This window comes from Halopseudomonas litoralis (genome assembly GCF_900105005.1).
Taxonomy (GTDB): domain Bacteria; phylum Pseudomonadota; class Gammaproteobacteria; order Pseudomonadales; family Pseudomonadaceae; genus Halopseudomonas; species Halopseudomonas litoralis.
Map to the genome: position 1 here is coordinate 1491653 of NZ_LT629748.1, position 110017 is coordinate 1601669.

Here is a 110017-nt window from a genome sequence, read left to right on the forward strand (position 1 = left end):
AGGTTGATAATGCTGGCCAACTCCTTGGCAATGTTTCGCATAACTCCCAGATAAACGATACCCAAGCCTATTGACTCGGCTGCAAGAGAAGCGTTTTGAGCTGCCAGTGTGGCGTCCACGGATGCCATCAGAAACGAGTCTAGGTAGTTCAGGACGAATGGGTCGCCACCTTGGTCGCGGGTGATGGCCGCCGAACGAGATGTATCCGCTACCCAGAGCAAGAGTGCTGGAGCTTCCAATATCCATGGAAGGCGATCAACTTTTACTTCACGGGCGACGGTGTCGTGGATCTCTTTCTTCAAGGCCACATCCGTGACAGCTACCAAGCTCCACTGGTTGAGGGCCGAGGAAGTTGATGCCGATTGGGCGGCCGCGACCATCGTTTCGATCGCACCTTCAGGCAGCGCATCCGGCAAGAATGTCCGGACAGACTTGTGGCGAAGCATCGCTTCGACCACTGGAGTCATGATGACTTTTTCAGGCTTCACCTGGTTGCCGTAGCGTTGTCGAAGAAGGTCGATTTGTGCATTCGTAAGTCCAGTCATCTGAGGTCTCCTAAGAAATTTGGACAAAGAATCACGTTCTAGGTGGCAAAGATAAGCCACTAAAATGCGGCTACTTAATCCACGCGTGTGGACAATGGGTGGGGTGCGGTTAGAATCATCAGATGGATCATCTGACAGCAATTCGCACCTTTCAACGGATCGTTGAGACCCGGTCGTTCACCAAAGCGGCTGCTCACTTAGGTATGCCGCGCTCATCCGTCAGCAAGGCAGTACAGGAGCTCGAACAGCATCTTGGTACGAAGCTTCTCCAGAGAACGACACGCACGATTGCGCTCACTACGGAGGGAGCCAAGTACTACCAGAACGTCACACAGTTAGTTGCGCGGCTGGATGAGGCCGAGGCTGAATTACGTGGCGTAGCTGCTGCCTCACGCGGCAGGCTTCGAGTTGACCTTCACTCCTCGCTGGCTCAGTTTCTTTTGATACCGGTACTCAAGGAGTTCAGAGAGGGACACCCCCACATCCAGGTAGCACTGGGAGTTAGCGATCGCCCTGTCAACCTGATTGAGGAGGGAGCCGACTGTGTAATACGTGCCGGGCAGTTGGCAGATTCTTCGTTGGTTGCAAAAACGCTTTTTACAGACAAGCTGGTGACATGTGCAAGCCCCGAATACTTGATGCAGTATGGTACGCCGTCATCTCCAGCTGATTTGGAGCATCACCAAATCGTAGGGTATTTCAGCGCCTCAAACGGAGAGGTCTGGCCATTGCGTTTCAGCAAGCGAGGTGGAGAGCACCTTATTTCCCGCTTCGATGTCGCCACGAATGATAGTGCCAGCCATATCAATATGATCGTGAATGGAGCGGGGATAGGACAGACATTTGCCTTTGTGGCGGCCCGGTTTTTTGAGTCCGGTGCAATCGTACCAATCCTTGAGAAGCACACCTGCTCAACGATACCCATTTCAGTGATCTATCCATCGAATAAGCAGTTGAATGCTCGGGTACGTGTGTTCGTAGACTGGGTTGTGGAGCGGCTAGCCGTATGATCGCGGCGGTTGAAACCGGGGCCACCGGCTAGCTTCTTCGGACTGCAAAAATGTCAGTGGACGCTGCCCCCAGGAAGACGCACGCATTGGATGATTGGACGTCCGCTTTTGGCCGTTCTCTGCCTGTCGCGTCTCTGTCGCGGAAGGGGACGGGGTGAAGTAGAGCGAAATCTGTGGTCAAAGCCAGTGCAAACGGTCTGTGAGCACGATTGGGTTACCCGATGCGCTATGGACATGACCGATCCATATCGCATAATAATGGCTTCTTCCTATGGACAAACAGACGTAGGTCTGGATAGCGGTGTGACTAGGCATGGAGCCATGTCCATAGCGTGTTATTTCCTTTATATTGACGAGGCCTTTGCCGATCTAACCGGCATTAACGAGCTTGAACATCAGCACGGCAGATTCGAGCCAAAGCGCTGCAATTGACTGGCATCCCAACCGGTGTGGGGATCGCATCGACCAAGACGTTGGCAAAACTGGCCAACGCTGCAGCCAAGCGCTGGCAGCATCAGACCGGGGGAGTGGCCGATCCGCGAGGCCGTGGCCACCTATGTGGCTCGAGCATGTGAGAAGCTGCGCGCCCAGGGATCACTGTGCAAAAAGGTCCGCATTAGCATCCGCACCGGCATGTTCAATCCAGACGAGGCGAAATTTGCCAAAGGTGTGGTTTGTGAGCTGCCTTATCCAACCGATGATACCCGACTGGTGATCAAAGCAGCTCAGGCTGGGCTGGATGCTGTTTTCTGCAGCGGTTATGCATATGCCAAGGCCGAGATCCTGCTGCTCGACTTGCGGCAGCGCGGTGAATTCACAGATGATCTATTTGCGACCATGCAGCCCGCCTCAACTGAGCGGGTGATGGAGGTTCTGGATCAGATCAATGCGCGATGGGGAAGGGGAACACTACGCCCGGCTAGCGTGCTTGGCGCTGGGCTCTGAGGAGGAGCTCTTTTCTAAACCTGTCCGGGTGGGGAGGGCTTCTACTCATTGGCTGTTAGAGACCCCTCGAGCTGGATCAGGAATAGCTGCAGGCGGTTTAGATGCTAACGCCGCAGCGGGGCACTGGTTTTAGCCTGGTACCCCGCGGTTCAGTCATCATGGACCATTTAATGATTGCTGAATCGCTGGGCGAGGATCAGTGCCCAGTATTGATCAGTTTTTCTATCTCATGGCGCCGTTTACGGAACGAGTTGGGCGTTTCGCCAAACTGCTTGCGGAACCAGAGAATGAAGTGGGAAGCGTCCGAGAAGCCGGTCGCGTAGGCGATCTGAGTAACGTGCTTGTTGGTGTTCATCAACAACTGTCGGGCATAGTCCAGACGGAGTCTGCGCCAGTACCGGGCGGGTGATTCGTTGGTACAGGAAATGAAGGCACGGTGCAGCTGGCGCTCGTTGGTGCCGATACTCTGCGCTACAGCGGCCAAGGAGTCGGGGGCATCCATATGACTGCGCATGTAGCTGATAGCGCGTTCGACCATGTCGTTTTTGTACACATGCAGCTCGGTGACTCGGGGCTTGTCCGCCGGTGTCTGCCGCTGGATTTCTTCATCTTCCACCAACAGGTATTCCAGGCCTTTTTGTGCTCGTACGGTACCGCAATGCCGGCTGATCAGGTTGGAAGCCAGGTCGATTGCAGTGCCGCCAGGGCAGGTAAAAATGCCGTCATCATCGACATAGCTTTTGTCGGTTAACACCTCGGCCAGGGGGAAGCGCTGGATGAACTCTTCTCGAATGGTGAAATGGACTGCACAGCGGCGTCCATCAAGCAGGCCCGCTTGACCAAGTACAAACGAGCCGGAGCACAGGGCGATGATCTGGGTGCCAGCCTGATGCAGCTCGCGTAGCAAATCCAGCAACCACACCGGTGGGTTGCGAGTTTCACTCAACAACCCGCCAGCCAGTACCACGTAATCATATTCACCAATGACGCTCAGCGGCTTGGTGGGTGAAACCGGCATGCCACAGCTAGCGGTAACGGGTTGATCGTGGCAGGTCATCCAGTCCCATTTGCAGAATATTTGCTGGCTGCGAAATGAGCGGTCAGCGGCGAAACGCAACGAGTCCACCAGTCCGGCCACGGGAACCAGAGTGAACTGGTTCATCAGTATAAAACCAACACGCAGGTCAGGTTTGACAGTGGCATCCACCTCCCTGTCCTCAATGCTGGGTATCTCATAAGTGCTGGAAAATTTCATTGTTTTTGTCCTCACGTACCAGTCATCCCTGAAAAAATATCAAGGCGGCAGCGGGGTATAAGGCGTGGCAAAGAAGCCATACCATGCTGAACTTACATGCTAGGTGTAACCCGGATGTCATGAATATAACAGGAGACACTTGATCTGTAATATTTCGGACGGCCCGGGATGATGTTTCGGACAGGTGGTTATGCCGCCACGCTTTTCAGTTGGCTCAGCACATGCTGAGCTACGATCAGATCAAGGTGGGCACCGCCAGCGTTCTTATAGAGGGTTATATCCTCGTCTGCACGCTGGATGGAGGGTTGCTGGCAAAGGCCATACAGATCGAGTTCGATCTGTTCTGCGCTAATGATGCCGGTTTTCAGTGGGCCATGCAGGTCTCCGGATTGAACTGCGCTGGCGTGATCGCCGACAAAAATGCGACTGTTCCTTGCCGCATCATCGTCCGCTTCACGCATGTCCGGACGGAATCCACCCACCAGGTCGATATGGGTGCCGGGTTGGATCAGTGCTCCCCGAATCAACGGGCTGGTGCTGCTGGTGGCGGAGGTGATGATGTCCGCCTCGGTAACAGCAGCGTCGAGATCGGTGACGATCCGCGCCTTGATGCCCCGGCGCTGGAGCAGCTCATGGGTTTCGGTCAGGCGTGATGTTGTACGGTTCCAGAGCAAAATGGTGTCAATCGAAGGGCGGATGTGCAGATAGGCCTCGACCAGCGCTTGGGCGATGGGGCCGGAGCCCAGTGCCAACAGCACACGGCTGTCATCACGACTCAGACGTTGCGCTGCCAGAGCGGAGTCGGCGGCAGTTTTCCAGCGAGTGATAGTCGGTCCATCGAGAATCGCGGCGATAGCTTTGGTTTGTTCATCAATAACCAGAAACACTGCCTGTTCGGTAGGTTGCGCAGGGACTGCCATGCTGTTGGCCGGGTAGATGGATGACACCTTGACCCCAGCCCCCAGACCGGGCAGCACCACACTGCGGGTGAACAGACCATAGTCGGTGTCGCCGACAAAGACGTTGTCACCGAGCGGACGGGCATCCTGATGGGCAGCATACAGCGCGTTCAACACACCATCCCAGCTTACTACTGCAGAGATTTCCTCCGCTGAAATGAATCGCACTGCATTACCCTCCGTTTCGACAACATGCTCGTGGCGGCAACATTATCACCCGTTCTCCGGTGCTGACATATAACAGGGCTGACCGTTTCTGGAAGGCTCTGGGCACTGTCGGGTAGGCCGCGTGCTCTGCTGTTTCGGGAATGGCAAAGCTTCTGCTAATTGTCATTTTCCTTATAGGTATTCCGTGGCGCCGGCAGCAGAATCGGGGCATGGTTTACGAGGCAGTCAATATGAAAATAAGAGAAACACCTGCTGATGATAAGGTCTGTGGCTGGTTTGACCTAAGCAAAAGGAGGGTCCCCTGCGAAGCTGCCAAGGGGAACACCCGCGCCCGTTGGGCAGTAGTGGGTGCTGGACTGACCGGCCTAGCCGTTGCCCGTCAGCTGGGTAGCAACTTTCCGGACGATCAGATTGTGCTGCTGGAAGCGCAGGAAATCGGTTTCGGTGCTTCGGGCAGAAACTCGGGCTTCGCTATTGACCTGCCCCATGATATTGGCGCGGCGGACTATATCGGTGATCCTGCCAAGGCAAAGATGAGTCTGGCGTTGAATCGGTACGCACAGCAGCAGATCAGCGCCCTGGTCTCACAGTACGGTATCGACTGCCAGCTGGCTGCCGCGGGGAAATATCAGGCCGCGGTAGAGAACAAGGGCCTGAAAGTACTCGACGCTTATATGGGCGGACTGGACAGGCTGGGACAGAGCTACCAGGTGATCGACGGCAAGGATCTGCCGGAGCATATTGGCACCTCGTTCTATCGCAAGGCGTTGTTCACTCCCGGCACCATGCTGTTGCAGCCGGCAAGCCTGGTCAAAGGCCTGGCCGACAGTTTGCCGCAGAACGTAACGCTGTTCGAGAACTGCGCAGTGACCGAGGTCGAGTATTCAAGCCCGATTGTGTTGAGCCATTCTACCGGCAGCGTGGTCGTGGATAAGCTGGTACTGGCCAACAATGCGTTTGCTTCGCAATTCGGGTTTCTGAAAGGGCGACTGCTGCCGGTGTTTACCTATGCCAGCATGACGCGTCCGCTTACCAGCGAAGAGCAGATTCGGCTGGGCGGCAAGCAGCAGTGGGGCATTATCCCCGGCGACCCTTTTGGTACTACCCTGCGCCGCACGCCGGATCAACGCCTGCTGGTGCGCAACATGATGCGTTATCACCCTGACGGCAAGACCAACCGTCAGGTGCTGACGGCCGCCACCGAGATGCAGCGCAGGTCTTTTGAGCGGCGCTTCTCGATGTTGCCGAATATCGAGTTCGAATACACCTGGGGTGGCGCCATGTGCATGACACGCAACCATGCCGGGCATTTCGGGCCATTGCGTAAGGATGTCTACGGCGCCCTGGGCTGTAACGGCCTGGGTATCACCAGGGGGACCGGAACCGGCATGCTGCTGGCGGACTGGCTGGCTGGTAAAGACAGCGAACTGATCGACTTCCTGCTGTCCTCCGCTGGCCCCAGTGCCAACCCACCGGAGCCGCTGCTATCCATCGGAGTGAACTCCAGTCTGTACTGGGGACAATATCGTGCCGGACAGGAAAGCTGAACAGGTCCCGACCATCCATCAATATCCTGCCCGGACTCTCCGGGCATTTTCAGAGGAGTAATGACATGTCCGTGAAACTGACGGTAATCAGGCAGGCTGAACAATCCCCCATGGGTGAATTGACGCCGGCCAAGCTGCCGGTGGGTGAGGTGATTGCCCAATCCCGGCTGGGACAGGACGTTACCCTGGATGAGTCCGGGGCGTCAGTGGGCGTCTGGGATTGCAGCCCGGGTGTGTTCCGCCGGCATATCATGAATCGCGAGTTCAGCCACATCATCTCCGGCTGGTGCGTGTTCACTCCGGACGGTGGCGAGCCGGTGGAGCTACGAGCCGGCGATGCGGTGTTCTTTCCGGCCAACTGTGAAGGTGTCTGGGATATTCGTGAGCAGTTCCGCAAGACCTATGTGATCTTCTGATGGGCATCCGGACAAGCACCATTACGCGAATTGACACCACAGCCCGGGCCAGCAAGCTGGTTATCGCAGGTGACCGTGTCGAAACCTCCGGCTTGGTGGCAAACGACTGTACAGCGGATGTAGCTGGGCAGACACGGGACGTACTGGCGCAACTTGATGAGCTTCTGGCCAGAGCTGATGTCGGGCGAGAAGGCCTGCTGCGGGTGCAGATCTGGCTCGCGGACATGCAGGACTTCGAGGCGATGAACAGCGTGTACGACGCCTGGGTTGGTGAACAGCACCAACCGGCCCGCGCCTGCGTAGGTGCCCAGCTGGCCAGCGCCGACTACCTGATCGAAATCCAGGCTTGGGCCCAAAGGTAGTAACCGGATCCGAATCACTCGCTGAAACAGAGCAGGCTGGTACGGCTGTTCTGTCACTCTGACCCAGCAGGACATGTCATATGATCGCCCGTCTTGTACCCGAGCACCGGCTTGCCCGGGACTATCACAGATTTCTCCAGCAACTGCGTCAAGCGGGGTTTCGTGGAGAGATAACCCCGGACTATGCAATGCGCACGGTGCTGGCAACTGATAATTCCATTTATCAACGGCTGCCTCAGGCTGCGGTGTTTCCAATGGATGTTGCCGACGTCGGGTGCTTGGCGCGATTGGCGGTGCGAACTGAGTTTCGCGGTATTGTCTTGGCAGCGCGTGGTGGGGGTACCGGCACCAACGGACAGTCCCTGACTGAGGGTGTGATAGTTGATCTGTCCAGGCACATGAACGGCATTCTGGAAATAAATGCCGAGCAGCGCTGGGTTCGGGTGCAAAGTGGGGTAGTCAAGGATCAGCTCAATGCGGCTCTGCGTGCGCATGGGTTGTTCTTTGCTCCCGAGCTGTCGACCTCGAACCGTGCAACCATCGGCGGCATGATCAATACCGATGCCAGCGGGCAGGGCAGTTGTACCTACGGGAAGACCCGAGACCATGTTCTGGAATTGCAGACGGTGTTGCTGGGAGGCGAGCTGCTGCACGGCAAGCCCATGACTGAAAGTGAGTTGCAGTCGAATGTTCAGCGTGATGGCATGTGTGCGGAGGTGCTGCAGAGTGCCCGGGACATTGCAGATAGCCATGCGGAGCTGATCAAAACGACATTTCCCCAACTCAATCGTTGCTTGACTGGTTACGACCTGGCGCACCTGCGTCAGCCGGACGGCCGCTTTAATATAAATAACCTGTTGTGCGGGTCCGAAGGAACCCTGGGCTTTGTCGTGGAAGCAAAGCTGAACGTGCTGCCGATTCCGAAGTACTCGATCTTGGTGAATATTCGCTATTCCAGTTTCATGAGTGCCCTGCGTGACGCCAAGGCGTTGATGGAGCAGAAGCCCTTATCTATTGAGACGGTGGATTCCAAGGTGCTCATGTTGGCCATGCAGGACATCGTCTGGCATGAGGTGGCTGAATATTTTCCGGATAATTCGGACATTCCGACGCAGGGCATCAATCTTGTCGAGTTCAGCGGTGATTATTGGCTGGAGCTTGAGCAACGTGTACAAAGCTTTATCACACATATCCAGGCTGACGGGAGTGCCGATCGGCTGGGACACACACTCGCGATCGGGGAAGAGGCAGTTCAGCAGGTCTACGCCATGCGCAAGCGCGCGGTTGGCCTGCTTGGCAATGTGCAAGAACAGGCAAGGCCTCAACCCTTTGTGGAGGACACAGCTGTTCCGCCGGAGCGCCTTGCCGAGTACATATTCGAATTTCGCGCCTTGCTGGATGGTTACGGGTTGCAGTACGGCATGTTTGGGCATGTCGATGCCGGTGTTCTTCATGTGCGTCCGGCGCTGGACATGAAAGATCCGAAACAGGCCGCGATGATTCGGCCGATCACTGATGCGGTGGCTGCGCTGACGCAGAAATATGGGGGGTTGTTGTGGGGCGAGCATGGCAAAGGGCTGCGCTCGGAGTACGCACCGAAGTACTTTGGTGGACTCTATCCCGCCCTTCAGCAACTCAAGGCAGCCTTTGATCCGTTCAACCAGCTGAATCCCGGCAAGATTGCCACGCCAGCCAGCATGCCGGAGGTGCATCTTACAGCGGTGGATGGGGTTACCTTACGGGGCGACCTGGATCGTACTATCGCCGAGCAGGTATGGCAGAGCTATGACACGGCAGTGCAGTGCAATGGCAATGGAGCTTGCTACAATTTCGACCCTGATGATGCCATGTGCCCCTCATGGAAAGCGACCCGGGATCGTCGTCAATCGCCCAAGGGGCGAGCGTCCCTGATGCGAGAATGGTTGCGACAGCAGGGCGATATGGGTATTGATGTGCTGTCGCAAAGTGCTCGTTTGCGACAGGAGATATCTCTATCTGCTCCGTTTCGCAAATTGCGTAACACGCTGGCTATGCGGCGGGGTGAACAGGACTTTTCCCATGAGGTCTACGAGGCCATGGCAGGCTGCCTGGCCTGCAAGTCATGCGCAGGGCAATGTCCGGTGAAGGTCAACGTGCCGGATTTCCGTTCGCGCTTTCTGGAGCTATACCACGGGCGCTATCTACGACCATTGAAGGATTACCTGATCGGCTCGTTGGAATTCAGTATCCCCCTGTTGGCACGTTTTCCAAGGCTTTACAACGGGCTGATGGGTTTCGCGCCAATACAGCTGTTCCTTGAACGAGTGGCTGGCATGGTCGATAGCCCGCGACTCAGCTATCTGGACTTCGCCGGCACCTGCAAGCACTGGAACGTGGAAATGGCCACGCCGGCGCGGCTGAATCGATTGTCTGCGGCAGAACGTAAGCGTAGCGTGATCCTGGTTCAGGATGCGTTTACCCGCTACTTCGAGGCCTCGGTAGCGATGGACTTGATCGAGTTGGTCAGCCGACTGGGATACCGCGTCTATCTCGCACCTTTCTTCGCCAATGGCAAACCGTTGCATGTTCAGGGATTTCTCGGGGCTTTCGAAAAAACGGCGCGTCGTACTGGCGCGGCGTTGTCCGAACTGGATGCAACCGGGGTGGCACTGGTTGGCCTGGATCCTGCGATGACTTTGGCCTATCGGCAGGAATATACCAAGGTGTCCGGGCTTAAATTGCCTAACGTACGGCTCATCCAGGAGTGGTTACTGGAGGTGCTGCCGCAGCCTGAAGAGGATGCTGGCGAGATTGAGTGCTCTTATCAATTGCTCGCCCATTGCACCGAGAAGACCACGGCACCAGCCAGTGTCGGGCAATGGCAGGCCGTATTCGAGCGTTTGGGATTGGGGCTGTCAGTGCTGGCCACAGGCTGTTGTGGCATGTCGGGTACCTATGGACATGAAACACGTAACCTGAAAACCTCGAAGACGATTTATGCACAGTCTTGGGGGCGCTTGATCGCACAGCATGAGAGCACCGACAACTTGTTGGCAGACGGTTATTCCTGCCGCAGCCAGGTCAAGCGGATGGAAGGCAAGACAATTGCTCACCCTTTGCAGGCATTGCTGGCGTATGTGCGTGAGAGCAACCTGCATTGCTAAGCTAATGGGGGTGGTGGATATCTGCGTCATGTTGACCACCGCACCCAGCCTTGAATCCCCATCCATAATAATGAAACGGCCATGCGATCACCTTGTATCAGGAGTGATCGCATGGCCGGCATACCTCAGGCTGGTCAGTGCGGGCCGGTTAAAGCCCTTCGGCAACAACAGTAGAGGGTTTGCTTTCCACTACCAGCAGTATGCACCCTTCATGCGTGGAAAGAAGATGAGTAGATCCCTCTGGGTAGACCACCACTTCGGACGTATTGAACGTAGCTCCATCACAATCCTCGAGGCTGCCACGCATTACAGCGATCATTTCTACCGCACTATGGCGATGCATGATCGAACGCACACCAGGGTTCAGTTTCATCCAGTAGCTCTGCCAGCCATCGGGTGTGGTGGTCAGGGGGTACATCTTAATCCCATCCAGTACGCGCCCATCGACTGACATGCTCTGCCAGTCGACATCATCTGGAGAAATCAATTCGCGCCCAGTCAAGTCAACAACATTGGTATTCATGATGAACAGGTGCCTATTGTTTTTGTGAATTGACGCCCGAGCCTGTAGCCCAGGCGTCGCTTCATGATCAGTTGTTCAGCCAGACATTGAATCGCTCGTTGAGCTCATCTGCGTGATCGGCCCACCAGTTGTGATCAAGGTTCAGCGCAGTGGCCATGTTTTGCGTATTGGTCGGAAGGGTGGAGGATATCTCCGGCTCAATCTGTTTCAGCGAAGACTTGCGGGTCGGACCATTGGCGAACCAGTTAGGCAGATTGGCCAGTGGTGTGGTGGAAGACGCAAACCTGATGAACTCCTCAGCTCGCTCCTTGTTTTTGACCCCTCTCGGAATCGCAAACATGTTTACTTCAACGAATTGTCGGTCCCAGATAATCTTGAATGGCTGTTCTTCGACATCGATCGCATCCTGGATACGCCCGTTGTAGGCACTGGTAAACACGATCTCGCCTGAGGCAAGCAGTTGCGGTGCTTGAGCGCCGGTGGTCATCCAGACAATATCGGATTTGATGGTGTCGAGCTTTTTGAATGCTCGAGCCATTCCCTCTTCGGTAGAAAGAACATCGTATACCTGATCCGCGGGAACGCCGTCAGCGATCAGTGCCCATTCAAGGTTGTTTTGCGGTTTGTTGAACAAGCCCCGTTTGCCAGGGAAGCGCTCGGTATCGAAGAAGTCGGCCAGGCTGGAGGGCTCGCCATTCGGGAAAGCCTGTTTGTTATAAGCCACTACCGTGGACCAGGTCACAGTACCAATACCGCAGTCCGACAGGGTATGGGGCAGGAAATCATCCAGCGCGGCGGTACCGTCGTCACCTGCTTGCAGTATGGACTTGTCAATCGTCTCTAACAGTCCCTCATCACATGCCCGCATGACTTCATCGCCCATCATGTCGACGATATCCCATCGCTGGCTTCCGGATTCGACCTGAGCGCGGATTTCTGCAAGGCCACCACTATAGTCATCTATCAGAAACTTGACGTCGTGCTCCTTGGTGTAGGGCTTGAGCATCGATTCCTTCTGGGCATTGGCGTACGCTCCGCCCCAGAGTGCCAAAGTCAGCGAATCGTCGGCAACGGCATTGACGCTGAGCGCTCCGAATAGCCCACCAACTACTACTAACATGATCTTGTTCATTTTTATTTTCCTGCGTTATGTTGTCAGTTAAATGGGGGTGAAGATTATTTTTTTATGCTATTACTCCTTTTGCTTTTTCGCTCCGACGCCGCATCAGCTCCAGTGTCGCCAGAAGCAGGACGGACATGACGATGAGAAGTGTGGCTACAGCGAGAATGGTTGGGCTTATCTGCTCCCGCAGTCCCGACCACATCTGACGGGGGATTGTCCGTTGTTCAACTCCTGCAACGAACATGACTACAACGACCTCATCGAATGAGGTTGCCAGGGCGAAAAGTCCCCCGGAAATAACGCCGGGACGGATGCTCGGCAGGACGACCGAGAAAAACGTCCGGATGGGGGAGGCTCCCAGGCTCAAGGAGGCCTTGATCAAGCTGTGGTCAAAGCCAACCAAGGTCGATGTCACCGTGATGACAACGAACGGCGTTCCCAGCACAGTGTGCGCAAGGATGACGCCGAGGTAGGTTTCATTCAGACTCAGCTTGGCGAAAAAGAAATACATACCGGCAGCCGAAATGATCACCGGGACGATCATCGGAGAGATCAACAGAGCCATCAGGGTTTCGCGCATGGGCATTTCCTTGCGGCTCAGCCCCAAGGCCGCCATGGTGCCCAGAATGGTTGCCAGGACCGTCGATATGCTTCCGATGATCAAGGTGTTTTTGATTGATGCCAGCCAGGCAGCATTATTGAAAATCTCCTTGTACCACCGAAGCGAGAAACCAGCGGGGTCCAGCCTCAGCATTTCGGGAGTGAATGTGAAGTAGGGCTGGGCATTGAACGAGAGCGGTATGATGATCAGTATGGGCAGCGCCAGAAAGATAAATACCGCTATGCACAATGCATAAAAGAAGGTCAGCCATATTTTTTCAGTCAGAGTTGCATAGGAAGGAAACATGATAGTTAACCCATCTTGAAATTGTTGACGCCAACAAGCTTGGTATAAAGCCAATACATGCCTATTACGACGATTAGCAATATTCCACCCAACGCCGATGCCAGCCCCCAATTGAGCGAGGTCTGCATGTGGTATGCGATAAAGTTGCCTATCATCTGACCGCTTCTGCCACCCACCAAAGCGGGAGTGATGTAATATCCAATGGCCAGGATGAATACCAATATGGTGCCAGCGCCGATACCGGGTAATGTCTGTGGAACATATATCCGGATAAATGCATTCAGCGGATTACCACCGAGAGACCTTGCCGCCTTCATGTAGGCAGGGTCGATACCCTTCATTACGCTATATAGCGGAAGAATCATGAATGGCAGCAATATATGGCTCATCGCGGTCACTGTGCCGATACGGTTGAATATCAGCTGTAGCGGCTCTTCAATCAAATTCAGGCTCAGCAGTGTCGAGTTGACTACACCGCCTGATTGAAGCATGACTATCCAGGACGTGGTGCGCACCAACAAAGAGGTCCAGAAGGGGAGCAGTACCAATATCATCAACAGGTTAGAACGGCTCTGGCTGGTATTTGCCAACAGAAAGGCAACTGGATAGCCAAGCAGCAGGCATACCAGGGTCACACTGACGGTAAGACCCAGAGTATTGAGAAAGTTACTGATATAGAGTTGTCGCGTTTCCGCAACCTTGCGGATTTCCCCTGCCGAGGTTTTTTCATAGTCCAATGCTGCCAGGTAATAATCTGCTGTGTACCGACTGGACAATCGCTTGAGTAGCAACCAGGTATCATCTGCACCCCAGCGTGGATCTGCCTGGGTCAGCTGGGTGTAAGCCGGTACCCCGCTTTCTGGATCAAGCTTGCGTCCGGTGCCGAGAATAAGGCTGCGTAAGCCAGATTCCTGCTGATTGAGCATGCCGGCCAGCCGACCGATATCCCGGTTCTCGCGCAGCTGGACCAATTCGCTGGCGAAAGTGGAATAGACTTCCGTACCCAGTGGCTCCTTGCCGTCCCAATGCTTCAGTTGGCCACTGGTCTGGGGAAGCAGCTCAATGATGTTAACGTTCTCGATGCTACGGACCAACATAGTGCCGATGGGCATCACAAAAAAAGTGATGACGAATGCCAGCAATGGCAGTACCAGCAAAAAGGCTCGTATACGGTGAATGCGTTCAGCGCGTCGAAGCTCATGCTGGAGAGAGCTCTTGGTCTTCGTTTCGGGAAGCGGAGCTATGTAAGCTGTTGTTGTGTTCATATTGTCATACCAATGCCCGGCAATCGCTGGCGCGCCAGCCGATAGTCACCTGCTCGCCCAGTGTCGGCACGCGCAGCCCTGGAGAATTGATCAGTTTCAACACTACATCGCTTTGATCGAAGACTCGGACGCAGGCGCGGATGTGATCTCCGTGGTAAATGAGTTCCTTGACCCGTGCGGTAAAACGGTTCTCAACGTCCTCACCGGGCGCCAACATGATGCGCTCAGGGCGCACGGACAACACAACCGGGCTGCCTTCCTGGCCAGCACTGTCATGCTCGGTCTGAATGAAGGAGTTGGGCATTTCGATCTGCCGCTTGCCATTGGCAAGCCGGCCCAAGCGGCCTGCGAAAGCATTGTTTTCGCCAATGAAGTTAGCGACAAAGGCGGTTGCGGGCTCTTCATAGAGTACGGAAGGTGAAGCAACCTGCTGCACTATCCCGTCATCAAATACGGCAATACGATCAGACATGGTCAGCGCTTCGGTCTGGTCATGCGTTACATAAACTGCGGTAATCCCGAGCCGCTCATGCAAGCGTTTGATTTCGTACTGCATCTGCTCGCGCAGGTTTTTGTCGAGTGCGCCGAGCGGCTCGTCCATCAATACCAATTTTGGTTCGAAGATCAGGGCGCGGGCCAGAGCGATACGCTGCTTCTGACCGCCAGACAGTTGGCCTGGCGTGCGGTTCTTCTTGTCCCGCATCTCCACCATATCGAGAGAGGTGTTGACCCGCTGCTCAATCTCGGCTTTCGGCATCTTTCTGACGGTCAGCGGATAGGCGAGGTTTTCCGCAATGGTCATATGCGGAAACAGCGCGTAGTTCTGAAATACCATGCCGATGCCGCGCTTGTGCGGTGCCATTTTGTTTATCATCTGGCCATCAAGGCGTATTTCCCCGCTGGTAGGCGTTTCGAAACCAGCCAGCATCATCAGGCAGGTAGTCTTGCCTGAGCCGGATGGTCCGAGCATGGTCAAAAACTCGCCTTTGCTTATGTCGAGGCTGAAGTTCTTAACTACCAGCGTGTCTCCGTCATAGCTTTTCTGTACATTGCGGAAGGATACGTAGTCTGAAGTCATTTTTTTGCACCCTCGCTGGATTGGGCAGACAATGCTTCCAGAACCACTTCGCAGGCAGCTTTCCATGCAGCGTTTGCCTGGTGATGGCCAAGAACTTCCAGACCTTGTGCTGTATAGGTTCCCGGCGTTGAAATAGAGTTGCCCAGCTCTGAAAATGTCTTATCGTGATGCAGTCTCGAGTAGGCGACGCAGTCGCCCAGGCTACCCAGGATCAACTGTCTGCTCTGATCCGAGTCAATACCTTTTTCGGTGATCCAGGCATGCAGATCATGCAGCAAGAAGTAAAACCATCCGTTAACACAAGCCGCCACCGTTGCCAGCTCGAATTGTTCTTCACGTTGGAGAGGGACCACGATGCCCAGAGGAGATAGCAGGGACTCTATATCGCTGTTGGGAGGGTTCAGTACGACGGTCCCGTGATTGGTTTCAACTGCGTAGGAAAGCATGGATCTGGTTGTATTGGCAGTGCCGAACAAGCGCCTTATTTCTTGATGGGAAGCACCTGCGATGAACGAAACCAGTTGGTGTTCGGGGCGGATATTCACACTTCTCGCAAGAGATTCCAGGCTTTCAGGCCGAACTCCAAGAAACAGAATATCTGCCGCGTCAGCCACAGCCTGGTTGCTGTCCAATACTTCGCATTGGAACTCCTTGGCGAGAGCTTCCGCCTTCAAGGCATTTCGGGGGCTAAGGTAGATGGGAGCAGAGAAACCTCCTCTACGCAGGCCTCTCAGAACTTTTTCAGTCAGGTCGCCGACACCTAGTACACCAATGCTTTTCATGAGTTCACCTTTTTTATCTAATTGTTATCAATTGGCCCTGTACAGTTTGATCAGTAACTGGCGGGCTCCGGTCGAGGGTGGTTATTCCAACTGGTACTTTCGACGAGCAATTTGTGTGGTGGGAACAGGAAACCAACTGTGAGTTGGGGCTGCTCGATAGGCAACCGCCCTGCAAGCACGTTTGCGAGTGATGCAGGTAGCACGGGATATGAGGTTTCTGATCGAATAAAGCCGGTCATATGTATCGTTATCGGGTGTTTTTCTTGTTTTCATTGCAATCTACTCCCCAACGTATGGTTCCATTCTGCGTGGGGACGTATCTCGCGCCTATAAAGAAAAGGACGATTGGCAGAAGAATTTGAACATGTAAAAAGCGTGGTTAATCCAAATTAATGCCGCAATCCCTCAGCACAGCAGTGCCAATGCCTTGGATAATGGCACCATGGCGCAACCTTTAGTGCCATGGTGCATTCGAGATGCTGTTCCCGGCGGGGTTTAGAAGATATCCAGCGGGTACTGGGTGATCAGGCGTAGCTCATTGACATCTGAGTCAAAGCCATTGGCGCGGTGGGTTGCATAGCGCGCCCGAATTGAAAGGTTTTTGGCAGGTCCAGACTGCACTGTATATTGTGCTTCCAGATCGCGCTCCCAGTGCTTTCCATCCTCACCGTACCAGCCGTAGACGCCGTTTGCTCCGCCATCGTACTTGCTATCATCGATGTCCCGTCCGGTTACGTAGCGGGCCATGAGATTCAAGCCGGGTACCCCGAAGGCTGCCATGTCCAAGTCATAACGCAGTTGATAGGACTTTTCATTCGGTCCGTTGAAGTCGGAATATTGCAGAGCGTTGGCGAGGAAGATCGAGCCGCCGGAGTTTCCTCCATCCATACCGATATAATCCATGGGCTCGTCACCATCGACCTGTTGATAGGCGGCAGTAAAGGTATGCCATCCTACGGTATAGGCTGCGGAGAGCGACCAGGTGGTGTTATCGATATTGCCGGCTAGTGCTTGACCGGTATCGCTCGTATCGTACAGGTTGAAGTCAAATGTCATCGATCGGATGGATGCGAGCGGCAGTACATAATTGATGTTGGTGTAATACTGGTTCCACACATTATCCAGTTGTGCGCCAAATAATGTTGCGCTCAGGTTGTCGCTGAAGGCATAGATGCCGCCCAGGTAATTGGCGCTACTCGCATCGACGGCGCCGCCATAGGTCAGAGTGATTGCGCCGTCACGGTTGGTGCTCATGCTACCGTCGCGTATCGAGGTAAAATGTCCGGCATCCAGACTCAAGTTGTCTATGTCCTTGCTGAGTAGCTGAATACCTTGGGCAGTGCCCGGAAAAAAGCGCGAACTACCCGTGGCGAATACTGGTGCTGTGGGTATCAGGTCCCCCACCTTCAATTCAGTATTGGACGCGCGCAGTTTTATGGCTGCACCTGCGTAGGAATAATCATCTTGTGCTTTGCCGTCGGAGCCTACCGGTAATATACCCGTGCCGGTATTGCCACCATTCAGGTCGCTATCGAGTTTGATTGTCAGTACCGAGTGCGCATCCAGCCCAATGCCTATTGCCCCTTTGGTGTACCCGGAGGTATAGGAGGCACGCAGACCATGCGCCCAGTCATACCTGTCACTGCGAGTACCCGCAGCGTTGCGGAAGTCCCGATTGAAGAGAAAGTTCTTGTTGAGCAGGCTCAGGCTGCTCCCTTCCATAAATCCGTTTGCCTGGGATTGCTCGTTGGCCAGGGAGAGGTGGGGAGCCGTGGCCGAAGCCATGATCATGGCAATTAAGCCGAGCTTGAATGTTTGCACGGTGATTTATCCTTCTTATTTATTTCATCTATGCAGGTATAGGGTTGCGATATCACCCCTTTTCAAGGGCCGGATAAATATCCCACTCCATCTTGTTGGATCCATATAACGTGTAAGACAGCTAGTGTTAAGTTCCGGTTTTGATGAATTTTGTATGTGAAAAGAACTATCCTGTAGCAGGCATGCGTGTGAAGTTGTCTTGTTAGTTATAGGCGAGCGACATCGTGCGTATCATAATTTAGTGATAATGACGGCGATGGTCATGAATGATTTCTCTGCGAGCAAGGGTGATCTGAATGAAAGCAATAGGTGTATTGGGAGTGGGTGCTCTGACAGAAAAAGTAGTGAGAGGGCTGCGTCGAGGGGGACGCAGGGCGCCCATATATCTGATCCCACATAACTCTCACCAGGCAGCAAGTCTGGCCAGAGATTTCGATTGTGAGATATTGGAGAGTAACCAGGCGGTTGTAGAAGCCGCGCAGGTATTGCTGCTCGGCGTACGGCCGGAGAACTTGAAGTCACTTGCGCTCAGTGTCGATCTCGGACCGCAACACTGGCTGGTTTCGTTCATGGCTGGAGTATCACATCGGGATCTCTTGCGCTTGTTTGGCACGGACAGAACTATTCGATCCATGCTCTCTTACGCTGCGGAAACCAATGACGCTACTGTTGTGCTGAACCCGTCTAACGCCAAGGTCGAGAAGTTGTTGAGTTCTCTGGGCACTTTGTTGGCGCTTGAGCACGAGAGCCACTTCGAATTGGCGACGGTCGCGTCTTGCGTGAATGGCTGGTTCTACTTCCTCTTGCATGACCTACAACGCTGGGTTGCGGACAAAGGGCTTGAGCCGGAGCAGAGCAGGGCGCTGATTCTCGGGAGTTTGAGTGACTGCGTCGAATATGCAAAGGCAAATCAGCACCGACCGTTTGCGGAAATCGGCAGATCCATCACCACCGCGGAAACATTCTCTTCGCTAGGGCTTGAAATGATCGGTCTGCATCAGAGCAATGCCATCTGGGGGGCCGCCTGCGATATCGTTCTGGATGCATTGATAGAGAGGCATCTCAGGGCGGATTAGATCACTCCCTGATGGTTAATTGGTCCATCAGGGAGTGCTGAGTTCAGGCAGATTGGTAGGCAGTCTTTACCCTGGTGAAGAACTGCCGCGCATAGGTGCCCTGTTCCCGAGGCCCCAGGCTGGAACCACGGTTGCCGCCGAAGGGCGCGTGGTAATCCACGCCGGCGGTCGGCAGATTGACCATCACCATGCCGGCGGAGGAGTGCTTCTTGAAGTGCTCGGCATATTTCAGCGAGGTCGTGACAATGCCGGCAGACAGACTGTACTGGGTATCCTCGGCGGCCTGCAGCGCTTCCTCGTAGTTGGCCACCTTCAGCACCGACAGTACCGGCCCGAAGATTTCCTCGCGGTAGATGCGCATGTGTGGTTGCACATCGACAAACAGGGCCGGCGAGAAGTGGTAGGCGCCCTTGTCATTTTCCAGATATTCACCGCCGCAGATCAGGGTGGCGCCTTCCTGCAGTCCCGATTCGATATACGCCAGATTCTGCTTGAGCTGGCTTGGATCGACCACCGGACCGATATCGGTATCGGCACACAGGGGGTCGCCCACGCGCAGCGCTCGTGTGCGTTCGGCCAGCCGGGCAACGAATTCGTCATGGATGCCGGTGGTGACGATCAGCCGCGAACTGGCAGTGCAACGCTGGCCGGTGGAGTAGAAGGAGCCGTTCAGGGCAACTTCGATGGCGACATCCAGATCCGCATCGTCCAGTACCACCAGCGGGTTCTTGCCGCCCATCTCCAGCTGTACCCTGATCAGTCGCTGGGCGGCGATTTCGGCCACCTGGCGCCCGGTGCCCTCCGACCCGGTAAAGGTAATCGCATCCACTTTCGGTGAGCGGATGATGGTATCGCCAACGGTACGTCCCGGGCCTATTACCAGATTGAATACTCCCGCGGGCATACCGGAGCGGGAGATGATCTCGGCCAATGCCCAGGCTGATGAAGGCACTAATTCAGCTGGTTTCATTACCACAGTGTTACCGAAAGCCAGCGCCGGTGCAGCCTTCCAGGCGGGAATCGCGATAGGGAAGTTCCATGGGCTGATGATGCCCACCACGCCGATCGGCTGGGTGAATACATCGACACTGACCCCTTCGCGTACCGACTCGTATTTCTCTCCGTTGGCACGGAGTACTTCCTGGGCGTAGAACTTGAATGAGCGACCGGCGCGCTCAACTTCACCCAGCGCCTCACGCACCACCTTGCCTTCCTCGCGGGACAGCAGCTCGGCCAGTTCCTGGCGGCGCTCGAGAATCTCGCTGCCGATGCGGTCGAGAATGTCCGCACGTACCTGTGGGTTGGTACGCCCCCAGGATCCGGCAGCGTCTCTGGCTGCAGCAATAGCCTTTTCCGTGAGCGCGGCATCGGCCCGGGCAAAGCGGTCGACGATTTCCTCCGCGTTGGAGGGGTTGCGGTTTTCCAGTACGTCGCACTGGCTGTCAGCCTCGACAAATACGCCATTGACGAAACTGGTTTTCAGAGAGCTGCTCATGCACATACCTTTTTTTGAATAACGAAGCGGGGAGCACGGCCATCAACAAACTGGGCTATGTTGTCGAGTGCCTTGTCGATCAGTCCCTGCATGGCATCCACGCTGCTCCAGGCAACGTGGGGATTGAGGATGAAGTTGTCGCGATCGATCAGCTGGAAGATGGGGTCCTGCGGGTCGATGGGTTCATTGACCAATACATCGAGTGCAGCCCCACCGATGGTCTCGTTCTGCAGTGCGTCGATCAGTGCTGCTTCGTTGACGATACCGCCGCGGGCGGTATTGATCACGATGGCGTCGGGCTTCATCTGTCCCAGCTCTGCTGCGCCGATTATGTCCCGGGTGTCGTCGGTCAAGGGCACGTGGAGCGACAGCACGTCACTGCGCTTCAGCAACTGCGCCAACGGCATGTATTCCTCGCCCTGGTACTTGCCATTGTTGTCATACAGGCAAACCTGCATGTCGAGGTTGCGGGCCAGTTCGGCCAGACGCCTGGCAATGGCACCGTTGCCGACGATTCCCAGAGTCTTGCCGGCAACGTCCCGGATGCGGAAGTCGAAATAGATGTTTTTCCTGGTTGCCTCGCCGCGCCGCAGCTTCTGCATCAGCCGGTGGTAGCTGGAGGTTTTGCGCAGCAGCTCGAACATCATCGCAATGGTATGTTCGGCCACGGTATTGGACGCATAGCCGGGCACGTTGGCGACGACAATACCGTGCTCATGGCAGTAGTCGAGGTCGACAATATCGGTACCGGTCAGTGCCAGCGAGATCATCTTCAGTTTCGGCAGCTGGCGCAGCTGTTCGGCCCGCAGCGGCACGCTGCAGGTCATGGCGATGGTGGCATCCTTCAACCTCTCCACCACCTCATCCGGCGAGGTATATTCGTAGCTATCCCAGGTATGCGGGAAGGGCAGCTGCGGAATGGAAACGGAAGGGGCAATGCCTTCGTTATCAAGAAACACGATGTGGTGAGACATGATTATCCCTTGGTAGCGATTTTCTTGGGTACGTAACCGGCCGGAGCCAGCGACGACAGGAGATTGGTCAATGGATCGGCATTGCGATCCTCGTCTTCCAGCGACTCCTTGCGCACCAGGGCATCGCGCACGATGCGTGCGCCGACGAAGCGGAACGGTTCAGGTGGCAGCAGTTTCATCTTCTGCTCCACCAGCCCGCAGTTGGCCCATTCGTCATTGGCTTCTTCGACCAGCGACTTGATGATGCGACTGGCAAATACCGTGGTTGCCACGCCGTTGCCGGAGAAGCCGATACCGTAGACGATATCCCGATGGCCGCCGAGGTAGCCGAACTTGGGTAGTCCCTTCATGGCACGGTCCAGCGGACCGGTCCAACTGCTGACCACAGGCACGTCGGCCAGCTCGGGGTAGAAAGAGCGCATCTCGGCGGTGACCGCCTCGGCGGCGGGGCAGGGCCGGTCATACAGATTGCCGATCTTCGAGGCGAAAGCGAACTGTCCCAGCGGTTTGCCGAACACGATGCGACCATCCGGCGTGTTGCGCCAGTAGTTGAGCACGGTACGCGAGTCCGTCACGCAGACACCATCGCGGAAGCCGGTGGCATCCAGGCGTTCTTTGGCCGGAGCGGTGGCCACCATGTCACTGGACATGACGACTATCATCCGCTTCAGCTCCGGGAACTGGGCGCCCCAGGCGTTCATGGCGATCACTACCTTCTGTGCACGAATACGGCCGCGGGGGGTATGCACCACCGGGGGCTTGCTGCGCTCAAGGTGGGTCAGCGGGGTTTTCTCATAAATACGTACGCCCAGCTCCAGTGCCACCCGGCGCATGCCGCGGGCCAGCATGGCTGGCTGCACGGTAGCGGCATTCGGGTCGAAGATGCCGGACAGAATGCGCGGTGAGCCGGACTTCTGTCGGGCGAACTCGGGGTCGACTGCCCGGAACGGGTTGGCATTGTGCTTGTCCAGGCTATCGGTCAGCACCAGCCAGGACTCATGCTGGCGTTGATTGCTGGCGGTCCACAACCAGCCGTCCTTGCGAAACTGCGCGTCGATATTGTGTTCCCGGCACAGATCACCGATTTCGTCGATTGCCGACTCGGCAGCTTCGCAGATGCGACGTGCCTCGGCCTCACCGCAGATGTCCAGCAGGGACAGGTACTTGGCCCACCAGTTGTTGGCCAGACCGCCGTTGCGACCGCTGGCACCGCCGCCGCAGCGATCCTTCTCGATGATGACGATATCCAGTGCCGGGTTGGCCTTCTTCATGCGGATGGCCGACCACAGGCCCAGATAGCCACCGCCGATGATACAGACATCAGCCTGGGTGGATTCCTCCAGCGGTGGTGCCAGCGCACTATCCAGATCCAGTGCCTGGGCGTACCAGAAGCCTCTGTACATAATTCAGTTCCTCGTAATGGCTCTGGTGCTCAGGCCCAGATGTCGCCGATGGTGAAGCCTTCGGTGAAGGGGTCGTCATGATCCAGCACAAAGGTGTTGAGGCCATAGATCCAGCTGGTGCCGGTCACTGTGGGTATCACGGCGGTGTGCTCGCCGATACGGGTTTCCTCGATCAGTCGGCCGGTGTAGATATTGTTGACCAGCCCCTGATGACGGAAATCCTGATGCAGCGGCAACTCGCCCTTGGCATGCAGCACGGCCATCTTGGCTGAGGTGCCGGTGCCGCAAGGGCAGCGATCCAGGGCGCCGGTCCAGGTTGCCGGGTCGTCCCATGAGAAATCGCCGGAAGCCATGGTGACTGCGTTCTTCCAGTCCGCATTCGGGTCTTCAGTCGGGCCGGAAAGTTGCGAGATGGTGATACCCACCCCCGGATAATCGGGGTGGGCCACCGGGAGCTGCTCGATGGCAGCCTGTCTGATCATGGACGACACGCGGGTGATTTCCCGGCCGTGCTCGGGCTTGAGTTCCAGCCCCTTGAACTGACGGACATCGGCAATGACATAGAACATGCCACCCCAGCCCACATCCACGGTGACCTTGCCCAGGTGCGGAACCTCGATCACTGCATCCAGGTGGGCAGCGAAGGCCGGTACGTTCTGGAAGGTGACGTTCTTCACCTTGCCGTTGCGGCATTCGGCCTTGACTCGGATCAGCCCGGCGGGGGCCTCCAGCACCAGCTCGGTAACCGGCTCCTGCATCGGCAGCATGCCCATTTCCAGCAGCACGGTTACCACCGAGATGGTATTGCCACCGGACATCACCGGATACTCAATCTGCTCCATTATGATGTAACCGGCGTCCGCCTCGGGGTGGCAGGGCGGAACTATGATATTGCAGCAGTGCGCCGGATAACCGCGGGGCTCGCGTAGCATCAGCTTGCGCAGCTGGTCATCGTTCTCCTCCAGCCACTTCATCTTTTCGAATACAGTGTTGCCAGGGATATGCGGTACTCCGCCGGTAATAACGCGCATCGGAGTGCCGGCATGGGTGTCGACTGCGTAAATAGTGCGTTTGAATGACATGTCAAAACCTCAGATCTGAAAGCGGAAGCTCAATGTTCCAGCGAGCCGGCAAGATGGAGATCCATGGAGCGTGTTTCCGGCGCCATGAACAGGCTGACGACGAAACCCACAACCGAGACCCCGAATGCCACCAGCATGGTGTTGCCGATACCAATGGTCGTCAGCGAAATCGGCACCAGATAGGTACCCACTGCCGCGCCAATTCTTGACAGGGATGTGGCAAGGCCAACGGCAGAGCCACGAATCTCCGTGGGGAACAGCTCGTTGGGGTATACGTATTGCAGAACCTGGGCGCCGCCGATGAATACAGCGTAGCCGCCGAACAGGACGAGGATCATGATGGCCGGACCGTCAGGGAACAGCCCCAGCAACAGCAGTGCCAGTCCGGACCAGAGAAAGCTGTGCAGCAGTAGCTTGCGGCGACCCAGCGGGTTGACCAGTTTCACGGCGACAAAGCAGCCCATGACGAACATCAGGGTGATGGCCACCGCGCCGTAGGATGCCCAGTCACCGGTCAGACCCATGGTCTGCAGAATACGTGGAGCAAAGGCATAAATGGCAAACTGCGGAATGATCGAACAGGTCCAGAAAAAGGTGACGAAGAAGATTCTTTTGCCATAGGCCGAATGGAAAAGCGCCCAGACAGAGACATCCTTTTCCGGGCTCTTCTCCGGCAGGTTATTCACGGAATAGGCGGCGCCATAGACTTTCTTGATGACTTGATCGGCTTCAGCCAGACGGCCCTTGCTCAGCAGCCAGCGAGCCGACTCCGGAGTGCCGATACGCATGATCAGAAACAGCCCCGCAGGCACCACGGCACTGGCCAGTGCCCAGCGCCAGGCATCATCACCACCAACCTGCAGAATGAATTCCCCAGCGATATAAGCGCAGGCGGCGCCCACAAACCACATCATCACCAAGCTGGCCAGCAGCGAACCACGCTGTTTCTTGGGCAGGAACTCCGCCAACAAGGAGGTGGCCAAGGGATGGTCGGCACCAATGGCGATACCGAGCAATAAGCGCAATAGAATCAGTACCCAGGCTGTGGTAACCCAGAATTGCGCCAGCGAGAATACCCCAAGGGCAACCAGTACCAGTAAATACAAGGTCTTGCGCCCCAGCCGGTCGGTAAACAGACCGCCGATAAAACCGCCCATGAACATGCCTATCAGAGATGAGGCGGCGATCAATCCTTCCTGCAGAGAGGTCAGTTGCAAGGCGTTGCTCATCTGCAACATGACAACGCCGATAATGCTCAGGACATAACCGTCCAAAAAGGGTGCAGCGGAAGAATACAGAGTCAGTTTTTTATGAAAACTGTTCAGCGGAGCATCTTCCAGCGAGATGTTGTTCTTGTCCAAGGGGGTGACCTCTCACGAGCAATGACCTAGACGAAAGCGCCTTTTTCGCATTGCCTTTATATTTTATAAGTGGGCTGTCGGCTCCAGCGTGTCGTACACGCATGGTCTGGATCATAAACAGTTTTCCAGGTCTGTCTGATACGGGCCGCGACATGGCATCAGTATCGAAGCCGAGGGCCGCACCTGCATATAAAAAAACAGGCGATTGGTATGACAAACAGGTCATCGGGAAGAGAAACCCGATAATGCAGAGGAGGGGCACCGTATCAGCAGACTGGGACGCGCAAGCAGCGGCCGGGAAAACAGGGCCGTTGACTTACGATAGCCCTTATCCCCGGTACGCTGCACTTACATGGTGATATGGAAGGCCGCGGCTGGTTGGTTAGCCGTTGCCTCACCATTTTCTAGATGAGGGAGCCGTTTACAGATTGAGATTCAGATACTTGATTTCCAGGTACTCCTCGATGCCATACCTGGACCCTTCACGTCCGAGGCCTGATGACTTCATCCCTCCGAAGGGAGCCATTTCATTGGATATCGCACCGGTATTGATGCCCACCATGCCGTATTCGAGTGCCTCGGCAACACGGAAGATGCGGTTCATATTCTGCGTATAAAAATAGGCAGCGAGGCCGTACTCAGTGTCATTGGCGTATCGAACGACCTCGTCATCATTGCTGAAGCGGAACAGCGGGGCCAGCGGTCCAAAGGTTTCTTCCCTGGCCACCAAGGCATCCTTCGGGACATCGGTAAGAATGGTCGGCTCGAAGAAAGTGCCACCCAGTGCATGCGGCTTTCCACCCAGCAACACTTTGGCGCCCTTGGTTACTGCATCCTCGATATGTGAGCGAATCTTGTCCATGGCGACCTGATCAATAAGGGGCCCTACGGTGATGTCAGTGTCCAGTCCGTTACCGACCTGGAAAGCGGATACTGCCTGCTTCAGTTTCTCGGCAAACTCGTCATAGACGCCGTCATGTACATAGATGCGATTGGTGCATACGCAGGTCTGGCCGTTGTTGCGGTATTTGGCCACCAAGGCACCGGCCACGGCTTTATCCAGGTCGGCATCTTCAAAGACGATGAAGGGCGCATTGCCGCCCAGCTCCAGTGATACCTTTTTGACGTCATGGGCGCACTGACTCATCAACAGGCGGCCGATGTTGGTTGAGCCGGTAAAGGTGAGTTTGCGCACCGTGGGGTTGCCAGTCAGCTCGCCGCCGATTTCTACCGCATCGCCAGTGATGACGTTGAACACGCCAGCAGGAATGCCGGCCTGGTCGGCCAGCTTGGCCAGTGCCAATGCGGAAAAAGGCGTCTGAGGTGCTGGTTTTAGCACCAGGGTGCAGCCAGCGGCAAGTGCTGGCGCTGCCTTTCGGGTGATCATTGCCGCCGGGAAGTTCCATGGGGTGATCGCTGCTACTACGCCCACCGGTTGTTTAAGAACCAGCAGGCGCTGGTTACTCTGAGGGGCTGGAATGATATCGCCGTAGATGCGTTTGCCTTCTTCGGCGAACCATTCCACAAAAGAGGCTGCGTATTGGATTTCTCCCCGGGCTTCGTGCAGAGGCTTGCCTTGCTCAAGGGTCATCAGTCGAGCAAGTTCTTCCTGATGGCTGAGTATCAATTCGAACCAGCTGCGCAGTTTGGCCGAGCGCTCCTTGGCCGTGAGGAAGCTCCAACCGGGCAGGGCGCGTTTGGCAGCATCAATGGCCTGACGGGCTTCCTGCTGCCTCATGACAGGCACGCAGCCCAGCAGTTCGCCGGTAGCCGGGTTATAGATGTTCTGAGTGTTGCCATCGATAGCATCTGCCCATACACCGTTGATGTAGGCTTGCTGTCTGAGCAGTTCTGAAGGGGGCATTGATGTGTCCTTGAATTGTAGTGGGCTATCCAGCTTGTTCATTCACTGGTGAACAGGCCAGCCAGTTCACCAGACTTGAAGGCCAGCCAGAGAATGGCGACATCTTCGGTCTTGTCCAGCGAACGGTTGGTGAGTGACTCGATCTTGCGGATGCGGTAAACCAGTGTGGTTTTGTGTATGTGCAATTGTCTGGCAGCAGCAACCCACGAGCGATTCTGCTCTAGAAAAACCTTCAATGAATGCAACAGACTGGAGCCCTGGGCTTTGTCGTGTTCCTCCAGAGGCCCGAGGATACGCCTGAAGGTATGAGTTGCCTCATCGAGGTTGTTCGGCAGCCATGGCGCTCTATCGATGATTTCCGAATAGAACCAACAACTCGGCGTGTCGGCATGCAGGAGTGCCAAGCGGGCTTCGCGCAATGCTTCGGGCAGACGCTGGTAATCGCCTATGCAGGTGCTGACACCCAGTGCTGAGCCCACCACACGCTGGATGATCGGGAGATTATCGGGGTGGGCCAGCAGAGTAATGTCATCGCCAGTCAGTCGGAAGATAACTGGTACCTGCATGCGTTGTAGCTGCACTCCCCATGTGATTAGTGAGCGGTCTTCCGGGCGGGTGATAGCAATACATGCGCTTTCCAGTTCAAGTTGGAAGTCACTGATCTGCTTACTTGACTGGTACGGAGTGAGCCTCTGACTGAGCAGGTCATCCAGTAGTTGCGAGCCCAGACGAAGTGAACGCTCCAGACCCATGTAAAGGTGCTCAATTGAAATGCTGACCACGGCAGCCAGATGATGTAACAGGCTGTAGTCGAAATATTTCTGTTGTTTGTTGTGGACGAGCAGCACCAGGTTTCTGGCTGAAGGTATGAGTGTCGCGAACATTTCGCCGGAGCTCAGCATGTAACGACGAATTGCCGGCTGGTTGTCAGCAAAGTCCAATGGCTGACGGCTCAGCGACTCTTTCAGCTCGGCAGGCATGGCCATGGCGTGTGGATGCCAAAGCGTGTTGCTCTGTTGCGGGTCGAGAATCATCAGACTGGCACTGATATCGGTTTCCAGTCGAGCAATGAGCTGTGCCAGGCTTTGCCCCTGAATGGCCATGCGCGCTGTTGTCGAAAGGCGGTTGAACGCATTGCGCCGCTCGAACTCTCGGTTACGTTCAGCATCAATGATGGCGCGAGTAACGCTGGAGAAGGGGATGCCGTATTGCGTCAGCAGTACTGGAAAGTCAAGCCGGTCGGCGGCTTCCTTCAGTGCCGTTAGGTCATCCGGAGCCTGCATGTTTTCCCCGATCATGATGCCTGCCAACCCAGCAGCAGCGAGCTTCTCGATATAGATTCGCTGTTTGTCAGCTCCGGCTGGAATGCCCAGCCCCGTGGTCATCAGCAGATCATCTCCGCCCAACCACTCTGTAGGTTCGGCAAGTTCGCATACATGTGCCCAGCCAACCAGACGCTGGCTGCCTTTTGCTCCCGCAAGAAAGCGGGTTTGCAATTCGGAGGTCTGTACTATGTCGATGATCTGTAGCTGCATGGGGCCTCCTGGGCTTTCAGTATTCAGTCCGGGCTGCCCCGAACTGAAGGGGGGTTGCTTGTCGAACTCTACCAACTGCTTGGCAGCAGGCCGAATACGGAGGCGAGGGCATAAACGGCGCTTGAAGCGAACAGGACCACGATGAAAACCTGAATGGCAGGATGTGCGTACCAGCCACACACGAACTCCGGTGTTCTGTCACCCGTGCGGCGTGCTGCACGCAGTAAAAGAATCGGAATGATGCCCATCAGTACACCGCCAAAGGTGCCCGCAAAGTACAACGCGTTGACAAAGCTGCCAAGGCCCGAATATACCAGCAGGAAAGGTGGAACTCCCACGGCAACGAGCACCAGCAGGCGTTTGCCCTTGTGATTTTCGCTGCCCAGACGGAAATGATCGAAGATATTGGTAAACAGACAGCCACCCAATCCCCAGTAGGAAGTAAGCATAGCCAACAGGGCAAAGCAGTTGGCGGTGTAGTAAGCCCAGCTGCCAAGTGATCTGCCCCAGCTCAGGGTGGCTACTTCGGATAGGTTATCCATGCCGACCAGCGCGATTACAGAGGCGGGGATGGCTGCCACCAGAATCAACGTGAGCACCATGCCGGTGATGATCAGACGCGGAATTTTGGTCGGGGTTTCCAGGTTGCCGCGTACCAATTCGGGAACCAGGAACTGTGCACCAAAAACGAACACCGCCAGATTGAATACCGGTATCGCATACTTCCACTGGGAGTGCCACAGGTGAGCCATGTCCGTGTTGTCATGCAAAACCGTGGCGCCGATGAGCAGAACGACAATGGTCACCATGGCTCCGCTGATGAACTTTTCCGCTACCCCCAACGCCTTCAACCCCAGATACAGCACCAGTGCGGAGGGTATAAAGAACAGCAGGCTGCCGAGCTGGCGCGTCATCCCGTAATCACCGAGCAGCTCGGTCATGATGTTGCCACTGCCAGACATGTAGGCCACCAGTGCGCCATAACTGTTGGCTGCGACTGCAAAGAAGATTAGCCACCCACCAATGGGACCCAGATAGCGGCGAGTAAGGCCGCTTAACTGATGATTGCCGCGTGTGCGCAGGCAGGTTTCGGAAACGTACAACATTGTTATCACGCAAAAGATGCAGGTGATAATGAGGAATGTCAGCAAAGGCAGATAACCTGCCTTACGCGCCGCAAAGGCCATGCTGAGTACGCCGGCACCGATGTTGGTACCGATGATGATGCCGATGGTTTCCAGGGGTCGGATCTGGCGGGCTACCAGACCTGACTCATGGCTTATGGGTTGTTGTTGGTTGGACATGATTTACCTGCTATCGGTTGTTCTTTTTATAGTTGCCACCCGGTCTGGGCGGCGTCTCAATGAATGATCAGATAAGCCTTACGTACGGTCTGCCTTATATTCCAGACTCCTTTTGTGTCGGCCTGGAAATAGATCATGTCACCTGCGCAGAACTGCACCGGTTCACTACCCTCCGGAGTGAAGCAGCCCTCACCGCTGAGGAAGTAGCTGTACTCGGCCTGCGGCACCATTCGCTCAAACTGGCCAGGAGAACATTCCCATACGCCCATGTGAGTGCCTGAAGCGGTCACCGGTTGGTCTCCGGCGGTGCGGGTAATAGCCAGCAGATTGCCTAAGGGGGCGCCGACCGGTACTTCGGCACCAAAACTGTCTTCATTTACGGCACGTACGACGATAGGTTCCATATATCACTCCTCAGGATTTGTCTTCCAAGCCGGCGGGCGCCAGGCTCGCCAGTAATAAATCGATTTTTGACGGTGCTGCACCCTGCATTTCTGCGCGCTCTTTACGGATGACGGCGTTACGCACCAGCGTTCCACCTAGATAGCGGAATGGTTCGGGTGGAAAGGTCCGATTGTGGCGTCCAACCAAAGCGCACTGGGACCATTCATCTCTGCGCTCCAGTGCCAAGCTCGCAAGAATGCGACCGCCGATGCGGCCTGGGCCTACGCCATTACCACTCCAGCCAATGCCGTAAACGATATCCGGATTGCCAGACAGGTGACCGAAAGCCGGCAAGCTGTCATAGGTGCGGTCAACCGGGCCGGACCAGCTGTGGCTGATGTCCGCTTCGGACAGTGAGGTATAAGTGCCGAGAAAGTCATGGCGGGTCATCTCGATACTTTGCGGATGCTCGCTGAAGACTTCATTGATTTTGCCGTTGTAGGACAGAGCGCCCGTGCCTTTGCCGAAGGCGATGCGACCATCGCGGGTGGTGCGGTAGTAGTTCACCATCAGCTGCGAATCGGTAATTGACTCGCCGTCGATCCAACCGATCTGGTCCAGGCGTTGCCCAAGCGGTTGGCTGGTAACGATGGAGCTGTTGACCGGTGTTATCAGTCGGGATAGTTGTGGGATGGAAGCAGCCCAGGCGTTGTTGCAAAGAATCACCTTGTTTGTACTTATCTTGCCGCCAGCGGTGCTGACTAGCACCGGTGCGCCGGGTTCGATATCTGTGACACCAGAGCGTTCGAAGATTCTGACGCCAGCTTCCAGTGCTACACGACGCATACCCTGTACCAGGGCAGCGGGCTGCACCGTGGCATTGGAAGCCTCAAATACGCCGGCCAGGTGCTTATCGGAACCGGTTCGGCGTTTTAGATCCTCAGCTTTGACCAACTCAAAGGGGCGCACTCCGAGTCGCTCACAGACCTTAAGAGTGCCTCGCCAGGAATCGATATGGGCCGGAGTAGTAGCAGTCCACAGCCAGCCTTTCTGTAGGAAATGAGCATCAATGTCGTGCTCCTGACAAAACTCACCCAGCTCGCTGATGGCCTGCTCCGCGCTATTCGCCAGGAACAGAGCCTGTTCGTCGCTGCAGAATGAGCGCAGCGTGCCTATTTTGGGCCACCAGGACATGACAAAACCGCCGTTGCGTCCTGATGCGCCGTCACCGCATAGGTGCTGCTCAAGCAGCGCTACATTACAGTCCGGCTCATGCTGCTTGATGGTCAGGGCAGTCCAGAGACCAACGTAGCCTCCGCCAATGATGGTGATGTCCGCATGTTCGGTACCCTGTAGGGCTGGGCGAGGAGTGATCGTGTCGATGGACTCACGCCAGTAGCTGGGCTTGAGTGCTGGAGTCGTCTGAAGTTTCATGATGAATCTCTTTTTATTCCCGGCTTGAGTTTGTTATCAGGTTCAAGCTACGTACTGGGATTGGATTCTCGGGTGGGCGACAACTAGACGCAATGCTATCAAGTGAGGAAAATCTTAATCATTTGCTACTTTAGTGCTAACCTATGATGACTCACAGCGTCCAGGAAAGATGGCTGGACAGGTAACGGCCGCGAAGCGCGCAGTCCCGAAGCGGGAAGCCAGGCCGTAGGCGTCAGGGATTTGGAAGGCTGACGATAGCCAGCCCCGTTAGGGATGAGCGGATAGCAAACCTGGAACAGCGCGGTCTGCGAAGCAGAGACGCAACGGTGTATTTTTATTATTAGCTATTTGAGTTAGTGGTGTCTTTCGGCCGGTATCGGGTGGATCACATGGCATATGAGCGCTTGATTCCTAATTGCAAACAATATGCCGCAAATTCATGTTACAGACACGATCGTACACGCATTTGCCCAGTTAGTAGACGACTCGGGTAATAACGGAAGCTATCGATATAGCCATCGCATTCGGACACGAACTTCAAATCAATGCGTCTGGGCTGACGACCTTCGATCCCAAGCAAAAGGGGAAGATAATCAGGAAGGCCATGCGGATCAGAGCTGTGCTGTACGAGGCAAGGACAAACCCACCGCCGCCTCGCAGTTCGCTATGGGTCTCCTGGGAAAGATTCGTGCGTGTGGCGGCTTCCGCACGGGTGCACCAAACTTCGTTGGCTCCGAAGTCATTGCGAACGCCAAGTCGGCCTGTAAGAGTGTCGGCCTTGGCCTCGCAGACGACGGGACACCTACCCCGAAAGTGCTTAAAGCGCTTCGTGGCCCAGAGTTGACCGATGCATTGTTGGGCTACGCGCGGCGGGCACAGCGAGGGGCCGAGGGATGCAGCTCTTGTGGCTGGAACCGGCAAGGATCTGCTTGAGGCCACTGCTGCCCATGTGCTTAATAGGCGTCCAGTTCCTGATAAATGGAATACTGGAAATCGAGACCCAGTACGGTGCCTGGGTCTCCTCAACTCCTGTCTAAGCAGTGATGGTGCGCCGTCCCTGCCGGCGGCGCAGCATCGAGTCAGCGATGAGCCTCTAGTGGTTCCTTATCCTCTGCCGGTGGCTGCGCTGTTCCCCTGGGCGCTCTCCGGGCAATCGAGGGGCAGAATGAAGGTGCTGTCCACATCAATCAGACCGATATGATTGATGGTCTGGCGGCCGAGTAGCACCGGATAATTCATATCGCTACGGTCGCGCAGGGAAAACTGTTCTTCGAAAACGCGGTTGCCGATGCACATGCGCATCTTCACCACCGGTCGGTGATCCTCACCCCCCGCACCCCTCACCGTCATTTTCCGATAGAGCGGTTGTTCGAAATTCATGGTCACTCGCTCGTCGGTATCTACATCTTTCACCGTGACGTCGTAGCGGACCCATTTTTTGTCCTTGCGGGTAAACTCTTCCAGATTGACCGCGTGCATGGACGAAATAAGCGCACCGGAATCTATCTTGATTTTCACCGCGGTCTGTTCAGGCAGGATCAGACCCTTTTCAACCCATCCAACCACGACCTTGTCGGCTACATCGCCTGCCTGAGTAACCTCATCGGGCGGATTGCCATTTACAACCGCCTCGGCAAATGCCGTACCGGATAGCATGGAAGCGCCCAACAGCGCAGCGATGGAAAGAACCTTACTAGATAACTGCATAAAATATCCCATGTGAAACAGCAAGGTAGACCGACACGGGACAGGAAAGTGCCTGACGATCGCGGATCAGCTTTGGCGCCGGTATCGTCAGCTGCTTCTGGGAGAGGAGATAAGGGGATAGCGATCTGGAGCGATGGGCTCTCCCATAGATATGAGCGTCAAAGCCCCGCTTTCTGGGCTTTGACGCTTCAGCCATATTGCTGCGTTGTTACGGGCAACCTCGGGTGGGGTTTGCTTTCCATTTTTGCGCCGTGTTTGCAATGGCATCCGCTAGCTTGCTGATCGAGCGCTGGTGGGCCAATACCAGATTGGCTAGTTCATGGTTTGCGGGCTCATGGATCACGCTGGCGCAGGTCAGGCCGCGTTTTTTATTGTCCAGCGTATTGCTGAGTTCAATATTCCACACCACATCCACCGCGACATGGCTGCCTGGCAGCGAGTCGAATCGGCGTACATCGGTACGAACGGTCAGTACCGGCTGCTCGGCTGTGCCTGGAAGTCCCGCCAGATCGCGGACGCCGAGGCGGTTTTCCAGCTCGAAGGCCAGGGCGTCATGGAACTCGTCAGCCGGGGGCGATGCCCAGAGTGCGTTCTCCAAGATGGTCAGCCGGCCGTCGCTTTCGCGGATCACCAGGCTGGGCTGGTCGACCTGTACCGGTATGCGCACGGGCATGAGCTGGAGCTGAAAGTCAGCCTTCTTTACAGGAGTGGTCGCTGCCGGTTGTGTCGGGATGAGCGTGTGATACTGCCTGGGCGTGGAGCTGCAGGCGCTCATTGCCAGCAGGCTGGCCATGCAGAGAAGAGAAATAGGTAGATAGCGGCGCAGAGTCATCATTGGGGCTCCATATTGAGTTCACGGGAGGTGGCACCGCCCTTGAAGCTGGCTGGCGACTCGGCATTGACGCGCCCGCGGATAAGGGACTCGGGATGGCGGCCCAGGTAGTCGGTGAGGACGCGGACTGAGCGCACTGCGCGCTGTACTTCCTCGAGCGTGTCGCCTACTTGCTGGCGCTGGGGTGAACCGTCAGCCAATGCCTGATTGGCATTCTGCAGCGTCTGTTCCGAGCGTTCCAGGGTGCTTTGCAGTTGAGGCAGCACGCCGCTGTTGACCTGCTCGAGCGTTTTGCGCAACTCGCTCAGGCTGCCATCCAGATTGCTCGCCATCGACTCGATCGGCAATTTGCTGAGCTTGTCCACCACGGCTTGCAGTTGTTCCTGCAACTTGTCGAAACTACCGGGTATGGTGGGGATTACCAAAGGTCGGGCGTGCGGGTCGAACACCACGTCGGCCGCGCGGCGATCAAAGTCCAGTGAAATGTAGAGCTGGCCGGTCAACAGGTTGCCGGTGCGTGCCTGGGCGCGCAGGCCTTGCTCGACAAACACCCGGATCAGGTGTGCACTCCGTTCTTCGTCATTACCTTCAATCAGAGCCAGCAGTTTGTCATGTGCCGCACCGAGGCGATTGGGATAGATAACGGCACCTACCAGCACCGGGAAGCTCTTGCTGCTGGCGTCATAGTCGAGCTTGACCGACACCACCCGGCCGATCGGCACACCCAGAAACTCCACCGGTGCATCGACATTCAGGCCACGCAGAGTCTGATCGAAACGCATTTGTACGAAGCGCGCTGGCCCGTCGTCGGGCGCCATCGCCTGGCCCATATCATTGAATAACACAAACTCACGATCCTCGGTCGCGGGTTCGGTATCAGGGCTGTAATTGGGGGCACGGAAGGCAATCCCGCCGGCAAGAATCGACGACAGCGACTGGGTATTGACCTTGAAGCCGTCGGCGGCAAGGGATACATCCACGCCGCTGGCATTCCAGAAACGGGTGTCTGCCGTAATGAAGTCGTCATAGGGCGCATTAACGAATATCTGTACAGCAACGCCCTTGCCGTCTTCGCTCAGGGCATAGGAAACAACTTGACCTACCGGAATACGGCGGTAGTAGATGGGTGAACCAATATCCAGCGAGCCGAGATCGCTGGTGCGCAGCGTGAAGCGCTTGCCTTCCACGCCAAAGGTCACTGGCGGGGGCGCCTCGAGGCCGGTGAACGCGTGGCGGCTTTCTGTGGCATCGCCGGGGTCAGCGCCAATGAAGGAGCCGGACAACAGGGTGTCGACACCGGATACGCCACCGGCACCAATGCGTGGGCGAACCACCCAGAACTGGGCATCTTCCCGGGTAAATGCGTCGGTATTCTGATCCAGCTCGATGGTGGCAACGACCCGGGTTCGGTCTTCAGTCAAGGTGATGCCGGTGACCCTGCCGATGACCACGTTCTTGTATTTGACCTGTGTCTTGTTGGCTTCCAGGCCTTCCGCCGTCAAAAAACTCACAGTGATCTGCGGGCCGGCAGACAGCCAGCTCTGTACCATCATGGACACCCCCACCAATGCCGCAACGATGGGGACCAGCCAGATAAGCGAAATACGCACGCGGCGCTGCTTGATTTCCGGGCTGCCGGCAGCGGCAGGGGAGGCGTTGGGGTTATACGGGTTATCTGACATCGTTTTTCTCTGCATCCCAAATCAATCGCGGATCGAAGCTCATTGAGGCCATCATCGTCAGTACGACGACCAGGCCGAAGAACAGAATGCCCAGACGCGGTTCTATGGTGCTTAGGGCACGGAATTGCACCAGCGCTGCCACCAGGGCAACCACCAGCACATCGAGCATCGACCAGTAGCCGATAACTTCAATAAAACGGTAGAGCCGTGCCCGCTCGGGCATGGCCCAACGGCTACGACGCTGGGCGGTAACCAATAGCAGTCCGAGCACAAAAAACTTGATACAGGGCACCACCACACTGGCGATGAAGATCAGTAGGGCGATATCCCAGGAACCGCCCCTCCAGAACTCGATGACGCCGCTGAGGATGGTGCTTTCGCTGCCGTTGCCAAGCATGTCGGTATACATCACCGGCAGCAGATTGGCCGGTATATAAAGGATCAGCGCGCCAATCAGAAACGCCCAGGTGCGGCCAATGCTGTTCGGCTTGCGGGCGTGTAATACAGACCAGCAGCGGGGGCATTCGCGATCAGTAAGTTGGCAAGCATTGCCGCAGTCATGACACAGCTGCAGTCCCAGCTCCGCGGCATAGGGAGGTTGGCTGATCATGGAGTGATTTCCAGTTCGTTCCACAGCTCACGGACATCACGGCCGCCAATCAATATGATCAGTACCGTCAGCATGGACATCGCCCACAGACCGATCCCGGGATGCACTTCCAGCATGCCAGCCAGTTTGATGATGGCTACCAGAATACCGAGCAAGCAGACCTCCAGCATGCTCCAGGGACGCAAATGCTCAAGCGTGCGCATGCAGATGCGAAACCCCGGTGCCATTCGCCCACTGCGGGCATAGACAAGCACCCAGGCGAGCAGAATGATCTGCAGGGCTGGCGCGAAGATAATGCTCAGGCCGGTGACCAGAGCAATCAAAGTAATTCGCCCCTGTGCCAGGGCTTCGACGGTTGCCCATAGCGTGGCCTCGTTGCTCAATCCCTGCATGCTGATGCCCATGATGGGAAAGGTATTGGCAAACACAAACAGAATGGCCGCCGCAACGGTCAAGGCCAGCAGTTGGTCGGTGCTCAGGCGGCGGCCCCGCTCCAGCAGTGCGCCGCAACGCCGACAGTGGGCAGTTTGTTTGCGGGCCAGGGCAGGGCGCTGGTATGCCGAATCGCAATGTTCGCAAATGACCAGCTGGACTTGGCGTGTTTCAGGCCCCGACATAATCTTCCATATTCTTTTCAATGGTCAGGCATGCTAACACTGATCGTTGCACAAGCAATTGTTGCCATATTGCTCTTGCTGACTCGGGGTTACCGCCGGCCTTGGCCAACACTCTGCTGCTGGCCTATCGCCTCGGGGATGGCGTACAACAGAGCGTGCTTGCCGAAGAGATAGGCGCCAACCCCGGTGCGCTGGTGCGCACCTTAGATGGTTGACTCTCGCTGCTTTCGTTTTGCACGTCGGGACAACATGTTAAGCACCTCGATGCCTGCTGAGAACGCCATGGCTGCATAGACGTATCCCTTAGGAACATGGGCACCGAAGCCTTCGGCAATCAGCGTCATACCGATCATCAGCAAGAAACCCAGGGCAAGCATCACGACTGTCGGGTTGTCGTTTATGAACTTGGCTAGCGGATTTGCGGCCACGAGCATAACGGTGACCGCAAATACTACGGCGATAACCATGATAGGGACGTGCTCAGTCATCCCTACAGCGGTGATGATGCTGTCGATGGAAAACACCAGGTCGAGCACCAGAATTTGCGTAATTGCAGCACCGAAGCCCATCGTCACCGCGTTCTCCAGCGGCTTGCCTTCGAACATGTCACCGCCAGACTCCGGATCCATACTGTGGTGGATTTCCTTGGTTGCTTTCCATAACAAAAACAGACCTCCAGCAATCAAGATCATGTCTTTCCAGGAAAAAGCATTGCCCATCAGCTCGAAAACAGGCTCGGTTAGCTGAACGATCCAGGCCACGGTTCCCAGCAAGCCCAACCGCATAACCAGCGCCAGGCCAATGCCGATGCGCCGTGCGCGTTCCCGCTGACCTTCGGGAAGCTTGTTGGTCAAGATCGAAATGAAGATGAGGTTGTCGATGCCGAGCACTACCTCCATGGCGATCAGCGTGGCCAGGGCCACCCATGTGGTGGGTTGGGAAAACAGCAGTAGAAGCGATTCCATTGAGAAACTCGAGTTGTGGTCAGTTGGGAGCCGTGATGGTGCTTAATGGGCCTGCAAATCACTTCCGTATCAAACACTGCTAGGGCGATGGTTGCGGGCTTGATTTGTTTTAACGTTTTACACAACGGCGCTACGCAGAGCAAGCAGACACTCGATTGTCACGTACGGTTCAAGCTGTATCAGCTGAGGTGGGTTACCAGTGGCAGGGAAGACTTCCTATGTCAGTGCTTGTTATCCGAACTGTCACGTCTACGTCACGCCACCGTCACTTATTTACCTTAGCGTTGGATTCTGATTCGCAATAAAGCGGTTCAAAAAATTGCTAAAGGTGATCATATGGCACCGAAACATGTGACGAACCCTATTCTCAGGGTGGACGACTTGGGCGTCACCTATCCTGGGGGCGTTGTGGCGCTGCGTTCGACTTCCGTGAGTTTTGCTCACGGCGAATTCACTGTGCTGCTGGGTTTGTCCGGTGCGGGCAAGTCGACCTTGTTACGCACACTCAACCATCTAGTACAGCCGTCCAGCGGGCGGGTGGTATCCCGCGAGTTTGGGCCGCTTGATGCGCGAACTGGCCTGCGTAGCCACAGGCGCAAGACTGCGATGGTCTTTCAGCATCATCAGTTGATCTTGCGTCACACGGCGCTGGCTAACGTGCTAACGGGCCGGCTGGCCTATCACAGTACATGGCGCAGCCTGTTTCCCTTGCCCCGGCATGACCTTGATCTGGCTTTGCATTGTCTCGACCGCGTGGGTCTGGCCGACAAGGCATTGATGCGTGTCGATCAGCTTTCCGGCGGGCAGCAACAACGGGTAGGCATTGCCCGCGCACTGGCCCAGGAACCCAGCATGATTCTGGCCGATGAGCCCGTTGCCAGCCTGGACCCGGCCACCTCGGAAATAGTGTTGTCGTTACTCAAGCGCATTTGCCAGGAAGATGGCATCACTGCCGTGGTGTCTCTGCATCAGCTTGAGTATGCCCAGCGTTTTGCCGATCGCATTATCGGACTGGCCAACTCCCATATGGTTTTTGATGGCGCAGCGGGTGAGCTGAATGAGGCTCAGCTGGCGCGTATCTACGCGGCGTCTGAGAAGGCTAATACCCTGACAGCTGACGCCTGTCCTGGAAATTCGAACCCTGCCTCCCACCTTCGCTCTGTTACAAAACTGGAGATTGCTCAATGAAACTGCTTAACAAAATAGTGCTGGCTGCAGGTCTTTTTATTGCAGGAGCGAGTTCAACGATGGCTGCCGACGCCAATCCTGACACCCTCAAGGTGGCACTGCTGCCAGATGAAAACGCCTCGGAGCTGATCAAGCGCAACCAGCCGCTGAAAGACTACCTTGAAAGCACGCTGGACAAGAAAGTTCAGTTGATCGTCACCACGGATTACTCCTCCATGATTGAGGCGATGCGTTTTGGCCGGATTGATCTGGCCTATTTCGGTCCCTTGTCCTATGTCCTGGCGAAGAGCAAAAGTGAAATCGAGCCTTTTGCCGCAATGCTTGTCGATGGCAAGCCTACCTACCGTTCTGTATTGATCGCCAACGTTGATTCTGGTGTGGATTCCTACGGGGATCTGAAAGACAAGAAGATGGTCTACGGCGACCGTGCTTCAACCTCCAGTCACCTGATCCCCAAAACGGTGCTGGTGGAAGCTGGGATGAAAGCCGACAAGGATTATCAGCAACATTTTGTGGGCAGCCATGATGCGGTGGCGGTGAACGTAGCCAATGGCAATGCCGACGCGGGAGGGCTGTCAGAGGTGATCTTTAAGCACGTATTAGAGACTGGTCTGATCGACCCGACCAAGGTCAAGGTGCTGGGTTACAGCGGAGAGTACCCGCAATACCCCTGGGCCATGCGCTCGAATCTCGACGCCGATCTCAAGGCCAGCGTCAAGAACGCTTTTGTCAATCTGGACGATCCGACCGTTTTAGAGAACTTCAAGGCCGAAGGATTTGCTCCGATCGCGGATGCCGATTACGACATCATCCGCGATATGGGTAGCCTGCTTGGGCTCGACTTCGCCACGATGTAAGGAGCGGCTATGAGCGTTCATTCGAGCGTTGCGTTGAAGGATACGGCTGATCGTCAACAGGTGCTGACTGATTATGGTCGGGGCTGGAAGCGCAAGCTGGCGCAAGTCGCTGCGGTTCTCGGTGTGGTGCTGGTTGCCAGCTGGTATGTGAATCTATTGGACTTTGACACCCTGGCCCAGGGTGTGCCGGCCATTATGACCCTGGCCGGAGAGTCCTTTCCGCCTGACTTCAGTAATGCGGCAAGCTGGTTTTCGCCATTGATCGATACCTTGGCGATGAGCATTGCAGGGACCGCAATTGCGGTCAGTCTGTCCTTGCCGCTGGCGTTTCTGGCGGCGCGCAACACATCGCCGCATCCGGTGGTGTTTCAGTTGACCCGGGTCGTGCTGAACGGGCTGCGGTCGGTGCCCGAGCTGATCATGGGCATCATCTTTGTAGCGGCGGTTGGTTTTGGGGCCTTGCCAGGCGTGCTGGCGCTCGGGCTGCATTCAATTGGCATGGTCGGCAAGTTTTTTGCCGAAGCCATAGAGCATGTGGATGAAGCGCCGGTGGAAGCTGCTCGGGCTGCTGGGGCCACGCGATTGCAAGTGCTCTTCCATGCCGTGTTGCCTCAGGTCCTACCGCAGTTTGCGGATGTTTCAATCTACCGCTGGGAATACAACTTCCGCGCTTCCACGGTGATGGGCATGGTCGGCGCTGGGGGAATCGGCTTTGAGCTGATGGGCTCTTTGCGAATCATGCAATACCAGGAAGTGCTCGCGATCTTGCTGGTCATACTGCTGATGGTAACGCTGGTGGATGCACTTAGCGGCTTTCTGCGCAAATCATTTAAGTAAGAGCTGAATATGAAACCACGTGTCGTAATAACCCATAAAGTGCATGACGAAACCCTTGAGTTACTCGCTCCGCATTGCGAGCTGATTACCAACCAGACTACCGAGACGCTTCCCCGGGATGAGGTGTTGCGCCGGGTTAGCAATGCGCAGGCAATGATGGCCTTCATGCCTGATCGTGTCGACGCTGACTTTCTCGATGCCTGCCCGCAACTCAAGGTTGTCGGGGCGGCGCTGAAAGGGTTCGACAATTTTGATGTGCAGGCCTGTACGCAAAGGGATGTTTGGCTGACCTTTGTACCGGATCTGCTCACCGTGCCAACGGCCGAACTGACTGTCGGGCTGACAATCGGATTGGTGAGGCAGGTAAAAGCCGCTGATGAACATGTCCGGTCGGGCAATTTTCAGGGTTGGACACCGCAGTTCTACGGGCTGGGCATTGAGGGATCGACTGTAGGTATCGTCGGTATGGGTGCGATCGGCAAAGCATTGGCACAGCGGCTCAAAGGGTGGGGCGCAAAGGTCCGGTACAGCGAACTGCAGGCGTTGAACGCCGTGGAAGAGGCGGCGTTGGATATTGAGTTCTGCTCGCTAGAGGCGCTGCTGGAAACGTCTGATATCGTGATGCTGGCGCTGGCGCTCAATTCCCACACCCTGCATACGATCGATGCGAGTCGTCTTGCTCTGATGAAAGCGGGTGCGTTTCTGGTCAATCCCTGCAGGGGCTCGGTGGTCGATGAGCAAGCGGTGCTTGACGCATTGCGTAGCGGTCACTTGGGAGGCTATGCGGCAGACGTATTTGAAATGGAGGACTGGGCCAGGGAGGACCGGCCGCGCGCTATTGATCCGGATTTGTTGGCGCAGCCCAATACAGTATTCAGTGCGCATATAGGGTCGGCGGTCAGCGGAGTTCGTTTGGCCATCGAGCGCCGGGCCGCAGAAAATATCTTGCAGGCGCTGAAAGGCGATATTCCTAAAGATGCCGCCAATCATGTTGCCAAGGCCGGAGCCGCTGCGTGCTGAATCTAGTCTGGATCAAGACATTGGTTGCCTTGCTTCAGCATAGAAGTTTCCAGGTTACCGCAGACCGGCTGGGGATCGCCCAGCCGACGGTAACGCAACATATCCAGAAGCTGGAGGAGCAACTCCAGGTCGGCTTGGTTGTACGGGGGCGCACCGGCTGTCAGCCAACCCCCGAAGCGCTGCTACTGTTGCCCTATGCCGAGAGCATGTTGAAGCTGAATGAGCGTGCTATGGCCGCAATCAGTGGGCGGGACCTGCGCGTGGGGGCGAGCTCGAACATCGGTATCTATATATTGCAGCCGTATGTACGCTCGTTCGTTACCGCAGAGCACAGCCCTGACTTAGAACTGGCGATAGGTAGCAACCCGATCATTGCGCAGAAGTTGCAAAATGCAGAAGTGGATGTAGCGGTCATGGAGTGGTGGCAACCTCAAACGGGCTTCCAGGCGCGAAGCTGGAGAAAGGAGCCGCTGGTACTGATAGTGCCACCGACACATCCCTATGCGGCGCTTTCCCAGGTCGGCCCGGAACATCTAGCCGGTATGGAGTTGATCGGCGGGGAGTCAGGGACGGGCACTGGGCGGTTGCTGGATCGCTATTTTGCTCATGGAAGTGCCATCCCTGGAGTGTCAATGCAGCTAGGTAGCACGGAAGCGGTCAAGCAGGCTGTCAAAGCAGGGCTGGGGATTTCGCTGGTGCTGGCCTCTACCGTCACAGAGGAAGTTCAAACAGGCAGCCTTTGTGCTGTCCCGTTCAGCGGGGCAGGCCTGGATAAGGAGCTGATGGTCGTCTGGCGTGAAAACCCGGCAAAGTCAGATCAACTGCCGGATTTTGTCAGTCATTTGCTTAATGGGGGCGGAGGTTCGCTCTTGAGCACTGGGCACATTTAGGCGCCGTTGTGTAGATGAACGAGCCGCTTGCAGACAAACCCTGCGTTTGCCTACAGTGACTGCGTTGTCACCCGATCCGAACGAGGTCCCATGAAAGCTTCCTTGCCATTGATGTCAATCACCGCCGGCCTCCTGCTGGCCACCGCACCGCTTCATGCCGCCGAACCGACGGCCAGTTACGGCCCGCAACTGCAGGGCTTCGACTACCCGCACCCGTTGCAGCGGTTCGAATTCGACTCCCAGGGTCAGACCTTGTCAATGGGTTATATGGATGTTGCCCCAACCGCGCAGGCCAACGGTCGCACGATCGTGCTGATGCATGGCAAGAACTTCTGCGGCGCGACCTGGGAAGCGACCATCGACGTGCTGGCTGACCACGGCTACCGCGTGATCGTGCCCGATCAGATCGGCTTCTGCAGCTCGACCAAGCCGGTGGGCTACCAATTCAGCTTCAACCAACTGGCCGCCACTACCCAGACACTGCTGGATTCTCTGGACGTTGACCAAGCCACCATCGCTGGCCATTCGATGGGTGGGATGCTGGCGGCACGCTATGCCTTGAGCTACCCGGATACCACCGAACAACTGGTACTGGTCAACCCGATCGGGCTGGAGGACTGGCAGGCTGAAGGTGTGCCTTATGCCTCCATCGACCAGCTTTATCAAGGCGAGTTGAAGACGGACTTCGACAGCATCAAGGCCTACCAGCAACGCGTCTATTACGACGGCGAATGGAAACCGGAGTATTCGCGCTGGGTGTCGATGCAGGCCGGCTTGTACGCCGGCCCCGGCCGCGAACAGGTGGCGATGAACCAGGCACAAACCTCTGACATGATCTTCACCCAGCCGGTAGTGCATGAGTTTGATCGCATCAAAGTGCCCACTTTGCTACTGATCGGGGGAATGGACCGTACCGCTCCCGGTGCCAACCGCGCAAAACCCGACGTCGCGGCGCGGCTGGGTAACTATCCGGTATTGGGGCGCGATACCGCAGAGGCGATTCCCAACGCCACCCTGGTCGAGTTTCCGGAGCTGGGGCACTCGCCGCAGGTAGAGGCGCCGGACCGGTTCCACGAGGCGCTGCTGCGTGGGCTGAACAACGAAATGGAACAAGACTGACACGGACTCCATCCACCGGCGCCATCCGAGTAGTGCCGGTGGATGGAGATCCTGTGCAAAGCAGACTTGTCCATTCCGGCCAAGGCAGCCATGAATCTGCAGAGAATCCAGCTCCGGTGCGATTATGAAGAAAAAATGGCCGTAAGGGTTGCCTGGAAGGAAAAGTAAGTCCATAATTGCGTCCGTTGTTTAGGCAACTGTTGCGGAAAGCTTTTTACAATCAAAGAGTTAGATGCTTGATTGAAATCTCGTTTCCCGCTCCAGTTTTCGTTGCACTGCATCTGCAGTACAACAGCCCCCTTCGAGGCCGGGTGGCAGAGTGGTCATGCAGCGGATTGCAAATCCGTGAACGCCGGTTCGATTCCGACCTCGGCCTCCAGTATTAAAGCCCCGCAGGCTCTACGTTTGCGGGGCTTTTTGTTTGTTCGGATTTTTTCGAATAATTTCCGCATTTCCCCAATCGTTTCCGCAACCCTATTAATCCTCGAATGGTAGAGCCGCCAGTCACTGAATTCGACTAGCTGGTGCGTGCATTAAACCGAGCTTATCTTGTTAACGCTGGAAATGGCCCTGCCATCCCAGATCATTTCATAGTGAGTCGATTGCACCATCGAGCGCACAGGCCGTGGCGTAAAGAGCCCCCAGCAAATATTGCCTGGACTGCGGACCGACTTGTATCTGAGTCCCGGGACGCGAGCCTGTTTCAGTTTGGCTCCAGCGACGCGGGCGGCGGCATAGCTGTCGGCATCATAGATTGGGTGCTCAGCAGCTATATCGGTCAAATCGCGCATGCCGGTTTGATCAAACTTGCAGCACAAACCTCGCAACAGCACGCGATCAAAGGCGAGTCCCTCCACTCCAGCCCAGTAGCTTTGCTGGTGACATTGCACCTCCGCCAGTGCGGTGGTGATAGTGTCAGCCAGATATAGAATGCCGAAACTGCCGTCACTGAAGCGTGAACCGGCTGGGTTGATATGAGTGAACGGTGCCACCGCATAGGAGCACCCCGGGCTGCCGAAGGGGATATCGCTTCTCGAAACGAACTCAAGCCGGCCAGCCTCATTCAGCAGGCGGGGGTTGGTGCGCGCCTGCAGTTCATACAGGACCTCGAACTCCTCCGGATCTGCCACATCGTCAAACAGGGCGATGGGCGGGTACTTCGAGTTGACCAGCCGGTAACTGGTCGCCTGAGCGGAGTCGACATCTGACAGCTCATCCCAGTTCACCACATCGCCCCTCGCAGCCCGTCAATTCGGCGGAAAGTCTCGTAAAGCGATGCAAAACTGCCCTCTGCCATGACATCCAATGGCTTGCGGCCATTGAAGAAGGCGTTGTGATTGGGCAACTTGACGAAGCCATACACGTTGTCAGGATTGTCGAACACAAGCCGGAGTGTGGCATGGATGTTGAGCACATAGCTGACTCTATCGAGCTGATCATTATCCAGCGTAATGGTCCCGTTACCCGCTTTGGCTCGAGCAAGGGTGCTGCTCGAAACACGGAGAGTCCTGGCCATCTGCTCGCGTAACGCACCCCAGCGCTCCATGATAGTTATCGCGGTGCGCAAGCCTGCAGTGCTTTGATGCTTTTCAGCTGTGATCCTTTGGATGTCTGCTAATGACATTGTGTCTTCCCGCCATGCCGCTCGTTGTCTGTAGACTGCAAGTGAAGAATAGCATATCTGCAGACTACACTTAGCTTCAGCGGACGATGCTGTCGTATTCATCTTCCAGCATCAAGAAGATCAACTCAGACGTGGTTACTCCTCTGGAGGCGGCAATGACATGCAGCATCTCACGCGCCTGCGCTGTTACTTCGGTGCGCACCATGCGCATGCAGGGTGCTGCTCTAGCACGCTCTGATATAACAGCTTCCCGCGCGCGTCTGGCAGAAAGTGCTTTCTGCAAGCGCGTGCGAGACTCCGAATCCAGTTGCTGGTCGACCAGTTTCTGCATCTGCTCGGCTGTATCCAGCAGTTCAATCAGCTGATAACGCAGCGATAACCGGCCAGCTTTTATCTGCCCAAGGAGCCACTGCCGGGCCCAGTACACTTCCTTGCGACTTCGCAATTGAAATAGCTTCTTCATCAGCTAACACCTCTGTTCTATGCAGTAGAATTCTATGGTGTAGAAGATAAAAAATAACTATTTTATCCGCTCTTGCGGAAATACCTGTTGGCCAAGCCTCAATTCAACGATGGAGCAGGTCATTCCTAGCCGACGTTCTTGCGGCCCAGCTCGATATATTCCTCGCGTAGTGCTTTGAGCTCCTTTGCGTTCCGATCTTCCAGCGACAACAGATGGTCGTGCGCACCCTGGGTGGCATGTAACAATGCATCCAGTTTGATATGGATTTCATCTGTATCGCGGTTCTGTGTGTTCTGGATCAGGAAAACCATCAGAAAAGTAATGATCGTTGTGCTGGTATTAACGATCAGTTGCCAGGTGTCGTTAAATCCCCAAAGGGGGCCGCTGCCCGCCCAGACGACGATGCCGGCGATAGCAAGGGCAAAGGTGGGGCCGCTGCCGGCTTTGTCGGCAAGCCATTCAGACGCGCATTCGAACATTCCTTTCTTGGTCATGTGTGCACCCTCAGTGTTAAGACAATAATTTATAGACCATCGCTCGGGAATATTTATCCGGACATGATCGCCTTGCCTCTCTTACCGGCCGAGTAGCGGGTACCGACGATCCAGTGACCAGCAATTTCCTCGCCAGTGTGGTGGGGACTACGGTGTTAAGCGTCTTGGTGCTGTTCAACTGGCGCACGCCTGCCGTAACGGACATAGGGATGATGATCGGCTTTGGATGCGTTACCACGCGTGGTCATCTGTTGCTGACCCACGCGAACCGCTTTGCTAGCGCGGCAACCTTGAGGCCCTTTACCTATGGCCAGATCGTCTTTGCAGAACGTGTTGGTTTCATCGCCTTCGATCAAGCTCCTGACTTTGGCGTGATGCTCGGCATCGGGATGATCATCGCCAGTGGTCTCGGTATCGGTTATATCCAAGGCAGGGCGAGCGCGTTTAAATAGTGGTTGTGAGGAAATGGATGACGCCGCCCAGATGGACGGCGTAGTGCTGCTGAGGGAGGCTGCATGACTAATGGTGGCCTTCCTGCTCAGCCATATATGCTGAGCAGGCGCGTCGGAGTTAGGATTGAATGGGCAGGGGTATTCAAAGCGGGTCACTTCTATCGGGAATATCCGGCTCATTCGACCCCGGCACTGTCCCAGGCGGCTGCGTCTGAGGCGTCGGTACGATATCCGGACCTGGATCTGGGGCTGGTGTCTTCGCGGGATCCTCTTGCGGAACATCATCCGGCCCCGGAGGCTTCGTGGGCGCAGGCTCCGGAGGTGTTCCCGGGTTCGGCCCTTGCTCGGGACGATGGTCACGCACCGGCTGTCGATGCCCTTGTGGACGATCAATCGGCTCAATACTCATCACTTACCTCCTGAAGAATCCGAGTGGCTCTTCCCATTGGAGGCAGCGCGAGGGTGATGGTTCAGACTTCGGCTCGGCCTGAGCACGGCAGAAAGTTCTTGTTACACCGATATGATCTGTGTAACATTCTGAATCTCTTGGAGTTATGGTCGGATTCATTGTCCGCCACCCGAGCTCGCTACCGAGCGCAGTAAGGTATTACTCAAACAAGTGCCAGCCAGCCCGGATGGCGAAATTGGTAGACGCAAGGGACTTAAAATCCCTCGGAGGCAACTCCGTGCCGGTTCGATTCCGGCTCCGGGCACCATTTAAATCAAGTGTTTATCCTGATCTTGCATAATCATCAGCGGTCCGCAAAATATCAGATGGTCCGCAATCCTATCTCGTCGGCTCCACCTTCTTGCCTTTCCGGTTGCGCACATAGTGCTCTGTCATGGTCACCGTAGTGTGCCCGAGCTGATCCCTGGCCTGCATGATATCTCCGCTGGATTCGGCTTTATCGGTCCCTGCTTTCGCCCGCAAATCTCGCAGCTGAAACGCTGACTTGGGAATACCTGCATCCTCTCTGGCCTTGTCGAACCGAGTGCGCAACATACTGGCGCTCATAGGCTCGCCGTCGGCCGCCACGACCAGTCTGGTAGAACGCACTTTGTGGCCTGCCTTACGCGCCTTAATTCTGACAATCAACAACGCCAGCTCGCCCATAAGCTCGATGCGTCGCTTTGCCGCTGTCTTTCCCTGTTTAATCCAAATCTGCCCATCCCTGATATCTCGCTCATCCATTAGCCTCACATCGGTCACCCGCTGGCCCGTCAGATATGCCAGATCCATGGCATCCTGCAGGCCGACTTCCGCCTTGTCATACACTGTTTTGTATAGCGAATCCTCAATGTACACATCCCGGCCAGTTTCTTTGTTGCCCTTCACGCCAGCGCATGGGTTGGCCAAGGCCGTATAGCCCATCTCCCGGGCGAAATTCCATATTGCTGACAGCAGTGCCTTCTCTCGGTTGGCTCGTACCGGTGCAGAGCTTCTCCAGCGCAGGTACTGGCGAACGTGCTGGGGCTGTATCGCATCGAGCGGTGCAGGCGGGTCATTGAAGAACGCCAGCAGGTTCTTCAGTTCACGCAGATTGTCTTTCTGGGTGGCGGGGGATTTGGTGGGCACCACCTCAACCAGATAGCGGTCAGCCACGTACTTGAAAGTGATGACCTCTTGAACCCGGGCGTCAGCAGTCCGATCGCGCTCGAATTCCGCATATTTCATGATAGCCAGGCCGTAATCACTGCCCAGCGGGATCTCTTTTCTCGGCTTCCCGCCTGTATCGTAGTAATAGTATTTTTTGCCGCTGGGCTTTAATCGTTCCCTGAACCGGGGAATAGCCCCCGGCCTTGACGGTTTTCTTCCCATCTTATGATGCCTTTCTTGGTTTCCATTCTGAGATGGCAGCCTTCTCGGGCCGCTGCTCTACTGCCGCCTTGGTCACACTTGGCCAGCCGCTTTTCTTGATCGTGTGCCGGATTCCATTCTGGCGCAAATTCGCCAGCTGACCGGCTTTTTGTTTGGCTCCAGTCAGGTCGCACAGCTCTTCATGGGTGAGAAACATGATTATGCCTCCCGGCGTATAGGGTGATGCCGATTAAAAGGGGTGGGGGTTGCCTGTACTTGCTGGGGCGTAGGCCTTTCATGGGATCGAGCCCGCCCCACACAGGGTTAACGATCAAGGATTGCCCATCGCGGCCAGCCCTCAAGAACTCCGCGCACTTGACGATCGCGACTGGCTTGCCGTTGTAGCTGTATCTGCCGATAACCGGGTACCGATCAAAGGGCAGGGCGCTGCAGTCTCGATCCCGGTTGGTGCAGGTGGCGCACATGCCACCTTTAGGTTGATGAGTCATGGCTTCTTATCCCTGTTTCGCTTTGCCAGCGCCCACTTCTTGTCTCCGGCTGGCGGTGCTGGTAGCACATCCTCCGGTAGTATCCCTTCCTTGCAGTGAGGGCAGAGCGGGACACTCTTTTGCTTTCGCCACGCCTCATCCATGGCCTTTGCGGCCCTTCCTCGGACTTGATACCTGGCCGCCTCTTGAGCTGCTTTATGCTCTGCCCGGATCTTCTTGCTGGCACCGTCGTGGAATTGAACCAGGCCGATAAAAGCATCGAACGGCTCAACATCGGTTTCGCAGTCGTTGCAGTAAACCCGACGCTCCCTTTCGTCATAGGTAAGGCGCAGGTGCCTGCAGGTCTTTATGGGGCGTCGGGTCAAGCCACGGGCTATGCGCAGGTCGCCGATATCAACGACCTTTACGCCATACAGGTATTCGTGAGGGTCAATTGGCGCAGTCATGGCTGGCCTCCAGATCCCGCAGATATACATCGGCCTGGATGCTGGCCGCGCCCATCTCATCAACGGCTGTGAACGCGGCGCTGATGGGCTGGTGGGACGCGCTTATCAATCGGACGCACTCTTTCAGGTGCTGGCGCAGCATTTTGTTTTCAGCTTTCAGGGCGGCAACTTCCGGGGTGTCGGTGAAAAGGTCAGTCTTCATCGTTGGCCTCCTGCTGCTTTTCACGGAATACCCACTTCACCCCCGGCCGCGTTGTCCGTGTTCGCTCAACAACCTGCAACCATGCGATTCCGGGCTGGTCTATCAACGGAACGGGCCGCCACGCGAACCACCGGTGCCAGCGCCATTCCTCCGACCGGTACTTGTATCCGATGATCATGCATCGCCTCCTTGCTGCTCCCGGTGGGCGGATAGGGCGGCTCGGGCTGCCATGAGTATCTTCCGCACATCGTCGCGAGATTGGCGTGTCATGTTATCGTGAATATCAGGGATCACATCCGCCAGATCTTCGAGCGCCTCTGCCAGACCGCCCACGTACGGCCCATCAGTCTCCCGGTGGGCGGATAGGGCCTCCTCAAATTCACGGCGTATCCGCTCCCGATCTCGATACAAGGTCCACTCGCAGCAATGCACGTCGGGATCGAGGGTTGAGGGTTTATCGGCGTCTATCCTCGGCACGATCTTATCCATAATGTAGTGGTCTACTAATCCCGGACACCAACGTAGGTGGTAAAATTGCCGCCATAAGCGAGGTGTCAGATGACCAGGAAACGACGCACTTTTTCACCCGAGTTTAAGCAGGAGGCAGCCAGCCTGGTGCTTGATCAAGGGTATAGCATTCCTCAGGCTTGTACTTCTCTCGGCGTGGGAGAAAGCGCTCTTCGCCGCTGGGTCGATCAATTGTCGCAGGAGCGCCAAGGTGTCACGCCCAAGGGCAAAGCATTGACGCCAGAGCAACGCAAGATCCAGGAGCTCGAGGCCCGCTGTAAGCGCCTTGAGATGGAGAAAACTATATTAAAAAAGGCTACCGCTCTCTTGATGTCGGACGAGATGAATCGTACGCGCTGATAGACCAGTTGAGTGAGCAAATGCCTGTCGAGATGGTCTGCGCAGCGTTCGATGTTAGTCGTTCAAGCTATTACGATTATCGCCAACGCCGGGGTCGGATAGATGTTGAGCGGCTTGCCTTGAGGGCAAAGGTAAACCGGCTGTTTTCGAAAAGCCGGAGCTCTGCAGGTAGCCGAACCATGGTGGGTCTGCTCAGCGAGGACGGCATAGCTGCTGGGCGCTTTAAGGTGCGGCGTCTGATGAGTGAGCTGGGACTGATTTGCAAACAGCCCGGGCTTCATGCCTACAAACAGGCGACGGTCGAGCGAATCGACATTCCAAACCACTTGGCACGGAAGTTTGTAGTCGATCAACCCGATCAGGTCTGGTGTGGCGACATCACCTATGTATGGACCGGTCAGGCCTGGAGTTACCTTGCTGTAGTGTTAGATCTGTATGCGCGCCGTGTCGTTGGCTGGGCCATGTCAGCCAGACCAGATGCAGACCTTGTTGTCGAAGCGCTGGATCACGCCTGGGAGCAGCGTGGCAGGCCGGACAAGGTCATGTTCCACTCGGACCAGGGAAGCCAGTACGCAAGCCGAAAGTTCCGCCAGCGGATCTGGAGATACCGCATGCAGCAGAGCATGAGCCGGCGTGGAAACTGTTGGGATAATGCCCCGATGGAAAGGCTGTTCAGGAGTCTGAAATCGGAGTGGATACCCGCCTTCGGCTATCGAAACATGTACGAAGCGCAGAGGGATGTTGGTGACTACCTGATGGGCTATTACAACCAGCAACGACCCCATACGTTCAACGGTGGTGTATCACCGGTAGCGGCGGAAGAAAAACTTAAAATACTGTCCGGTATCAGTTGACCACTACATAAGCGCATAAACCAACCCGCTCACGTCCGGCGCTGCGGGTGGGGCGGTGTAGTCATCCGCTTGGCATTCAGGGTATGGCCTGTCGCCTTGATCGAATGACTCTGGGGTCTGGCCTGTGGTCCAGCCGATTACTCCCTGACCATTGCAGCTCTGGCACTTGCCAGACTGCTCCACCTGCTGCTCTACAGGCCGCGGAGATGCCGCCACCAGGTCAGCAGGGTAGACGCGATCCACCATTCTCGTCGTAACTACCGGCGACGGCTTCCAGTCTTCGGGAATGCTCACTGGTCTTTGTGCCTGCTCGGCCTGTTGCTCGGGCGCAGGCGCGGCGGCGATAGCCTCGCGCAACCGGGATCGCCACCAGAAGCTTTTCTGACCCGGACCACGGTCGCCGAACTCCATGCCGTCGAATTCGCCCTCGCCAAGCAGGAACTTGATCAGCTCCACCGGCACCAATTTGTACTCGCTCATGATTTCCACTCCCCAGTATGCATGTTGAAGTCGCGCAACTCCTTTTTCAGGTCGCGCAGAATGTAATTCGGTATGTCTGCGCTGCGCAGTCGGCCTCGAAGCAGGCGGGCCATCTGTCCTGCCACCCTGTCGGCGCGGCGGATGGTGGTGTGCGCTTGCTCTACGGCGCCCACCATCTGGTCGAAGCTGATCTGGTCAGTCATTGATCGATCCTCTTGAATTCGATAACCCATACCCATGGATTGGCATCCCAGTCGCCGCCGGTTGAGTTCCACAGCTCTGCAAATGCGTCGAAAGCCGTGGTCACCGGAATGAATTCGTACATTGATCGGGCGAGCCCCTCTTTGCAGATTTGCCCGATGGTTATTTCTTGCAGCCGCTCGACGCGAACGCCTGTGATTTCCAACTGGATGCGGCTGGCCCACCGGGGCATGTGGATGCTTGGTTTCCATGGCCCGCCGTAGTCGGTACGGTTGTCGGCCTCGCGGTACACGACCCACTTCTCGCCAGAAGCTTGTGCTACACGGGTTTCTGCCCAGGTCTCCCGCACCCATAGGTGGTCACCGACCTGACCATAAGGGCAGCAGCTTCCTGCCAATCCTTCCCATCCGCCACGCTGGTTTTGCAGTTCTTGCTCAACGTGAACCATTGACTGAACCTTGTTTGCCGGCCACCGGTGTCCAGCAGGGCCCGGATAGTCGATTGGCGTCACTTCCGGCTGTGGCTTCATAACTCGGCGGGCAACCGTCTTCCGGCCATCCAGAATTGCGCTGACCATCTCGCCATTGAACAGAATGGGGCGCTCAGTCATCGATCTTCTCCTCTGCATGCCGGTACACGGCGTGATCCATGAGCATCGACGGCTCCATGTCACAGCTCTCATCGAAAGCTGGGTATTCCAGGTAACTCGGCGTGGCCGGGTGCCGCGGCGGGTACTGGACCTCTGCTTCCAGGCGCTGGTTATCGATCGCCTGTCGGTAGGCATCCCGGGCCAGTCTCACCAGCTCGGTATTGGTCATCCATTCACCGTCGATCCCGCTCAGCTGGGTGAGGGTGCCCTCGTTGGTCATCATGGTGCTGGCTAACAGGTTCATGCTGCCTCCTGCAGTGGCAGGCGCCACTGGTGGCTTGTTTCTGGCAATGAGGGTCCGTACTGCCCCTGGAATGCCAGGGCAGGGCATTTGATGGATGTCATGGGTTTACTCTCGGCGACTCGCCCCCTCTTGTGGTGGCGCTGTGATGTTGGATTGAGATATGGTCGAGTTTCATCCAAGGCCAAGGCCAAAGGTCAAGGGAGCAAATGGATATGTCGAAACGAATAATCACTGAGCAGCAGCTCAGTGGTGTAAATATCAAAAACTATGACGAGGTAGTACTGACAAGCAGTCCTAATGACTCCGTTGGGGTGGAGATTTTCGCTGTGCGAACACTTGCTCCATTTGTGGAGCCGCTCAAGGAGGCAATGCCTTCATCCAGGAGGCAACTATTGGTAGTAGTTGCCGACCCCGATGATGTGGACATCCAGATTCGTGTTCGCCGAGCAATTGATCTCAAGATAATGTAGGGCAACGCTATGGAGGATATTTTTGGGCAAGCCGTGCCGATCATCCAGCTTGTATTGCCGGGCTTTGTTACGACTGTAATATTCTATTGGCTTTCGAGTGCGCCAAAACCCGGGCAGTTTGAAAGACTGATACAGGCTTTGATCGGTACCGGCGTAATTTATGTGCTGGTGCAAGTAATCGAAAGCCTCGCTCTATATGTCGGACGTTATGGGGCAATAGGAGCATGGAGTGACTGGGTGATATTGTTCTGGAGCTACATTCTGGCTGTAGCGCTAGGGCTGGCTTTGGCATTCATTTCAGCCAACGACACTCTCTACAAGGTTGCGAGGCAGGCGAACCTGACAATGCGTTTCTCAGAGGGTTCGGAATGGTGTTTCGCCCACAGAACCCTCAGGGATAGAGGTGTTATTTTAAATTTCAATGACGGCAGGCGCTTGGCAGGATATCCGCGAGCGTGGCCTACATGCCCTGAAAAGGGGCACTATCTGATCCAGTTTCCCACGTGGATAGTGGCAAATGAGGGCGATCAGGGAGCGGATAATTTCGAGCCAGCGGACGGTATCGAGTATATGATCATCCCAAATAGTGAGGTTATGTGGACTGATTTTCTTTCCAAGCCAACCGAAGAGGTGTGATAGATGAACAAAAGTCGCCAAGAGGTAATTGAAGAGACACTCAAGAGAAGCATTAACGAGGGGATGAATGTGAACCCTGTAATGCCTCAAAATATTCTACCTAAGACGCCACCTAAAGCGCCGCCCTCGGCCCCTACAAGTGGGGCAAAAAAGAAATAGTTTTGTATAGCGGCCATCAGGCCGCTTCATCCCTCTGCGCGTTTGGCGACTGCCTCATTGATCTTCCGATTATGCTCCGCCAGCGCCTCCCAGCTCCATCCGTTCATGGGTGCTGTGCACTGGGCGTGGATCGGGCATCTTCCGCACCCGTTGCGGCGGCCAGCTTCGATGTAGTGCTGCTCGCAAATGGCAATAACGAGAGGGGACAGGGTAGTCATTATGCCGCCTTCCAGTCCTGCCACCCAATCACCGGCGCACCGGTCTTCTTGTTCTTGAGCGGCTGCCCGGTCGCATCCTTCTTCGGTGCTCGAGCGCGGATGCAGAGGTCTCGGCATTCTTCCTGCTCACGCATCAGCCTAATGAACTCATGGGCGAACTGGGGCGCGTCAAAGGGCTTGCATAGCTGGATGATGCGCGAGCCGTTCATGATGGCGTCAGCGCGGATATTCACTGCGGCCTCCCATTCCTCTGGTGTAAGGTCTTCTCCGCGAATCCTGGTAGGAACCTGCCGGCGGGCGCTGCTTATCGCGTAGCCGCGGGTCATTCCGAACACTGCAAATGTACTCATGATAATAACCTCTCGTGACACCCCGCCGTGACACTTACGGCTGGCGCATGAAGTCGCGCAGCTGGTCGCCTGGCAGGCGTGATGCGTTGTGGATCAATCGGGTTATGGCGTCCTGGCGTTCTTCGAGTTCGCAGGTGGCCATGATCTCGCTCAGTAGCTCTGCGGTGGCGTGGTAGATGTCCACCTGCAAGCGGTAGGCGAGGAGGCGGGCTTGGCGCTCTTCCTCCTTCAGCTTGTCCCTGGCGCGTTTCTCGCGCTGGCGCTCGGCAGGGGTCATTGCTTTCATGCCCACACCTCTCGCGCCACTGCGTTTTGCCTCGCTTGGGGCGTGCCCCTGGGCTTGAAGGGTAGGTGCTGGGGCAATGCCTGCTTCACTACCGGCTTGCGCCGTGTACGGGCTTTGCGGGGTGCTGGCGTCTTTGCCTCCGGCGCTGCTTTGTCTTTCAGGTGCATGACCTGGTTGTACTGGCGGAAGGCGTCCTTGCCCGGGGCGTGGCGGGCGATGATGGGCAGGGTCTCGACCTTGCCATTCCGGCGTTCGTAATCGCGCATCAGGACTTCATGCTCGGCGCGGAGCAGATCCCGTTCGGCGATGGCTGTCGCGTCAATCATGCTGGCTCCTCAAAAAGGAATGTCATCATCAAAGCTGTCGTAATCCGGCGCGGGCGCCTGATTCGGTTGGGCGGGCTGCTGTTGCGCTGGCGGTCGTGCCTGCTGGCGCTGGGGTTGGTTGCCGGGTGGTGCGCCGTCGAGCAGCTGCAGGGTGCCGTTCATATCGACCACCACTTCGGTGGTGTACCGCTTGATGCCGTCCTTCTCCCACTCACGGGTTTGCAGCCGGCCTTCGATGTAGATCTTCGATCCCTTGCGCACGTACTGCCCGGCAATCTCCGCAATGCGACCGAAGAAGGCCAGGCGGTGCCATTCGGTGCGCGTCTGCTGCTGACCGGTCTGCTTGTCCTTCCAGCTGTCGGAGGTGGCCAGGGTGAGGTTGGTGACCGCCGTGCCGTTGGGCAGGTAGCGGGTTTCTGGGTCCCCGCCGGCGTTGCCGATCAGGATGACCTTGTTGATGCCGCGGCTCATGCGGCCACCTGCAGCGGCTGTTGCCCGGCCTGGACCTGTTCGATATGCCGGGCCTTGGCCACTGCCGCCTGATACCCGATTGCCCAACCGACCACCCGGCCTGCTTGGGTGAGGCGCCAGAAGCTGGCGCGGGAGGCGTTCGGCAGCACGCGGTTGCCGGCGGTGTGGATCTGTACCATTGAGTTCATGGTGGTTACCTCATGCGTGGTCAAAGGGGCTGTAAATCACATCCGGCCGGCGGCTGGGCCGGGTCCGGGTGACTGAGTTGCGTATGTAGCGGTCCTGGTGGGTATCGGGCTGGCCGCCGACGCTGATGCAGCACACCGCCAGCAGCAGGGCGAGCGGGGCGATAATGGCCTTGCGTATGGCTTCGGCCACCAGGTGCGCCCGGCGGCTGGCGCCGAGCTTGAACATGGCGTTGGCGATGCGCTTACGCACGCTGTCCGGCGCCAGTCCGGCTTCGCGGGCGATCTCTTTGTCCGTCATGCCGGCCGCAACCAGCATGGTGAACTCGACTTCCCGAGGGCTGAGCAGGCCTATCTGGCCTTGCCATCCGTGTCTGATAATCATGGCGAGCCTCCAAGGCTATGCGGGCTGATGTGCCGGGTAACGCCCGGCGATTTCCTTGCGGACGATGCGCACCGCTTGCGGTGCCTCAGTGCCTATGCGCACTTGCCGACCATTGATTGCCAGCACGGTGAGCTCGATGGTGTGTTCGCCTGCGGTGATGATGAGGGTCTCGCCTGTACGGCGTGTCAGTGACAGCATTTCCTTTCTCCTTGGGTTCCGTTGCTTCGCGCATGCCACTGGTGGTCAATGGCATCTGGGAAGGTCTGGGGGAGGGGGGAAGGTGGCCAGCGGCCAACTCACCACTGCCCAGGTGACGGGCTTTGCGCTAAGCTGCACGCACCACACGACACAGCTTGCAAAGGAGGGCAGACCGAATGGCGGTCTCTGTATTGGCGCGATTTATCGCTGATGAGTGGTTCAAAATCATGATGATTCTGTGTTTTCTGCTGCTGGTTGCAGCCCTGACCTTCGAGCTGCAATTCGACAACCTGACGGTGATGCTCCTGTCACTTGCCGGCACCCTGTGGGGTATTGGCGAGATGGCTTGCCGCCCCTATCGTGAGATAGTCACGCAGGACGTCATCCTGCCCGGCTATGCGAAGATGTCAGGGCGGCCACGGCGGCTGAATATGGCGGGGTTCTGTCTGTTCACACTGGCTCTGCTGGTTGCCGGTGCTGGCGCTTACCGCTTGTGGCTGATACTTCCCTTATTGCTGGTGGGGTAACCGTCAGAGGGAGCGGCTGTTGCTATTCGGCGGATTCGTTGATGTTGATTACGAATCCGCCGAATGCCTGATAAAGCGGGACTCCATGAAGATACTGCTCTGCTGAAGTCTTGCTATCGAAAACCTCAATGCAGCTTTCGTTATCCTCTGACATGCATGGAATTACGATTCTGTCTTCGCGCTCGATCAGCGCAATCCATCTATCACTCATCACACTTCTCCTTTTTCGTTTCCCGGTACCGCCTCATCGAAGCGGTACGAGGAAATCTTTCTTCACCTGTTTTCTGTCGCCCCACAGGTGAACCGCCGGGGCTGATCTCACCGGTTACCCGGCTTATCCGTTCATGGCCTACGTTGTTAAAGAGCGGGGCCGGTGTTGCTGGCTTGGGAGTAAATTTACAACTGATAATTGTATATTGCAAGCGTAAGTTGTAATTCATTTCATTGAAAATTGTAGGTTCTTGAATCGCGAGCAATAAAAACCCGCCCGGAGGCGACAGGCGTTGCGCCGTAGTATTTGCGTGTGGTACTGAAAAACAGTACTATTCAGGTATGAAAAGAAAACACCAAAAAACCCTTGAGCTGATCTTTGCCCGCCCCGTCAGCGCCAATGTCCAGTGGCGAGACATCGAAGCGCTATTCATTGAGCTGGGCGCGGATGTATCAGAGCGGGAAGGCTCACGCATCGGGGTGCGACTGTTTGGTGAGATACGGGTGTTCCATCGGCCACACCCGTCGCCGACCACTGACAAGGGTGCAGTGGCTTCGGTGCGTGACTGGCTGAATGCGAATGGAGTAAAGCCATGAAGAACACAATGACGATTGACGGCTACCGGGCAGTTATCCAGTTTGATCCTGAGATTGAGATGTTTCGTGGAGAGTTCGTTGGCCTGAATGGCGGGGCGGATTTCTACGCGGCTGATATTGAGGGGTTGAAGCGGGAAGGGGCGGCGTCTCTGCGGGTATTTCTGGAGATGTGCGCCGAGGATGGCGTGGAGCCGACCAAAGCGTTTTCCGGCAAATTCAATGTGCGTGTCCCGCCGGAGTTACACGCTGATCTGGTGGTGGCCGCTACAGCAGAGGGCAAGAGCCTGAATCAGTGGGTGGTGGACGCGCTGGGACGAGAGGCTCATGCCTGATGAGTACGATGCTGAAACACCGGGGCTACTACGGCACCATTCAGCCCGACATTGAAAGCGGCACACTGTTCGGCAAGCTCGCTTTTATCCGTGACCTGGTCACTTACGAGGCCGATGATCTTAAAACCCTGGAAAAGGAATTTCAGATCTCGGTGGATGACTACCTTAAGGATTGCGCCGATCTGGGCAGAGCTCCTGACACTCCCTGCAAAGGGTCGTTTAACGTCAGGGTGGGGCATAACCTGCACCTGGCTGCCACGGTGGCAGCTACCCAGCAGAGCATCACCCTGAATGACCTGACCCGCCGGGCGCTGAGTGAGTATCTGGAGCATCGGGCGTAAGGCTGCGGAGCAGGGAAGGGTAGACACAAAAAAGCCCGCGCGGGGCGGGCGGACGTATTCAATCGCTGTCTGCGAATCCTTGAAGCAGGGTGTCTTGGATGTGCCCTGTGAGGATGGATGCTTCAACAGGGACGCCGCTGCGCATTTTTGCAACCACATGGAGATGAATGGCCCCCTTGCTCTCTAGGGAGCGGAAAAGATCCGTCAGTATCTTGCCGCTGCCTGACCCGTCCATGGGCATGCTTGCGGGTATCGCCATCCCGTCTTCACCCTCAAGGCTGACCCTGTATCCGGTGTCGGTTTCTGCTATACGGGTCACACGATATAGCCCGTCAATACGGCTATGTTGGCGTCGCGTGCGCTCTCGCTTGATGTAGTCAGGGATCTCGTCAGCACTCAAAGATAAACGACCAATCTCAATTGCGTCGGCATCGGCCACGCTTTTTGCCAAGTTAACGGCGGAGGCAGCAATATCGGCGTTAAGATTGGAGAGGCGGGAGTTGGCGTCAATTGCAGCCTGAACGACCTTTAGGTGTGCATCTGTTTGATGATGGACGGTCTCGGCATCAAGATAGTTGCTGTGGCCGGCGTAGGCGCCTATCAGCAAGGCGAGGCCAAGCACAGTGATCACCAACTGGTTGCCGTTCATTTTCTCAATAGCCCTCAACCCAAGACGCTCAACCACATCGACAAGCTTGGCTTCTGTAACCGAGCTTCCCTGGCTGAACTGAAAAACCAACTCTAAGTCTTTCTTGTCGTCATCCGTCAGGGATTGTGAGGTTTTACTATACACTAGGGCGGCGTAAAAACTATTGATGGCGGCTTGGTATTGTGCGAGCGCCTTCAGGGATGAGGCCGGCAACGTGCTCTGGTATTTTTCGCCCTCAGCCTTGAAGTAGAACTGCAGCCAGTCACCAAACGCGATATCGTATGACTTGCCATCATCAAGGCCGTTATCTAGCGCTTTCTGCAGAAGAGTAACAGCGTCATCAAAGGTGGCGGCGCTTAAAGTTTCAATATTCATTGCATTCCTTGCGTAAATTTATGCATGGGCGACGCAGCGCGACCACATCGGCTTCCACTTCTCAATCCCATCACCCACCACCATTCGAAATTTTATTTCCCGGGGAGGGCTAGCATTACCTCAAGATGCGGCACCGCTTTAACATCCCTCTCTGAAAAATACTGAAGAGCCTTACGGGGAAGCCAGACCTCATGAAAGTGGGCTCGAAATTCAGCCAGCACTTCATTCGGGTAGAGCTTTGGATAAACAACTCGGCCGTCTTCGAACTCATGCCGATACGTCGGAAGCTGGTCGGTGTCCATACCCTTCTCGTCCCTAAGCCATTTACAAAACATCCGGCCTTCTGAAATATCAGGCAGCAACCTATCTGGCAGCGTGTATCCGGAGTCTTCCATTGGTCCGATCAGCGCAAGGGTCATCTCGTTAAGCATGGAAAAATGAGTTCTAGGCACCTGCTGCCTGTTCGCCATATAGCGCCGCAAGTGATAAGGCAAAACAGATGCCTTGTTACCTCCACCGCTTAACCATTCACGAACCCACTGGGAGACTGCGACAGCAAATCTTGGTGAGCACCACTGGCCCAGATTGATAGCGACGTCCGGATGAACCCAGGTACCTCTGTTAGCGTTTGTGGCGCTCTTAATGGTGAACACCAGTTGGTCCATGGGAATTCCCATGGACCTGGAAAGCTCACCCATGAACTCACCTGTAATTCTAAGACGAGCATAATCCGCAAATGCCTTGCCCGAAGCGTTACACATCGCAGTGGCGTTCACATATCCATCGCTTGCCCGCTGGTGAATTAGCGCACCCTCAACCTGCCTTGGTATCAACTCTAGCTGCGTCATCCTGCCTCCTGACGGGCCTCAAAAAAATGTGGGCGGTTATTCTTGCAGATGCGCAATCAGCCCAATAAATGCGCTTGCCACCACCACGCCAGATCACAGATCCATCAGGCGCAAGGCCTTCAGATTTCGGCATAGGCCTTAGCCGTCTCTCGCAACATGTCAGCATGCGAGAAAATGTCGTCGAGGGTGTCTATGGGGTGTCGTGTTTCGTTCTTGTCGCCATCGAACGTGCCCAGATACTTCTGGCTTCGGTTGAAATGCAGCCGGGCAATTGGCTTACGGTTGTTGTCGTCGGCCAAAATCCCGAAATAGCTCAACGTGTCGCGAGCCGCAACCCTCTTAACATCAATCTCAGAGCGAACGATTGCCTTGATTATGTTGAAGCCTTCCAGCTCCTCGGTCGTGGTCTCAATCCTGTCTTTCTTGCTGATTTCATCATCAGCCGACTGGGTTTCACCGATCTCGGCATCTTGTTTGCTGATAGCCGCTGGCGCGGTAGATGAGGGCCGTGAAATCGCGGACTTCAGGCGCCCATTAACCTGGTCGCTCATGAACTGTTCGGCAGCCTTTGCTGTAAGCAGGGCGAATTGATCTCGCACTTTCTGGGTGAGAATGCCCTCGTAAACACGGGATGCGAAAAAGCGCACGAAGTCGTCTTCCGGCTGGCTGAACTGATTGGCCATGACCCGCTTGATCTGACCGACGTATTTGAGTTCACCCGCCGCATTCAGTACAGAATCCACATCAAAGGCCGACTTGGTCAGCTTCTGCAGCTCGGGAATGGCATGGTCATCCATGTCCAAGAAATCGAACTCCAAGAACGGCTTCTCGTCCATCTTGTTTGGCGCATCAAGATCGGTATAGAACCTGTAAACTTGGCCGTTCGTGAGAATGGATATCCGCGCTGTGGTGACATGGAAATAGCGGAACAACTGACTGGCGTGATTGATATTCAGCGGCTCGCCAATTTTTTTGGCCTCAATCAGAATCTGAATTTCACCATCCTTCATGATGGCGTAATCAATCTTCTCGCCTTTTTTCGTCCCGATGTCTGAAATGAATTCGGGGATCACCTCAAGCGGATTGAATACATCGTAACCGAGAACATTTTGAATGAATGGCATGACGAACGCGTTCTTCGTCGCCTCTTCAGTCTGAATTGCAGCCTTCTGCTGATGTATTTTTGCAGCCAGACTGGTCAAGCGTTCTTCAAATGACATAACTCTCCCTCCCAGGAGTATCCCATGTCTTGAGCGCGGCCAACTTGCCGACTCGGTTTTAGCTCATAGCTTCAGATCACAGCTTCCGCGCATTCCAGGCCAGTAAGGCTTGCGCATGGAAAACCACATCCTCAATCAGCACCTCGAAAGGGTCGTGATCGCGGTTATCGGAAATGATCTTGAAGTGGGTCTTGCTGACCTTCTGGACGCGCTTGATGTAGACCAGGTCATCCCATGTGAACACGTAGACGCCATCACCGATGAATTGCGTAATGCCGCGATCAACGAATACTGGCTCGCCATGGTTGATGGTGCCGGCCATGCTCTGACCCCAGCCGGTGATGATGGCCAGGTTGGCGGCGCTGGTGTAGGTGATGCCGAGTAGATCCAGATGCGCCTTATGCATCGTGACGTGGCGGATAATCTCGACGTAATCATTCGGCAGCTGACCACTGCCCATAGCCGCCCGCACGTTGAATTGCGGGATATCAACTTCACCCTCGCGCTTCTTGCTGGAGAAATCAGCAGCTATCACGTTGCTCTCCCTTTTATTGCTATCCAGATCGTCGTCCCCCATAAGGTAACCCGCCGACACGCCGAGAATCGCCGCTATCTCCTGTAAGCGCTGCGGGCGCGGCGTGTTTCTGCCTGCCTCCCAGGCCTGCACCGATTGCGGACTCACCCCCAAGGCGCGAGCCAGCTCGGACTGATTAAGTCCTTGAGCTTCTCTCGCAATAGCAATTTTTGATCCTGTAGTCGTCATGAGTGCGAAGATACAACGGGACGTTGTAGAATTCATTGCAATTCTCAGTTGTAATCGGTTAGCCTTGCCTGTAACTTTGGGTTGCAAAAGCAAGGGGTTAAACGCATGACACAAAACGAGAACGCAGTTTCACGGGCCGCAGCAAAAGCTGGCGGTCAGTCGGCGCTCGCCCGAATTCTCGACTGCTCTCCTCAAGCCGTGCAGCGCATGTGTGCCAGTGGTCGGGTGCCCGCTGAACGTGTCTTGGCAATCGAAGAAGCCACCGGCGTTTCCCGTCATGAGCTTCGTCCTGACCTTTACCCGAAAGAGAAGAAGTCTGTTGCCTGATTGGTAAAGAGTAAGGCGGAGAGGGATGTTTGCAGAGGCCGCTGATGTGGCTGGTGATTCGTACAGTGGTTTTCGAGGCAATAAAAAACCCCGGCTTTGATGGGTGGCGACCCAGCCGGGGCTTACATAGCGAGATCATTATGAACAGAGAATTGATGTTGGGCAATACCGAGCAGGTGAGCATGTCCAGCCGTGAGATTGCGGAGCTGGTCGAGTCACGGCATGACAGCGTGAAGCGCACGGTGGAGCGACTGGTGGAGCGGGGCGTAATTGCCCAGCCACCATTGGTGGATGGGATCAAGTCAGGCAATGGCGTTGTTGCTCAGGAGTATCTGATCAGCAAGCGCGACAGCTATGTGGTCGTTGCGCAGCTTTGCCCTGAATTCACTGCACGATTGGTCGACCGCTGGCAGGAGCTGGAGTCACGCCAGCATGTCACGGTCCCTCGCACGCTCCCTGATGCATTGCGTCTGGCTGCTGACCTGGCAGAGCAGAACACGTCCCTGCGCCTGGTGGTGAGTGAGCAGGCGCCCCAAGTGGAGGCGCTGCAGCGTATCGCCCAAGCACGCGGCACGCTGTGTCTGACGGATGCGGCCAAGCATTTGGGTGTACAGCGCAAGGTGATGCTGGCGTGGATGCAGGTGAACCGGTGGATCTATCGGCGCGAGGGTGCTGCTCACTGGCTGGGCTATCAGCCGCGGCTGCAGGCAGGGCTGCTTGAGCACAAGGTGACTGTGCTGGGCACCGAGGACGATGGGGCGCAGCGGTTGGCGTCACAGGTACGTGTCACGCCCAAGGGTTTGACGGTGCTGGCGCAGAAGATGGGAGGGATCAACTGATGGCCAACCCATGGTTCCGCATGTATTCCGAGTTTGCCACCGATCCCAAAGTGCAGATGCTCAGTGAGAAGGATCAGCGCCGCTACCTGATGCTGCTTTGCCTGCGTTGCAGTAACGACGATGTAACGTTACATGAAACAGAAATAGCGTTTCAGTTACGCATCAGTGACGACGAGCTGGCCGCCACAAAGGTGGCTTTAATGGCCAAAGGGCTGATCAATGAAGACTTCTCACCGGTCGCCTGGGAGAAGCGTCAGTATGTCTCTGACTCAAGCACCAAGCGGGTTGCAGCCAGTCGAGCCCGTAAGAAACAGGCCGTGAAACCACCATGTAACGTTACAGTAACGCCCCCAGATACAGAAACAGATACAGATATAACCCCCTCTCTCCCTGCGGACGCACCGGCGACGTCTGATTTCGATCCGTCCCGCCTGCTGGGCATGCACCTGGACTGGGAGCCCGACCCCAAGATTCTGGCGGCGTATGCCAAGCGTGCCGGCATAGCCCTGGAAAACTTCACCGCCGAGGCCATCGGCCAGTTTGCGGTCTACCACACAGCCCGGCAGGCGTTGAAAAGCCAAGCCGAGCATGTGGCTGCCCTGGTCAGCTGGGTCAAGCGTGATGCGGTGCATGCCGAGAAGGTGGTGCCGATGGCCGGCAGGCGAGCCGCCAGCGGGGACTTTGACGACAACGCCACCGGCTGGCTGGGGGAGTGACCATGAAAACCATCACCGATTTGATTCCGGCTGCGAGCCGTCAGCTGGCGACCGCCCAGCCGGTCAAGGCGCAGGAGCTGGCGCCGGAGGTCAAGCGCGAGACCGAACGGCTGATCAACGATCTGTTCGGCCAGCTGCGGTCGATCTACCCGGCGTGGAAGCAAGCGTGGACCAGCGAAGATCTTTATCGCAAGGCCAAGGCCACCTGGACTCAGGCGCTGCTCGATGCAGGCATTGCCGACTGGTCGCTGATCGAGCGAGGGCTGAGTCGTTGCCGGCAGGAGCCGGGCGATTTCATTCCATCGGTGGGCAAGTTCATCGACCGCTGCTGGCCGACACCCGTGGAGCTGGGAGCGCCGGACCACGAAACGGCGTACTGGGAGGCGCAGCGCAACAGTCATCCGGCCATTGCCGGGCGGGGGCGCTGGAGTCATCGGGCGGTGTTCCATGCGGCGTTGCTGTGTGGCCGTCACAGCCTGATGACGCTGCCGTCGGATGTGGGCCGGTTGAAGATGGCCAAGGCCTACGGCGAGGTGATTCAGCGGCTGGCGCGTGGCGAGGATCTGCCCGAACCAGCACCGGCGCTGTCGGCGGATGTGCACCGCAAGGGTGACCCGGCCAAAGCCAGCGCCGCGCTGGCGGCCATGCGGGCAGCGGTTGGCGGCGCCCGTGCATGACGCCGGAAGATCGCTCTGCGGTGCGTGCTGGCTGCAATTTGGCGACGCTGCCTGCCGATGCGCAGGCGGTGTTGCAGTAGGAGCTCAAGGACACCGGGCAACGGCATCAGGAGATTCAGCGCACGGCGGCGCAGTTGTATGGGCTGCGTCGCCACCGCCTGCGGGTGGAGCGGGAGTTGGCGCAGCTGGGGGATATGGGGCCGGCGGTAAAGGCGGCTCTGAACAGGCTGATTTCTGGGAGTGACCAATGAGCATGATGAAACCAGTTTCCGCGCTGGAGCAACAGCCGGGCGGGAGCCACTACAAGGGTCGAGCTATTCAGCCGATTCAATACATCCACGCCAACAATCTCGGTTTTTGCGAGGGCAACGTAGTCAAGTATGTCACCCGTTGGCGGGAGAAGGGCGGTCTCGAAGATCTACGCAAAGCCCAGCATTACATCGATCTGCTTATCGATCTTGAGCGCCTGGAACTGCAGGAATGAAGACCGTGGGGGAGGTGGTGCGCTGGTGGCTGAGCCGGATTGAGGGTGACAAGGCGCGCTCGGCCAGTTACCGGGGCAGCATGGTGTCACTGATGCGCCGACATGTGCTGCCTCGCATGGATAAGGTGCGGGTGAGCAAGCTGGATCGGGTGCTGCTCGACGACAAGCTGGTGTTTCCCATGCATCAGGAGCTGTCGCCGCGCACGGTGCAGAAGGCGCTGCAGGGGATAGGGCAGGCGTTCCGTATGGCCGAAGGGCAAGGACGCATTGCAACCAACCCGTTGGCAGGCACCACCTTCCGGGACTTTTACAAGGGCAAGCTGCGGCCCAAGCCGGCGTCCCTTTCCCGTGTCGACCTGCCTGAGCTGGTGCCGCACCTGGTCGATGTATTCAACCGTGACCCGCTGAGGGGGATGTTGCCATTGATGATGCTGGCCCACGGTACTCGCATTGCCGAGACGCTGAAGGCGCGCTGGACGCATATCTCACTGACCGAGCGGGTGTGGGTGCTACCCGAAGCCAATACCAAGACGCGCCGGGAGCATGCACTGCCGTTGACACCTCAAGTGCTGGGGCTGTTGGCCCGGTACCGACACGCATTGCCGGATCCCCGGCTGAAGGCGCAATGGCTGTTCCCTGTGCGCGGCGGCAGCCCCATGGCGACCACCAGCGGTCACGCCTTGATGCGGGAGGTGAGTGGCCGAGAGTGGACCAGTCATGACCTGCGCAAGCTGATGCGCTCCAGCCTGGCAGACATCGGCATCGATTACATGGTGGGCGAGCTGCTGATCAACCACTCGCTTGGCTCAGTCGTTGAGACCTACCTGACCCGCGACGACATGGAGCGCAGAAGGGAGGCCCTGGAGCGGTGGCACAGTCGGCTGGATGAGCTGGGATTCAGTGATGCACACGGCGTGGAAGTGGCTGTTCCTGCACTTCTTTCAAACAGCGCAAAGGTAGAGCCGCCGGGCGCTTCCGGCGATTCTTGCGCATCTCTTGGGAGAGAATGAAGAATGCAGAAAAACAACGAATTCTCGGTAGTCGAACTGCCGTGGCCATCGAAAGAGCTGAGCCCGAACGCCCGGGTTCACTGGGCCAAGAAGAGCAAGGCGGCCAAGATCTACCGCATCACCTGCCTTGCGCTGACGCTGGAATCGGGCCTGCGGGCACCCGAAGGCAAGGTGCTTCTGGATGTGGAGTTCTGCCCACCGGATCGCCGCCGCCGGGATGACGACAACTGCCTGGCCAGCTTCAAGTCGGGCCGCGATGGCATTGCCGATGCCCTGCGTATCGATGACAGCCGGTTCGTGACCACCATCCGCATGGGCGAGCCGATGAGAGGTGGCGCGGTGCTGGTTCGGATTGCCGGGGAAGTGAGCGCATGAGCGGAGCTGCAAACACGTCACGCCGGGGTGTCACGCCACCGTCTATCTGCACAGCTTGCAGCGGATCTGGCGTAACCCGGGGCGTATGTATGGAATTGATCTGCCTGGAGTGCGACGGCGTCGGCTGGCTACCCACGCCGGGGCAGGACCTGGTGCAGCAGCTCGGCTGGATGCTGACCAGAACCAACCAGCGCTTGCGCCTATATGCGGCACGTGAATCCACCTTCGGGCCGGAAGAAGATTATCGGGACAAAGACCGCAATGGCCACCGCGGCAACTGGACGGGGGATTGATGATGGCCTTTGATCGAGCTACTGAGGAATTGTTGGAGCAATGGGGCATCTGGGTGGTTCAGGGTTCGGGCGTCTCGGCATGCCAGGCGCCAGGCGAGCGCCCGCTGGCTGCTATATCTGACGATGAAGCCTTGGTTGTTGATGGGCTGGTGGGACGATTAAGGCGGCGTTATCCCGAAGCTGGAGAGGTAGTGATTCGCTACTATACTTCCGGCGCCTCGCTAATGGATGTAGCGCGGCGCATGCGGGTCGGTGAGACCAAGGCCCGGCAGCTGATCAACGCGGGTATTGCGTGGATAGATGGTGCTCTGGAACCGAAGCGGATAGCAGCATAGATGAGACGCTTGCAAAAGGCTTGACGTCCGCGCGGAGAAACTATAGATTTCTTACCACTATGCGGTTTTACCGCTTCAAAATCACATCCCGAAACCCGGCCCTCGCGCCGGGTTTTTTGTTGCCCGAATTTCCGGTCTCGCGCCTCGTCTTCGCCCCGAGCAGATGCTGCTGCGTCGTGGACCGGAATCAAACGAAGGAATGAGCTGATGTCTGACCCGAGCAGCGGAGTAGTAGCGACAGCCGGGCTACTCGGAGTCACGGCCGCCAGCCTCGTGCCAGGCGTTGATGCCAATGCCATCATTGGTGCCTTTGCCGGTGCGCTCTTCTTTATGGTGTTCGCCAAGGATCTGTCGGCCCTGGCTCGCGTGGGCTACTTCGTGGCGTCATGGATCGTGGGCTACTACGTGTCCGTCGAGGCGATCGGGCAGCAATGGTCGATAACAAGCGGGCTGCCAGCATTCTTCGGCGCCCTTTTCGCGGTTGTGGTCTGTGTCTCCCTGCTGGAGTGGGTGCAGGGCGGCAAGACGCCAGGATGGCTTTCAGCAGTCGCTGACTGGATCCGACCTGGTGGACGCAGATGATCGATATCTGGACCTTTCTCGCTTCTGGTGTGTGCGGGGCAATCTGCTGGCGAATCGCGTCATATCGCCGTCGCGGTGCCCGCTATCGCCCAGGAGTGGCGGTGTGCGCATACCTGCTGGCTGTAGGCTCGGGCTGCTATTCGCTGTCGGTGCTGCTGGCCATGCTGCTGGGCAAGCACGCGCAGGGCGTATCGCCATTCCTGCTGATCGTCCTGACCGTGCTCATGGTGCTGGTGTGCAGAGCCCGGGGCAACGTGGCGGCGGTGTTGAGAGTAGACCCGTGAAAGCTTCGCTGAAAATCACCGATCTTGATGATGCTCTGGCCCAGATCCAAAGCCTGGGCAGTATGGCCGGTAAAGCGCAGGCTCAGGCAATGAACGATGTGGTCAAGGTTGCCAACGAGCACCTGGTGGTGGAAGCGAACACGGTATTCGACCGGCCTACGCCGTTCACCCTCAATGCCTTCCGCATTCAGTATGCCAAGCCATCCAATCCTGAAGCCGCGATCTGGGTGAAGGACGAGAAGAGCGGTGCATCGAAAGGGCAGGCGCCTGAAGATTGGTTCGGCCCCCAGGTATATGGCGGCGAACGGGCGCTCAAGGCGTCGGAGAAGATGCTGCGCTCCAAAGGTGTCCTGCCTGCGGGGCTGTATGCGGTGCCTGGCAAGGGTGCGCGCCTTGATGCGTACGGCAACATGAGCCGGGGCCATCTGATGCAGATGCTCTCAGGCTTGAAGGTGTTCGACCGGTCCGGCTCGGATCACAACGCTACCGGCAGCCGCCGGTCCAAGGCCAAAGGGCATGAGGATGCATTCTTTATTCTGCGCCGAGAGGGCCAACCGATTGGCATCGCAGAGCGTCGTGGCAAGGCTGTTGAGGTGGTGCTCGCCTTCGTCAAGCAACCCCAGTACGCGCCCCGGTTCGACTTCCACGGCACGGTTCGCAAGGTCTCCGAGAACGATGCCCTGGTTGAAGCTGCCGTCGACAAGGCGGTGGCCAGTACCCTGGCGGGCTCGGGCAGATGAGAGAGGTTCGCATCCCCGGAAATCCTGACGGGTCCTCCCGGGCCCCACCCCCACTGAGGGTAATTCGAGGCCCGACCTCGGACTACATATGAGATTTTTCCAGGGCGAGGTTGTTGTTTATTCATGGCCAAGTCCACCACCACAAAACAGCGCGGCTGGCTGAACAAGTCGGAGATGGCCGCGAGCCTGGGCATTTCTGTCCAAGCCTTCGATAAATGGGGCATCAAGCCTGTCGAGCGCATTGGCCGGGAAGCCTTCTTCACGGTCGAAGCCGTGCTGGAAAACCGCCTTGGCCACCAGGCGGAGAAACACAAACCCGCCGGCTTTGAGGGGATCGACCCGCTTGCTGAAGCAAAGCTGACTCAGGAGCGACTGCGTTTGACCGCGGCGCAGGCTTACGGTCATGAGCTGAAGAACCAAATTACCGAGCGCACATCTGTCCCGACTGAGTTCGCCATGTATGTGCTATCGCGCGTGGCGGCGGAGATTGCATCGGGGCTGGATACACTGCCCTTGACATTGAAACGCCGGCATCCGGACCTTGAAGTCCGCCATATCGAGTCGGTACAGCGCGAGATAGCCAAAGTCCGCAACCGGGCGGCGCTGCTGGACGAGCGTCTACCGGAGATGTTGGATGAGTATCTCGACAGCACAGATTAAGGAGCTGCGTTCGGCAGTGCGGCAGGGGCTGCAGCCGCTATACCGCCCAGCACCGCAGACGCCGGTAGAGTGGGCAGACGAGAACTTCTACCTGTCCAGCGAATCGAGCTATCAGGAAGGGCGTTGGGAGACCCTGCCGTTTCAGGTTGCGATCCTGAACAGCATGGGCAATGACGAGATCCGCACGGTCAACGTCATTAAGTCCGCCCGGGTCGGTTACTCGAAAATGCAGCAGGCCGCGTCGTCCTATCAGGTCGAGCATAAACGCCGCAACATTCTGATACTGCTGCCCACCGATGGCGCCGCAGCGGGCTTCATGAAAGCCCACGTCGAAACCATGATCCGGGACGTGCCGGCTATCCGGGCCTTGGCGCCATGGTACGGCGTCAAGCATCGCGACAATACGCTGGATACCAAGCGGTTCAGCCACTCAAAGCAGCTCTGGTGCCTCGGTGGTGCGGCAGCGAAGAACTACCGTGAGAAGTCGGTCGACACCATCATCTATGACGAGCTGGCTGCGTTCGAGCCAGACGTGGAGAAGGAGGGCAGCCCGACCTTCCTCGGCGACAAGCGGATCGAAGGTTCCACTTTCCCGAAGTCGATCCGGGGCAGTACGCCCAAGACCAATGAAGGCGACCCGGAGAGCGATGACGCTATCCGCTGCCAAATCACTGCAGCGGCTGATGAGTCGCCGCACCTGTTCCGGTTTCACCTGTCGTGCCCGCACTGTGCAAAAGAGCAGTACCTCAAGTGGGGCGGCAAGGATTGCGACTTCGGTATCAAGTGGGATCCGGGCAAACCGGGTGCGCCTTGGTACCTCTGCGAGCACACCGGCTGTGTTATCCAGCAGCACGAGATGCAGGAGCAGCACCCCCAGGGGCGCTGGATTTGCGAGAAGGCCGGCATCTGGACGCGGGACGGGTATGACTTCTACGACCCGGCCGGCGAGCTGGTGCCCACCCCCGATAGCGTTACCTGGCACGTATGGACTGCTTACAGCCCCTTCACCACCTGGGGTCGGATCGTTCTGGACTTCTACAAGGTCAAGGGCGACATCAACCGCCTGAAGACCTTCACCAACACCACGCTGGGCGAAGTCTGGGAGGCGGCTCAGGGGGAGAAGGTTGATTGGGAGTTGCTGTACGCCCGCCGCGAGGTGTACCCGACTGTACCCGAGCTAGGGCTGACCCTCCAGGGCGGTATCGATACCCAGGATGATCGTTATGAAGGCCGGGTCTGGGCGGTTGGTGCCGGTGAGGAAATGTGGCTGGTCGATCGCTGGATCCTTTACGGCGACCCAGCCAGCGAGGAGCTGCGCCGTAAGGTTGGGCTCAAACTGCACCAGCAATATACCCGGGCCGATGGCGTGGTGATGCGGGTGGAGCGTTGGTGCTGGGACTCCGGCGGTCACTACACCGATGAGGTGTATGCCGAAAGCCGTAAGCATGGCGTGATGTGGGTGATACCGATCTTCGGTGCCAATACCTACGGCAAGCCGATTGCCAATTTCCCGCGCAAGCGCAACCGGGCCCGGGTGTATTCCACCGAGGTCGGCACCGACAACGCCAAGGAACTGATTTACAACCGGCTGAAGAACCAGCCGGATATCGCCAAGTGCGCAGCGCCGCAGCCGGGGGTTATCCACTTCCCGGCCAATGACGATATCTGCGACGAAGACGAACTCAAGCAGCTCACCGCCGAGACCAAGCGCTTGAAAGTGGTGCAGGGCCGGCGGGTCTACCGCTGGGATGCTGGCGGCCGTCGCAACGAGGCGCTGGACTGCCTGGTGTACGCCCTAGCCGCGCTGCGCATCAGCCAGCAGCGGTTCGGGCTAGACCTTGAGGCACTCGCCGCAGAGTTGGCCAAGCCGGTTGAAGCGGAAGTTATCGACAAAACACCCACACCAACAGCGCATACACCCTCAGCACCGCCGGCAGGCGGCTGGCTCCAAATTGACACAGGAAGCTCATGGCTATGACTCGCGCACAGCAAATGGTGGACAAGTACATCGAAGCCGAAATGGCCGTGCTGGAAGGGCGCAGCGTTACCTTTGGCGGCCGAACGCTGACCATGGCCGATCTGAACCAGATCCGTGAAGGGCGCAGCGAATGGGAGCGCCGGCTGGCAGCTGAAATCGCCAACACCAAGGGCGGACGATTCGGCTACTCACTGGCGACATTCGAATGAAGAACCTGATTGATAAGATCATCGAGCCATTCAGCCCCGGCATGGTGGTGTCACGCCTTGGCGCCCGCGAGGCCATCAAAGCCTATGAGGCGGCGCGCCCCAGCCGGACACACAAAGCCAAAGGCGAGCCGCACAGTGCTGACTTGGCAATACAGTTGGCCGGCAAGTCTTTGCGAGAGCAGGCGCGGTACCTGGACGAGAACCACGACCTTGTCACCGGCCTGTTTGACCGGCTGGAAGAGCGCGTGGTGGGCGGTGCCGGCATCGGCATCGAGCCACTGCCACTGGATCTGGCTGGTGACGTGCACCTGGAGTTCGCCGCGCAGATCAAGGCCGCCTGGGCAGAGTGGTCACTCAAGCCGGAAGCCTCCGGAGAGCTGACCCGCCCGCAGATGGAGCGGCTGGTATGCCGCACCTGGCTGCGAGACGGCGAGGCCCTGGCGCAGAAGCTGCGCGGGCGTGTTGCCAACTACACGCACCTGACCCGCGTGCCGTTCGCCTTGGAGCTGCTCGAACCGGACTACCTCCCGTTCGATTACAACGATATCTCCAAGGGCATCCTGCAGGGCATCGAGCGTGATGCCTGGCGCAGGGTGCGGGCGTACCACCTGTACAAGCAGCACCCAGGCGATATGCAGGGTTACTGGATGGACTGGACCACCACCAAGCGGGTGGAGGCCCACCGCATCATCCACATCGCTCACCGCAAGCGCATCGGCCAGAACCGGGGCGTACCGCTGCTGCATGCCGTGCTGATCCGCCTGGCTGAGATCAAGGACTACGAAGAATCCGAGCGGGTGGCTGCGCGCATCAGTGCAGCGCTTGCCATGTACATCAAGAAAGGGAATCCAGACCTGTATACGGGCAGCCCGGATGCTGGAGCTCGCACATTCCCCATTGGTCCTGGCATGGTGATCGACAGCTTGGTGCCGGGTGAAGACATCGGCATGATCGAGAGCAACCGGCCAAACCCGTTCCTCGAAGGTTTCCGGAATGGCCAGTTGCGCGCCGTTGCCGCCGGTACCCGCGGCGCAGCCTCCACGATCATGCGCAGCTATGACGGCACCTACAGCGCACAGCGTCAGGAGCTGGTCGAGGCGCAGCTGGGGTACGACCTGCTGCAGCATGAGTTCATCGATTACTGGTGCCGCCCGATTTATCGGGACTGGCTGACAGTTGCGATCGCATCCGGCGAGTTGAAGGTGCCGGTTGACGTGGATCCGCGCACCATCAGCGGCGCCGTATACCAAGGCCCAGTTATGCCATGGATCAACCCTGTGCATGAGGCCAACGCTTGGGAGCTGCTGGTGAAAGCTGGCTTTGCTGATGAAGCCGAAGTAGCCCGGGCCCGCGGCCGTAACCCGCAGGAGCTCAAGCGCAGCCGGACAGCCGAGATCAAGGCAAACCGCGAGGCAGGGCTGGTGTTCAGTTCGGACGCCTACCATGCCGCGAAGAAGGAGGGGTTGAGCCCAGTCGAAGCGGTGCAAAAAGCCTACCTCGGTGTCGGGAAGATGATCACCGCCGCCGAAGCGCGGGAGCTGGTGAACCTCTACGGCGGCAATCTCGCAGTGCCTGGCCCGGATTTCGTGGCCACAACCAACAATCAAGGAGGCGGAGATGCCGACACAGATCAGTAGAGCTGCAGGCAAGCCCGGCGACATACAGCGTGGCATCACGGCATTTGCTCCCGCCCGCGGTTCCGCGCCTGCTATTGCCTTATACGGAATCATCGGCCTGGACTTTCGCGTCAAGGATCTTGCTCAGGCGCTGAGCCAATATGCGAGCGCGCCGCATCTGGATATTTATGTCCACTCCGGCGGCGGCAGCGTCATCGAAGGCTTGGCCATGTACAACATCCTCAGCCGCTTCAAGGGGCATAAGCGCTTTTACGTGGACGGCATAGCCGCCTCGATGATGAGCGTAGTGCTTTGCGCGGCAGACGAAGTGCATATGCCCGAAAACACGCAGGTCATGATCCACTTGCCGCGCATCGGCCCCAACGAAGGTGGGTTGGTAGCAGACGATCTCCGCAACCTGGCCGACGCGCTTGATGATTATGGCGAGAAGATGCTGGCCGCCTATATGCAGCGCACCAAACAGCCGCGAGAGCGGTTGCTCGAATTGACGCGTCAGGAAACCTACCTCAGTGCAGCAGAGGCTTTGGAGCTTGGGTTTGCTGATATCGTCATGACGCCACTGGAAATGGTGGCTCAAATTAACCTTGATCCACCACCCGAGGAGGCTTCCATGCCTAACCCTACCGTTGTAAACAATCCGGCCGTTGAGCCGCATCAGGAGCCTACAGTGCCGAACACCCCTCAGCCTCAAGCGCAGGCAGAACCTGTAGTAAGCGAAGCCGGCATCCGCGCCCAACTGCAAGCAGAAGAAACCAGCCGCCGCGCCGGCATCACCGCTGCCTTCGGAGCCTTTGCCCAGCCGCATGCAGAGCTGCTGAACGCTTGCCTACTGGACAGTACGATCACCGCCGAACAGGCCCAGATCAAGTTACTGGCCAAGCTGGGCGAAGACACCACCCCGTCCGCACCGCCGGCCAACCCGGCTACTCACATTCATGCCGGTAACGGCAACATCATCGGCGACTCGGTGCGCAACGCCATCGAAGCCCGTGCCATGATGGCCGCTGTCGAGGCCAGCAACCAGTTCGCGGGCATGAGCCTGGGCGAGCTGGCACGTGCGTCCCTGAGCCATCGCGGTATCAGCTTCGCCGGCATGGACCGCCTCGGTATCGTCGGCCTGGCCTTCACTCACTCCAGCTCCGACTTCGGCAATTTGCTGGCCGACGTGGCGCATAAGTCCATGCTCAAAGGCTTCGGTGAATCTGCTGAAACCTTCACCGAGTGGACCGCCAAGGGAACGCTGACGGACTTCCGTGCAAGCAAGCGCGTTGATTTGTCCACCTTCCCGAATCTGGACAAGGTGCCCGAAGGCGCTGAGTACAAGTACGGCACCGTTGGCGATACCGGCGAGCAGATCATGTTGGCCACCTACGGCAAGCTCTTCAGCATCACCCGGCAGGCCGTCATCAACGACGACCTGAGCGCGCTGACCCGTATCCCGCAGCTGATGGGCCGTGCGGCAATCCGCACCGTGGGTGATCTGGTCTATGCCGTGTTGACCGGAAACCCGCAGATGGCCGACGGTAAGGCGCTGTTCCACGCGGACCACAAGAACCTGCTGGCCGGAGCCGGGCTGTCCATCGCTAACATCGGCAAGGGCATGCAGCAGATGCGCACCCAGAAGGATGGCAAGGCCACCCTGGACATCCGTCCGAAGTACCTGCTGACCCCGGTGGCGCTGGAGCCGACAGCTATTGCGCTGCTGGCTGCCGAGTTCGACCCGGCACTGGTCGATGCCAAGGTGCCGAACCCGGTGCGCAACAAGCTACAGGTGATCTCCGACCCGCGCCTGGATGATTTCAATGCCACCACCAGCTTCATGCTGGCGGATCAGTCCATGTACGACACCATCGAGGTGGCCTACCTGGACGGCAACGACAAACCCTACCTAGAGCAGACTCAGGGCTTCACCGTTGACGGCGCAGCCTTCAAGGTGCGCATTGATGCCGGTGTGGCTCCGCTGAGTCACCGCACCATGGTTAAGATGCCCGGCGCCTGATAGCCCAGCTGTAACCCCTTCGACGAAAGCCCGCCCCGTGCGGGCTTCGTCGTTTCTGAACTCGCCAAATGAGGATTGATCCCATGGCCAAGAATTACATCCAGGACGGCAGCGTCCTTACTCTGATCGCCCCTGCCGGCGGCGTGAAATCGGGCGGTATCTATGCCATCGGTACGCTGGTAGTGGTTGCGGTGGCTGACGCGGCCGCCGGTGAGAGCTTCGCTGGTCATCCCGGTGGCGTCTGGTCTGTGCCCGCTGCCAGCGGCCTGACTGCTGGCGCGGCTGTTGGGCTGGCTGATGGTGGGCTTGTTGCGGCTGCCACTGAGGGCGCGGTCGCCTGCGGCAAGCTGGTCACCGATGAAGCCGGCGGCACCGCCAACCTGCTGCTGATCAACTGATGGCGCCCCGGTTCGCCAGACTCATGCAGCGCATGCATGCGGTCGGGGCTGATCGTCTTAGCGACAGCCAGGGCGATTATCTTGACCGTAACGGCGCGGTACTGGCGACCGAGCTGGCGCTGATCATCGACAAGGACGTCGATCGGGTGGATATGGTCAGCGGCGCGGTAGATCGCGGGATAACCGTCGCTGTGCTGCATGGTCTTATCCAGCCACTCGACCGCAAAGGTGCGTTTGTTGTGGATGGAAAAACGCTCCACATCGATGGCATCGCCGAAGACGACGGCCACCTGATCACCTTCTACGTGGTGCCCTGACATGGAATACGAGATGCAGAACACCATCTTCACCGATCTGCTGACCCGCCTAGGCACGCTGCCCGAGTGGGGTCTGTTGGTAGAGGAAGATAACGTGCTGCGCGTCATCGACTCAGACGACCCCATGCTGCCCGATAGCTTCATCATCGTGCAGCCGGGCATCACCGAGGAAATCGAGCGGGCAGGGCAAGGCAGCATCCGCGAGCGCTGGACGCTGAACATCACACCCATCACTCGCAATCGCAACGCAGGCCCGGCCCTGCGCAACGTGCGGGTATTGATCAAGCGGCTACTCACAGGTCAGCAGGGCGGCTTTGGCATCCCCGGCCTGCAGGCAGTCGCCTTCATGCCAGAAACCCCCATGCTGGCCGGCCCTGGCCAGCGCTGGTCAGCCCATGTCATGCCCTTGCAAATCACCTACGTCCAACCCCTGAAATAACCGGAGGCAGTCATGCCCAAAGCAAATATCACCCAGGCGTTTCACTTCGCCAAGGGCGGAGAAGTCCTGCTCTTCAAGAAAGGCGAGCAGGATCTGCCAGCCGACGCGCTCGAGCACGCGATCAAGCACGGCTATGCGAAAGCTGGCGCCGTCCACCAAACCAAGGCTGAGCCCGCCCCGGCCGCGCCCAAAGACAAGCAATAAGCGGAGGCCACCATGGCACAAGCAGATCGTTCGTTCATCGGTGAGGGCATCATCTACGCCCGCGCCTATCAGTCTCAGGACCCGCTGCTCGATATCGGTAACTGCGACCAATTCAACATTGCCTGGGCAACCAACCGCCAGGCGCTGCCCAATTACCGTGGCGGCGGTGGTAACCGCAACGTGCAGGAGCGCATCACTGACGTAACCGCCACCATCGGCATGTATGACCTGACTCCGGAAAACGTCGCCCGGGTAACGCGCTCCACGATCACCGCTGCCACCACCGATGCGATTACCGATGAGTTGTTGATCGGTGCCGGCGTCCAGGGTGAGCTGATACCGTTCAAACATCTGCCTGATCTGGCTGAGACCATTACTGTCAAAGGTGCTGATGATGAAGCGCTGGCAGTCGGCACGGATTATCAGCTGAACCCACACGGCATTATCGTGTTGGCCAGCGGCAAGATCACAGCCGCCGGCGTCAAAGCCAGTTACACGCCTCGCGCTGCCAGCGTGCTGCAAATGATGACCACCTCGGCAGTCGAGCTGGAAATCTACATCGCCGGTCTCAACGACGCGCAATCAGGCGAGCCGTTCAGCCTTCGCCCGCGCCGGGTCAAATTCGGCATGCTGAGTCAGATGTCGGTGCTGGGGCAGGAATACCTGAAGCTGGAAGGCCCGGCAGAGCTGCTGGCCGATGACACCATCATCGCCACCGACATCTCCAAGTTCTGCGAGATGCAGTTGGTAACGAAAGTGGCCTGATGCCATAAGGTGGGGTATGGTTTCCCTCTTGATAAACAGGAAGGGAAACCATATGCAGCAGTGCCCCAAATGTACGCATGATTTAACCTTGGCAGAACAGGAGGCTGCGGACGGTCAATGTCCGCAGTGCGGCATCTATTTTGCGAAGTTTTTTGAACAAGCCCGGCGAGCTCTGGCCGGCGAGCCTGTACCAACACGGAGTCGCTCAAACGGGCGCCCCAAGCTAAGAACAACTGATGGGGTGCCTTCTTATATCAAGGAGTCCTTGTCGGCCGGAGAGACTGTAGAGGCAGTGTTCCGCCTGCACTGGATTGCTTGGGTGCCAACCGTGCTATGGCTGATAGCATCGCTTTTCACTCTGGGCTTTCTTCTGCCGCTGGCTATTTTCTACTGGCTGAAAACAAGGGCAATTCAGCAGGCAGTGACTTCGCACCGAGTGATTTACAAGTCAGGCATCATCAGTCGCCGCACCGAAGAAATGCGCATTACTTCTATTGAGACCGTGGAGCTTCGCCAAGGCGTGCTGGGGAGGCTGTTAGGATTCGGCAATGTCCGGGTGACCGGGCGAGGCAGCAGCGATGTAGTCATTCAACGCATCGGCGATCCCATTGACGTGAAGCGCCGTATAGAGCAGATCAGGTTTGACTGAGGGATTTAGAAGCGGTGGGTGGCTGCAGCGGGAGGCGGAGCAGGCTGGCGCCATGAGCGATGAAGACATGTATCGGGTCTATGTGCTGACCTGCCATTTCAATGCGCTGTTTGAAATATTCAATAAGTACGACATGTACCAGAGCCTGAGGGCGCTGGGCTCACGGGCCGGCATAGAAATGATTGACCATTTCAAGGACGGACACTTCCAGTCCTCTGTGCTGCGCAGGACCTATGAGAGAGCCATGGAAGCTTGCCGCCGCAAGGCAGCGGAAGACAGCATCCCTGCGGCGCTCACAGCTTAAGCCTTTCAACTAACAACGACCCGCCCCGGCGGGTTTTTTATTGCCCGGAGTTTATCCATGGCCATTAAAGACCGCCTGATTCAGTTCGTTCTGAGAGGCAAAGACGAGCTGTCGCCGGAGGCCAAGAAATCTGCCGAGGCGCTGGACAAGGTACGCACCGCAGGCAAAGAGCTGACCGAAGAGCTCGACAAGGCCAAAGGTGCGCAGGGGCTCGCGTTTACCCTGCGGACAACCAGCGAAGCCACGGAGCGCGCTCGCACTACGCTGGAGCGCACCGAGAAAAAAGCCGCCGACCTTCGGGAAGAGCTGAACCAGAGTCCCAAAAGCAAAGGGTTGGCTGACTCCCTGCGTGCTGCTGAGCGGGAAGCGGCCCGCGCCGGTCGGCAGTTGGACAAGCTGACGGCGGAAACCAAGAAGACCGAGGACGCGGCGCAGGCGGCGGGTATCGATACCCGCAAGCTGGCTGACGAAGAACTCCGGCTTGCGGCCGAGGTCGACAAGGCCAAGCGCGCTGTCACTGACAATACCAAGCATCTCCGCGACATGGAGCGGCAACAGCGCGCGGGTGCCCGCGCCACGGCAGAGCACACCTCCCGGGTCGACTCAGCCAAGAAAGCCATGGACTCGGCCGGCAAGCGAGTGCTGGCATTTGCCGCCGCCTACGTCTCGCTGAACGCTGCGTTTCGCTTGGTGCAGGGCGGTCTGAACCTGGTGCGGGACGGCATCCGCTCGATGCTGGATACCGGCAGCGAGTTCGAGCTGATGCAGCAGCGCGTCACCGGGCTCATGGGCAGCATCGAGGAAGGCGAGCGTGCCACCGCCTGGATCAGCGACTTTGCCAAACAAACAGGGCAACTGATCCCGGATGTGACCGAGGCATTCGCACTGCTCAAAGCCTACGGCCTTGACCCGATGGATGGCAGCCTGAAGGCCATCACTGATAAGTCGGTTCAGCTCGGCGGCGGCATGGAGCGCCTGTCAGGCATCACTGCCGCCCTTGGCCAGATGTGGGCCAAAGAGAAGATCCAGCAGGAAGAAGTGCTGCAGCTCACTGAGCGCGGCGTGGTGGTCTGGCCGCTGCTGGAAAAGGCCATGGGCAAAACTACCGTCCAGCTGCAGGACATGGCACAGAAAGGCCTGCTGGGGCGTGATGCGGTCAAGCTGCTGATTGATGAGATTGGCAAGTCGGCTGATGGTGCGGCCGCTGAGGGGCTGGAAACGCTCACCGGCAAGATGAACGGCCTGCGCAATGCCGCTTCTGAGTTCCTGAATCGCATTGCCGAGTCCGGCGCCATGGATGCGGTCAAGGATCGACTGTCAGCACTGGCCGACCAGATAGACCGAATGGACCAGGACGGCACGCTGGAGAACCTGGCGCAGGCGCTGAGCGATGCCTTTGTTCAGGGCATTGAGAAGGTTGAAGAGTTTGCCCAGTCGCTGGGTGCGGTGAACTTCAAACAGCTGGCTGATGACAGTGCCAGCTGGTTCAGAGACTTTGGCCAGCATATCGACGATGCGAAAACACGGCTGCAGCTGTTCTTCGCACCCTTCCGCACTCTTTTCAATGGTGTCACATCAGGCATTTCCGTCATCGGCTACACCGTCACTCGGGTAGCCGATGGCGTACTGCAGGTCATCGGCGCCGTAGCCACGGCAATCCCCGACATGCTGGGTGGCGACAAGCTCCGGGCCGGGGTGCAAAGCGCTCGCAATATGCTGTTCGGAATGCGTGAGGGGTTCGTGGCTCAGATCGAGCAGGACGGACAAGATATCCGCAACGCCTGGGATGTCACGACGCAGCACAGCATTGAATCCCAGCAGGATGTCACAGCCGCTGCAGTCGCTGCAGAGCAGGCAAAGCTCGAGGCTGCGCAAGCAACAGCTGCCAAGGTCGATGAGCTAAACGAGCGATTCAAGCAGGGCGCCCTCGACGCTGCGGTGGCCGGGACTCGGGCAATTACCGACATGGCAGACGCCATGAAGCTGATCGACACTGCATCCACGGTCCAGCAACTGGAAGGCCTCAAAGAAGCCCTGCGCGACGCCTATCGCGCCGGCAACATCAGCCAGGAGGAATACAACAACGGCCTCAATCTGACCAACGCCCGCGTCAAGGAATTGGGCGGCAATGCGTCAACCACCGCTAAGCGCGTGGACGAGATGATCACCGGCCTGGAGACCTTCGCTGATGTCCAGGCAGCGATTGAGGCGTCCACCACCGAGATGGACATCATCAAGCTCGGCGCCGTCATTAAACAGATGTACACCGACGGCAAGATCACCGCTGAAGAGTACAAAACTGCGCTGGAAGATCTGGCAAAAGAGAAGGAGCGGGTTACACAGGCCACTGAAGAGCAAGCCAAAGCCGAGACCCAGCTGACCGAGCGTGTCGAAAAGTCCGTCGATGCACTGGAGGCCAGAAAGCGCATTACCAATGCGAACAAAGACGCCACCGATGAGGCCTCAGCCAGCGAGACCCGCCGCACCGCCACCATTGAGAAGAGCATCGGCGTTATGGTCATGGGTGCGCGCAGGATGGCCTACTACGCAGCGGAGGCCGTAGCAGCAGCTGCAAACTCCGAAAAGGCCGAGCAGGCCCGCGCTGACAGTCTCGTCGAGGGCTACAGCAAGGGTGAGATGAGCATAAGGTCATTCATCGCCCAGGCGAGGACCCTGCAGGGCAGTCTCAACATTGACAGCTCCGCCTTCTCCACCCTGGAAAGCGCTATCGCCAGCGCCGAACAGCAGATGCGCTCCCTTGGTGATAGCGCCCGCAGCACGCTGGACGGTGTGCGTGACGAGCTGGATCGGTTGCAAGGCAACACCGAGGCAATCGAAAAGCGACGCATGGCCAGCCGCCGCCGTGAACTACAAGCACAACTGGCTGAGGCCAAAGCTGCAGGCAACGGGCAGGCGGTAGGAGATCTGCAGCAGGCCATCGGCATGTTGAGCGCCATCGCATCCGAGACCGCCCAGGTGCGCGAACAGGAAGAGCGCAGCAACCGCCGCGCACCGACCGAGGCCACCGCACCCGGCGCAGGGGCACAGCCAGCAGCCGCAACCGCTGCGCCAACAACCGTCATTCGGCTGGAGTCGGCGCGCGGCAGTGCGGTTGATGTCGCCGTGCCCCAGGGCCAGGAAGATGCGCTGCTGTCGATACTCGAGCAATCCGGATTGAGGACCATTTGATGTACATCACCCTGGACGATGTGCCGCTGGATGATCAGCTGCAATGGGTCAACGAGTTCGAGCACAACCCGGTGGAGCAGACCCGGGAGCATTCCATCACGGGCGCGCTGCTGGTGCAGGAGGGCGTCAAACTGTATGGCCGGGAGATCGAGCTGCGTGCCAACGGGGCGGCATGGACGCCGCTGACCGTTGTTCGTCAGCTGGAGGCTCTGCGCAACGAGTTGGGCCGGGTGATGCTGTTGACGCTCGCTGACGGCCGTCAGCACCACGTCATCTGGAACCGCAGCAATGGCGCATCGCTGACAGCCGAGCCGCTGTTTCGTGAGGCCTACCCGACTGATGAAAGTCTGTATCTGATCAGCCTGCGCCTGCTGACGGTGGCCCCGCCACCCGAGCCGGACCCAGAGCCATAACCCAACCGCTTACCAACCCGCCCCGTGCGGGTTTTTTTATTTCACCATGACTCCAGCACCGAAATTCGCTGAACTACGCCCAAGCTCGATACAGCAAGTTTATCAATAGCTTAGGTCGATTCATCATATGCCGGTGCTTTCTGAAACTTGACCCGGCTTCCACCCGCTTGACTCCTATCAGGCTCTTGGAATCGGGTCTTTCCGAGGAGTCATCATGGCTAAGATCAAGCTCACTAAGTCCGCAGTCGATGCGGCACAACCCCAAGCGCAGCCCGTCGAGCTGCGCGACACTCTTGTTCCCGGCTTCCTGTGCAAAATTACCCCGACAGGCCGCAAGGTGTTCATGCTTCAGTACCGAACCAATGCCGGCGAGCGTCGCAAGCCCGCTTTGGGCTTGTACGGGGAACTGACTGTCGAGCAGGCCCGGTCATTGGCGCAGAACTGGCTGTCCGAGGTTCGCAGAGGTGGTGATCCTGGTGCAGCTAAGGCTCAGGCGCGCAATGCACCCACGGTCAAGGAACTATGCGTCAAGTTCATGGAGGATCACTCCAGCCAACGCAATAAGCCCAGCACACAGAAAGGCTATCAGAGCGTCATCGACCGCAACATCATCCCGCTGCTTGGTCGTATAAAAGTACAGGATGTGAAGCGACCGGACGTGGCTTCGATGATGAAGAAAATGGCCCACAAGCCGGCGGACGCCAATCGCACGTTCAGCGTGATGCGGAAAATGTTCAATTTGGCTGAGGTGTGGGGTTATCGCCCTGATGGCACCAATCCATGCCGACATGTCCCCATGTTCCCCGCCGGTAAGGCAACCCACCTCATCAGTGACGAGGAAATGGGCAAGCTGTTCCACTATCTCGACGACCTGGAAGCCGAGGGTCTGGAGCATCCCGTCATCCCGCTGGCGATTCGTTTGCAGTTTGAGTTTGCCGCTCGTCGCTCCGAGATAGTGTTGCTTGAGTGGAGTTGGGTTGATCTGGAGAACCGGCGCGTGGTCTGGCCGGACAGCAAGACAGGCGGCATGTCCAAGCCGATGAGCGAGGAGGCTTATCGGCTGCTATCAACCGCTCCCCGGTATGAAGGCTCACTTTACGTGCTGCCTTCGCCTCGTCGCCCGATGAAGCATCTGACAACGGGTGAGTATTACAACGGCTGGACTCGTACCCTGAAATCCGCTGGCGTAACGCACGTCGGTACGCATGGCATCCGCCACCGCTCAGCTACAGATATTGCCAACTCGGGCATCCCGATGAAGGTTGGCATGGCGCTGACCGCACACAAAACCGTGGCGATGTTCATGCGCTATGTCCACACCGAGGATGCCCCGGTGCGGGAGGCTGCCGAACTGGTAGCAAACCGGCGCAAGACGATCATCGGCGCACGGCCTGTCGTAGAGGAAACAGTATGAGCAGGCGCAAAATATCTGTCGCGCCGTCTGCCGTGCTGCTGGGCGATATCAGAACACTGATTGAGGTGGCGCGCCAGCGCGCCACCTCGGCAGTGAACAGCGAGCTGACGATGCTCTACTGGCGCATCGGTCTGCGTATCCATACACAGGTTCTGGAAGGCCGACGGGCTGACTATGGCGAGGAAGTCGTCCCGACTCTGGCGAGGGACTTGGTGAAGGAATACGGCAGCAGTTTTGCGGTGAAAAACCTGCGCCGTATGGTGCAGTTTGCTGCCACGTTCCCCGACGAGGCAATTGTCGTATCACTGATACGACAATTGAGCTGGACGCATTTCATCGCCCTGATTCCGCTGAAAGACCCGCACCAGCGAGACTACTACGCGCAGATGGCCAGCGCCGAACGATGGAGCGTGCGGACACTGCGCGATCGCATCGGCTCGATGCTGTACGAGCGCACTGCGCTGTCCCAAAAGCCGGATGAAATGATCGTGCAGGAGTTGGCGACCTTGCGCGATGCGCAACGCATGTCACCTGCGTTGGTCATGCGTGATCCCTACATCCTCGACTTTCTGGATCTTCGGGATACCTGGCAGGAGAGCGATCTGGAGACGGCCATTATCCGTGAAATGGAATCCTTCCTACTGGAGCTGGGCGCGGGGTTCAGCTTCGTGGCCCGGCAGAAACGTATCCCGATTGACGACGAAGACTTCCATCTTGACCTGCTGTTCTACAACCGCAAGCTGCGGCGTCTGGTGGCGGTAGAACTGAAGGTCGGCGAGTTCAAGGCTGCCTACAAGGGGCAGATGGAGTTGTATCTACGCTGGCTCGACAAGCATGAGCGGGAACCGGAGGAAGCGTCTCCGCTGGGTATCATCCTTTGCACCGGCAAGAAGCGCGAACAGATCGAGCTGCTGGAGTTGGATAAGTCGGGTATTCACGTTGCGGAATACCTGACTGCTTTGCCGCCGAGGGGCGTATTGGTGGAGCGGTTGCAACAGGCAACGCGGCGGGCGCAGGTGCAGATCGAACAGCGGCAGTCTGACGAAAAGCCTTGATTATCGTACCCGTGCACCCCGGCGTGCCGCCGTCGGGCTCGCGGGCTGCGCCTGTCAATGGCCATTAATTTTGACCCACTTTTGGCCAATAGAATTGACCCACTTGCTCACCGCTAACCGGCGGTTTTCTGCTTCAAGCGGTAGCTCTCCCCTCCCAGCATAAAAATGTGTGAATGGTGGATTACACGGTCAATGATGGGCACTGCCACGTTGTCGTTATGGAAGAACTCGCCCCAGCTGGTGAAGTCCTTGTTGGTGGTCAGGATCACCGAGCGGTACTCGTACAAGTTGTTGATCAACTGGAACAGGTTATACCGGGCCTGACGGGTCATCGGCAGGTAGCCCAGCTCATCGATGATCAGCACATCGTACTTGCTCAGCTGGTTCAGTCGCTTCTTCAGCTCGCCCTTCATCTCCGCCAACTCCAGGTCCTCGACCAGTGCCAGTGCAGTGCGGAACAGCACCTTGTAGCCAGCCTGGACGGCCTTGTGGCCAATCCCAATGGCCAGGTGGGTCTTGCCCACCCCCGGTGGCCCAATGAACACCAGGTTGTCGCGGTTATCGATAAAGCTGAAGTCCAGCAAGGCACTGACCTGTCGCTTGGTGATCGTGGTCTGATGCCGGTAATCAAAGGCCTCCAGGTGCTTCTCCGAGGGGAACTGGGCCTGTTTGAGGTTGCGGCTCACACGACTACTCGAACGGGCGTTGATCTCATGCTCAACCAACGACTGGGCGAAATTCAGGTAAGACATCTCATTGGCTTCAGCCCTGGCCAGCAGGGCGGTCAGTTCACCGGCGGTCGCGCTGAGGCGAAGGCTGCGGTACTGCGCTACGGTGCTATCGAGTAGGCTCATGGGGTCACTCCGTGGCCAGTCGACTGGCCAACGTGGGCGTAAGCATTCAGATCGGCATGGCCGACGCGGCTACCCGCCTCCGGCGCATACTCGCGGTCACTGATGGCGCGTCCTCGCGCCCTGGCTTGCTGCCAGGCTTCGAGGTAGCGCCTGAGTCCGGTGGCGGTCAGCTCGCTGCGCTCGCACAACTCACCCAACAGCTTGGTATCAACCGGCGCGTGGGCCATGAGCAGATCACGCACGGCGACCAGTTGGTCCTTGTAGATACGCGGTGAGGTCCGCTTAAGCAATTGGCACAGGGCAGAGCCCAGATCATCGGAGAGGATCGCATCAATGCTGTGTTCCAGATCGGTAATGCGCTGGGTCTGGTCTCGGTAGTGGTTGTTGTTCTTGATCATCCGGCCCTTGGCCTTGCACAGGTCATGGGTGGCGATGAGCTCGCCGCTCTCCAGGTCATGGATCAGCAGCTGGTTGTCCTGTGCGCTGACACCGACACGGGCTTGCTGCCAAGCCATGGGTACCGAATACTTGTTAGCCTGCCAGGAGATCAGCCCGGTCTTGTCGACCTTGCGCGTTTCTCTTGCAGGCATCAAGTGCAGCAGGCTCTGCGGGACCAGATAGGGCTTGAGCTGGCTGCGCTCCAGCGCCTCGAAATGCTCCCGAGGATGCTGTCCGGTCGTGCCGTGCACACGCGCATTGGCTACGGTCTCAAGCCAGTCATGCAGATGCTGGTGAACGGCGTTCTCGTCCGCAAATTGCTCGCCATAGAAACAGTCACGCTTGACGTACTTGACGCCGGCCTCCACCTTGCCCTTGCTCTCCGGGTCATAGCCCTCACAGGCATGGATACGATAGCCAGCCGTGGTTGCATACTGGTGGAAGCGCTGGTTGAGCGTCAGCTCTCGATATTGCTCGCTGATCACCACCATCTTGGTCTGGTCGTAAATGCACTCCTCAGTGACGCCGCCGAAGTAACGGAATGCCTCGTCATGCATCTGGATAAAACGCTCGGTATCCAACGGACGGAAGCTCAGGCCGACATACATTAGCCGGGAACAGGACAACACAAAAACCACAAAATGCACCACGCGCTCCACGCCGCCGATCATGACGCCACGCAACTCACCGGGATCGACCTGGCACTGAACGCCCGGCACCGACTCAACGACCGGTTCGTAATAGCGGAACTGGCCGCAGGCAACCTGCTGCTTGAGCGTTTGTACATACCGGCGGATGCTCCGGTCAGATACCGCCAGATCAACGCTGCGCTCTCTCAGACGTCGGGCCAACTTGACCGCACTGAGTGCTGGAAACTGGATCAGCTGATTGATCAGATAATCACGGTGCCCGTCGAGCAGCTTGGTCCGCGAAGGGTCAGCAATGGCGACGCTGATCTGCGTTTCATCCAGGTGAAGATACTTGCGTACGGTATTCCGGGAAATCCCCAGCTCACGGCTGATGGCACGGACCGACAAACCCCGGCCCTGGTCGTACAACCCCTTGATCTTGTGAATCACAACCCACTCCTTCAATGATCTGTCCCCGGCCTGTGCATAAGGCGGGTGACGCTACATGGATCGGTGGCCAGTGCCACCATGGGTGGGTCAAAATTGTTGGCCAGAGGTGGGTCAGTTTAATTGGCCATTAACAGCGCCCCGCGCTTCTTGCGAATCACGGCCATCCGGCTTTGATCCCTGACGCCTCCGGCCCGGATCATTGATCCTGGCCTGCGCGCCGCGCTTGCCAAAAGCTGAGTGTGTGCAGTGGGCGGGGGGGCGGTCTTGCTGTTCCCTTCACCGTATCACGGCGTTCTCGCCGTCAAGGGCTGCGCGTGCTTGCACGCTTGCGGCCTGTGGCCGTCTGTGACCCCTGACTGCTTGCGCTGCGCCGTGCTGACCACGGTTCCGGGCAAATCCGCCCGAGCAACCGGAGCACGATCATGTCGCAACTATCCTTTTCCTCGTTCGATTCCTCTCTGCTGGTGCGTGACGCACAGGGCCGTTACCTGCCAGCATCAGTAGACCAGATTCTTGATGCAGCCCGTCAGGCCATTGACCAGAAAATGCAGCGCGGTACTGCTTTTACATCGCCAGCATTGGTCAAAGAATACCTGGTCACAAAACTGTCTGGCTTTGAACATGAAGTCTTTGCCATTCTGTTTCTGGACACGCAGCATCGGCTGATCGAGTACAGCGAAATGTTCCGGGGCACTATCGACAGTGCATCGGTGTATCCGCGAGAAGTCGTTAAGGAGGCACTGCTGCTCAATGCGGCAGCGGTCATCATTTCGCACAATCATCCGAGTGGGCATCCCGAACCGAGCAGCGCAGATAAGGCACTGACTCGGCGGCTCAAGGAAACGCTGGCACTGGTGGATGTTCGTACCCTGGACCACATCATCGTAGGCGGTGCGGACACCACATCGTTTGCCGAGCGTGGGTTGCTCTGAACCGCGGGGGCTTCGGCCCCCTTTTCATTTCGCAATAGCTCCAGTATCCAGCACTGATCACTGAGAAAACAGATGGTCAGGTGGGTAAAACTGGTAACCACCTGGGTCATCGAATTGTTAGGTCAGTTGTTACGATACGTGTTTCGTCAAGTTTTGCATGTTAAGCGAGGCGGTCGTCAATCCCGCTCGGTCAAATCGGTATCGCATGTAAGCCGAGATATCCTCTTCATGTGAGGATATGATGAGCTGGCAATGGTTGAGCTCACAACGGAGCAGGTCCGTCAGCGAGGCAATATTTACATCGTCTAGAGACTGAGATGGATCGTCTATGAGAATCAGTGGGACGTCTGCATAGACCTTGTTGAGTGATAGGAAGAAGGCCAGGCTGAGGGCTGACACCTGACCTGTGCTCATTGACATCACTGCATCGTGATCAGACTTTTCCGCAGTCAGGAACCGCAGTTGCTTACCATCCCGACTCTCAATAAAGAGTCCGAGGCCACGTTGGTAGTTTTGGATGAGCCGCCCGCTGTAGATGTGAAAAATAAGCTCAATTTCCGAGATGGTTTGATCGGCGTACTTTTGTTCGGCTTTCTCTAAAGTCGTACGCAGCTTAGTTACCTTATCTTTTGCTTTGTTAGCTGCCTCGTTCTCTCGTTGAATTTTCTGGAGGTCATCAAGACATTTCTGAAGCCTACTGCTCTGGGCTTCATTGGCCTTAATTTTTATATAGAGTTCTTTGTTCTTCAGATCCTGAGGGTCAAAAATGTAGAACCCCTGCAAATCTTTGAAAACCGCTCCAATGATCTGGCGCCAGTCGTCTGGTAGTGCTACGGTCTCGTCTGTTTTCTTGGCTTGCATCGAATTACGTAGGTCTTCGAGGCGAGCCGCTACGACCATGTCGTCATCGCTGAACGTAAAGGTGGTCTGGATGCCTTCAGATCTGAGCCGTTCGTCTAACTGCTGGATTGTAGGTAGACGGGGCTTGACTGCTATCAATGCTTTATGAAGTGCGTCGTTGTAGCCAGGCTTTAGGATTGCCTCTCGTCCTTGGATGTAGTTCTCAATCGCAGAGAGTTCGGTAGTCATTGAAGTGATCAGAGTAACGAGGTTTCTACCATCTTTGCTCAATGCACCACCGATCTTCTGGGTTCTTTCCTCAACAGCTTCGAGCATCGACGTGTGAGATTTCCAGTCGTTACCACAAAGGGGGCACAGTTCATCGTCAGGATAAATCTTGGTATGCTCTTTGAGGAGCTGTTGTTTCAAACGAGCGAGTTCGGCTGCGGCGCTCTCATTCGCTGTGTTCTGTGTCTGGAGTTTATCGCGCGTTGTGATCTGCTCCTCAAACCACCTCAGCCGCTCAGTTGCCCACCCCGGTAGTGTGTGAGCTTGCTCCGCCGTGATAGCCGAGGCTCCCTTTTTGATGATGGCCGTGGCTTTCGCGAGCTGGTCGATCTCTTTTTTTGCTTTGTCCAGGTCATCGAGCTTGCTTATATCCGTGCCCAACTTGGCCAGACTACCCAGTGACTCAGTCTGCTGCTGGATATCAGCTTCGATAGCTTCATTGTCTGCTCGTATGCGAATGGCTGCTTTCTGAGCAAGCATTTCGCTCAGTTTACGGATCGACTCAAGATACTGGGTGTGAGAGCTTATATCATAAGTGGGAAAGGGGTTTTCCTTGTCCCAACTTGGCTCAGGATCAACGTTAGAGATTTTTTTATATTCAACACTGCCGAGGTCAGCCTGGAGCATTTCACGCAGGGAGGTGCACTCGGCTCCGAGTGAGTCCTCCTTAGCCTTACGAGTTTCATCACCTATGAACTTCGTGAATTTGGCTGCTATCGAACGACAGTTGTCAATCTCTGCTGCGATATCGCTAATATTGAATAAGTTTCCGAGAGCATCCTTACGCTCATCCACCCGGGTGTGGAGCAACTTGTTCTGGCCTTGCTCCAAGTAATTCAAAAATGAAAAGTTCTCCCTGAAGTTTTTTCCAAAAACCTGATCAAGGAAATCATTATCTCGTTTATTGACGTCGGTATAGGCTTCGGACCCGAATCCGGGTAATTCATACAGGGAGAAATGCTGAAATTTGTCTGCTCGGTTGTTCGTTTTATTTTCGAGTGCTTTAATTGGAGCATGCCTGGCTAGAACTAACTTGCTCTCGTCTCTTGTGAACTCTATTTTAATTGATAGGTCTTTCTTGCCGGAACGAGTATTCCAAAACAAGCTGTCATCATAATTTTTCTTGTTCGCCGTCATTAGCGTAGAAAAAAGATTTTGAATTCTCTTGATCTGCCCAGTCAGCAGCAACTCTAGTGCATCAAAGATGCTGGTCTTCCCATATCCGTTTGGACCGTCTAGGGTCAACAGGGATGAGATACCTAAATCCAAGTCTATATGTTTGAAAGCTTTGAAGCTAGAAACTTCAATTCGCGTTATTTTCCAACTCATTATCAATCAGCTCCTTGAGTAATTCGTCCATATTGTTGGCGGTGAGTCTCTGAATGGCTGCATATGTTGCGTCAAGACCTTCTTCAGCCACCGCCTCGCCTGCTTGCAGGCGCAAAGAGACGAGCTCCCTTCGGTTGAATGGAAGCTCAAGGAAAGGAAGTTTTATGAATATCTTTGCCGCCACACTGTATTGTGTAGCCTCCAGTGGGTCATTCTTGTAACTACTAAATTGACTCTTGTCCGATATAGTTTCCACGAGATCGGCATATGAATAATTCTGAATTGCAATATCTTCGGTATCACTGTAATAAAGAATGTATTTTTTGAAGAAGTGCGGATCTTCTTCGATCGAAAATATTTTCTCTTCGTGATTTTTGAACTCTGCCAGTTTATTTAGATGGTGGATGCAGATGAGGTCGCAGTTCTTCCTGAAAGCAGGGTGTTCAAGGAAGGCGGCCGGTGCCGCATGATTGATCACAGCATTCAGTTCGGATGGAGCGGAAAGCTCGTCTAGCTTATGCAAAATCGCAAATCTGATTGCGGAGCCTGATTCGCGTATATAAAAGCTCGTTAAATCGTTTCCATGCTCTTTTTTGAAGTCGTGGGCAATCAACGCTTCATCTATTATCTTATTTATCATTGAGTTGAGCCTCTGCGTCTTCCTTGGTAATTATGCTTAGGCATAATGATTTGATGATATTGCTATCAATGCGATCTTTAACTTGCTGATCAGTCAGATCATCAGGGTGCGTGTATTTTGTATTAATAACAAAAGTCGTTGTGGATCTGCTTGCAATGAGGTTGTTGTATTCGAAAAGAAGCTTGAGAAGATTTTCGTTGCTTTCCATTTCACTCAGCAAATCCGAAGTGCAGCCTTCATGATCCGCAGAGGATGGTAGATCGAGAGCAGTGGGTAAATAAAATTTGTTGTCGCCATCCAGGTAGTGAGGAAACTGTTTTAGAATAGGTTCAACATTCATAGCCTCAATCAACCCGGAATAGCGCCTTATATCCGCTTTTTGAATGGATGAAAATCGCTCCGAGGGCTTCATTAACTGGCAGAGCGACTTCAACTCGTTGGCGTCAGTAGTGCGGATATGTTCAAAGAGACGTCGTGCTCTGCCATAAGTTTCATCATTTATGCTTGGCAAAGCTTGATCTAGCCGGTCTTCTAAGTAGCTGCACAGCCTTGCCTTAAGGTCAACAGAGAAATACTCCGTGCTGTTGTATGGGTTTTTGCTCAATATGTCGTCTAGCAAGCATTGCGCAGTAATCCGATTTTCGTAGGCGGCTTTGTTGGCCTTTTCGTGGTCGTCTTGCACTAAACGATGTATTGCCACGGCCTCGGAGCTTATTTTTTCGGAGAGAAGGCAGTAGTTATAGTTTAAAAGGTCTTCGCTAAGCGTAATAGACCTGCTAATACAGATCTGCCTAATAATCTCTTTTGTCAGCCCTTCTATTTCGCCCAGACCGCAATGCTTATTTGCTCCGTAGTCATAGAATTGAACGAGTTCTCCATTTGCTCCCGTGTAGTCGCTAGTGTCATCTAGCTGAATGGATACATGGAAGTAACGTGAAACACCTTTGGCACGGTCAAATTCGATAGCTGAAGCTTTCTCCAGGGCTTCGATATAACCACTGCGGTACTTGCCAATCTTGGCCTTTACTTGATGAGCGCTTGCTAGGGTGCCATTTTTATAGACTGCGAAATCGTCACTGCTGTCTAGCTGGAGCTCGAAATCCGCATCGCCTTGATTGATTAGACAGAGGCAATGGTAGAGCGCAATTTTCCCTTGATAGACGTACCCACTCCACGTAGACACGGCAGTCGCTGGATATTTTTCATCCACTTCACTGCTCACTCGCACCCTCCATTGACTAGTTTGTACAATTTATCTAAAGCTTCCCTTATCACAAATAGATAATAGGCGAAATAAATCGTTGCGTCTCCGTTTCACGAACCGCGCTGCTCCAGGTTCGCTATCCGCTCATTCCTAGCGGAACTGGCTATTGCCAGCCCTCCACATCCCTGACACCTACGGCCCGGCTTCCCGCTTCGGGCCTGCGCGCTTTGTAGTGGTCTAATGAAACCGGACACCAACTAGGCGACAATACTCGCCATTGAGAGGTGTTCGATGACAAGAAAGCGACGTACTTTTACCCCTGAATTCAAACAGGAAGCAGCCAGCCTGGTGCTGGACCAAGGCTACAGCATTACCCAAGCCAGCACATCGCTGGGCGTGGTTGAAAGCGTCCTGCGCAAGTGGGTTAAACAGCTCACTGAGGAGCGGCAGGGTGTCACCCCTAAAGGCAAAGCCATGACACCAGAGCAGCAGCGCATTCAGGAGTTGGAAGAGCGGTGCCGGCGGCTGGAGATGGAGAAGACCATCCTAAAAAAGGCTACCGCTCTCTTGATGTCGGACGACTGGAAACGTACACGCTGATTGACCAGTTGAGAGAGCAGGCCCCCGTTGACATGGTGTGCGCAGCCTTTGATATCAACCGTTCCTGTTACTACGAACACCGCCAGAGGATACAGCGTGTGGATGCTGAGCGTGTAGCCCTGAGGGCCCAGATTAACGAGCTGTTCAACAAAAGCCGCAGCTCGGCAGGTAGCCGCACCATCAAGGACATGCTGAACGATCAAGGCGTCGGCATCGGCCGCTTCAAGGTGCGCCGTTTGATGGGAGAGCTTGGCCTGATTTGTAAGCAACCAGGCCCCCATAAGTACAAGCAGGCCACCGTGGAGCGGCTAGATATCCCCAACCGTTTGGACCGGGAGTTCGATGTGGCGCAACCAGATCAGGTCTGGTGCGGTGATATCACCTATATCTGGACCGGGCAGCGCTGGAGTTATCTGGCGGTGGTACTGGACCTGTATGCCCGTCGCGTCGTCGGCTGGGCCATGTCTGACACCGCTGATGCGGACTTGGTGGTACAGGCCTTGGAGCATGCGTGGGAGCAGCGTGGGCGCCCTCATGGGGTGATGTTCCATTCTGACCAAGGATCACAGTATGCAAGTCGCAAGTTCCGGCAGAGGCTGTGGCGCTTCCGTATGGTGCAAAGCATGAGTCGTCGAGGCAACTGCTGGGATAATGCTCCTATGGAGCGGCTGTTCCGCAGTCTGAAAACGGAATGGATACCGCCGATGGGGTATCACAGCCTGGCAGCTGCCCGGAAGGATATCAGCAACTACCTGATGGGGTACTACAACCAGAAGCGTCCCCACGCCTTCAATGGCGGGCTCGCTCCGGCGGTGGCCGAAGAAAAACTTAAAACTGTGTCCGGAATCAGTTGACCACTACACTTCGCTTGCGTGCAGTCGGCACACACAGGCGGCCGTTGCCTGTCCAGCCATCTTTCCTGACTTCATCACCTTGTCCGCGACTGTAGCCCGTGTCCGCGTGCCGTCAAGGCGCGCCAGGCCGTGTCCTCAGCTGCGCCTGCGGGTCACACCAACCTGACGCTTCCTCCTTGACGGCCCACGTCCGTGGGCTCCTGACCGTCGCGGGCGATGAACTAAGGAAAGACGGTGGCAACGAGGCCAACCGGGTTCTTCGTGCCAACCGCACCGAACAGCCGAAAGGCTGGGCTCCGAATCTAGGAATCCGGTGTGCGGTTTGAACAGCAAACCCTTTTTGTCAGGAGAAAGACCATACTTGCATCCCGTTTCGCTTCCCATTCCCCGGTACTTCGCAGCGACACCCCGCTGTCTGATGACCAGATCAGAGCCGTGGTGCCGTCCATCTATGCCGACGCGCCCCACGAAAGCCGTTCAGAACGCTACAGCTACATCCCCACCGCTGCCGTGCTGACGGAACTACGAAAAGAAGGGTTTCAGCCCTTCATGGTGACGCAAACCCGCGTGCGCAACCAAGACCGCCGCGATTTCACCAAACACATGATTCGCTTGCGCCATGCCAATCAGGTCAATGACAGCATCGCCAACGAAATCATCCTGTTGAACTCGCACGATGGCACGAGCAGTTACCAGATGCTGGCGGGCGCGTTCCGCTTTGTCTGTGCCAATGGCCTTGTATGCGGCGATACCGTGGCCGATGTGCGTATTCCGCATAAAGGCGATGTGACCGGACAAGTCATTGAAGGCGCTTACGAGGTATTGAGCGGCTTTGAACAGGCGCAGGAATCCCGCGAAGCCATGCAGGCCATCACCTTGGACGATGGCGAAGCGGAAGTTTTCGCCCGCGCCGCGCTGGCCTTGAAGTACGACGACCCCGACAAGCCCGCGCCCATCACCGAAAGCCAGATTCTGATGCCGCGCCGCTATGACGACCGCCGCCCCGATCTGTGGATGGCCTTCAACCGTGTACAGGAAAACCTCACCAAAGGCGGCTTGCGTGGCCGTAGCGCCAACGGTCGCCGCCAAAGCACCCGAGCGGTGCAAGGCATTGATTCCGATATTCGCCTGAACCGTTCCCTGTGGCTGCTGGCCGAGGGTATGCGCCAGTTGAAAGCCTGATTTCCTGCCCGGAGGGGCGCAGCCCCTCCATCCATTCCCTTGTTTTGTTGCTGTTTCCCTTTTTGAACCGATAGGAGCTACATCATGAACGCCATTACCCATACCGAAGCCCAAGCCCTGCAAACCGTCACCCCGGTACAGCCTTCGCAAGGCATGCTGCTGGTGCCGCTGTCGCAGCTTCGCCGCTCACGCCGTAACGTGCGCAAGACCGCAGGCCAGTCTATCGACGCGCTGGCATCGAGCATCGAGCGCGTGGGCTTGCTGCAAAACCTGACCGTGATTCTTGCAGCCGATGGCAAACATTATGAAGTCGTGGCCGGTGGCCGCAGGCTGGCCGCGTTGAAGCTGCTGGCGAAGAAGCGCCGCATTGCCAAGGATTGGGAGGTGCCTTGCCTGTTGGTGGCTGATGCCAGCGCCCGCACGGTGAGCCTGACCGAGAACGTGCAGCGTGAAGCCATGCACCCGGCAGACCAGTTTGAAGCCTTCGCTGCGCTGGTGGCCGAAGGCCGACCCATCGAGGATATCGCGGCTGATTTTGCCGTCACCCCGCTGGTGGTGCAGCGCCGCTTGAAACTCGCCAATGTGTCGCCCCGACTGATGGCGGACTACCGCGCTGATGCCGTGAGCCTTGACCAGTTGATGGCCCTTGCCATCACCGATGACCACACCGCGCAGGAAGCGGCCTTTTATGATGCGCCGCAGTGGCAGCGCAGCCCCCACGCCTTGCGCGAACGTTTGACCGAGCGTGAAATCGACGCCTCTCATGCGCTGGTGCGTTTCGTGGGGCTGGGCGCCTACGAGGCCGCAGGGGGTGGTATCCGCCGCGACCTGTTCGCGGAAGGTGATGCAGGTGTGTATCTGACCGATGCCGCGCTGCTGGAAACGCTGGTGTGCGACAAGTTGGACAGCCACGCCGCCACCGTTCGCGCCGAAGGCTGGGCATGGGTGGATGCCACGCCCGCCGCCACCTATGCCGACTTGCAAGCGTTCCAGCAGGCACCGAGGGAGCGGCGCAACCCCACCAAGCGGGAAAGTGAACGCATCGACAAGCTGGAAACTAAGATGCAGGCCATTGGTGAAACTCTGGATGCGCTGGACGAAGACGACGAGGAAAAGGCCGACGCTTTGCAGGAAGAAGGCGACCGCATGGGTGAGCAATTGCAGGCGCTGGAAGATCGCTTGCAGGATTACAGCCCAAACGTGAAAGCTGCCGCTGGTGCCATCGTTACCCTTGACCGGCAAGGTCAGATTGTCGTGCATCGCGGACTGATGCGCGAAGCCGAAGCCCGCGCACTGCGCACGTTGGAGCGGCTGCGCCAAGGCTTCAACGGCGAGGATGATACGAACGGCAACGACAGTGAGGACGACGACCAGCCCAAGGCCGCATCCATGTCCGACCGGCTGGCGCAACGCTTGAGCGCCCACCGCACTGCCGCGCTGCAAATCGAAGTGGCCCGGCATCCGCAGGTGGCGCTGGCTGCCGTGGTGCATGGCATGGTGCAAGCTGTCTTGCAGCTTGACCGATACCATCGTGATGGTTTGCCGCTGGCTATGCGCGTGACCGTGCAGGACCGGCTGGAAAGCATAGCCCCGGATTGGACGGAGTCGCCCGCCGCCGTGGCATTGCGCAAATTGCAGCAGGTTGCGGGAGGGAAACTGCCCGAGGACAGCGCGGAACTGTTCGCCGCGTTGCTGGCGAAATCGCAGGATGAGCTGGTGCAGTTGCTGGCGGTATGCGTGGCGGCGACTGTGGACGTGGTGACGCCTCGCGCTACGCAACACCAACCGGGTGCGGCACTGGCGCAGGCCGTGGGGTTGGATATGGCCGCATGGTGGAAGCCGACCGCCGAAGGCTACTTCAAGCACGTTTCCAAGGCTGTGATTCTGGATGCCGTGGGCGAGTTCGCACCGGAGCATGTTACCCGGCTGGCGAAGCTCAAGAAGACCGACATTGCCAGCGAAGCCGAACGGCTGACCGATGGCAGCGGCTGGATGCCTGCCGTGTTCAAGGCCGAGGATATGGAAAACAGAGCGCAGGAAGAAAGCGAAGTCCACGGCCAGCAAGATGATGGCGACGAGAACGCGGAAAACGCGCAGGACAGCGCCGCAGCAATCACACGCGAAGCCGAAGAACTGGCCGCGTAAGGCAGAAAGCAAAGCCCCAGCGCACAAGGACGTGCGCCGGGGCTTTGTGCTGTTCGCAAAATCCGGGCGCGGCCGTGGCCGCGCCTGGTGTTACAGCCCAAAAGCCAAAACCGCCACGCCGCCGCCTTCAATCAGGCGGCGGCGTGGCGGCGCGCAAGTATCTTGCGCGGATTTTCCGCGCATTCAGCCAAATACAGCAATTGGCTGAATGCGCCTCAACTATCCAGCAAGCGCAGCTTCCTTCGTAAGCTGTTCAGTGAAAGCGTGCTGGCTTTCAGGCGGCCATGGGGCCGCACTATCAAACAGCAGAGCAACGGCAGTCGAGTGTGAGCGGCCAAATGGCCGGTCATTGTTGCGCCAACGTATTCAGTACAAAGTCGGCACGCGCCACCACATCGACTTTGGGTAATAGCGTGACCTCATAGCCCAGCACGGGGTATACGCGCTGGAGCCGGTCGTACTCGACCAATGCCGCGTCCATGCCGTGGCGGCGCTGCGCATCCGTAGCATAGATTTCCGGCCAAGGCGGTGCCAGAAACACGTGCGGATGATAGCGGTGGGTCTGTCCGAGGGTTGCCAGCAGCGGTTCGCCGGTCAGCTCTTCAAGCGCCGACGCTGCATCAATCAGCCCCCGATCGAAGAACGTCCACTTGTTGTTGCGCCGGGCGTTGGCATGGTCATCCAGCGCCATGTCGATCCATGGCAGAGCCTGGCCGCCGGTGCGGGTTTCTTCCTGGACGATTCGCCGGCCAGGTTCTTTGACCACGGCATGGCCGCGCTGATGAAGTTCGGACAGTAACGTGGATTTACCACCGCCAGAACAGCCTGAGAGGATGACAAAGTGATTCATAAGGTGTTGCCCGTTTCATGGGTCAAAACATTGCGTGGGTAATGGCCGCACTCAAATCGGGCGTGTCGGCGCACAGCGTCACCGGGCTTTCGGGCTGCGCCCCATGCCGACTTCGCTGTCACGGCCATTCGGCGTCAATCCCTCACGCCTTCGCGCCTGCGGCGCTGCGCACTTTGCTTGCATAGGGTGGAAGCAAAGCTAGGCCGAACGGCCACCCTCTACGCCCGCCCAACCGAGGAAAAAGACGGCACGCATAGTCTTATCTGGTCGTGCAGCAAGCCACAGTGAGGCATGATCAGATCCTTACTTATTGGCAGGGGTCTGATCAATCATCAAAGCAGGCAAGAATTGCTTGATTATTCCTTGGGTAACTCGCAGATAGCTCATCTACATTGAGACGATAGCGCTTGAGCTTAAAAGTCCCATATTTTTCACGTATTTCATAGAAAGACACGTCAGCAAGCCTGCTCTCCAGGGCCTTGAGTAATGTAAATTTGACGGAGTCCAAACACCTTGATCCAAATGTTATTTCCGCAAGTTCGAATGGGGAGTCCATCAGGCCTCTGCTTCCTATAAAGCGCCATTCCTTCTCATATTTCCAGTCGTATGCTTTGCGAAGCAAAACTGCGGAATCGACTTCAACTTGCGCTCCAGGTGCATCGTCCAGCATGCACATTATTTTGCTTGCTTCTATTTCTCTGCTGCCGCCATACTTAACTTTGAAAATATTTGGTTTTGCATCCGCTGGTATTTTGTAGCCAATACATATTCCATTGTGTTGGTTCCCGTAATGGCTCCACATCAATGGGCAATCAAACCTCTCTGCAAGAGAAAGAACCCCTTTTTCATATATCCTGAGAATCTCTCGTTCAATGGCGTGACCAAGTAGATCAATCTGCGGTTCTGGCGCTGGCTTCGAGTAATCAGGGTTCGTGGCATGGTACGAAATTTCCGAAAGCACTATTTCCGCTTGCCTGCGGCTGTGCCGATCAATGTGCTCAACGGTTTTTGGTCCGCGATACTTTATTGAGTTGGCTGCAGCACGCATCTCAGACGAAGTTCTTCTCTCGATCAAGACCCTTAAAACATTCTCTAGATCGGCCACTGGTAAGTCTGGTTTAACGCATGGCTTCGTATCCAATGGATCATTAAAATCAGCAGGGTTTGCGCAGTAGACTCTGTCTGCGACCAGCAGATCTAAGGTCAAGGAGTCAAAAGCCTTGTATTTATATAGAACTTTTGGATGTGTCATTGGTTCTATTTGGCGTCCAGTAAGTGCTGAATCGCCTCCATCTCCTGTCGCACCTGCGCCAGAAGTTGATCGGCTTGGTGCGTGCTCTCGCCGGCATACGCCAGTGTCAACAGCGTGAGCGGATGAATCTCCATGACTTCACACAGCTCAGCCAGCTTGTTCAGCGTCGGGCTTTTCAGGTTGCGCTCCAGCGAACTCAGATAGGTACGGCTGGACACGTCGGAGAACGCTTCCTGGCTCAAGCCACGCGCTTTCCTGACTGTCTTCAATGCCGCCGCTAATGAGTTTTTCGCTGTCATCCAATGATTTCCTTGAAACCATAGATGACAGTCGATTGCGCTCTATAGGGCTACAATCTATAGTGTTCATTTAATGTTGACCACCCGCTTTTGTGCTTTTACGGAAATCCGCTTGTGCGGATTTCGCCAGAACCAGAGAGTCGCATCTATGTCTTTCCTGACGTCCACAAAGCCGCTTCCACACTTCCGTTCTTCTGCGGATTTGTGGGCTTGCTCATCCGTACTTCTGCACGAAGGCACACAGCCGGTTCGGCGGCTCTACGCTTGGGCGTATAAGTGCCTCGCTGAATCGTCGGTTTCGAGGGGTTTCCGACCATGACCCAGGCGCTCATCACCGTCGAGGAGCACGCGCAGCTGCTCGCCAACGGCCAGGCCCGCGTTGCTGGGCAAGACACCGACCTGCTGCCCGCCGTGCGGCTGTTCACCCCGGACGCACACGTCACCTGGCTATTGGCATCGCTCGACCCTGCCGATGGCGATACGGCCTACGGCCTCATCGACTTGGGGCTAGGCATGCCCGAGCTGGGTCATGTGAAGTTGTCCGATCTGGCGTCTATTGTCGGCCCACGCCAGCAGCCGGTAATGCGGGATCGGTATTTCCAGGCTACGCGCACGCTTTCAGACTATGCGCGGCTGGCGAAGGCCAACGGCTCCATCATTGATTGACCGAAGCCGTTCGCAGCCCGGTAGGACCGGGCGCATTGAGACTATTCTCGTCTCACTCCAGACCGGGCCGGTCTGAATCCGCACTCTTGCACCGAAACGGTGCGGCTCTGCTGTAAACAGTCACGATCTTTGGCGCGGGTTGCGGCACGCTATCCAGTGCTGTGGGCCATTTTCCGGTTGCACAGCCGTCGCATTCGGACGATCCATGCAGCTTTTCGGAGCCAATCGGTCTTGACAGCGCCAGTTTACCCAACCATTCATGACGGTTTACCGATGACGCCGTAGTTTTGCATTTTGACGCCCGTGGCGACGTTCCTGCTGATCGACAGGAGGTGACGTCATGGCAGACCCGAGCGCGAAACACTGGTATCCGACCGCCGCGTATCTCTACGTGCTACACCTCGATGGTCTCGCCTTGGCCTGGGAATACCTGCGACGCCATCCCGACTACCGACGCGATTGGCTGCGCCGTCGCCGCCGGCCAAAGGCCGCCGAGCGCTGGGGCTTGCGCGTGTTGGAAGATCCCGGCCTGGATGCACGCAACGCGCACCCGGCTTGGTTTCCCGATCACGATAGCGTGGTGCAGCTTTATCCAGATGCTGACCCGCCGCCGGATGCCCTGGTCTTCGAGTTTTGGCGTATTCCTGGCGACAAGCGCCTGATCCATGATGGTAAGCGCTTGGTGCTGGTCACGCAGTGGCCAGGCTACTGTGTGCGGCTGGCCTTCGCGCCGGGCTTGGACGATGGAATGGCCTACGTCTACGCCATCCGTGCCTGCATCACGACTAATCCGCGTTATCAGATGCTCGTTGCGGAGTTGAACAAGCTGGCCATCGGTGCCGTGCTTGCAGCAGCCAAGCCGCGACCATCTCCGGCGTCACTGCTGGAGTTACACACCTTGCAGGCGCTTGACGCCACTCTGGCGGGGGCGTCACTGCGCGGGGTGGCCGAAGGACTGTTCGGCGCTGATGCGGTGATTGCGGGCTGGTACACCGACGGTGGCCTGCGCTCGAGGGTGCGCCGCTTAGTGCGACGTGGTAACGCGCTGATGGGCGGCGGCTATCGCCGTCTGGCACAGATCGAATCCCCTGGGGAGGGTCGTTCTGTACTCCCTGCAAAACGACCCTGAGCAGAACGCATCACTTTCTTGAGACTACCTCCATCCGGTCGCGCTGTGTGGCCGGGCTTTCCTGACCGATGGAGGTCTATCTCATGCGACCCGCACCTGTTCGACCCGCTACCGCTGCCGTCACCACGACCGCCCAACCTCAACGCTACCTGACCAACGACGAAGCCGCCGACTACCTGCGCCTGTCGCCCCGCACGCTGGAGAAGCAGCGCGTGATCGGCGGCGGGCCGAAGTTCCGCAAGTTCGGTCGCCGCGTCATGTACGCCGTGGCCGACCTCAATGCCTGGGCCGATGCGCGCAGCTATGAAGCGACGTCAGATCCCGAATACGCCGAGCGTCACGCGGGTGATTACCGTGACGGCCGCTGATCGGCGACGCGCCGGTAGCCATCACCATGTCCAGCCCACCAGGGCAAGCCTTGCCGTCACGGGAACAGCTCGACCTGTTCCGGGCGCTGCCGGGCGACATGGCACCGCGCGACGTCCAGGACTTGATGGCCTATCCGTTCTTCTCGCTGGCGAAGTCGCGGCGCATTGCGCCGATCGACTTTCGCAGCGGCAATATCACTATCCGAGTGGAGGGCACGGCCAACCACGGCATTGCCACGATCTGGGATGCCGACATCCTGATCTGGGCCGCCAGCCAGATTGTGGAGGCCAACGACGCCGGCTTGACCACCTCGCGTCTGATGCGGGCCACGCCTTACGAGATTTTGCGTTTTATCGGACGCGGCACTGGCTCGCGCGACTATCAGCGTCTCAAGGCCGCACTGGATCGGCTGCAATCGACCACGGTGGCCACGTCCATCCGCGAGACCACGGGGCGGCGGCTGCATCGCTTCTCGTGGATCAACGAATGGAAGGAATTGGCCGACGCCAGCGGCACGCCGCTGGGCATCGAACTGATCCTACCGGATTGGTTTTACGCGGGCGTGCTCGACGCCGCCCTGGTGCTGACCATCGACCCGGCGTATTTCCGGTTGACCGGTGGTATCGAACGCTGGCTGTACCGTCTGGTGCGCAAGCATGGCGGCAAGCAGGAGCACGGCTGGCAGTTCGACTTCCGGCACCTACACCGCAAATCGGGCAGCAGCAGCCGCTTCTCGGACTTCGCCTACGACTTGCGCGCTCTGGTGGACAAGCAATCCTTGCCCGGGTACGAGTTGGGCATCGTGTGCATTCCCAAGGATCGCATCGAATTGCTGACGTTCCGACCCGTGCCGCTCACGGCACGGGGATAACTGCGGGACAAGCTGTGAATAGTGTCGTGCTATCAGGAGTAAGGGGTGTCGTGCTATCGGGAGTACGGCTATCGTGCTATCAGGAGTACGAAGTCGCCGCAAAGCCAATAACGGCGCGGGTTTGCACATCCCCTAACATTACTAACTTAACTACTCTAACTTTTAGTAGAGCAGCGCCATTGCGGTGGATAACTGCCAAAAGGCAAAAAACACCGCACTTCCGACGGCAAAAGCAGCCCCAAAACCAACCCCGTTCGGCAAGGCAAAAACAGGTCAGCTTTCCAGATTGGAGGGCTACGCCATGATCATTGCCTTACTCAACCAGAAAGGCGGCGTGGGCAAGACTACGCTTGCCACGCACATCGCCGGTGAACTGGCGTTCAGAGGCCAGCAGGTCATCTTGCTGGATGCCGACCCCCAGGGTTCATCTCTGGACTGGACACAACGGCGTAGCCAGCAAGGCTTGCCAAGGCTGTTCAGCGCTGTAGGTCTGGCAAGGGAAACCCTGCATCAGGAAGCTCCAGAACTCGCCAGGCGGGCCGATCACGTCGTGATTGATGGGCCGCCCCGAATCGCCGCTTTGGCACGCTCCGCGCTGCTGGCAGCCGATTGCGTGCTGATACCGGTGCAGCCCAGCCCCTACGACCTGTGGGCTAGCGCCGAGATGGTGGCGCTGATCCGCGAGGCGCAGGTGTTCCGGCCCCAGCTTGCCGCTGCCTTCGTCATCAATCGCCGCGTTAGCACCACGGTGATCGGACGTGAAGCGCGCCAGGCGCTGGCCGATCAGCCACTATCGGCGCTGCGCGCCGAGGTTCGTCAACGCATCGTCTTCGCCGACAGTGTGGCGGCTGGTCGGCTTGCACGCGAGTTGGCACCCGATAGCGCCGCCGCACGTGAAATCAGCGCATTGGTGGACGAGCTATTGCGGTGGTCGCCATGAGCAGCGACAGCAACACATCGAACGGCAAGCGCACGGGCAAGCGCATCACCATCGGTGCGCGCCCGCCCACGCATCCACACGCCGAGGCGTGGATTCGCCAGGGCGACATCGCCGACCTCCAGAAAGGCGACCTCTACACGGCCCGCCTGACCATCGACATCACACCCGCCTTGCGGGCGCGCATCAAGGTCTCGGCCTTCACGCAAGGCGTGACTGTGGCCGACTTGCTGCGCGTACTGCTGGAGCGCGAGTTCCCGGAGAAGCCCCAATGATTGCACAACCTTCAGCGACAACAGACGCGCTACCGCCTTCGTTGCACACCTTCGCCGCCCATGCTGGCAACGCGCCATTGACCCGCGTATCGCTGGCTACCATCGAGCCGCGATTCAATCTTTACCTGCGCTTTGGTGAACCTACGCGCACGGTTCAACTCGACCGCTGGCGACGCTGCGCGGTGTTCCTGCCGCGCACGATCTTCTGCCGCATCCGCTGGCAGGCCAGCGTCTACGGAACGATCCGTTGGCAGCTCATGGTGATGCAGGCTTGCACACCGCTGGACGCGGTGCAGCGCATCCCTGGCGTGCAGCCCGGCGCGCGTCTGCTGCTGCACGCCGAGGGCGAACAGAAGGTGCGCGCCGTGTTGGAACGGATCGACGGCATCGAGGCGCTGGGCATTGCCGTCATCGACGTGTCGCCCGCGTACTGGCACACGCTGGGCAACCGGCTTGCGGCAGGACTGGTGCTGCCCGATTACACCGCCGAGCGGCATGCTGCCTGGCTGTCCGGGAGGGCGCTGTCATGACCGTTCAATCCACCGTTGCCAGCACCACTGGCGGCGTGCCGCGTCTTCGCTCACGCCTTCGCGCTCGCCTTGTGCTGGCGGGCTTGTCCGCCTGCGGCCTCGCGGCGCTGGCTTGGGCGTCCTTTGTGTCGCCGCTACCGCGCCTGATCTATAACCCGTCCGACAGCGTGGCGGTCGGCTGGTATCGCGTCGAACCGCTTTCACACCAGGCCAACTCGCTGCAGCCTCCTTTGTCGGTGGGCAGCATCGTCATGACCCATCTGCCGGCTAATGCCACCACATTGGCCGCCCAGCGCGGTTACCTGCCCGCGCATATTCCGCTGCTCAAACGGGTGGGCGCGGTCGCGCCGCAACATGTCTGCATCATCGCCGGTCAGGTGCGCATCGACGGCGTGCCTTCGGCTGCCGTGCTGCCTGCTGATAGGCTGGGCCGACCGCTGCCATTTTGGCAGCATTGCCGACCGTTAGCCGAGGGCGAACTGTTCCTGTTGAGTGTGACCAATTCGGCGTCCTTCGACAGCCGCTATTTCGGCCCGGTCAGCGCGTTCGCCGTGATCGGCGTAGCGCATCCGGTATGGTTGGAGAATCGTCCATGATGGCGGCCAATTCGTTGCACGTTGCTGTGCATCTCATCGTGTCATCGGGTGCGTCGTCCAAGTGGCTGCTGTCGTGTTGTCGTGCATGCCGTGCGGGTGCATTCACACCACACTTTGCGCAGCCATCCAATGTGCAGACGTCTTGCCTCGATCGTGTCCAGCCTTTGGCTGTGGACGCGTTCGCCGGCAGGCTGGCTGCCAGCAGCACAGCGCCGCCGGGCCGCCGATGCCAGGAGCGACAGCGAGGGGCAAAGGCGGAGGGCAAGATAAAAGGTCGCGGCACTACGTTGCGCGAAAAGTCTGTCTGCACGTGGGGGAGGCGCGGCACGCACCTGATAGCGGCACCGTGCCGCGTGGTTAGCCAATACCTTGTCGGCATTGAGTTAAGCGCGTGCTTTTCCCGTTTGGCTACGCTGGGCTTGGATGGAGACGCGATATGAGTCGCAACGACGATGACCGTTTCCGCCTCCGTCCGGGTGCGCCCAAGCAGCGCGGCGATGCCTTCATCAATCAGGTGCTTCGCCAAACGAGCAAGGCAGGCGCAAAAGTCGCCAAAGCAGGCAACCGCCCTGGTGCTCGACTGGGACGCGGCCACGTTGCGGCGCGCTTTACCGGCACGACACTGACTGCGGGTTCCCGGCGCGTCACCATCAAGACCCGGCTGGTCAATATCGCCAAGGCAGGTGCACGTTCGACCGCCACGCACTTACGTTATATTGAGCGTGAAGGTGTGGGGCACGACGGCGAACCGGGTAAAGCCTACGACCCCATGACCGATGATGCTGATTTGTCTGCCTTTGAGGAACGGGGCCGGGAGGATCGGCATCAATTCCGCTTCATCGTCTCGCCCGAGGATGCCGACCAGCTCGATGACCTGCGCACTTACACTCGTCATTTCATGGACCGCATGGAAGCTGACCTGGGCAGCCGGTTGGAGTGGGTGGCCGTCGATCACTGGAACACCGACAACCCGCATACGCATATCGTCCTTCGTGGAAGGGATGACAGCGGTAAAGACCTGATCATTTCTCGCGATTACATCAGCCAGGGTATGCGTGAACGGGCGTCGGAACTGGCAACAGAATGGCTGGGGCCACGTACTGAACTGGAGATCCAGCGCAGCATGGCCCGCGAAGTCGATCAGGAACGATGGACGGGGCTGGATCGCACCTTGCAGCGCGAGGCTGTGGAAGGATTGGTGCGCACCGAACGGTTGGAGAGAGAACCCCGACTGAAACGCCAGCGCCTGCTACTGGTAGGTCGCCTGCAACGATTGCAGCGTATGGAGCTGGCCAGCGAATTGCAGACCGGAGTATGGACTGTCCATGCTGATGCTGAGTCCACCTTGCGAACGATGGGCGAGCGCGGCGACATCATCCGTACCATGCAGCGAGCCATGACCGGCAAACAGCGTGACCTGAGCGTGTTCCAGCCCGGCGAGGATGGCCGTTCCATCATTGGCCGCGTGGCCGGTAAAGGATTGGCCGACGAACTCTACGACAAGGGCTATCTGATCGTGGATGGCACCGATGGCAAGGCGCACTATGTCGCGCTGCCGCCGCACACGGAACTGGAGCAGTACCCGACGGGCGCAGTGGTGGAAATCAAGGGCTCAAGCGCTCCACGAATCGCAGACAAGACCATCACCGCAATGGCCGTCGATGGCATCTACCGAACCGACCATCATCTGGCCGTTGCCAAGGCTCAACCGCACCCCGAACGTGATCCGAGCGAGGTGGTTAAAGCCCATGTGCGACGGCTCGAAGCCCTGCGCCGCGCTGGCCTGGTGGAAAGACAGGTTGAGGGCGTCTGGCTGGTGCCGCAAGACCTGCCCGAGCGAGGCCGTCAGTACGATGCGCAGCGCCTGGGCGGCGTCGCGGTGGAATTGAAGTCGCATTTGCCGATAGAGCGGCAGGCTCGCGTGATGGGCGCTACCTGGCTGGATCAGCAGTTGATCGGCGGCGGCAAGGGATTGGGGGATCTGGGTTTTGGCAGTGAGGTCAAGGATGCGTTGCAACAGCGCGGCGACTTCTTGGCCGAACAAGGGTTGGCCGAGAAGCGCGGGCAACGGATCATCCTGACGCGCAATCTATTGGCGACGCTGCGCAACCGCGAACTGGCACGCTCCGCACAGGATATTGCCGCCGATACAGGCCTGGAACATCGACCGGTAGCTGACGGGCAGCGCGTGGCTGGCACCTACCGGCGTTCGGTCGTGCTCGCCAGTGGGCGCTACGCGATGCTTGATGACGGCATGGGGTTCAGTCTGGTGCCCTGGAAGCCGGTGATTGAGCAGCGGCTGGGGCAGCAGCTTGCTGCCACCATGCGCGGTGGGGGGGTGTCGTGGGAGATTGGGAGGCAGCGGGGGCCGTCGATAGGCTAGCCAGTTTGGCACCGGTGCTGGGTGACGATATGGTGGCTATTGGCGGCAGGACCAGTCGGCTCGCGAGTAAGCTTGATACGATACCCTTGCATCTGGTTAGTGCCTTTGCAGCCAATGCAGGACTGGTGTCGGCCCAAGGCTCAGCGAGGCTACGCAAGCCCGCACCTGACTCGGGTTCCCATCGTTGTAAGGTCAAGCGTTCGCCCCCTTAAAACGCAATAAACGCAAGGCATTCAACGTGACCAGCGCGGTTGCGCCGGTGTCGGCGAGCACGGCGATCCATAGGCCGGTGATGCCCAGTACCGTGGTAACCAGGAACACGCTTTTCAGGCCCAGCGCGAAAATCACGTTCTGATGGATGTTGGCCATGGTTGCGCGTGACAGTGCTATCAGGTGGGCGACGTCAGTAACACGGCTTGTCAGCAGCGCGGCGTCGGCGGTTTCGATGGCCACGTCGGTGCCGCCACCCATTGCGATGCCGACGTCTGCGGTTGCCAGCGCCGGCGCGTCGTTGATGCCATCACCGACCATGGCGACCTTGGCGTTGAGTTTCATTTCATTGATCAGACGCAGTTTGTCTTCGGGCAACAGTTCGGCTTCCCAGTCCATGCCCAGGTGGCCGGCGATGGCCTGGGCGGTGCGGCGGTTATCGCCGGTGAGCATGACGGAGCGCACGCCCATCGTCTTGAGCAGAGCCAAGCCTTGCTGGGCATCATCCCTTGGCTGGTCCTGCAGAGCCACCAAGCCAAGCGCTTCACGACTCTGCTCGTCGAACAGCACTGAAACGGTCTTGCCGTCATGTTGCAGCGCTTCGATCTGTGCCTGCTGTGCGGCTGACAGTGTTGCCGCTTGGGCAGCGTAGACCGGTGAGCCGATGGCCAGAGCCCTTCCAGCTACGGTTGCATGCACGGCTTTGCCTGCGGTAGCAGAAGCATGCGAGGTTGCGGGGATAAGGATCTTGGACGCCTCGGCATGCGCCACAATGGCTTTGGCAAGCGGGTGATTGGAGCCGGACTCGACGCTGGCAAACAGCGCCAGTACTTCATCGTCACTTTGTTTTGTAGAGAGTCTTGTAGAAGGCTGTATAAAGGCTGCCACGTCGGTGACGCGTGGTTTACCCTCGGTCAAGGTACCGGTCTTGTCGAACGCGATCGTCTTCACCCGGCCAATGGTTTCCAGAGCACTACCGCCCTTGATGAGTAATCCACGGCGGGTGCCGGCAGCCAGCCCTGAAGCGATAGCCGCTGGGGTGGACAGAACCAGTGCGCAGGGACAGGCGATCAGCAGCAGCGCCAGACCGCGATACAGCCAGGTTGACCAGTCGCCGCCCATCACCAGTGGCGGCAGAATGACGACCAGTGCAGCAAGGGCCATCACCGCCGGGGTGTAGTAGCGGCTGAATTTTTCAATGAAGCGGGCGGTGGGGGCTTTGGATGCCTGCGCCTGTTCCACCAGGTGAATGATGCGGGCAATGGTATTGTCGGCGGCGGTTTTCTCCACGCGTACCTGGAGTACCCCATCGACGTTGATTGAACCGGCGAACACATCGTCGCCTATGGCCTTGGCCCGGGGCACGGACTCGCCGGTTACCGGCGACTCATCAAGGCTGGACGAGCCGTGAATAATCACACCGTCGGCGGAGACCCGGTCGCCTGGGCGTACGAGCACTTGGTCATTCACCCGCAGCGAGGCCGCAGCAACCTCGCGCTGCCCGCCCTGTGCATCAAGTAAAACCGCCGTCTTCGGCACCAGCGACGCCAGGGCCCTGATACCGGCACGGGCGCGGCCAGCAGCCACGCTTTCCAATAGTTCACCGACCGAGAACAGGAAAACCACGGCTGCGGCCTCTTCGGCCTCACCGATGAACAGCGCACCCAGTGCAGCTACCGACATCAGCGTTTCGATCGAGAAGGGCGTGCCGGACATACCCAGCGCAAGTGCTTTGCGGGCAAAGGGAAGCACACCGATAACCACGGCAGCAGCGAACAGCCAGCCTCCGTAAGCGGGGAAAAACAACGCCAGCAGGTAGGCTGCGCCCATCAGCATACCCAGTCCGACAACCTGCTTGCCCTTGCGGGTTTGCCACCAACGCTGTGCGGTTGCTTGATTATCGCTATCGGTATTTGATGTGGACTCTTGGCTGGTTCTGGCGTACACGCCAAAGCCAAGGCTCTTGATGGCTTTTTCGATATCGCCGGGCTGAGTGGCAGCGTCGGGCGTCAGCGTCAGTTCCAGGCTTTCCGTGGCGAAGTTCAGCCGGATATCGGAT

Annotated in this window: 122 protein-coding genes, 2 tRNA genes and 2 pseudogenes (2 of these 126 cut by a window edge); 64 read left to right on the forward strand and 62 right to left on the reverse strand. The window is 57.3% G+C overall.

The features are described 5' to 3' along the window. Positions 1-545: the 5' portion of a nitroreductase family protein gene (locus BLU11_RS07175; protein ID WP_090272706.1), read on the reverse strand. The gene continues 304 nt to the left of window position 1, outside the view; only the first 545 of its 849 coding nucleotides appear in the window; its start codon is at positions 543-545; its stop codon lies beyond the left edge, outside the window. A 122-nt stretch (positions 546-667) separates the two neighbouring features. Here BLU11_RS07175 and BLU11_RS07180 point away from each other — a divergent pair, with 122 nt between their 5' ends. Together BLU11_RS07180 and BLU11_RS19400 are read left to right on the forward strand one after the other, a co-directional pair. After that, a complete protein-coding gene (locus BLU11_RS07180) occupies positions 668-1555 on the forward strand; it encodes a LysR family transcriptional regulator (RefSeq protein ID WP_090272707.1) in 888 nt (295 codons plus the stop codon). 348 nt (positions 1556-1903) lie between these two features. Next, positions 1904-2482: pseudogene (locus tag BLU11_RS19400) on the forward strand (DinB/UmuC family translesion DNA polymerase); the annotation flags it as partial. 214 nt (positions 2483-2696) lie between these two features. Here BLU11_RS19400 and BLU11_RS07190 read toward each other — a convergent pair. Then, entirely contained in the window at positions 2697-3755 is a 1059-nt protein-coding gene (locus tag BLU11_RS07190; protein ID WP_090272708.1) for a GlxA family transcriptional regulator, read from the reverse strand. Positions 3756-3943: 188 nt separating this feature from the next. Further along, on the reverse strand, positions 3944-4882 hold the full coding sequence (locus BLU11_RS07195) for an ornithine cyclodeaminase family protein (RefSeq protein WP_090272709.1): 939 nt from the start codon (positions 4880-4882) through the stop codon (positions 3944-3946). 230 nt (positions 4883-5112) lie between these two features. Between BLU11_RS07195 and BLU11_RS07200 the strand changes: the two genes are divergently transcribed. The 4 genes from BLU11_RS07200 (at position 5113) to ydiJ (ending at position 10350) form a co-directional block, all read left to right on the forward strand. Continuing rightward, a complete protein-coding gene (locus tag BLU11_RS07200; protein WP_090276313.1) occupies positions 5113-6429 on the forward strand; it encodes an NAD(P)/FAD-dependent oxidoreductase in 1317 nt (438 codons plus the stop codon). Between the two features lie 65 nt (positions 6430-6494). Continuing rightward, the gene (locus BLU11_RS07205; protein WP_090272710.1) at positions 6495-6845 is read left to right on the forward strand and encodes a cupin domain-containing protein; all 351 of its coding nucleotides are present in this window, start codon (positions 6495-6497) and stop codon (positions 6843-6845) included. Then, positions 6845-7207 carry a RidA family protein gene (locus BLU11_RS07210; RefSeq protein ID WP_090272711.1) on the forward strand — a complete coding sequence of 121 codons (363 nt, stop codon included), beginning with the start codon at positions 6845-6847 and terminating at the stop codon, positions 7205-7207. The genes BLU11_RS07205 and BLU11_RS07210 overlap by 1 nt, the downstream gene beginning before the upstream one ends. Before the next feature lie 80 nt (positions 7208-7287). Beyond that, positions 7288-10350 (forward strand): D-2-hydroxyglutarate dehydrogenase YdiJ, encoded by a 3063-nt coding sequence (ydiJ, locus tag BLU11_RS07215; protein WP_090272712.1) that lies wholly within the window; start codon positions 7288-7290, stop codon positions 10348-10350. A 148-nt stretch (positions 10351-10498) separates the two neighbouring features. Here ydiJ and BLU11_RS07220 read toward each other — a convergent pair whose 3' ends face one another. The 7 genes from BLU11_RS07220 to BLU11_RS07250 form a co-directional block, all read right to left on the reverse strand. Continuing rightward, entirely contained in the window at positions 10499-10873 is a 375-nt protein-coding gene (locus BLU11_RS07220; RefSeq protein ID WP_090272713.1) for a cupin domain-containing protein, read from the reverse strand. A 67-nt stretch (positions 10874-10940) separates the two neighbouring features. Continuing rightward, entirely contained in the window at positions 10941-12005 is a 1065-nt protein-coding gene (locus BLU11_RS07225) for an ABC transporter substrate-binding protein (protein ID WP_090272714.1), read from the reverse strand. A 52-nt stretch (positions 12006-12057) separates the two neighbouring features. Then, entirely contained in the window at positions 12058-12903 is an 846-nt protein-coding gene (locus tag BLU11_RS07230) for an ABC transporter permease (RefSeq protein ID WP_090272715.1), read from the reverse strand. A 5-nt stretch (positions 12904-12908) separates the two neighbouring features. After that, on the reverse strand, positions 12909-14060 hold the full coding sequence (locus BLU11_RS07235; RefSeq protein WP_231702284.1) for an ABC transporter permease: 1152 nt from the start codon (positions 14058-14060) through the stop codon (positions 12909-12911). A 112-nt stretch (positions 14061-14172) separates the two neighbouring features. Continuing rightward, positions 14173-15246: an ABC transporter ATP-binding protein gene (locus BLU11_RS07240; protein WP_090272717.1), complete on the reverse strand. Its 1074-nt coding sequence runs from the start codon at positions 15244-15246 to the stop codon at positions 14173-14175. Then, positions 15243-16028: an NAD(P)-binding domain-containing protein gene (locus BLU11_RS07245; protein ID WP_090272718.1), complete on the reverse strand. Its 786-nt coding sequence runs from the start codon at positions 16026-16028 to the stop codon at positions 15243-15245. The genes BLU11_RS07240 and BLU11_RS07245 overlap by 4 nt, the downstream gene beginning before the upstream one ends. Before the next feature lie 495 nt (positions 16029-16523). After that, a complete protein-coding gene (locus tag BLU11_RS07250) occupies positions 16524-17849 on the reverse strand; it encodes an OprD family porin (protein ID WP_231702285.1) in 1326 nt (441 codons plus the stop codon). 296 nt (positions 17850-18145) lie between these two features. Here BLU11_RS07250 and BLU11_RS07255 point away from each other — a divergent pair, with 296 nt between their 5' ends. Continuing rightward, positions 18146-18925 (forward strand): NAD(P)-binding domain-containing protein, encoded by a 780-nt coding sequence (locus BLU11_RS07255; RefSeq protein ID WP_090272719.1) that lies wholly within the window; start codon positions 18146-18148, stop codon positions 18923-18925. Positions 18926-18968: 43 nt separating this feature from the next. Here BLU11_RS07255 and BLU11_RS07260 read toward each other — a convergent pair whose 3' ends face one another. The 16 genes from BLU11_RS07260 to BLU11_RS07340 form a co-directional block, all read right to left on the reverse strand. Next, a complete protein-coding gene (locus tag BLU11_RS07260) occupies positions 18969-20420 on the reverse strand; it encodes an aldehyde dehydrogenase family protein (RefSeq protein WP_090272720.1) in 1452 nt (483 codons plus the stop codon). After that, positions 20417-21394 (reverse strand): NAD(P)-dependent oxidoreductase, encoded by a 978-nt coding sequence (locus BLU11_RS07265; protein WP_090272721.1) that lies wholly within the window; start codon positions 21392-21394, stop codon positions 20417-20419. The genes BLU11_RS07260 and BLU11_RS07265 overlap by 4 nt, the downstream gene beginning before the upstream one ends. A gap of 2 nt (positions 21395-21396) precedes the next feature. Then, a complete protein-coding gene (locus BLU11_RS07270; protein WP_090272722.1) occupies positions 21397-22797 on the reverse strand; it encodes an NAD(P)/FAD-dependent oxidoreductase in 1401 nt (466 codons plus the stop codon). A 29-nt stretch (positions 22798-22826) separates the two neighbouring features. Continuing rightward, positions 22827-23879 carry a proline racemase family protein gene (locus BLU11_RS07275; RefSeq protein WP_090272723.1) on the reverse strand — a complete coding sequence of 351 codons (1053 nt, stop codon included), beginning with the start codon at positions 23877-23879 and terminating at the stop codon, positions 22827-22829. Between the two features lie 29 nt (positions 23880-23908). Further along, positions 23909-25240 carry an MFS transporter gene (locus BLU11_RS07280; protein ID WP_090272724.1) on the reverse strand — a complete coding sequence of 444 codons (1332 nt, stop codon included), beginning with the start codon at positions 25238-25240 and terminating at the stop codon, positions 23909-23911. A gap of 421 nt (positions 25241-25661) precedes the next feature. Continuing rightward, a complete protein-coding gene (gene gabD, locus BLU11_RS07285) occupies positions 25662-27104 on the reverse strand; it encodes an NADP-dependent succinate-semialdehyde dehydrogenase (protein ID WP_090272725.1) in 1443 nt (480 codons plus the stop codon). 38 nt (positions 27105-27142) lie between these two features. Further along, positions 27143-28639, reverse strand: coding sequence for a PucR family transcriptional regulator (locus tag BLU11_RS07290; RefSeq protein WP_090272726.1), 1497 nt, complete (start codon positions 28637-28639; stop codon positions 27143-27145). Between the two features lie 68 nt (positions 28640-28707). Then, positions 28708-29943 (reverse strand): aromatic amino acid transport family protein, encoded by a 1236-nt coding sequence (locus tag BLU11_RS07295; RefSeq protein ID WP_090272727.1) that lies wholly within the window; start codon positions 29941-29943, stop codon positions 28708-28710. A gap of 56 nt (positions 29944-29999) precedes the next feature. Next, positions 30000-30347: a cupin domain-containing protein gene (locus BLU11_RS07300; RefSeq protein ID WP_090272728.1), complete on the reverse strand. Its 348-nt coding sequence runs from the start codon at positions 30345-30347 to the stop codon at positions 30000-30002. A 10-nt stretch (positions 30348-30357) separates the two neighbouring features. Further along, positions 30358-31761 (reverse strand): NAD(P)/FAD-dependent oxidoreductase, encoded by a 1404-nt coding sequence (locus tag BLU11_RS07305; protein WP_090272729.1) that lies wholly within the window; start codon positions 31759-31761, stop codon positions 30358-30360. A 1104-nt stretch (positions 31762-32865) separates the two neighbouring features. Further along, positions 32866-33468, reverse strand: coding sequence for a retropepsin-like aspartic peptidase RloA3 (gene rloA3, locus BLU11_RS07315; protein WP_157718617.1), 603 nt, complete (start codon positions 33466-33468; stop codon positions 32866-32868). A 208-nt stretch (positions 33469-33676) separates the two neighbouring features. Continuing rightward, a complete protein-coding gene (locus tag BLU11_RS07320) occupies positions 33677-34303 on the reverse strand; it encodes a PqiC family protein (RefSeq protein WP_331456697.1) in 627 nt (208 codons plus the stop codon). After that, on the reverse strand, positions 34300-35982 hold the full coding sequence (locus BLU11_RS07325) for a PqiB family protein (RefSeq protein WP_090272730.1): 1683 nt from the start codon (positions 35980-35982) through the stop codon (positions 34300-34302). Before BLU11_RS07325 ends, BLU11_RS07320 begins: the two co-directional genes overlap by 4 nt. After that, on the reverse strand, positions 35972-36592 hold the full coding sequence (locus BLU11_RS07330) for a paraquat-inducible protein A (protein WP_407920229.1): 621 nt from the start codon (positions 36590-36592) through the stop codon (positions 35972-35974). Before BLU11_RS07330 ends, BLU11_RS07325 begins: the two co-directional genes overlap by 11 nt. Next, positions 36589-37209, reverse strand: a complete 621-nt coding sequence (locus BLU11_RS07335) for a paraquat-inducible protein A (RefSeq protein ID WP_090272731.1) — start codon at positions 37207-37209, stop codon at positions 36589-36591. Before BLU11_RS07335 ends, BLU11_RS07330 begins: the two co-directional genes overlap by 4 nt. A 203-nt stretch (positions 37210-37412) precedes the next feature. Continuing rightward, positions 37413-38174, reverse strand: coding sequence for a TerC family protein (locus tag BLU11_RS07340; RefSeq protein ID WP_090272732.1), 762 nt, complete (start codon positions 38172-38174; stop codon positions 37413-37415). A gap of 336 nt (positions 38175-38510) precedes the next feature. On the opposite strand from BLU11_RS07340, the gene phnC reads away from it, so the two are divergent. From phnC to BLU11_RS07375, 7 genes are all read left to right on the forward strand, one after another. Next, on the forward strand, positions 38511-39362 hold the full coding sequence (gene phnC, locus BLU11_RS07345; protein WP_090272733.1) for a phosphonate ABC transporter ATP-binding protein: 852 nt from the start codon (positions 38511-38513) through the stop codon (positions 39360-39362). Next, positions 39359-40219 (forward strand): phosphate/phosphite/phosphonate ABC transporter substrate-binding protein, encoded by an 861-nt coding sequence (gene phnD / locus BLU11_RS07350; RefSeq protein ID WP_090272734.1) that lies wholly within the window; start codon positions 39359-39361, stop codon positions 40217-40219. The genes phnC and phnD overlap by 4 nt, the downstream gene beginning before the upstream one ends. A 9-nt stretch (positions 40220-40228) precedes the next feature. Then, the gene (gene phnE, locus BLU11_RS07355; RefSeq protein ID WP_090272735.1) at positions 40229-41056 is read left to right on the forward strand and encodes a phosphonate ABC transporter, permease protein PhnE; all 828 of its coding nucleotides are present in this window, start codon (positions 40229-40231) and stop codon (positions 41054-41056) included. A 9-nt stretch (positions 41057-41065) separates the two neighbouring features. Next, positions 41066-42076 carry a phosphonate dehydrogenase gene (locus BLU11_RS07360; protein ID WP_090272736.1) on the forward strand — a complete coding sequence of 337 codons (1011 nt, stop codon included), beginning with the start codon at positions 41066-41068 and terminating at the stop codon, positions 42074-42076. Then, the gene (locus tag BLU11_RS07365; protein WP_090272737.1) at positions 42070-42966 is read left to right on the forward strand and encodes a LysR family transcriptional regulator; all 897 of its coding nucleotides are present in this window, start codon (positions 42070-42072) and stop codon (positions 42964-42966) included. Before BLU11_RS07360 ends, BLU11_RS07365 begins: the two co-directional genes overlap by 7 nt. A gap of 90 nt (positions 42967-43056) precedes the next feature. After that, positions 43057-44085 (forward strand): alpha/beta fold hydrolase, encoded by a 1029-nt coding sequence (locus BLU11_RS07370; protein WP_090272738.1) that lies wholly within the window; start codon positions 43057-43059, stop codon positions 44083-44085. Positions 44086-44390: 305 nt separating this feature from the next. Beyond that, positions 44391-44464, forward strand: a tRNA-Cys gene (locus BLU11_RS07375). Positions 44465-44618: 154 nt separating this feature from the next. Here BLU11_RS07375 and BLU11_RS07380 read toward each other — a convergent pair. From BLU11_RS07380 to BLU11_RS07395, 4 genes are all read right to left on the reverse strand, one after another. Then, positions 44619-45314 carry an RES family NAD+ phosphorylase gene (locus BLU11_RS07380; RefSeq protein ID WP_090272739.1) on the reverse strand — a complete coding sequence of 232 codons (696 nt, stop codon included), beginning with the start codon at positions 45312-45314 and terminating at the stop codon, positions 44619-44621. Further along, entirely contained in the window at positions 45308-45709 is a 402-nt protein-coding gene (locus BLU11_RS07385) for an antitoxin Xre-like helix-turn-helix domain-containing protein (protein WP_090272740.1), read from the reverse strand. Before BLU11_RS07385 ends, BLU11_RS07380 begins: the two co-directional genes overlap by 7 nt. Before the next feature lie 76 nt (positions 45710-45785). Next, positions 45786-46172, reverse strand: coding sequence for a hypothetical protein (locus BLU11_RS07390; RefSeq protein WP_090272741.1), 387 nt, complete (start codon positions 46170-46172; stop codon positions 45786-45788). 125 nt (positions 46173-46297) lie between these two features. Next, positions 46298-46666, reverse strand: coding sequence for a low affinity iron permease family protein (locus BLU11_RS07395; protein WP_231702286.1), 369 nt, complete (start codon positions 46664-46666; stop codon positions 46298-46300). Positions 46667-46779: 113 nt separating this feature from the next. Between BLU11_RS07395 and BLU11_RS07400 the strand changes: the two genes are divergently transcribed. Further along, positions 46780-47118, forward strand: coding sequence for a hypothetical protein (locus tag BLU11_RS07400; RefSeq protein ID WP_090272742.1), 339 nt, complete (start codon positions 46780-46782; stop codon positions 47116-47118). A gap of 629 nt (positions 47119-47747) precedes the next feature. Then, positions 47748-47834: transfer RNA gene (locus BLU11_RS07405), tRNA-Leu, on the forward strand. Positions 47835-47905: 71 nt separating this feature from the next. Here the strand turns inward: BLU11_RS07405 and BLU11_RS07410 are convergent. From BLU11_RS07410 to BLU11_RS07435, 6 genes are all read right to left on the reverse strand, one after another. Next, complete coding sequence (locus BLU11_RS07410; protein WP_090272743.1) at positions 47906-48937, reverse strand: site-specific integrase; 1032 nt, start codon at positions 48935-48937, stop codon at positions 47906-47908. Between the two features lies 1 nt (position 48938). Continuing rightward, positions 48939-49133: a DUF4224 domain-containing protein gene (locus BLU11_RS07415; RefSeq protein ID WP_090272744.1), complete on the reverse strand. Its 195-nt coding sequence runs from the start codon at positions 49131-49133 to the stop codon at positions 48939-48941. Between the two features lie 288 nt (positions 49134-49421). Continuing rightward, the gene (locus BLU11_RS07420; RefSeq protein WP_090272745.1) at positions 49422-49871 is read right to left on the reverse strand and encodes a hypothetical protein; all 450 of its coding nucleotides are present in this window, start codon (positions 49869-49871) and stop codon (positions 49422-49424) included. After that, complete coding sequence (locus tag BLU11_RS07425; RefSeq protein ID WP_090272746.1) at positions 49855-50073, reverse strand: hypothetical protein; 219 nt, start codon at positions 50071-50073, stop codon at positions 49855-49857. The genes BLU11_RS07420 and BLU11_RS07425 overlap by 17 nt, the downstream gene beginning before the upstream one ends. Next, entirely contained in the window at positions 50063-50251 is a 189-nt protein-coding gene (locus BLU11_RS07430; protein WP_090272747.1) for a hypothetical protein, read from the reverse strand. The genes BLU11_RS07425 and BLU11_RS07430 overlap by 11 nt, the downstream gene beginning before the upstream one ends. Further along, complete coding sequence (locus tag BLU11_RS07435) at positions 50248-50550, reverse strand: hypothetical protein (RefSeq protein ID WP_157718619.1); 303 nt, start codon at positions 50548-50550, stop codon at positions 50248-50250. The genes BLU11_RS07430 and BLU11_RS07435 overlap by 4 nt, the downstream gene beginning before the upstream one ends. An 81-nt stretch (positions 50551-50631) precedes the next feature. Between BLU11_RS07435 and BLU11_RS07440 the strand changes: the two genes are divergently transcribed. Next, a protein-coding gene (locus BLU11_RS07440) for an IS3 family transposase (RefSeq protein WP_090272749.1) occupies positions 50632-51794 on the forward strand; the annotation gives its coding sequence in 2 pieces (ribosomal slippage) (positions 50632-50887 and positions 50887-51794; 1164 coding nt in all). A 3-nt stretch (positions 51795-51797) separates the two neighbouring features. Here BLU11_RS07440 and BLU11_RS07445 read toward each other — a convergent pair. The 4 genes from BLU11_RS07445 to BLU11_RS07460 are packed head-to-tail and all read right to left on the reverse strand — an operon-like array spanning position 51798 to position 53368. Then, the gene (locus BLU11_RS07445; protein ID WP_090272750.1) at positions 51798-52274 is read right to left on the reverse strand and encodes a hypothetical protein; all 477 of its coding nucleotides are present in this window, start codon (positions 52272-52274) and stop codon (positions 51798-51800) included. Further along, on the reverse strand, positions 52271-52477 hold the full coding sequence (locus BLU11_RS07450; RefSeq protein ID WP_090272751.1) for a hypothetical protein: 207 nt from the start codon (positions 52475-52477) through the stop codon (positions 52271-52273). The genes BLU11_RS07445 and BLU11_RS07450 overlap by 4 nt, the downstream gene beginning before the upstream one ends. Continuing rightward, positions 52474-53085 (reverse strand): hypothetical protein, encoded by a 612-nt coding sequence (locus BLU11_RS07455; RefSeq protein WP_090272752.1) that lies wholly within the window; start codon positions 53083-53085, stop codon positions 52474-52476. The genes BLU11_RS07450 and BLU11_RS07455 overlap by 4 nt, the downstream gene beginning before the upstream one ends. Further along, positions 53078-53368: a hypothetical protein gene (locus BLU11_RS07460; protein ID WP_090272753.1), complete on the reverse strand. Its 291-nt coding sequence runs from the start codon at positions 53366-53368 to the stop codon at positions 53078-53080. Before BLU11_RS07460 ends, BLU11_RS07455 begins: the two co-directional genes overlap by 8 nt. A gap of 212 nt (positions 53369-53580) precedes the next feature. On the opposite strand from BLU11_RS07460, the gene BLU11_RS07465 reads away from it, so the two are divergent. Beyond that, complete coding sequence (locus tag BLU11_RS07465; protein ID WP_090272754.1) at positions 53581-53838, forward strand: hypothetical protein; 258 nt, start codon at positions 53581-53583, stop codon at positions 53836-53838. A gap of 9 nt (positions 53839-53847) precedes the next feature. Then, a complete protein-coding gene (locus BLU11_RS07470) occupies positions 53848-54474 on the forward strand; it encodes a DUF6338 family protein (RefSeq protein WP_090272755.1) in 627 nt (208 codons plus the stop codon). A gap of 376 nt (positions 54475-54850) precedes the next feature. On the opposite strand, the gene BLU11_RS07480 is transcribed toward BLU11_RS07470, so the two are convergent. The 7 genes from BLU11_RS07480 to BLU11_RS07510 are packed head-to-tail and all read right to left on the reverse strand — an operon-like array spanning position 54851 to position 57052. Next, positions 54851-55201 (reverse strand): hypothetical protein, encoded by a 351-nt coding sequence (locus BLU11_RS07480; protein ID WP_090272757.1) that lies wholly within the window; start codon positions 55199-55201, stop codon positions 54851-54853. 34 nt (positions 55202-55235) lie between these two features. Further along, the gene (locus BLU11_RS07485) at positions 55236-55487 is read right to left on the reverse strand and encodes a hypothetical protein (RefSeq protein ID WP_090272758.1); all 252 of its coding nucleotides are present in this window, start codon (positions 55485-55487) and stop codon (positions 55236-55238) included. Beyond that, on the reverse strand, positions 55484-55813 hold the full coding sequence (locus BLU11_RS07490; protein WP_090272759.1) for a hypothetical protein: 330 nt from the start codon (positions 55811-55813) through the stop codon (positions 55484-55486). Before BLU11_RS07490 ends, BLU11_RS07485 begins: the two co-directional genes overlap by 4 nt. 9 nt (positions 55814-55822) lie before the next feature. Then, positions 55823-56284, reverse strand: a complete 462-nt coding sequence (ssb, locus tag BLU11_RS07495) for a single-stranded DNA-binding protein (RefSeq protein ID WP_090272760.1) — start codon at positions 56282-56284, stop codon at positions 55823-55825. Then, positions 56281-56472 (reverse strand): hypothetical protein, encoded by a 192-nt coding sequence (locus BLU11_RS07500; RefSeq protein WP_090272761.1) that lies wholly within the window; start codon positions 56470-56472, stop codon positions 56281-56283. Before BLU11_RS07500 ends, ssb begins: the two co-directional genes overlap by 4 nt. Positions 56473-56482: 10 nt before the next feature. Then, on the reverse strand, positions 56483-56854 hold the full coding sequence (locus BLU11_RS07505; protein ID WP_090272762.1) for a response regulator transcription factor: 372 nt from the start codon (positions 56852-56854) through the stop codon (positions 56483-56485). Between the two features lie 15 nt (positions 56855-56869). Further along, on the reverse strand, positions 56870-57052 hold the full coding sequence (locus BLU11_RS07510) for a carbon storage regulator (protein WP_090272763.1): 183 nt from the start codon (positions 57050-57052) through the stop codon (positions 56870-56872). 176 nt (positions 57053-57228) lie between these two features. On the opposite strand from BLU11_RS07510, the gene BLU11_RS07515 reads away from it, so the two are divergent. Beyond that, on the forward strand, positions 57229-57579 hold the full coding sequence (locus tag BLU11_RS07515) for a hypothetical protein (protein WP_090272764.1): 351 nt from the start codon (positions 57229-57231) through the stop codon (positions 57577-57579). A gap of 22 nt (positions 57580-57601) precedes the next feature. On the opposite strand, the gene BLU11_RS07520 is transcribed toward BLU11_RS07515, so the two are convergent. Then, a complete protein-coding gene (locus BLU11_RS07520) occupies positions 57602-57790 on the reverse strand; it encodes a hypothetical protein (RefSeq protein WP_090272765.1) in 189 nt (62 codons plus the stop codon). Positions 57791-58131: 341 nt separating this feature from the next. On the opposite strand from BLU11_RS07520, the gene BLU11_RS07525 reads away from it, so the two are divergent. From BLU11_RS07525 to BLU11_RS07535, 3 genes are read left to right on the forward strand one after another with little or no spacing between them, the layout of a single operon-like run. Further along, positions 58132-58386: a type II toxin-antitoxin system HicA family toxin gene (locus BLU11_RS07525; protein ID WP_090272766.1), complete on the forward strand. Its 255-nt coding sequence runs from the start codon at positions 58132-58134 to the stop codon at positions 58384-58386. After that, a complete protein-coding gene (locus BLU11_RS07530; RefSeq protein ID WP_090272767.1) occupies positions 58383-58718 on the forward strand; it encodes a type II toxin-antitoxin system HicB family antitoxin in 336 nt (111 codons plus the stop codon). Before BLU11_RS07525 ends, BLU11_RS07530 begins: the two co-directional genes overlap by 4 nt. Then, positions 58718-59059 carry a type II toxin-antitoxin system HicB family antitoxin gene (locus tag BLU11_RS07535; protein WP_090272768.1) on the forward strand — a complete coding sequence of 114 codons (342 nt, stop codon included), beginning with the start codon at positions 58718-58720 and terminating at the stop codon, positions 59057-59059. Before BLU11_RS07530 ends, BLU11_RS07535 begins: the two co-directional genes overlap by 1 nt. Before the next feature lie 58 nt (positions 59060-59117). Here BLU11_RS07535 and BLU11_RS07540 read toward each other — a convergent pair whose 3' ends face one another. The 5 genes and pseudogenes from BLU11_RS07540 to BLU11_RS19810 all read right to left on the reverse strand — a co-directional run. Beyond that, positions 59118-60083 (reverse strand): hypothetical protein, encoded by a 966-nt coding sequence (locus BLU11_RS07540; RefSeq protein ID WP_090272769.1) that lies wholly within the window; start codon positions 60081-60083, stop codon positions 59118-59120. 92 nt (positions 60084-60175) lie between these two features. Next, positions 60176-60931, reverse strand: a complete 756-nt coding sequence (locus BLU11_RS07545) for a KilA-N domain-containing protein (RefSeq protein ID WP_090272770.1) — start codon at positions 60929-60931, stop codon at positions 60176-60178. Positions 60932-61050: 119 nt separating this feature from the next. Beyond that, the gene (locus tag BLU11_RS07550) at positions 61051-62151 is read right to left on the reverse strand and encodes a type I restriction endonuclease (protein WP_090272771.1); all 1101 of its coding nucleotides are present in this window, start codon (positions 62149-62151) and stop codon (positions 61051-61053) included. A 76-nt stretch (positions 62152-62227) separates the two neighbouring features. Beyond that, positions 62228-62686, reverse strand: coding sequence for a S24 family peptidase (locus tag BLU11_RS19520; RefSeq protein WP_231702287.1), 459 nt, complete (start codon positions 62684-62686; stop codon positions 62228-62230). A gap of 54 nt (positions 62687-62740) precedes the next feature. Then, positions 62741-62950, reverse strand: a pseudogene (locus tag BLU11_RS19810) (helix-turn-helix transcriptional regulator); the annotation flags it as partial. Between the two features lie 69 nt (positions 62951-63019). On the opposite strand from BLU11_RS19810, the gene BLU11_RS07560 reads away from it, so the two are divergent. The 28 genes from BLU11_RS07560 (at position 63020) to BLU11_RS07695 (ending at position 85206) form a co-directional block, all read left to right on the forward strand. Continuing rightward, complete coding sequence (locus BLU11_RS07560; RefSeq protein WP_090272773.1) at positions 63020-63241, forward strand: transcriptional regulator; 222 nt, start codon at positions 63020-63022, stop codon at positions 63239-63241. A 140-nt stretch (positions 63242-63381) separates the two neighbouring features. After that, positions 63382-64080 carry a phage antirepressor KilAC domain-containing protein gene (locus tag BLU11_RS07565; RefSeq protein WP_090276326.1) on the forward strand — a complete coding sequence of 233 codons (699 nt, stop codon included), beginning with the start codon at positions 63382-63384 and terminating at the stop codon, positions 64078-64080. Then, a complete protein-coding gene (locus tag BLU11_RS19405; RefSeq protein WP_172828679.1) occupies positions 64080-64796 on the forward strand; it encodes a DnaT-like ssDNA-binding domain-containing protein in 717 nt (238 codons plus the stop codon). The genes BLU11_RS07565 and BLU11_RS19405 overlap by 1 nt, the downstream gene beginning before the upstream one ends. Before the next feature lie 2 nt (positions 64797-64798). Then, entirely contained in the window at positions 64799-65473 is a 675-nt protein-coding gene (locus BLU11_RS07575) for a replication protein P (RefSeq protein ID WP_090272774.1), read from the forward strand. Positions 65474-65720: 247 nt separating this feature from the next. Further along, positions 65721-65957 (forward strand): DUF3310 domain-containing protein, encoded by a 237-nt coding sequence (locus BLU11_RS07580; protein WP_090272775.1) that lies wholly within the window; start codon positions 65721-65723, stop codon positions 65955-65957. Then, a complete protein-coding gene (locus BLU11_RS07585; RefSeq protein ID WP_090272776.1) occupies positions 65954-66967 on the forward strand; it encodes a tyrosine-type recombinase/integrase in 1014 nt (337 codons plus the stop codon). Before BLU11_RS07580 ends, BLU11_RS07585 begins: the two co-directional genes overlap by 4 nt. A gap of 3 nt (positions 66968-66970) precedes the next feature. Next, entirely contained in the window at positions 66971-67342 is a 372-nt protein-coding gene (locus BLU11_RS07590; RefSeq protein ID WP_090272777.1) for an endodeoxyribonuclease RusA, read from the forward strand. 89 nt (positions 67343-67431) lie between these two features. Beyond that, positions 67432-67635, forward strand: coding sequence for a hypothetical protein (locus tag BLU11_RS07595; RefSeq protein ID WP_090272778.1), 204 nt, complete (start codon positions 67432-67434; stop codon positions 67633-67635). Then, complete coding sequence (locus BLU11_RS07600) at positions 67635-67970, forward strand: antiterminator Q family protein (protein WP_090272779.1); 336 nt, start codon at positions 67635-67637, stop codon at positions 67968-67970. Before BLU11_RS07595 ends, BLU11_RS07600 begins: the two co-directional genes overlap by 1 nt. A gap of 207 nt (positions 67971-68177) precedes the next feature. Beyond that, the gene (locus BLU11_RS07605) at positions 68178-68552 is read left to right on the forward strand and encodes a putative holin (protein ID WP_090272780.1); all 375 of its coding nucleotides are present in this window, start codon (positions 68178-68180) and stop codon (positions 68550-68552) included. Next, entirely contained in the window at positions 68549-68836 is a 288-nt protein-coding gene (locus BLU11_RS07610) for a phage holin family protein (protein ID WP_090272781.1), read from the forward strand. The genes BLU11_RS07605 and BLU11_RS07610 overlap by 4 nt, the downstream gene beginning before the upstream one ends. Continuing rightward, entirely contained in the window at positions 68833-69576 is a 744-nt protein-coding gene (locus BLU11_RS07615; protein ID WP_090272782.1) for a hypothetical protein, read from the forward strand. Before BLU11_RS07610 ends, BLU11_RS07615 begins: the two co-directional genes overlap by 4 nt. Before the next feature lie 123 nt (positions 69577-69699). Continuing rightward, positions 69700-70236: a terminase small subunit gene (locus tag BLU11_RS07620; protein WP_090272783.1), complete on the forward strand. Its 537-nt coding sequence runs from the start codon at positions 69700-69702 to the stop codon at positions 70234-70236. After that, positions 70211-72214 carry a phage terminase large subunit family protein gene (locus BLU11_RS07625; protein WP_090272784.1) on the forward strand — a complete coding sequence of 668 codons (2004 nt, stop codon included), beginning with the start codon at positions 70211-70213 and terminating at the stop codon, positions 72212-72214. Before BLU11_RS07620 ends, BLU11_RS07625 begins: the two co-directional genes overlap by 26 nt. Then, positions 72205-72423, forward strand: a complete 219-nt coding sequence (locus BLU11_RS07630; protein WP_090272785.1) for a primosomal replication protein PriB/PriC domain protein — start codon at positions 72205-72207, stop codon at positions 72421-72423. Before BLU11_RS07625 ends, BLU11_RS07630 begins: the two co-directional genes overlap by 10 nt. Next, positions 72420-74060: a phage portal protein gene (locus BLU11_RS07635; protein ID WP_090272786.1), complete on the forward strand. Its 1641-nt coding sequence runs from the start codon at positions 72420-72422 to the stop codon at positions 74058-74060. Before BLU11_RS07630 ends, BLU11_RS07635 begins: the two co-directional genes overlap by 4 nt. After that, entirely contained in the window at positions 74041-76059 is a 2019-nt protein-coding gene (locus tag BLU11_RS07640) for a ClpP-like prohead protease/major capsid protein fusion protein (RefSeq protein WP_090272787.1), read from the forward strand. The genes BLU11_RS07635 and BLU11_RS07640 overlap by 20 nt, the downstream gene beginning before the upstream one ends. Before the next feature lie 83 nt (positions 76060-76142). Then, a complete protein-coding gene (locus BLU11_RS07645; protein WP_090272788.1) occupies positions 76143-76457 on the forward strand; it encodes a capsid cement protein in 315 nt (104 codons plus the stop codon). Next, entirely contained in the window at positions 76457-76774 is a 318-nt protein-coding gene (locus tag BLU11_RS07650) for a hypothetical protein (RefSeq protein WP_231702288.1), read from the forward strand. The genes BLU11_RS07645 and BLU11_RS07650 overlap by 1 nt, the downstream gene beginning before the upstream one ends. Before the next feature lies 1 nt (position 76775). Next, on the forward strand, positions 76776-77213 hold the full coding sequence (locus BLU11_RS07655; RefSeq protein ID WP_090272789.1) for a hypothetical protein: 438 nt from the start codon (positions 76776-76778) through the stop codon (positions 77211-77213). A 12-nt stretch (positions 77214-77225) separates the two neighbouring features. Continuing rightward, positions 77226-77417: a hypothetical protein gene (locus BLU11_RS07660; RefSeq protein ID WP_090272790.1), complete on the forward strand. Its 192-nt coding sequence runs from the start codon at positions 77226-77228 to the stop codon at positions 77415-77417. Positions 77418-77429: 12 nt separating this feature from the next. Further along, complete coding sequence (locus tag BLU11_RS07665; RefSeq protein WP_090272791.1) at positions 77430-78182, forward strand: phage tail tube protein; 753 nt, start codon at positions 77430-77432, stop codon at positions 78180-78182. Positions 78183-78234: 52 nt separating this feature from the next. Beyond that, on the forward strand, positions 78235-78831 hold the full coding sequence (locus BLU11_RS07670; protein ID WP_157718623.1) for a PH domain-containing protein: 597 nt from the start codon (positions 78235-78237) through the stop codon (positions 78829-78831). A 52-nt stretch (positions 78832-78883) separates the two neighbouring features. Next, a complete protein-coding gene (locus tag BLU11_RS07675) occupies positions 78884-79135 on the forward strand; it encodes a hypothetical protein (RefSeq protein WP_090272793.1) in 252 nt (83 codons plus the stop codon). A 57-nt stretch (positions 79136-79192) separates the two neighbouring features. Next, positions 79193-82324 (forward strand): tape measure protein, encoded by a 3132-nt coding sequence (locus BLU11_RS07680; RefSeq protein ID WP_090272794.1) that lies wholly within the window; start codon positions 79193-79195, stop codon positions 82322-82324. Continuing rightward, complete coding sequence (locus BLU11_RS07685; RefSeq protein WP_231702289.1) at positions 82324-82737, forward strand: hypothetical protein; 414 nt, start codon at positions 82324-82326, stop codon at positions 82735-82737. Before BLU11_RS07680 ends, BLU11_RS07685 begins: the two co-directional genes overlap by 1 nt. Before the next feature lie 214 nt (positions 82738-82951). Then, positions 82952-84151, forward strand: a complete 1200-nt coding sequence (locus BLU11_RS07690; RefSeq protein ID WP_058152655.1) for a tyrosine-type recombinase/integrase — start codon at positions 82952-82954, stop codon at positions 84149-84151. After that, complete coding sequence (locus BLU11_RS07695; RefSeq protein ID WP_058152654.1) at positions 84148-85206, forward strand: PDDEXK nuclease domain-containing protein; 1059 nt, start codon at positions 84148-84150, stop codon at positions 85204-85206. The genes BLU11_RS07690 and BLU11_RS07695 overlap by 4 nt, the downstream gene beginning before the upstream one ends. Positions 85207-85319: 113 nt before the next feature. Here BLU11_RS07695 and istB read toward each other — a convergent pair whose 3' ends face one another. Continuing rightward, entirely contained in the window at positions 85320-86060 is a 741-nt protein-coding gene (gene istB / locus BLU11_RS07700; RefSeq protein ID WP_090271457.1) for an IS21-like element helper ATPase IstB, read from the reverse strand. Next, a complete protein-coding gene (gene istA / locus BLU11_RS07705; RefSeq protein ID WP_090271454.1) occupies positions 86057-87577 on the reverse strand; it encodes an IS21 family transposase in 1521 nt (506 codons plus the stop codon). The genes istB and istA overlap by 4 nt, the downstream gene beginning before the upstream one ends. Before the next feature lie 422 nt (positions 87578-87999). On the opposite strand from istA, the gene radC reads away from it, so the two are divergent. Next, the gene (radC, locus tag BLU11_RS07710) at positions 88000-88509 is read left to right on the forward strand and encodes a RadC family protein (RefSeq protein WP_090272795.1); all 510 of its coding nucleotides are present in this window, start codon (positions 88000-88002) and stop codon (positions 88507-88509) included. 129 nt (positions 88510-88638) lie between these two features. Here the strand turns inward: radC and BLU11_RS07715 are convergent, their stop codons facing one another. The 3 genes from BLU11_RS07715 to BLU11_RS07725 are packed head-to-tail and all read right to left on the reverse strand — an operon-like array spanning position 88639 to position 92828. Next, positions 88639-90966: an AAA family ATPase gene (locus BLU11_RS07715; protein WP_058152652.1), complete on the reverse strand. Its 2328-nt coding sequence runs from the start codon at positions 90964-90966 to the stop codon at positions 88639-88641. Then, complete coding sequence (locus BLU11_RS07720) at positions 90941-91606, reverse strand: ABC-three component system middle component 1 (RefSeq protein ID WP_090272796.1); 666 nt, start codon at positions 91604-91606, stop codon at positions 90941-90943. Before BLU11_RS07720 ends, BLU11_RS07715 begins: the two co-directional genes overlap by 26 nt. Beyond that, complete coding sequence (locus tag BLU11_RS07725) at positions 91596-92828, reverse strand: ABC-three component system protein (protein ID WP_071537715.1); 1233 nt, start codon at positions 92826-92828, stop codon at positions 91596-91598. The genes BLU11_RS07720 and BLU11_RS07725 overlap by 11 nt, the downstream gene beginning before the upstream one ends. Before the next feature lie 273 nt (positions 92829-93101). Here BLU11_RS07725 and BLU11_RS07730 point away from each other — a divergent pair. From BLU11_RS07730 to BLU11_RS07740, 3 genes are all read left to right on the forward strand, one after another. After that, positions 93102-94264, forward strand: a protein-coding gene (locus BLU11_RS07730; RefSeq protein ID WP_090272001.1) for an IS3 family transposase whose coding sequence is annotated in 2 segments (ribosomal slippage) — positions 93102-93357 and positions 93357-94264 — 1164 coding nt in all. Because the reading frame shifts where the segments join, the coding sequence is not laid out codon by codon here. Positions 94265-94621: 357 nt separating this feature from the next. Further along, positions 94622-95446 (forward strand): DUF932 domain-containing protein, encoded by an 825-nt coding sequence (locus BLU11_RS07735; protein ID WP_090276332.1) that lies wholly within the window; start codon positions 94622-94624, stop codon positions 95444-95446. 84 nt (positions 95447-95530) lie between these two features. Then, complete coding sequence (locus BLU11_RS07740) at positions 95531-97591, forward strand: ParB/RepB/Spo0J family partition protein (protein ID WP_090272797.1); 2061 nt, start codon at positions 95531-95533, stop codon at positions 97589-97591. Between the two features lie 346 nt (positions 97592-97937). Here the strand turns inward: BLU11_RS07740 and BLU11_RS07750 are convergent, their stop codons facing one another. From BLU11_RS07750 to BLU11_RS07760, 3 genes are all read right to left on the reverse strand, one after another. Continuing rightward, positions 97938-98441: an AAA family ATPase gene (locus BLU11_RS07750; protein WP_090272799.1), complete on the reverse strand. Its 504-nt coding sequence runs from the start codon at positions 98439-98441 to the stop codon at positions 97938-97940. Between the two features lie 325 nt (positions 98442-98766). After that, on the reverse strand, positions 98767-99648 hold the full coding sequence (locus BLU11_RS07755; protein WP_231702290.1) for a DUF2971 domain-containing protein: 882 nt from the start codon (positions 99646-99648) through the stop codon (positions 98767-98769). Positions 99649-99698: 50 nt separating this feature from the next. Continuing rightward, a complete protein-coding gene (locus BLU11_RS07760) occupies positions 99699-99992 on the reverse strand; it encodes a helix-turn-helix domain-containing protein (RefSeq protein ID WP_090272801.1) in 294 nt (97 codons plus the stop codon). A 315-nt stretch (positions 99993-100307) separates the two neighbouring features. Between BLU11_RS07760 and BLU11_RS07765 the strand changes: the two genes are divergently transcribed. The 9 genes from BLU11_RS07765 to BLU11_RS07815 all read left to right on the forward strand — a co-directional run bounded on the left by BLU11_RS07765 (position 100308) and on the right by BLU11_RS07815 (position 107748). Then, entirely contained in the window at positions 100308-100658 is a 351-nt protein-coding gene (locus BLU11_RS07765) for a DUF2958 domain-containing protein (protein WP_090272802.1), read from the forward strand. Positions 100659-100998: 340 nt separating this feature from the next. After that, positions 100999-101787, forward strand: a complete 789-nt coding sequence (locus tag BLU11_RS07770) for a DUF2285 domain-containing protein (RefSeq protein ID WP_090272803.1) — start codon at positions 100999-101001, stop codon at positions 101785-101787. A gap of 83 nt (positions 101788-101870) precedes the next feature. Further along, positions 101871-102155, forward strand: a complete 285-nt coding sequence (locus BLU11_RS07775) for a helix-turn-helix transcriptional regulator (protein ID WP_058152643.1) — start codon at positions 101871-101873, stop codon at positions 102153-102155. A 26-nt stretch (positions 102156-102181) separates the two neighbouring features. Then, on the forward strand, positions 102182-103027 hold the full coding sequence (locus BLU11_RS07780) for a replication initiator protein A (RefSeq protein ID WP_090272804.1): 846 nt from the start codon (positions 102182-102184) through the stop codon (positions 103025-103027). 301 nt (positions 103028-103328) lie between these two features. After that, a complete protein-coding gene (parA, locus tag BLU11_RS07790) occupies positions 103329-103967 on the forward strand; it encodes a ParA family partition ATPase (RefSeq protein ID WP_090272806.1) in 639 nt (212 codons plus the stop codon). Beyond that, positions 103964-104239: a chromosome partitioning protein ParB gene (locus BLU11_RS07795; RefSeq protein ID WP_090272807.1), complete on the forward strand. Its 276-nt coding sequence runs from the start codon at positions 103964-103966 to the stop codon at positions 104237-104239. The genes parA and BLU11_RS07795 overlap by 4 nt, the downstream gene beginning before the upstream one ends. After that, a complete protein-coding gene (locus BLU11_RS07800) occupies positions 104236-104769 on the forward strand; it encodes a DUF2840 domain-containing protein (RefSeq protein ID WP_090272808.1) in 534 nt (177 codons plus the stop codon). Before BLU11_RS07795 ends, BLU11_RS07800 begins: the two co-directional genes overlap by 4 nt. Then, entirely contained in the window at positions 104766-105365 is a 600-nt protein-coding gene (locus BLU11_RS07805; protein WP_090272809.1) for a S26 family signal peptidase, read from the forward strand. Before BLU11_RS07800 ends, BLU11_RS07805 begins: the two co-directional genes overlap by 4 nt. Before the next feature lie 436 nt (positions 105366-105801). Then, complete coding sequence (locus BLU11_RS07815; RefSeq protein ID WP_090272811.1) at positions 105802-107748, forward strand: relaxase/mobilization nuclease and DUF3363 domain-containing protein; 1947 nt, start codon at positions 105802-105804, stop codon at positions 107746-107748. A 192-nt stretch (positions 107749-107940) separates the two neighbouring features. Here BLU11_RS07815 and BLU11_RS07820 read toward each other — a convergent pair whose 3' ends face one another. Continuing rightward, positions 107941-110017 carry the 3' portion of a heavy metal translocating P-type ATPase gene (locus tag BLU11_RS07820; protein ID WP_090272812.1) on the reverse strand. It continues 80 nt past the right edge of the window, so 2077 of the gene's 2157 nt are visible here — the last part of the coding sequence; its start codon lies beyond the right edge, outside the window — the gene reads right to left on this strand; the stop codon is at positions 107941-107943.

What these genes read in the sequence shown, in the direction of transcription:
- BLU11_RS07180 (WP_090272707.1), top strand. Translation starts at nt 668, where the DNA reads ATGGATCATCTGACAGCAATTCGCACCTTTCAACGGATCGTTGAGACC.
- BLU11_RS07190 (WP_090272708.1), bottom strand. Translation starts at nt 3,755, where the DNA reads ATGAAATTTTCCAGCACTTATGAGATACCCAGCATTGAGGACAGGGAG.
- BLU11_RS07200 (WP_090276313.1), top strand. Translation starts at nt 5,113, where the DNA reads ATGAAAATAAGAGAAACACCTGCTGATGATAAGGTCTGTGGCTGGTTT.
- BLU11_RS07205 (WP_090272710.1), top strand. Translation starts at nt 6,495, where the DNA reads ATGTCCGTGAAACTGACGGTAATCAGGCAGGCTGAACAATCCCCCATG.
- BLU11_RS07210 (WP_090272711.1), top strand. Translation starts at nt 6,845, where the DNA reads ATGGGCATCCGGACAAGCACCATTACGCGAATTGACACCACAGCCCGG.
- ydiJ (WP_090272712.1), top strand. Translation starts at nt 7,288, where the DNA reads ATGATCGCCCGTCTTGTACCCGAGCACCGGCTTGCCCGGGACTATCAC.
- BLU11_RS07220 (WP_090272713.1), bottom strand. Translation starts at nt 10,873, where the DNA reads ATGAATACCAATGTTGTTGACTTGACTGGGCGCGAATTGATTTCTCCA.
- BLU11_RS07225 (WP_090272714.1), bottom strand. Translation starts at nt 12,005, where the DNA reads ATGAACAAGATCATGTTAGTAGTAGTTGGTGGGCTATTCGGAGCGCTC.
- BLU11_RS07230 (WP_090272715.1), bottom strand. Translation starts at nt 12,903, where the DNA reads ATGTTTCCTTCCTATGCAACTCTGACTGAAAAAATATGGCTGACCTTC.
- BLU11_RS07240 (WP_090272717.1), bottom strand. Translation starts at nt 15,246, where the DNA reads ATGACTTCAGACTACGTATCCTTCCGCAATGTACAGAAAAGCTATGAC.
- BLU11_RS07245 (WP_090272718.1), bottom strand. Translation starts at nt 16,028, where the DNA reads ATGAAAAGCATTGGTGTACTAGGTGTCGGCGACCTGACTGAAAAAGTT.
- BLU11_RS07255 (WP_090272719.1), top strand. Translation starts at nt 18,146, where the DNA reads ATGAAAGCAATAGGTGTATTGGGAGTGGGTGCTCTGACAGAAAAAGTA.
- BLU11_RS07260 (WP_090272720.1), bottom strand. Translation starts at nt 20,420, where the DNA reads ATGAGCAGCTCTCTGAAAACCAGTTTCGTCAATGGCGTATTTGTCGAG.
- BLU11_RS07265 (WP_090272721.1), bottom strand. Translation starts at nt 21,394, where the DNA reads ATGTCTCACCACATCGTGTTTCTTGATAACGAAGGCATTGCCCCTTCC.
- BLU11_RS07270 (WP_090272722.1), bottom strand. Translation starts at nt 22,797, where the DNA reads ATGTACAGAGGCTTCTGGTACGCCCAGGCACTGGATCTGGATAGTGCG.
- BLU11_RS07275 (WP_090272723.1), bottom strand. Translation starts at nt 23,879, where the DNA reads ATGTCATTCAAACGCACTATTTACGCAGTCGACACCCATGCCGGCACT.
- gabD (WP_090272725.1), bottom strand. Translation starts at nt 27,104, where the DNA reads ATGCCCCCTTCAGAACTGCTCAGACAGCAAGCCTACATCAACGGTGTA.
- BLU11_RS07290 (WP_090272726.1), bottom strand. Translation starts at nt 28,639, where the DNA reads ATGCAGCTACAGATCATCGACATAGTACAGACCTCCGAATTGCAAACC.
- BLU11_RS07295 (WP_090272727.1), bottom strand. Translation starts at nt 29,943, where the DNA reads ATGTCCAACCAACAACAACCCATAAGCCATGAGTCAGGTCTGGTAGCC.
- BLU11_RS07300 (WP_090272728.1), bottom strand. Translation starts at nt 30,347, where the DNA reads ATGGAACCTATCGTCGTACGTGCCGTAAATGAAGACAGTTTTGGTGCC.
- BLU11_RS07305 (WP_090272729.1), bottom strand. Translation starts at nt 31,761, where the DNA reads ATGAAACTTCAGACGACTCCAGCACTCAAGCCCAGCTACTGGCGTGAG.
- rloA3 (WP_157718617.1), bottom strand. Translation starts at nt 33,468, where the DNA reads ATGCAGTTATCTAGTAAGGTTCTTTCCATCGCTGCGCTGTTGGGCGCT.
- BLU11_RS07320 (WP_331456697.1), bottom strand. Translation starts at nt 34,303, where the DNA reads ATGATGACTCTGCGCCGCTATCTACCTATTTCTCTTCTCTGCATGGCC.
- BLU11_RS07325 (WP_090272730.1), bottom strand. Translation starts at nt 35,982, where the DNA reads ATGTCAGATAACCCGTATAACCCCAACGCCTCCCCTGCCGCTGCCGGC.
- BLU11_RS07330 (WP_407920229.1), bottom strand. Translation starts at nt 36,592, where the DNA reads ATGATCAGCCAACCTCCCTATGCCGCGGAGCTGGGACTGCAGCTGTGT.
- BLU11_RS07335 (WP_090272731.1), bottom strand. Translation starts at nt 37,209, where the DNA reads ATGTCGGGGCCTGAAACACGCCAAGTCCAGCTGGTCATTTGCGAACAT.
- BLU11_RS07340 (WP_090272732.1), bottom strand. Translation starts at nt 38,174, where the DNA reads ATGGAATCGCTTCTACTGCTGTTTTCCCAACCCACCACATGGGTGGCC.
- phnC (WP_090272733.1), top strand. Translation starts at nt 38,511, where the DNA reads ATGGCACCGAAACATGTGACGAACCCTATTCTCAGGGTGGACGACTTG.
- phnD (WP_090272734.1), top strand. Translation starts at nt 39,359, where the DNA reads ATGAAACTGCTTAACAAAATAGTGCTGGCTGCAGGTCTTTTTATTGCA.
- phnE (WP_090272735.1), top strand. Translation starts at nt 40,229, where the DNA reads ATGAGCGTTCATTCGAGCGTTGCGTTGAAGGATACGGCTGATCGTCAA.
- BLU11_RS07360 (WP_090272736.1), top strand. Translation starts at nt 41,066, where the DNA reads ATGAAACCACGTGTCGTAATAACCCATAAAGTGCATGACGAAACCCTT.
- BLU11_RS07370 (WP_090272738.1), top strand. Translation starts at nt 43,057, where the DNA reads ATGAAAGCTTCCTTGCCATTGATGTCAATCACCGCCGGCCTCCTGCTG.
- BLU11_RS07385 (WP_090272740.1), bottom strand. Translation starts at nt 45,709, where the DNA reads ATGTCATTAGCAGACATCCAAAGGATCACAGCTGAAAAGCATCAAAGC.
- BLU11_RS07390 (WP_090272741.1), bottom strand. Translation starts at nt 46,172, where the DNA reads ATGAAGAAGCTATTTCAATTGCGAAGTCGCAAGGAAGTGTACTGGGCC.
- BLU11_RS07395 (WP_231702286.1), bottom strand. Translation starts at nt 46,666, where the DNA reads ATGACCAAGAAAGGAATGTTCGAATGCGCGTCTGAATGGCTTGCCGAC.
- BLU11_RS07410 (WP_090272743.1), bottom strand. Translation starts at nt 48,937, where the DNA reads ATGGGAAGAAAACCGTCAAGGCCGGGGGCTATTCCCCGGTTCAGGGAA.
- BLU11_RS07415 (WP_090272744.1), bottom strand. Translation starts at nt 49,133, where the DNA reads ATGTTTCTCACCCATGAAGAGCTGTGCGACCTGACTGGAGCCAAACAA.
- BLU11_RS07420 (WP_090272745.1), bottom strand. Translation starts at nt 49,871, where the DNA reads ATGACTGCGCCAATTGACCCTCACGAATACCTGTATGGCGTAAAGGTC.
- BLU11_RS07425 (WP_090272746.1), bottom strand. Translation starts at nt 50,073, where the DNA reads ATGAAGACTGACCTTTTCACCGACACCCCGGAAGTTGCCGCCCTGAAA.
- BLU11_RS07430 (WP_090272747.1), bottom strand. Translation starts at nt 50,251, where the DNA reads ATGATCATCGGATACAAGTACCGGTCGGAGGAATGGCGCTGGCACCGG.
- BLU11_RS07445 (WP_090272750.1), bottom strand. Translation starts at nt 52,274, where the DNA reads ATGAGCGAGTACAAATTGGTGCCGGTGGAGCTGATCAAGTTCCTGCTT.
- BLU11_RS07450 (WP_090272751.1), bottom strand. Translation starts at nt 52,477, where the DNA reads ATGACTGACCAGATCAGCTTCGACCAGATGGTGGGCGCCGTAGAGCAA.
- BLU11_RS07455 (WP_090272752.1), bottom strand. Translation starts at nt 53,085, where the DNA reads ATGACTGAGCGCCCCATTCTGTTCAATGGCGAGATGGTCAGCGCAATT.
- BLU11_RS07460 (WP_090272753.1), bottom strand. Translation starts at nt 53,368, where the DNA reads ATGAACCTGTTAGCCAGCACCATGATGACCAACGAGGGCACCCTCACC.
- BLU11_RS07465 (WP_090272754.1), top strand. Translation starts at nt 53,581, where the DNA reads ATGTCGAAACGAATAATCACTGAGCAGCAGCTCAGTGGTGTAAATATC.
- BLU11_RS07470 (WP_090272755.1), top strand. Translation starts at nt 53,848, where the DNA reads ATGGAGGATATTTTTGGGCAAGCCGTGCCGATCATCCAGCTTGTATTG.
- BLU11_RS07480 (WP_090272757.1), bottom strand. Translation starts at nt 55,201, where the DNA reads ATGAGTACATTTGCAGTGTTCGGAATGACCCGCGGCTACGCGATAAGC.
- BLU11_RS07485 (WP_090272758.1), bottom strand. Translation starts at nt 55,487, where the DNA reads ATGAAAGCAATGACCCCTGCCGAGCGCCAGCGCGAGAAACGCGCCAGG.
- BLU11_RS07490 (WP_090272759.1), bottom strand. Translation starts at nt 55,813, where the DNA reads ATGATTGACGCGACAGCCATCGCCGAACGGGATCTGCTCCGCGCCGAG.
- ssb (WP_090272760.1), bottom strand. Translation starts at nt 56,284, where the DNA reads ATGAGCCGCGGCATCAACAAGGTCATCCTGATCGGCAACGCCGGCGGG.
- BLU11_RS07500 (WP_090272761.1), bottom strand. Translation starts at nt 56,472, where the DNA reads ATGAACTCAATGGTACAGATCCACACCGCCGGCAACCGCGTGCTGCCG.
- BLU11_RS07505 (WP_090272762.1), bottom strand. Translation starts at nt 56,854, where the DNA reads ATGATTATCAGACACGGATGGCAAGGCCAGATAGGCCTGCTCAGCCCT.
- BLU11_RS07510 (WP_090272763.1), bottom strand. Translation starts at nt 57,052, where the DNA reads ATGCTGTCACTGACACGCCGTACAGGCGAGACCCTCATCATCACCGCA.
- BLU11_RS07515 (WP_090272764.1), top strand. Translation starts at nt 57,229, where the DNA reads ATGGCGGTCTCTGTATTGGCGCGATTTATCGCTGATGAGTGGTTCAAA.
- BLU11_RS07520 (WP_090272765.1), bottom strand. Translation starts at nt 57,790, where the DNA reads ATGAGTGATAGATGGATTGCGCTGATCGAGCGCGAAGACAGAATCGTA.
- BLU11_RS07525 (WP_090272766.1), top strand. Translation starts at nt 58,132, where the DNA reads ATGAAAAGAAAACACCAAAAAACCCTTGAGCTGATCTTTGCCCGCCCC.
- BLU11_RS07530 (WP_090272767.1), top strand. Translation starts at nt 58,383, where the DNA reads ATGAAGAACACAATGACGATTGACGGCTACCGGGCAGTTATCCAGTTT.
- BLU11_RS07535 (WP_090272768.1), top strand. Translation starts at nt 58,718, where the DNA reads ATGAGTACGATGCTGAAACACCGGGGCTACTACGGCACCATTCAGCCC.
- BLU11_RS07540 (WP_090272769.1), bottom strand. Translation starts at nt 60,083, where the DNA reads ATGAATATTGAAACTTTAAGCGCCGCCACCTTTGATGACGCTGTTACT.
- BLU11_RS07545 (WP_090272770.1), bottom strand. Translation starts at nt 60,931, where the DNA reads ATGACGCAGCTAGAGTTGATACCAAGGCAGGTTGAGGGTGCGCTAATT.
- BLU11_RS07550 (WP_090272771.1), bottom strand. Translation starts at nt 62,151, where the DNA reads ATGTCATTTGAAGAACGCTTGACCAGTCTGGCTGCAAAAATACATCAG.
- BLU11_RS07560 (WP_090272773.1), top strand. Translation starts at nt 63,020, where the DNA reads ATGACACAAAACGAGAACGCAGTTTCACGGGCCGCAGCAAAAGCTGGC.
- BLU11_RS07565 (WP_090276326.1), top strand. Translation starts at nt 63,382, where the DNA reads ATGAACAGAGAATTGATGTTGGGCAATACCGAGCAGGTGAGCATGTCC.
- BLU11_RS19405 (WP_172828679.1), top strand. Translation starts at nt 64,080, where the DNA reads ATGGCCAACCCATGGTTCCGCATGTATTCCGAGTTTGCCACCGATCCC.
- BLU11_RS07575 (WP_090272774.1), top strand. Translation starts at nt 64,799, where the DNA reads ATGAAAACCATCACCGATTTGATTCCGGCTGCGAGCCGTCAGCTGGCG.
- BLU11_RS07580 (WP_090272775.1), top strand. Translation starts at nt 65,721, where the DNA reads ATGAGCATGATGAAACCAGTTTCCGCGCTGGAGCAACAGCCGGGCGGG.
- BLU11_RS07585 (WP_090272776.1), top strand. Translation starts at nt 65,954, where the DNA reads ATGAAGACCGTGGGGGAGGTGGTGCGCTGGTGGCTGAGCCGGATTGAG.
- BLU11_RS07590 (WP_090272777.1), top strand. Translation starts at nt 66,971, where the DNA reads ATGCAGAAAAACAACGAATTCTCGGTAGTCGAACTGCCGTGGCCATCG.
- BLU11_RS07595 (WP_090272778.1), top strand. Translation starts at nt 67,432, where the DNA reads ATGGAATTGATCTGCCTGGAGTGCGACGGCGTCGGCTGGCTACCCACG.
- BLU11_RS07600 (WP_090272779.1), top strand. Translation starts at nt 67,635, where the DNA reads ATGATGGCCTTTGATCGAGCTACTGAGGAATTGTTGGAGCAATGGGGC.
- BLU11_RS07605 (WP_090272780.1), top strand. Translation starts at nt 68,178, where the DNA reads ATGTCTGACCCGAGCAGCGGAGTAGTAGCGACAGCCGGGCTACTCGGA.
- BLU11_RS07610 (WP_090272781.1), top strand. Translation starts at nt 68,549, where the DNA reads ATGATCGATATCTGGACCTTTCTCGCTTCTGGTGTGTGCGGGGCAATC.
- BLU11_RS07620 (WP_090272783.1), top strand. Translation starts at nt 69,700, where the DNA reads ATGGCCAAGTCCACCACCACAAAACAGCGCGGCTGGCTGAACAAGTCG.
- BLU11_RS07625 (WP_090272784.1), top strand. Translation starts at nt 70,211, where the DNA reads ATGAGTATCTCGACAGCACAGATTAAGGAGCTGCGTTCGGCAGTGCGG.
- BLU11_RS07630 (WP_090272785.1), top strand. Translation starts at nt 72,205, where the DNA reads ATGGCTATGACTCGCGCACAGCAAATGGTGGACAAGTACATCGAAGCC.
- BLU11_RS07635 (WP_090272786.1), top strand. Translation starts at nt 72,420, where the DNA reads ATGAAGAACCTGATTGATAAGATCATCGAGCCATTCAGCCCCGGCATG.
- BLU11_RS07640 (WP_090272787.1), top strand. Translation starts at nt 74,041, where the DNA reads ATGCCGACACAGATCAGTAGAGCTGCAGGCAAGCCCGGCGACATACAG.
- BLU11_RS07645 (WP_090272788.1), top strand. Translation starts at nt 76,143, where the DNA reads ATGGCCAAGAATTACATCCAGGACGGCAGCGTCCTTACTCTGATCGCC.
- BLU11_RS07650 (WP_231702288.1), top strand. Translation starts at nt 76,457, where the DNA reads ATGGCGCCCCGGTTCGCCAGACTCATGCAGCGCATGCATGCGGTCGGG.
- BLU11_RS07655 (WP_090272789.1), top strand. Translation starts at nt 76,776, where the DNA reads ATGGAATACGAGATGCAGAACACCATCTTCACCGATCTGCTGACCCGC.
- BLU11_RS07660 (WP_090272790.1), top strand. Translation starts at nt 77,226, where the DNA reads ATGCCCAAAGCAAATATCACCCAGGCGTTTCACTTCGCCAAGGGCGGA.
- BLU11_RS07665 (WP_090272791.1), top strand. Translation starts at nt 77,430, where the DNA reads ATGGCACAAGCAGATCGTTCGTTCATCGGTGAGGGCATCATCTACGCC.
- BLU11_RS07670 (WP_157718623.1), top strand. Translation starts at nt 78,235, where the DNA reads ATGCAGCAGTGCCCCAAATGTACGCATGATTTAACCTTGGCAGAACAG.
- BLU11_RS07675 (WP_090272793.1), top strand. Translation starts at nt 78,884, where the DNA reads ATGAGCGATGAAGACATGTATCGGGTCTATGTGCTGACCTGCCATTTC.
- BLU11_RS07680 (WP_090272794.1), top strand. Translation starts at nt 79,193, where the DNA reads ATGGCCATTAAAGACCGCCTGATTCAGTTCGTTCTGAGAGGCAAAGAC.
- BLU11_RS07685 (WP_231702289.1), top strand. Translation starts at nt 82,324, where the DNA reads ATGTACATCACCCTGGACGATGTGCCGCTGGATGATCAGCTGCAATGG.
- BLU11_RS07690 (WP_058152655.1), top strand. Translation starts at nt 82,952, where the DNA reads ATGGCTAAGATCAAGCTCACTAAGTCCGCAGTCGATGCGGCACAACCC.
- BLU11_RS07695 (WP_058152654.1), top strand. Translation starts at nt 84,148, where the DNA reads ATGAGCAGGCGCAAAATATCTGTCGCGCCGTCTGCCGTGCTGCTGGGC.
- istB (WP_090271457.1), bottom strand. Translation starts at nt 86,060, where the DNA reads ATGAGCCTACTCGATAGCACCGTAGCGCAGTACCGCAGCCTTCGCCTC.
- radC (WP_090272795.1), top strand. Translation starts at nt 88,000, where the DNA reads ATGTCGCAACTATCCTTTTCCTCGTTCGATTCCTCTCTGCTGGTGCGT.
- BLU11_RS07715 (WP_058152652.1), bottom strand. Translation starts at nt 90,966, where the DNA reads ATGAGTTGGAAAATAACGCGAATTGAAGTTTCTAGCTTCAAAGCTTTC.
- BLU11_RS07720 (WP_090272796.1), bottom strand. Translation starts at nt 91,606, where the DNA reads ATGATAAATAAGATAATAGATGAAGCGTTGATTGCCCACGACTTCAAA.
- BLU11_RS07740 (WP_090272797.1), top strand. Translation starts at nt 95,531, where the DNA reads ATGAACGCCATTACCCATACCGAAGCCCAAGCCCTGCAAACCGTCACC.
- BLU11_RS07750 (WP_090272799.1), bottom strand. Translation starts at nt 98,441, where the DNA reads ATGAATCACTTTGTCATCCTCTCAGGCTGTTCTGGCGGTGGTAAATCC.
- BLU11_RS07760 (WP_090272801.1), bottom strand. Translation starts at nt 99,992, where the DNA reads ATGACAGCGAAAAACTCATTAGCGGCGGCATTGAAGACAGTCAGGAAA.
- BLU11_RS07765 (WP_090272802.1), top strand. Translation starts at nt 100,308, where the DNA reads ATGACCCAGGCGCTCATCACCGTCGAGGAGCACGCGCAGCTGCTCGCC.
- BLU11_RS07770 (WP_090272803.1), top strand. Translation starts at nt 100,999, where the DNA reads ATGGCAGACCCGAGCGCGAAACACTGGTATCCGACCGCCGCGTATCTC.
- BLU11_RS07775 (WP_058152643.1), top strand. Translation starts at nt 101,871, where the DNA reads ATGCGACCCGCACCTGTTCGACCCGCTACCGCTGCCGTCACCACGACC.
- BLU11_RS07780 (WP_090272804.1), top strand. Translation starts at nt 102,182, where the DNA reads ATGTCCAGCCCACCAGGGCAAGCCTTGCCGTCACGGGAACAGCTCGAC.
- parA (WP_090272806.1), top strand. Translation starts at nt 103,329, where the DNA reads ATGATCATTGCCTTACTCAACCAGAAAGGCGGCGTGGGCAAGACTACG.
- BLU11_RS07795 (WP_090272807.1), top strand. Translation starts at nt 103,964, where the DNA reads ATGAGCAGCGACAGCAACACATCGAACGGCAAGCGCACGGGCAAGCGC.
- BLU11_RS07800 (WP_090272808.1), top strand. Translation starts at nt 104,236, where the DNA reads ATGATTGCACAACCTTCAGCGACAACAGACGCGCTACCGCCTTCGTTG.
- BLU11_RS07805 (WP_090272809.1), top strand. Translation starts at nt 104,766, where the DNA reads ATGACCGTTCAATCCACCGTTGCCAGCACCACTGGCGGCGTGCCGCGT.
- BLU11_RS07815 (WP_090272811.1), top strand. Translation starts at nt 105,802, where the DNA reads ATGAGTCGCAACGACGATGACCGTTTCCGCCTCCGTCCGGGTGCGCCC.